Origin of the sequence: Mucilaginibacter sp. KACC 22773 (assembly GCF_028736215.1) — a bacterium.
Classification (GTDB): Bacteria; Bacteroidota; Bacteroidia; order Sphingobacteriales; family Sphingobacteriaceae; genus Mucilaginibacter.
The window spans coordinates 6572976-6688318 of sequence record NZ_CP117883.1 but is presented as its reverse complement, the minus strand read 5'-3'; the positions used below and the strand labels follow the sequence as shown (position 1 = coordinate 6688318).

Annotated in this window: 82 protein-coding genes and 1 riboswitch (2 of these 83 cut by a window edge); of the genes, 45 read left to right on the top strand and 37 right to left on the bottom strand. The window is 42.0% G+C overall.

Annotated features, from left to right (window positions below):
- Both PQ469_RS27655 and PQ469_RS27650 read left to right on the top strand, forming a co-directional pair.
- Positions 1 to 974: the 3' portion of a FecR family protein gene (locus PQ469_RS27655; RefSeq protein ID WP_274210562.1), read on the top strand. Its footprint begins 4 nt before the window's first position; only the last 974 of its 978 coding nucleotides appear in the window; its start codon lies beyond the left edge, outside the window; it ends in the stop codon at positions 972 to 974.
- A gap of 95 nt (positions 975 to 1069) precedes the next feature.
- Positions 1070 to 3826 carry a TonB-dependent receptor gene (locus PQ469_RS27650; RefSeq protein WP_274210561.1) on the top strand — a complete coding sequence of 919 codons (2757 nt, stop codon included), beginning with the start codon at positions 1070 to 1072 and terminating at the stop codon, positions 3824 to 3826.
- 695 nt (positions 3827 to 4521) lie between these two features.
- Here the strand turns inward: PQ469_RS27650 and PQ469_RS27645 are convergent.
- Positions 4522 to 6057, bottom strand: coding sequence for an IS1182 family transposase (locus PQ469_RS27645; protein ID WP_274210560.1), 1536 nt, complete (start codon positions 6055 to 6057; stop codon positions 4522 to 4524).
- Between the two features lie 181 nt (positions 6058 to 6238).
- Here PQ469_RS27645 and PQ469_RS27640 point away from each other — a divergent pair, with 181 nt between their 5' ends.
- Entirely contained in the window at positions 6239 to 7837 is a 1599-nt protein-coding gene (locus PQ469_RS27640) for a GxGYxYP domain-containing protein (RefSeq protein ID WP_274210559.1), read from the top strand.
- 245 nt (positions 7838 to 8082) lie between these two features.
- Here the strand turns inward: PQ469_RS27640 and PQ469_RS27635 are convergent, their stop codons facing one another.
- Positions 8083 to 9717, bottom strand: coding sequence for an ABC-F family ATP-binding cassette domain-containing protein (locus tag PQ469_RS27635; RefSeq protein WP_274210558.1), 1635 nt, complete (start codon positions 9715 to 9717; stop codon positions 8083 to 8085).
- Positions 9718 to 10133: 416 nt separating this feature from the next.
- Complete coding sequence (locus tag PQ469_RS27630) at positions 10134 to 12302, bottom strand: S46 family peptidase (RefSeq protein WP_274210557.1); 2169 nt, start codon at positions 12300 to 12302, stop codon at positions 10134 to 10136.
- A 414-nt stretch (positions 12303 to 12716) separates the two neighbouring features.
- Here PQ469_RS27630 and PQ469_RS27625 point away from each other — a divergent pair, with 414 nt between their 5' ends.
- Both PQ469_RS27625 and PQ469_RS27620 read left to right on the top strand, forming a co-directional pair.
- Positions 12717 to 13757: a methyltransferase gene (locus tag PQ469_RS27625; protein ID WP_274210556.1), complete on the top strand. Its 1041-nt coding sequence runs from the start codon at positions 12717 to 12719 to the stop codon at positions 13755 to 13757.
- Positions 13758 to 13916: 159 nt separating this feature from the next.
- Positions 13917 to 14528, top strand: coding sequence for a SprT-like domain-containing protein (locus PQ469_RS27620; protein ID WP_274210555.1), 612 nt, complete (start codon positions 13917 to 13919; stop codon positions 14526 to 14528).
- A 77-nt stretch (positions 14529 to 14605) separates the two neighbouring features.
- Here PQ469_RS27620 and PQ469_RS27615 read toward each other — a convergent pair whose 3' ends face one another.
- The 5 genes from PQ469_RS27615 to cobA form a co-directional block, all read right to left on the bottom strand.
- Positions 14606 to 14980, bottom strand: coding sequence for a hypothetical protein (locus tag PQ469_RS27615; protein ID WP_090639509.1), 375 nt, complete (start codon positions 14978 to 14980; stop codon positions 14606 to 14608).
- A gap of 103 nt (positions 14981 to 15083) precedes the next feature.
- Entirely contained in the window at positions 15084 to 17321 is a 2238-nt protein-coding gene (locus PQ469_RS27610; protein ID WP_274210554.1) for a CRTAC1 family protein, read from the bottom strand.
- Positions 17322 to 17724: 403 nt separating this feature from the next.
- Positions 17725 to 18273, bottom strand: a complete 549-nt coding sequence (locus PQ469_RS27605) for a hypothetical protein (protein ID WP_274210553.1) — start codon at positions 18271 to 18273, stop codon at positions 17725 to 17727.
- A 268-nt stretch (positions 18274 to 18541) separates the two neighbouring features.
- Positions 18542 to 18910: a DUF7009 family protein gene (locus PQ469_RS27600; protein WP_274210552.1), complete on the bottom strand. Its 369-nt coding sequence runs from the start codon at positions 18908 to 18910 to the stop codon at positions 18542 to 18544.
- Between the two features lie 6 nt (positions 18911 to 18916).
- On the bottom strand, positions 18917 to 19645 hold the full coding sequence (cobA, locus tag PQ469_RS27595; protein ID WP_274210551.1) for a uroporphyrinogen-III C-methyltransferase: 729 nt from the start codon (positions 19643 to 19645) through the stop codon (positions 18917 to 18919).
- A 287-nt stretch (positions 19646 to 19932) separates the two neighbouring features.
- Between cobA and nirB the strand changes: the two genes are divergently transcribed.
- Positions 19933 to 22428: a nitrite reductase large subunit NirB gene (gene nirB / locus PQ469_RS27590; RefSeq protein WP_274210550.1), complete on the top strand. Its 2496-nt coding sequence runs from the start codon at positions 19933 to 19935 to the stop codon at positions 22426 to 22428.
- Between the two features lie 79 nt (positions 22429 to 22507).
- A complete protein-coding gene (gene nirD, locus PQ469_RS27585; RefSeq protein ID WP_090639551.1) occupies positions 22508 to 22858 on the top strand; it encodes a nitrite reductase small subunit NirD in 351 nt (116 codons plus the stop codon).
- Between the two features lie 213 nt (positions 22859 to 23071).
- On the opposite strand, the gene PQ469_RS27580 is transcribed toward nirD, so the two are convergent.
- Positions 23072 to 23767 (bottom strand): Crp/Fnr family transcriptional regulator, encoded by a 696-nt coding sequence (locus PQ469_RS27580; protein ID WP_274210549.1) that lies wholly within the window; start codon positions 23765 to 23767, stop codon positions 23072 to 23074.
- Between the two features lie 441 nt (positions 23768 to 24208).
- On the opposite strand from PQ469_RS27580, the gene PQ469_RS27575 reads away from it, so the two are divergent.
- The 17 genes from PQ469_RS27575 (at position 24209) to PQ469_RS27495 (ending at position 43075) form a co-directional block, all read left to right on the top strand.
- Positions 24209 to 25816: an alginate export family protein gene (locus tag PQ469_RS27575; protein WP_274210548.1), complete on the top strand. Its 1608-nt coding sequence runs from the start codon at positions 24209 to 24211 to the stop codon at positions 25814 to 25816.
- Between the two features lie 29 nt (positions 25817 to 25845).
- Positions 25846 to 27063, top strand: a complete 1218-nt coding sequence (locus tag PQ469_RS27570; protein WP_274210547.1) for a CmpA/NrtA family ABC transporter substrate-binding protein — start codon at positions 25846 to 25848, stop codon at positions 27061 to 27063.
- A gap of 78 nt (positions 27064 to 27141) precedes the next feature.
- Positions 27142 to 27927, top strand: a complete 786-nt coding sequence (locus PQ469_RS27565; RefSeq protein ID WP_274210546.1) for an ABC transporter permease — start codon at positions 27142 to 27144, stop codon at positions 27925 to 27927.
- Positions 27928 to 27960: 33 nt separating this feature from the next.
- Positions 27961 to 28839, top strand: a complete 879-nt coding sequence (locus PQ469_RS27560) for an ABC transporter ATP-binding protein (protein WP_274210545.1) — start codon at positions 27961 to 27963, stop codon at positions 28837 to 28839.
- A 31-nt stretch (positions 28840 to 28870) separates the two neighbouring features.
- A complete protein-coding gene (locus PQ469_RS27555) occupies positions 28871 to 30172 on the top strand; it encodes an MFS transporter (RefSeq protein WP_090641607.1) in 1302 nt (433 codons plus the stop codon).
- A gap of 145 nt (positions 30173 to 30317) precedes the next feature.
- Positions 30318 to 33836: a nitrate reductase gene (locus PQ469_RS27550; RefSeq protein WP_274210544.1), complete on the top strand. Its 3519-nt coding sequence runs from the start codon at positions 30318 to 30320 to the stop codon at positions 33834 to 33836.
- A 4-nt stretch (positions 33837 to 33840) separates the two neighbouring features.
- Positions 33841 to 35280: a rubredoxin gene (locus PQ469_RS27545; protein WP_274210543.1), complete on the top strand. Its 1440-nt coding sequence runs from the start codon at positions 33841 to 33843 to the stop codon at positions 35278 to 35280.
- 500 nt (positions 35281 to 35780) lie between these two features.
- Complete coding sequence (locus PQ469_RS27540; RefSeq protein ID WP_090639618.1) at positions 35781 to 36788, top strand: aspartate-semialdehyde dehydrogenase; 1008 nt, start codon at positions 35781 to 35783, stop codon at positions 36786 to 36788.
- A gap of 245 nt (positions 36789 to 37033) precedes the next feature.
- On the top strand, positions 37034 to 37441 hold the full coding sequence (locus PQ469_RS27535; protein ID WP_274210542.1) for a hypothetical protein: 408 nt from the start codon (positions 37034 to 37036) through the stop codon (positions 37439 to 37441).
- 47 nt (positions 37442 to 37488) lie between these two features.
- A complete protein-coding gene (locus PQ469_RS27530) occupies positions 37489 to 38082 on the top strand; it encodes a penicillin-binding protein activator LpoB (RefSeq protein ID WP_274210541.1) in 594 nt (197 codons plus the stop codon).
- 53 nt (positions 38083 to 38135) lie between these two features.
- Complete coding sequence (locus tag PQ469_RS27525) at positions 38136 to 39557, top strand: COG3014 family protein (protein ID WP_274210540.1); 1422 nt, start codon at positions 38136 to 38138, stop codon at positions 39555 to 39557.
- A gap of 131 nt (positions 39558 to 39688) precedes the next feature.
- Positions 39689 to 40141, top strand: a complete 453-nt coding sequence (locus PQ469_RS27520) for a Clp protease N-terminal domain-containing protein (protein WP_274210539.1) — start codon at positions 39689 to 39691, stop codon at positions 40139 to 40141.
- Between the two features lie 89 nt (positions 40142 to 40230).
- Positions 40231 to 41013, top strand: a complete 783-nt coding sequence (locus PQ469_RS27515; protein WP_274210538.1) for a hypothetical protein — start codon at positions 40231 to 40233, stop codon at positions 41011 to 41013.
- 32 nt (positions 41014 to 41045) lie between these two features.
- Positions 41046 to 41252 (top strand): 2-oxoisovalerate dehydrogenase, encoded by a 207-nt coding sequence (locus PQ469_RS27510; RefSeq protein ID WP_090639641.1) that lies wholly within the window; start codon positions 41046 to 41048, stop codon positions 41250 to 41252.
- Positions 41253 to 41264: 12 nt separating this feature from the next.
- Positions 41265 to 41513 (top strand): type II toxin-antitoxin system HicA family toxin, encoded by a 249-nt coding sequence (locus PQ469_RS27505; RefSeq protein WP_090639644.1) that lies wholly within the window; start codon positions 41265 to 41267, stop codon positions 41511 to 41513.
- On the top strand, positions 41510 to 42412 hold the full coding sequence (locus PQ469_RS27500) for a LysR substrate-binding domain-containing protein (RefSeq protein WP_090639647.1): 903 nt from the start codon (positions 41510 to 41512) through the stop codon (positions 42410 to 42412). The genes PQ469_RS27505 and PQ469_RS27500 overlap by 4 nt, the downstream gene beginning before the upstream one ends.
- 108 nt (positions 42413 to 42520) lie before the next feature.
- Entirely contained in the window at positions 42521 to 43075 is a 555-nt protein-coding gene (locus PQ469_RS27495; protein WP_274210537.1) for a type 1 glutamine amidotransferase domain-containing protein, read from the top strand.
- A 125-nt stretch (positions 43076 to 43200) separates the two neighbouring features.
- On the opposite strand, the gene PQ469_RS27490 is transcribed toward PQ469_RS27495, so the two are convergent.
- A complete protein-coding gene (locus PQ469_RS27490; RefSeq protein ID WP_090639653.1) occupies positions 43201 to 44052 on the bottom strand; it encodes a DUF4198 domain-containing protein in 852 nt (283 codons plus the stop codon).
- 105 nt (positions 44053 to 44157) lie between these two features.
- Here PQ469_RS27490 and PQ469_RS27485 point away from each other — a divergent pair, with 105 nt between their 5' ends.
- Complete coding sequence (locus PQ469_RS27485) at positions 44158 to 46137, top strand: alpha-ketoacid dehydrogenase subunit alpha/beta (protein ID WP_274210536.1); 1980 nt, start codon at positions 44158 to 44160, stop codon at positions 46135 to 46137.
- Positions 46138 to 46280: 143 nt separating this feature from the next.
- Here PQ469_RS27485 and gldD read toward each other — a convergent pair whose 3' ends face one another.
- From gldD to PQ469_RS27470, 3 genes are all read right to left on the bottom strand, one after another.
- Positions 46281 to 46859: a gliding motility lipoprotein GldD gene (gene gldD, locus PQ469_RS27480; RefSeq protein ID WP_274210535.1), complete on the bottom strand. Its 579-nt coding sequence runs from the start codon at positions 46857 to 46859 to the stop codon at positions 46281 to 46283.
- Complete coding sequence (locus tag PQ469_RS27475) at positions 46856 to 47656, bottom strand: shikimate dehydrogenase family protein (protein ID WP_274210534.1); 801 nt, start codon at positions 47654 to 47656, stop codon at positions 46856 to 46858. The genes gldD and PQ469_RS27475 overlap by 4 nt, the downstream gene beginning before the upstream one ends.
- A 232-nt stretch (positions 47657 to 47888) precedes the next feature.
- Positions 47889 to 48650 (bottom strand): phosphosulfolactate synthase, encoded by a 762-nt coding sequence (locus PQ469_RS27470; protein ID WP_090641609.1) that lies wholly within the window; start codon positions 48648 to 48650, stop codon positions 47889 to 47891.
- Positions 48651 to 49076: 426 nt separating this feature from the next.
- On the opposite strand from PQ469_RS27470, the gene PQ469_RS27465 reads away from it, so the two are divergent.
- From PQ469_RS27465 to PQ469_RS27410, 12 genes are all read left to right on the top strand, one after another.
- Positions 49077 to 50741 carry a capsule assembly Wzi family protein gene (locus PQ469_RS27465; protein WP_274210533.1) on the top strand — a complete coding sequence of 555 codons (1665 nt, stop codon included), beginning with the start codon at positions 49077 to 49079 and terminating at the stop codon, positions 50739 to 50741.
- 298 nt (positions 50742 to 51039) lie between these two features.
- Positions 51040 to 53373 carry an SLBB domain-containing protein gene (locus tag PQ469_RS27460; RefSeq protein ID WP_274210532.1) on the top strand — a complete coding sequence of 778 codons (2334 nt, stop codon included), beginning with the start codon at positions 51040 to 51042 and terminating at the stop codon, positions 53371 to 53373.
- A 22-nt stretch (positions 53374 to 53395) separates the two neighbouring features.
- Positions 53396 to 54463 (top strand): lipopolysaccharide biosynthesis protein, encoded by a 1068-nt coding sequence (locus tag PQ469_RS27455; protein ID WP_274210531.1) that lies wholly within the window; start codon positions 53396 to 53398, stop codon positions 54461 to 54463.
- 13 nt (positions 54464 to 54476) lie between these two features.
- Positions 54477 to 55532 (top strand): glycosyltransferase family 4 protein, encoded by a 1056-nt coding sequence (locus tag PQ469_RS27450; protein WP_274210530.1) that lies wholly within the window; start codon positions 54477 to 54479, stop codon positions 55530 to 55532.
- 69 nt (positions 55533 to 55601) lie between these two features.
- Entirely contained in the window at positions 55602 to 57185 is a 1584-nt protein-coding gene (gene murJ / locus PQ469_RS27445) for a murein biosynthesis integral membrane protein MurJ (RefSeq protein ID WP_274210529.1), read from the top strand.
- Positions 57160 to 58452: a glycosyltransferase family 4 protein gene (locus tag PQ469_RS27440; protein WP_274210528.1), complete on the top strand. Its 1293-nt coding sequence runs from the start codon at positions 57160 to 57162 to the stop codon at positions 58450 to 58452. The genes murJ and PQ469_RS27440 overlap by 26 nt, the downstream gene beginning before the upstream one ends.
- Entirely contained in the window at positions 58449 to 59969 is a 1521-nt protein-coding gene (locus PQ469_RS27435) for a hypothetical protein (protein ID WP_274210527.1), read from the top strand. Before PQ469_RS27440 ends, PQ469_RS27435 begins: the two co-directional genes overlap by 4 nt.
- Positions 59962 to 61011, top strand: coding sequence for a glycosyltransferase family 2 protein (locus PQ469_RS27430; protein ID WP_274210526.1), 1050 nt, complete (start codon positions 59962 to 59964; stop codon positions 61009 to 61011). Before PQ469_RS27435 ends, PQ469_RS27430 begins: the two co-directional genes overlap by 8 nt.
- Positions 61012 to 61087: 76 nt before the next feature.
- On the top strand, positions 61088 to 62254 hold the full coding sequence (locus PQ469_RS27425; RefSeq protein WP_274210525.1) for an O-antigen polymerase: 1167 nt from the start codon (positions 61088 to 61090) through the stop codon (positions 62252 to 62254).
- A 92-nt stretch (positions 62255 to 62346) separates the two neighbouring features.
- Entirely contained in the window at positions 62347 to 63315 is a 969-nt protein-coding gene (locus tag PQ469_RS27420; protein WP_274210524.1) for a glycosyltransferase family 4 protein, read from the top strand.
- Positions 63312 to 64412 (top strand): glycosyltransferase family 4 protein, encoded by a 1101-nt coding sequence (locus PQ469_RS27415; protein WP_274210523.1) that lies wholly within the window; start codon positions 63312 to 63314, stop codon positions 64410 to 64412. The genes PQ469_RS27420 and PQ469_RS27415 overlap by 4 nt, the downstream gene beginning before the upstream one ends.
- Before the next feature lie 157 nt (positions 64413 to 64569).
- Positions 64570 to 65919 (top strand): exopolysaccharide biosynthesis polyprenyl glycosylphosphotransferase, encoded by a 1350-nt coding sequence (locus tag PQ469_RS27410; RefSeq protein WP_274210522.1) that lies wholly within the window; start codon positions 64570 to 64572, stop codon positions 65917 to 65919.
- Positions 65920 to 66144: 225 nt separating this feature from the next.
- Here the strand turns inward: PQ469_RS27410 and PQ469_RS27405 are convergent, their stop codons facing one another.
- From PQ469_RS27405 to mnmH, 20 genes are all read right to left on the bottom strand, one after another.
- A complete protein-coding gene (locus tag PQ469_RS27405; protein WP_274210521.1) occupies positions 66145 to 67494 on the bottom strand; it encodes an ATP-binding protein in 1350 nt (449 codons plus the stop codon).
- A 42-nt stretch (positions 67495 to 67536) separates the two neighbouring features.
- Positions 67537 to 68883: an eCIS core domain-containing protein gene (locus tag PQ469_RS27400; protein ID WP_274210520.1), complete on the bottom strand. Its 1347-nt coding sequence runs from the start codon at positions 68881 to 68883 to the stop codon at positions 67537 to 67539.
- A 66-nt stretch (positions 68884 to 68949) separates the two neighbouring features.
- A complete protein-coding gene (locus PQ469_RS27395; protein ID WP_274210519.1) occupies positions 68950 to 74643 on the bottom strand; it encodes an eCIS core domain-containing protein in 5694 nt (1897 codons plus the stop codon).
- Positions 74644 to 74721: 78 nt separating this feature from the next.
- Complete coding sequence (locus PQ469_RS27390) at positions 74722 to 76185, bottom strand: contractile injection system tape measure protein (protein WP_274210518.1); 1464 nt, start codon at positions 76183 to 76185, stop codon at positions 74722 to 74724.
- Positions 76186 to 76203: 18 nt separating this feature from the next.
- Positions 76204 to 81006, bottom strand: coding sequence for a PKD domain-containing protein (locus PQ469_RS27385; protein ID WP_274210517.1), 4803 nt, complete (start codon positions 81004 to 81006; stop codon positions 76204 to 76206).
- 17 nt (positions 81007 to 81023) lie between these two features.
- Positions 81024 to 84056, bottom strand: a complete 3033-nt coding sequence (locus tag PQ469_RS27380) for a baseplate wedge protein (RefSeq protein WP_274210516.1) — start codon at positions 84054 to 84056, stop codon at positions 81024 to 81026.
- 18 nt (positions 84057 to 84074) lie between these two features.
- Complete coding sequence (locus PQ469_RS27375) at positions 84075 to 87854, bottom strand: baseplate J/gp47 family protein (protein WP_274210515.1); 3780 nt, start codon at positions 87852 to 87854, stop codon at positions 84075 to 84077.
- An 11-nt stretch (positions 87855 to 87865) separates the two neighbouring features.
- A complete protein-coding gene (locus PQ469_RS27370; protein ID WP_090639751.1) occupies positions 87866 to 88318 on the bottom strand; it encodes a GPW/gp25 family protein in 453 nt (150 codons plus the stop codon).
- 17 nt (positions 88319 to 88335) lie between these two features.
- A complete protein-coding gene (locus PQ469_RS27365; RefSeq protein ID WP_090639754.1) occupies positions 88336 to 88626 on the bottom strand; it encodes a PAAR domain-containing protein in 291 nt (96 codons plus the stop codon).
- An 11-nt stretch (positions 88627 to 88637) separates the two neighbouring features.
- Positions 88638 to 90383: a type VI secretion system tip protein VgrG gene (gene vgrG / locus PQ469_RS27360; protein WP_274210514.1), complete on the bottom strand. Its 1746-nt coding sequence runs from the start codon at positions 90381 to 90383 to the stop codon at positions 88638 to 88640.
- Complete coding sequence (locus PQ469_RS27355) at positions 90376 to 91065, bottom strand: CIS tube protein (protein ID WP_090639763.1); 690 nt, start codon at positions 91063 to 91065, stop codon at positions 90376 to 90378. The genes vgrG and PQ469_RS27355 overlap by 8 nt, the downstream gene beginning before the upstream one ends.
- A 21-nt stretch (positions 91066 to 91086) precedes the next feature.
- Positions 91087 to 91263: a DUF5908 family protein gene (locus tag PQ469_RS27350; protein ID WP_274210513.1), complete on the bottom strand. Its 177-nt coding sequence runs from the start codon at positions 91261 to 91263 to the stop codon at positions 91087 to 91089.
- A gap of 7 nt (positions 91264 to 91270) precedes the next feature.
- The gene (locus tag PQ469_RS27345) at positions 91271 to 91738 is read right to left on the bottom strand and encodes a phage tail protein (RefSeq protein WP_090639768.1); all 468 of its coding nucleotides are present in this window, start codon (positions 91736 to 91738) and stop codon (positions 91271 to 91273) included.
- Between the two features lie 22 nt (positions 91739 to 91760).
- Positions 91761 to 92186, bottom strand: coding sequence for a phage tail protein (locus PQ469_RS27340; protein WP_090639777.1), 426 nt, complete (start codon positions 92184 to 92186; stop codon positions 91761 to 91763).
- 53 nt (positions 92187 to 92239) lie between these two features.
- The gene (locus tag PQ469_RS27335; RefSeq protein ID WP_274210512.1) at positions 92240 to 94276 is read right to left on the bottom strand and encodes a phage tail sheath family protein; all 2037 of its coding nucleotides are present in this window, start codon (positions 94274 to 94276) and stop codon (positions 92240 to 92242) included.
- Between the two features lie 21 nt (positions 94277 to 94297).
- Positions 94298 to 95467 (bottom strand): hypothetical protein, encoded by a 1170-nt coding sequence (locus PQ469_RS27330; protein ID WP_274210511.1) that lies wholly within the window; start codon positions 95465 to 95467, stop codon positions 94298 to 94300.
- On the bottom strand, positions 95464 to 96057 hold the full coding sequence (locus tag PQ469_RS27325; RefSeq protein WP_090639790.1) for a Pvc16 family protein: 594 nt from the start codon (positions 96055 to 96057) through the stop codon (positions 95464 to 95466). Before PQ469_RS27325 ends, PQ469_RS27330 begins: the two co-directional genes overlap by 4 nt.
- Positions 96058 to 97185: 1128 nt before the next feature.
- Positions 97186 to 98274 carry an MBL fold metallo-hydrolase gene (locus PQ469_RS27320; protein WP_274210510.1) on the bottom strand — a complete coding sequence of 363 codons (1089 nt, stop codon included), beginning with the start codon at positions 98272 to 98274 and terminating at the stop codon, positions 97186 to 97188.
- Positions 98275 to 98515: 241 nt separating this feature from the next.
- Entirely contained in the window at positions 98516 to 99556 is a 1041-nt protein-coding gene (gene selD, locus PQ469_RS27315) for a selenide, water dikinase SelD (RefSeq protein ID WP_274210509.1), read from the bottom strand.
- Positions 99556 to 100608 (bottom strand): tRNA 2-selenouridine(34) synthase MnmH, encoded by a 1053-nt coding sequence (mnmH, locus tag PQ469_RS27310; RefSeq protein WP_274210508.1) that lies wholly within the window; start codon positions 100606 to 100608, stop codon positions 99556 to 99558. Before mnmH ends, selD begins: the two co-directional genes overlap by 1 nt.
- Before the next feature lie 308 nt (positions 100609 to 100916).
- Positions 100917 to 101004: riboswitch (TPP riboswitch) on the top strand.
- Positions 101005 to 101060: 56 nt separating this feature from the next.
- Between mnmH and thiS the strand changes: the two genes are divergently transcribed.
- From thiS to thiD, 8 genes are read left to right on the top strand one after another with little or no spacing between them, the layout of a single operon-like run.
- Entirely contained in the window at positions 101061 to 101264 is a 204-nt protein-coding gene (gene thiS, locus PQ469_RS27305; protein ID WP_274210507.1) for a sulfur carrier protein ThiS, read from the top strand.
- A gap of 16 nt (positions 101265 to 101280) precedes the next feature.
- On the top strand, positions 101281 to 103164 hold the full coding sequence (thiC, locus tag PQ469_RS27300; RefSeq protein WP_274210506.1) for a phosphomethylpyrimidine synthase ThiC: 1884 nt from the start codon (positions 101281 to 101283) through the stop codon (positions 103162 to 103164).
- Positions 103165 to 103168: 4 nt separating this feature from the next.
- Positions 103169 to 103768: a thiamine phosphate synthase gene (locus PQ469_RS27295; RefSeq protein ID WP_274210505.1), complete on the top strand. Its 600-nt coding sequence runs from the start codon at positions 103169 to 103171 to the stop codon at positions 103766 to 103768.
- Between the two features lie 15 nt (positions 103769 to 103783).
- Positions 103784 to 104431 (top strand): thiamine phosphate synthase, encoded by a 648-nt coding sequence (locus tag PQ469_RS27290; RefSeq protein ID WP_274210504.1) that lies wholly within the window; start codon positions 103784 to 103786, stop codon positions 104429 to 104431.
- Between the two features lie 11 nt (positions 104432 to 104442).
- Positions 104443 to 105210: a thiazole synthase gene (locus PQ469_RS27285; protein ID WP_274210503.1), complete on the top strand. Its 768-nt coding sequence runs from the start codon at positions 104443 to 104445 to the stop codon at positions 105208 to 105210.
- On the top strand, positions 105203 to 106318 hold the full coding sequence (thiH, locus tag PQ469_RS27280; RefSeq protein WP_274210502.1) for a 2-iminoacetate synthase ThiH: 1116 nt from the start codon (positions 105203 to 105205) through the stop codon (positions 106316 to 106318). The genes PQ469_RS27285 and thiH overlap by 8 nt, the downstream gene beginning before the upstream one ends.
- A 2-nt stretch (positions 106319 to 106320) precedes the next feature.
- A complete protein-coding gene (gene moeB, locus PQ469_RS27275) occupies positions 106321 to 107361 on the top strand; it encodes a HesA/MoeB/ThiF family protein (RefSeq protein WP_274210501.1) in 1041 nt (346 codons plus the stop codon).
- Between the two features lies 1 nt (position 107362).
- The gene (gene thiD, locus PQ469_RS27270) at positions 107363 to 108196 is read left to right on the top strand and encodes a bifunctional hydroxymethylpyrimidine kinase/phosphomethylpyrimidine kinase (protein WP_274210500.1); all 834 of its coding nucleotides are present in this window, start codon (positions 107363 to 107365) and stop codon (positions 108194 to 108196) included.
- 200 nt (positions 108197 to 108396) lie between these two features.
- Here thiD and PQ469_RS27265 read toward each other — a convergent pair whose 3' ends face one another.
- The 4 genes from PQ469_RS27265 to PQ469_RS27250 form a co-directional block, all read right to left on the bottom strand.
- Positions 108397 to 110169, bottom strand: a complete 1773-nt coding sequence (locus PQ469_RS27265) for an alpha-L-fucosidase (RefSeq protein WP_274210499.1) — start codon at positions 110167 to 110169, stop codon at positions 108397 to 108399.
- A 161-nt stretch (positions 110170 to 110330) separates the two neighbouring features.
- Positions 110331 to 111329, bottom strand: a complete 999-nt coding sequence (locus tag PQ469_RS27260; RefSeq protein WP_274210498.1) for a glycoside hydrolase family 43 protein — start codon at positions 111327 to 111329, stop codon at positions 110331 to 110333.
- 139 nt (positions 111330 to 111468) lie between these two features.
- Positions 111469 to 112920, bottom strand: coding sequence for a RagB/SusD family nutrient uptake outer membrane protein (locus tag PQ469_RS27255; RefSeq protein ID WP_274210497.1), 1452 nt, complete (start codon positions 112918 to 112920; stop codon positions 111469 to 111471).
- A 20-nt stretch (positions 112921 to 112940) separates the two neighbouring features.
- On the bottom strand, positions 112941 to 115343 hold the 3' portion of the coding sequence (locus tag PQ469_RS27250; protein ID WP_274210496.1) for a TonB-dependent receptor. Its footprint extends 954 nt past the window's final position; 2403 of the gene's 3357 nt are visible here — the last part of the coding sequence; the start codon falls outside the window, past its right edge — the gene reads right to left on this strand; it ends in the stop codon at positions 112941 to 112943.

The following is a 115343-nucleotide window of genomic DNA, read 5'->3' as shown; positions in this document are numbered from 1 at the left end:
GTCGTAATGATATCGCAAAATTATTAGCACGTTACCTTGAAGGACAAACCACGCCGACTGAAAACGAACTGTTGGAGCATTGGCTGGAGTATAATGATCTTAGCAATAATTGGAAAAGGATGGATGAGGCCTCTCGAGAAGAATGGTTGAACTCCTTATTTACAGACATTGAAAACCGTATTTCATCTACAGCAAAAGTTACTAAACAACCGGAAATAGGTTCCTTAGTAAAGTGGGCGGCCATGGCTGCCGTTGCGCTTATTTTTCTTACTTTAACCTCCAGGACGCTATTAATTAAAAACGAGCAGGTAAAACAAACATCAGCTCAACTCAAAATCCCCTTAAAAGAAAACCAGAACATAGTTCTTAATGATGGAAGCAAGGTTTGGGCTAATTCAGGTGCTACTTTGCGGTATCAGGAAAACTTCAACGTGAAAACCCGTGAGGTTTTTTTAACTGGAGAAGCATACTTTGATGTTAAACATCAGCCTTCAAAACCATTTTTGGTCCACACCGGTAAAATTGATGTTACCGTTTTAGGAACCGCCTTCAATATAAAATCAGATGGCGGTTCAAATAAAGTAATAATAACAGTTACCAGGGGAAGGGTTAAAGTGACCGAAGGAAATAAACTCATCGGTTTTCTAACCCCTAATCAACAGGTTATTTATAACACGGCCAGTAATCAGTATAGCCAAACCGTTATTAACGCTGCAGAAGTGATAAAGTGGTTGGAAAAGGATATGAATTTCAACAACGTAACATTTGGCCAGGCGGCAGAAGAGTTGCAGGAAAGATTCAAAATCACTATCCGATTTCAAAATGACAAGGTAAAGGGCTCCATTTTTTCAGGTACTGCGCCAAGAGGAAATGATTTAGAAGATATACTCAACGTTTTGTGTGCTTTTAATCATGCAGGGTATAAAAAAGAAGCGGATGGCAGCATCTTAATTTTTGAAAACAATGTTAGATAAGTACCCGATATAATATTAATTACTCACAGTAAAAGACGATCTTTTTCATTAATTTCCACATAGCTATGTCATCTATCTTATATAAAAAACAGTTAATGCAAAAACAACAACAGGATGTTGTAGCATCTGAAAATAAATGTTCAGTGATTACCGCGAAACAGATATTGCTAATAGGCATAGTGATAGTAATTCTGAATTTAGTAAATTTTCAGCCACTTTACGCGTTGCCCGTAACGGAACAAAGTATTTCCAACACGAAGGTTACTATAACCCTAAATCATGAAACTATGGAAAGCGCTTTCAAGAAAATTGAAAGTCAAACACCGTTTCGATTTTATTACAGAAAGTCATACGTTGATCAATTTAACAACCTTAATATGGTTACGGTTACAATAACTGTAGAAAAGCTCTTAAATGTATTGCTTGAAAACACCACATTGTCCTTCCGTTTAATGAATAAAAATATTTTACTGGAACCAAAGGATATCCAAACCAGTTATGAAATCTCAGGGCACTTAGTTGATATTAAACATAATCCAATTGAGTTCGCTACCATCAGTATAAGAAAGCCTGACGATACCAAAATAATTCAATCGGTAGTTTCGGCGGCCGACGGAAGCTTTAAACTTTCTGTAAAAAATAAGGGTGAATATATTGCTGATATTAAATCAATCGGCCTTGACGGCATATCGGTATCGGTTATCGTGGGCGATAAGACATCTGTTCAACTGCCTGAAATTACACTTAATGCCACGACCAAGGTTTTACAAGAAGTTAACGTTATTGCTAAAAAACCAATTATTGAACTAAGAAGTGACCGTATGCTTTTCAATGTTGGCAATAGCATCAACGGAGTTGGAGAAGATGCCTTACAGGTTCTTAAAAGGGCTCCCGGGGTTTCGGTATCTAACAGCGATATTGTTTCATTGAAAGGAAATTCAGGTGTTCAAATCATGATAAATGGCCGCTCAACATATTTGGGAGGAGGAGATCTGGCAAGTGTTCTGAAAAATATTCCTGCAGCCAATATTGATCAAATTGAAATTATAAGTAATCCTTCATCTAAGTTTGATGCCGCCGGAACAGCTGGTATTATCAATATTAAATTGAAGAAAAATAAAAACTTTGGCTTCAACGGCACTTTAAACTTGAATGGCACTCAGGGATATACATCTAAATTTAATGGTGGAATAGATGGGAATTACCGATCTGAGAAGTTGAACGTGTACGGCAGTTACAGTTATGACGATGGGATATATAAAACGAAAACCTCTATACTTAGAAGCCAGGAAGTAAATGGAACATCAGCAAAATTTGATCAGCATTCTGATGAGTTCGACGGTAATAAGAGTCATTCGTATAAAGCCGGATTGGATTATTTTATTGATAATAGAAACACGTTGGGGGTTCTTTTTAATGGGTCCAATGGGCATAATAATGATAATATTTCCGGTAATACGATTATTTCTAATGGCTCAGGAAATATCGACTCCATATTAACTGCTAAAAACAACAGGCTGATCAAAAGAAATAACTATAATTATAACCTTAATTATCAATATGCAGATACAAGCGGTAAAACGTTCACCAGCAACTTTAACTATATACTGCTAGACAGAAAGGAATTAAGTTTGCAGCCTAACCAATATACCAACTCGGCAGGTAACAGTCTTGCCGACCCTTTAATATATTTTATAAATGCGCCAACTAAAATTAATGTTTATGCCGCCAATATAGATTATGAGCAAAAATTGTTTAAAGGAACATTTGGAACTGGAGCAAAGTTTAGCTCTGTTGAATCTAAAAATGATTTCAACAGCTATAACGTTATTGACGGGCTGAATGTGATCAACCCCGCACTTACCAATTTTTTTAACTACAATGAAAAGGTTAGCGCCGCATATATCAATTACAATTTTACTGTAAAAAAGTGGACATATCAGGCTGGATTGAGAGGAGAGCAAACATCTTCGGATGGAAGACTTACAACGCTGACTGCCAATGGTAACGAGGTTGTGAGGCGTAGCTATTTAAATTTGTTTCCTACCGCTTCAATTGCATTTAAGCAAAATGATAACCATAGTTTTAGTTTGAGTTACAGCAGAAGAATTCAACGCCCCAATTATCAAAATCTTAACCCTTTTCAAATCCGTATGGACGAGCTGACCTTTTTTCAGGGAAATCCCTTTCTGAAACCTGAGTACTCCGATAGCTTTCAATTAGCTTACGCCTGGCAACAGTATTTGATTGCATCGGTAGGCTATATGGAAACAACAAACGTAGTTTCGCCGATAACAGATAGCACAAGCAATAACAGAATCATTTCCAGTTATCAGAACATTGGGAAAAACCGCAGTGTAACAGTTAGTTTATCTACTTCTCTTGATATTAACAAGTGGTGGAGCTTATTTATTAATACTAATTTATATTATCAAAACTATAAAGGAAATTTGCCCAATGGAGTGGTGAATAACAGCATAACTACGTTTAGTGCAAATGGTTCATCTACATTTAAAATTACACATTCCCTTTCAAGCGAATTGTCATTTTTTTACCGTACACCAGAAGTTTATGGAGTACTCAAAAATTCAAGCGTCGGAGAAATAGATCTCGGCGCGAAACAATCTCTGTTCAATGATAGGGCCAGCTTACGGCTTTCGTTCAGCGATATATTTCATATGCTTAAATTAACCAGCCGGAGTTACTACTCAGGCTTAAATTTAATATCAACGCAACAGCCCGAATCTCAGGTATTTAAGATAGGATTTTCTTATAAATTTGGCCGGTCTCAGATAAAAGGTGCGAGGAGCAGAGCAAAAGGTGCTGAAGACGAAAGTGGAAGGTTGCACTAAATAGAAATTTTTGCATGTTTGGAAATACAATTGCATGTCTATTAGGTCAATGAGTTAATTTGATAAATAAAAAACTCCAATCTTGGGATTCACATACTAAGATATTCAGAGCGAAAGGAACAAGAGTATCCCTTTTCAGACGACAGTGATCAAGATATTGGCCGATCCCAGGACGTATGTGGAGGTAGCCGAAACGTTTTCAACCGCTGTAAATGAAATCCAATTGAACAACATCAAATAAATCGAATACATCTTTATTCCGTGGAGTTTAAAATATGGTTCAAACATCGCAACGACCTCTGTAAGTTCTGGGCCTTTTACGAAATCAAATAACCTGTCCCGATATGGTTTTTCGCCGATTGGGGGTTCCATTGGCTGGATGTCGAGCAATCGTCAACAAAGGGTGATTCCTTTAAAATATATTTTGGTAGCATTTAAAAAATAATCTTTAATTTTTAAAGTTACATTTACAGCGTGGGCTTATTGTCGCTGGTGAGTTTTGGCAAAAAGTGCCTTTAAAGCGTATTGGACAGATGGAGTTCGATTCTCGTCGGGACCACTTAGAGAGGCCGTATCATAATTCAAATGATGCGGCTTTTTTATTTTACGGCAAATAAATTGATTTCAAGTAGTTTTTTACTGTTGATTTCGAACTAACGAACATTATTGATTGAGAACGAGAGAAAAGAAGCTCTTTAGGCTGCTTTTTTTCTTAGATTTTGAGCGATTGAAAGTAAACCCCATTCAATGGCGACTTTTTCTTTACCGCGGAGCATGAAGCGGCGGAACCCATGGTTCTGTTTGATATTTCCGAATACGGGTTCGACGTCGAAACACCGTTTCTTTCGCCGTTCTATACCCTCTTCGCTGTTTAGCAGTAGATAAGCCTTTTGTTTCTGCCGCTTCAGATTTTCATTGATTTCAATGATCCGGTTGTGTTTTGATTTATGACAGGCACCGTTCAGCGGACAATTGCTGCAATTTCTTGCCTGGTATCTTTTTACATGCTGTTCAAACCCGGTACTGGTTTTCCTGATGTAATTTCCAATGAAATCCATCTGCTGGCCTATCGGGCAGATATAACAATCCTTTTCCTGGTTATAAAAAAGCTTATCCGAAGCAAACGGAAACTTACTGTTGTGGTTTTCATGCTGCTCTTTATCAAACATGCCATACTTTACAAAAGCGATGGCCTGTTTTTCTTCAAGCAGTGTGTAATTTTCTTCTGATCCATACCCCGCATCTGCGGTAACTACTTTAGGGGCCTTGCCGAAACTGGTTTCATGCTGCGCTATATGTGCCGGAAACGTAGTGGTATCTGTAGGATTGGGATGAATGGTATAATTAACAATGAATTGATTGGAGGTGGAGATTTGCACATTATAGCCCGGCTTTAACTGGCCATTTTTCATGTGGTCTTCTTTCATGCGCATGAAGGTAGCGTCAGGATCTGTTTTACTGTAGCTGTTCCTTTCTTCCAGTATAGCTTCCTGCTGCTCGTATTTAGCAATGTTTACGGGATAGTTCTTAGTCACATATTGAAGCTTAGCCTTCATCTTCTTATCGGTGTTCTCTTTACCGGATAGTTTTTCATTGAGCTGATCTATCGTTGCCTTTACCTTCTGACTGTCGATCTCTGTGAAATCAGGCGGTTCAGGCATTTTGTCCTCATCGGCAGCGATCTGCTGTGCATACTGCCAGATCTCGGTCAGTTGTTTTTTCATTTTTTCCTTGTTCGTCTGGATTGATTTTTTCCAGACAAAGGTGTACTTGTTCGCATTGGCTTCAATCTTTGTTCCATCCGTATTGATCTCATCAATACTTAGCAACCCTTCATCAGCCAATAGCTTTACCACATCTTCAAACACGTTACGCAACGCATTCTTTAACCGAACACCCCTAAACCTGTTAATCGTATTATGGTCGGGGTAGCTCATTGAGCTCAACCACATAAAGTAGATGCTTTCCTGGCAGGCGGTCGCCAATTTACGGCTGGAATAAATATTGGTCACATAGCCATAAACCAATACCTTCAGCAACAACTGAGGGTGATAACTGGAACTTCCCCTGATATGGTAAGCTTTTAATAGAGGTTCAATATTGATCTTGTTAATTACCTCATTTACAACTCTAACCGGGTGGGATTGAGGGATTAGCTCCTCCAGGGTTGGAGGAATAGCTAATATTTGCTGCTGATCATAATGTTTGAAAACAGGTTGCCTAATTGCCATATCTCATATATCTATACCTTAAATATATGAAAATCAGATAATTAAAACAAATAAAAACAATAGATAGCTGTTTGAATTTATAGTAATAAACCCTTAATAATTAAAAAGAGGGTGGTTGTAAATGCCTTCAATATGTTTTAATTTCGGCAGGAATGATTAACGTTAATACGATATTTAACACATGAAAAGGCCGATCAAAATGCTTAGAATTAAAGTAGTATGCTTTCTGTTGTTTTATTTGTTTAGTACGCCATCCATAGGCCAGGTCAAATGGCCTGCTAATCAGCTGCTTCCGTCTTTCCCGGCATCAGCAAAGGTTCAGGATTTTATTACACTCCGTGAAAATTCTCCTTACTCTTCAGCAGAAATGTACCTGTTTGCTTCGTTAAAGGGCATCGTAAACAGGACTAAACCACGTATATTCTCCTATGAGGGCGATGCTTTCGCCGAAGGGCCGTATACCTGGCTACAGTCCCTGGGTTTAAGCTGGTCTGAACCTGCAGACAAATGGGATTTGATTGCTAAATACCGGAGCGAAATTTCAGGTGTGATTGTTTATGATCCCGCGCAGGAACATACAATTAACCTGGCCACGGTACTCGCAAAAAGCAAAGGCGCGCTGATTGCCTCGCCGTTGTTGCTGGCCAAATTAACTGCTGCTCCTTATAATTTGCCGGTGTTACTTGATTTGCAGGGCAAATTCAGCAGTAAGCTGGAAGTTTATCAATCGCTATATGATACTTATTGGCCAAATATTGATCACCGTTTGTTAATCGGACTAAATCCTAATGCGCATAAAGCCGCCCTTCGCGAATATGCGGTAGCCTTGGGCGCTGCCGTAATATGGCTCGATCCTGAGGTAGCCGGCGAAAGTGAATTGCTAAACAAATTTCTATCCTCAATGTCTCCCGGGGCTATCTTTATGGGCTGGTGGCCACAGGAAGGACCAGGGGTGCAAAGGGCCTCAAAGTATGGTATTTCAACCGTTGCAAGTGATTGGTGTGCTAACCTAACGGTACACAGTGGTACTTCCAGAAATGTAAAAATAAAACCAATCCCTCCCAAACCGACGCTCAAAAACAAGATATATGTAGCATTTATATTGAGTGATGGAGACAATTTACAATTTACAGAGCATTTGATGCGCAAACTTTGGAATAATCCGGACCGGGGCGCTGTTCCAATGGGATGGACGGTGTCGCCTGCTATGCTGGATGCAATGCCTGGGGCTCTTAATTATTATTGGCAAACTTCCACCAGCAATGATAACCTGATTTCGGGCCCCTCCGGCTATGGTTATACTTACCCTAATACCTGGACAGATGAAAACTTGCTAAAGCAGTTTGTTGCTAAAACGGAGGATTATAACGCCCGTGCCGGTTTAAGGGTAATCACCATTTGGAATACGATTACAGGTGGTATTAATCCTAATGTCGGGAATGCCTATGCCAGCCAGGCAAAATCGTTGCTTGGCGTAACTGCCCAGAACACAGGAGGCGGGCTTACTATTTATAACGACAGCCTACCAGGAATGGCACTTACCTGTAACTACTGCACAAATGAACAGGCAATGAAAGATCATATAGCCCGGGCTGCCGCCGGTTGGGACAAAACCTCGCCGCGTTTCATGATTATACAGGCGCAACCCTGGCAGGGTGTAACGCCAACAAGTTTTAAAAACGTGGCTAATTCACTTAATGAAGATTATGTCATCGTGCGCCCAGATCACCTTTTTCAGCTTATTCGCGAGGACAAGGGTATCTCAATTAATCCTAAATAAAAATATATTTTTAATTTATGAACGCAATTCAGCCTATGGCAGGTGTTATCATCATGCCATTTTTATTTTCATAAACACAGCCACAAAAAATAACTCATTCATAAAAGAGTTTGGATTTTGTACTTTAAGGACTATTAAGATTCTTTAAAAGCCTGCAAATTGAACGTTCGCGGGCTTTTGTTTTACTGTTAAAGTGGCAAAAAGGGGAGCGGTTTTAACTAAAAATGCCTAATTCCGTTATTCATTTAGCTTTGTTCTATTTGTTTTAAGCTATCCATTTTCTTGTAAGCTAAAAATCCCTTGATGTCCTCAAAATGTTCGCGGACGCGTTTATTACCAAACTCGAATACTTTTTTTACCAGCCCGTCCAGGAAATCCCTGTCATGTGATACCAAAATCAGGGTTCCATCAAAATCCCTCAGGGCATCTTTGATAATATCCTTGGTCTTCATATCCAAGTGGTTAGTTGGCTCATCCAGTATCAGTACATTTACAGGCTCCAGCAGCAGTTTGATCATGGCCAGGCGCGTTTTTTCGCCGCCCGAAAGTACTTTTACCTTTTTTGTGGTATCGTCGCCACTAAACATAAATGCTCCCAACAAATCTTTAATCTTTATTGTGCCATCACTTAGCGGAATCTGGTCGATGGTTTCAAATACGGTTAAACTTTCGTCTAACAGCGACGCCTGGTTTTGGGCAAAGTACCCGATCTTTGCATTGTGGCCTACTTTTAATATTCCTTCAAAATCAATCTCGCCCATAATGGCTTTGATCATGGTCGATTTGCCTTCGCCGTTTTTGCCAACAAAGGCCACTTTTTCGCCTCGCTCAATAACCATAGCCGCCTTTTCAAATACAACATGATCGCCATAGGTTTTTGTAAGCTCTTCAACCATCACCGGATATTGGCCAGAACGTGGCGATGGTGGAAATTTCAATCGTAAGGCCGAAGTATCTACTTCATCAATCTCGATGATCTCCAGCTTTTCGAGCATCTTTACGCGCGATTGCACCTGCAATGTTTTGGAGTAAGTCCCTCTGAACCGGTCTATAAATTCCTGGTTATCGGCAATAAAACGCTGTTGTTCCTCGTAGGCCTTCAATTGATGTATGCGGCGGTCGGCACGTAACTGCAGATAATGACTGTATTTGGCCTTATAATCGTATATTCTGCCCATCGTTACCTCGATGGTACGGTTGGAAACATTATCTACAAAAGCACGGTCGTGAGATATCACCATAACCGCCTTTGCCGAGTTGATCAGGAAATCTTCCAACCATTGTATACTGTCTATATCCATATGGTTTGTAGGCTCATCAAGCAAGATCAGGTCCGGTTTCTTTAAAAGAATTTTGGCCAGCTCGATACGCATGCGCCAACCACCCGAAAACTCGGAAGTTTGGCGGGTAAAGTCTTTACGTTCAAAACCTAAGCCTTTTAACACCTTCTCTACCTCTGCATCATAATTGACCTCCTCCTGCGAGTAAAATTTCTCGCTCAGTTCCGATACCCGCTCAATCAGCTTCATGTAATCATCGCTATCATAATCGGTACGGATAGTGAGCTGCTCGTTCAATTCGTCGAGCTCTTTTTGCATCTGGTTAGCCTCTTCAAAGGCTTTCATTGTTTCTTCAAAAACGGTAACATTATCGTGGGTGAGCAAATGCTGGGGCAGGTATGCTATCACGGCGTCTTTCGGGCCGGTTACGTTGCCTGAAGTAGGTTTGGCCGCACCGGCAATGATTTTGAGGATGGTCGACTTGCCTGCGCCGTTCTTGCCCATCAGGGCAATCTTATCGTTCTCGTTTATGGAGAAGGTTACATCGCTGAATAAGGTGGTTCCGCCAAATGAAACGGAGATGTTGTTAACATTAATCACAGTATGGGAATATTGAATTGTGCGCAAAGATAATGGAAAGACATAGAATTATGGCAGGGGCATGAAAGGATGCTATCAGACCGTTTTGGAGTTTCCGGAAACTTATGCCATTGTGCTTAATTTGCAAAGGCAACATTAATCCCTGGAAAATAATTTTGAAATGGCTATAAGTATGTTGACGTTTTGCAATCAACTGTATCGAAATGCGGCGTGTGCTTCGGTGGGTATTAGCCGGCATAGCAAATACTAAAGTAATGGTGGTTATATAAATGTCGAAATATTCTTATTGGGACCTCAAATAAAGTTAAAAGCCTTCAGTTGTTATACTAAAGGCTTTTGGTTGAGGCGGTGCAGCGATAACACCAGCCACAAGCTGAATCATACATCATATCCACCTGTCGGTGAAATCCTAATGGTCAGTTCTTATGAATCTCCAATTCGCTAATGAGGTTATCGGCGTGCCCTAAAATATCCATACACCAGAGTACGTAGCGCACATCTACACAAATAGTCCGTTTATAATCTTTGTTAAAAGCAATTTCGCCGCTCATTGCTTCCCAATTGCTGTCAAACGCCAGGCCTATTAGTTCGCCCTCACCGTTAATCACCGGCGATCCGGAGTTACCGCCTGTGATATCGTTGTTGGTAATAAAGTCGATCGGGATGGTACCATGATCGGCATACTGGCCAAAGTTCTTTTGCTTGTAGGCATCCAGCCAGGTTTTCGGCAGGTCAAATTCGTCATCACCGGCCTTGTACTTTTTCATGGCGCCATCCATATCTGTCTGGATATCGAAATGCTTGCCATTCTTAGCGGTATAATCCTGCACATTGCCGTAAGTGATACGCATGGTAGAGTTGGCATCGGGCGACATCAGCTTGCCCTCGTTTTTCTCCAGCAAAGCCTGCAGGTAAATGCGGTCGAGCTTTTCTTTCTGCGTGTCAAAATCGCTCAGCTTAGTGCCAAAAACACTCTTTTTGTAAGCGCCTGGGTTAAGGTTAATTACAAAGGGCACCAACGGATCTTCACGAAGTTTGTCTACAGAACGATGCGGCAAAAACTCTTTCAGTTTGGTGGTATCTATCAAGTCGCTGGTTTGCCATAAAACATCCGCGAACTTAGAAAAAGCCAGTGATGGGTCGCCTGGAGCAATCCTGGTCACCATATCCTCTATAAAAGCCGGGTGCTGGTCTTTAGGTATATCGGTATACCATGAGGTCATGAGTTGGGTAAATATTTTTTTGTCGGCAATAAGATTGTAGCTTTTGATGTAATCGTCATTAACCTTTTTTAGCTCATCCTTTATCTCTGCTTTTTCCTTAGCGCTGCGCCTTGAATTTTCAAGCGCCAATTGCCCAAAGCAGTTGTTAAGCGCTTCATCTACAAAACCCGGAGCCAGTAACCCTTCGTTAATGTATGTTTTGTGGATGGCGTAGGGCTCATAAGTGGCATATAGGTTCTGATAATCACTCATCAGGTTGGCATACTGCGGTTTGTTGGCAGCCCATTTGGTAAAGTCGGCTTCTTCCTGCTGTTTTTGGCCATAAATGTTAAGGTTTTTCAGTTGCTCAGTTTGGCCAATGAAGTACTTCCAATAGTTAGATACTTTATTGTACTCGGACGAAAGCCTGAGCCGGGTGTCTACACTTTTGTTCATTTCTTCTTTCCAGGCCTTCAGGCGGATATCGCGCAATTTCACAATAACCGGGTTGGTTTGTTCGGCAGCCAAACGTACCCCATTTGAAGTCAGGTAACGGTCGGTACTTCCGGGATAGCCGTATACCATAGCAAAACCGCCGTTTTTTACACCCTTTAACGATATAGGCAGGAATTTTTTAGGCGTGTAAGGTACATTGCCGGCCGCGTAGCTGGCGGGGTTGCCGTCTTTATCTGCATAAATCCGGAATATAGAGAAATCGCCGGTATGGCGGGGCCACTCCCAGTTGTCGGTATCGCCGCCAAATTTACCTATCGACTGTGGCGGAGCGCCTACCAAACGCACATCACTGAATTTATTGTACAGGTAAAGGAAATATTGGTTGCCTTTGAAAAACGAGCTTACCGCGCCCCGATATTTGGTACCCTTGGTTGCCTGCTCAATCAGTTTGTTGCTGATCTTTTCAAGCTTTTCGCCCCTTTCTGCATCGTCGGCCCCTTTAAGTGCAGCCATTACCTGCGGGGTAACATCGGCAATACTTACCAGGAATTCTACGTATAAGCCCGCTACCGGCTTTTCTTCGGCATAACTTTTTGCGTAAAAGCCATTATCAAGGATATTGTTTTGCGGCGTTGAGTTTGCCGAGATAGATTCAAAACCGCAATGGTGATTGGTAAATACGAGGCCTTTGCCGGATACAACCTCGCCGGTACAAAAGCCGCCGCCCAGAGAAACTATAGCATCCTTAATGCTGGCCTTGTTAATGCTGTACAAATCTTCCGGGGTCAGTTTAAAGCCCTGCTTCTTCATTTGGTCATAATTTTTACCAATAAGCATCGGTATCCACATGCCTTCATCGGCGCGTGCCAGGCTTGTGATAAACAATGTGAAGAGCAGTACGAGGGATAAGAATTTAGGTTGTTTCATAAACCGTGTTATAAATTGTGTTAAGGTATTTAAAAGCAAATGTAGAACTATTTTAAAAATAGTTCACAGAAAATGGAAGGTTGAGACATGCCGAAAATTGAAAAAAGCAATCCGTTGATGTTCAAAAAGATTTTTCTTAGGATGCAGAAGCTGTGCGTGTTTTGAGCTGTTTGAGGAGGTTTATACCTTAATAGCTGCAAATTAGAAATCAATTGCATATGGTTTAGCCGTGCCACTCAAAGCGGCCCTACAAGAGTTGTTTTTTCATGGTATAATCGACAGATTATCAAATGCTTTTATTCTTATATCAAATTAATTCGCCGTATTTTTAGGTAACCCAATTCTTACCGGCCCCGGGCAGAATTTTTTGTACGGCACCACCAATTATTAAAACAGATAATTAATCAGAAAAAAATGGAACAGCAAACTAATCAGCCGTCGCCTGAAAACATTATGAAAGTTGGCACAGGCTTTTGGGCCTCAAAAATTCTTTTAACTGCAGTAAGCTTTCAATTATTTACCCGGCTTGCCGAAAAAACAACTATGACGGCAAAAGATGTGAAAAATAATTTAGGGCTTAAATGTACAGACAGGAATATTTATGATTTTTTAGACGCTTTAACCGTGTTTGGTTTTTTAAAGCGTGAGGGTATTTTGGATACGGCTATATATTCAAATGCTTTGGAAGCAGATACGTTTTTGGATAAAAACAAGCCATCATATATTGGGGGTATTCTTGAAATGATGGACAATAGGCTATATGCGTTTTGGGGTAACCTGGGTGAGGGCCTGCTTACCGGGTTGCCGCAAAACGAAGTAAAAAAGAGCGAGGATTTTTTTGGGTTGATATACAGCGACCCTGCAAAATTAAAAGAATTTACCAATGCCATGAGCGGTATCCAAATGGGTAATTTTATAGCCTTTGCTCAAAAATTTGATTTTACAGAACATAAAACGCTGATTGATGTAGGCGGCTCGGCAGGGTTGCTTTCACTTATGGTTGCAAAACATAATCCCCATATGCATTGCACAAGTTTTGATTTGCCGCCGGTTGAGCCTATTGCAAACGCTACCATACAGCAATTCGGGTTATCAGATCGTGTAAAAGCGGTTGGCGGCGATTTCTTCACTATGCCAATACCCAATGCCGACGTTGTTGTAATGGGAAATATCCTGCATGATTGGGACGAAGAAAATAAAGTATCATTAATGAGGAAAGCCTATAACGCCCTCCCGGCGGGCGGGGCCTTTGTAGCTATTGAGGGTATAATAGATGATGAAAGAAAGCAAAACGTTTTTGGTATGATGATGAGTTTGAATATGCTCATTGAAACAGGAACAGGATTTGACTACACATTTGCCGACTTTAACAAGTGGGCAAATATTGTTGGATTTAAATCAACCTCACTTATTTCATTAGCAGGGCCATCCAGCGCGGCAATAGCTTACAAATAAAACCGCACTTATATTGCCCGGGCTTATCTTAATAATATCCAGGAAAATAATCTTTGGTTTGTTTCTTTGATTACGCTGATGAATTGGTTGGTTTTACTAATGCTTTTATCTAGGATATGATAATCCTTCGAAATCGTTATATTTGTGTTGAGGTAAAAATTGGATAAAGTAAAAGTTTTAGAAAAATATCTTCCGCCCGATGCTGCCCCGCTCATTGGCCGCTGGATTGACTACTTTAAATGCGAGTTTAAAATTTCGCGCAACCGCGGCACCAAATTTGGCGATTACCGTTCGCCTTATGCAGGGAAAGGTCACCGCATCTCGGTTAATTACGATCTTAACCCGTACGCTTTTTTGGTTACCACCGTACATGAGTTTGCCCATCTGCATACCTGGAATGAGCATAAGCAAAAAGCCCGGCCACATGGTACCGAGTGGAAAGGGAATTTTAAACGGATGATGCAGCCTTTTTTTGAAAAGGACATTTTTCCGCCCGATGTTAAACACGCCATTGTGAGTTACCTGGATAACCCGGCGGCTTCAAGCTGTTCGGATTTGAACTTGTACCGTTCCCTGCGCAAATATGATGCACCAAAAGAAGCGATGCTGACAGTTGAAAAAGTTCCGTTTAAAGCTTTATTCAAAATAAAAGGCAATCGCATTTTCAGAAAGGAAGAGCAGTTACGCAAGCGGTTTAAATGCGTTGAGCTAAAAACCAAGCGGGTGTATTTGTTTAGCCCGGTGGCCGAGGTGGAATTGGTGGAGGAATAAAAGAAAAGGGTATTATTAATGCTACCCATTTTTTTGAGACAGCATTAATAATACCCCTGTATTAGAACTTCCTTGTATTATTTACTTCCACTCCAGCCGTCGCTCCAGCCTGTACCGCCAGCCGCTTTTGAACTTTTTACCAGCTCATCATATTTTAGCTTTTGTGCAGGGGTTAAAACAGCCTTGATTTTTTTTATTGTTGCCGTACGTAGCGGCTCAATAGCAACCAGCATCTTGGTGTTATCACCTTTCGTTTCAGTTTTAATTTTGTCAAACTTTGCCGACGATTCGGTATAGATAGCAGCAACTTTTTTGCATTGCGGATCAGTAAGTTTTAACTTTTTTTGCAGTTCCATCGCCTTTTCTTCCGGCTTACTGCCGGCTGCTGTTTGGGCGAAGCTTGCTGTTGTTAATCCAATAAACAGGCAGCATAATAAAAGTAATTTTTTCATCTTTTAGGTTTGATTAAAATTGTTCGTTATTTTATTTAAATGTAGTTGGTTTTATTCAAAAACAGGTAAACTGCCAACACATTTTATAAAACAAACTTACAGCTTAATTTGTTTTTGCCGCCATAGGCATACACATTGTCATATCCTGTTTATCAATAAAAGTTAATTTAGCCAATTGTGTTACTTTATATTGGTCCACGCCTTCCGTTATCCTCAAAAACTGGTTTGGCGTTATGTTTGTAAAATGCTGAACAGTACCGCTGCCGGCCCATTTTATTTCTATATCGTCAATTATTTTTGCCTGCCCTATACCAATTTCCTGGCGTAATGGGGATGAGCCAAAGCTTCCGCCGGAGTTTACATCTTTATAAACATTTCTTTTTACACCATTTTCGGTAAATGTTAATTTAATGTGGCTTCCTATTGCAGCCTTATTGGCTTTTACACCATCGAGTTTTAAGCTTATCCAATTGTTATTATTGTTGCGCGGGTTAAGGTATAACGAGCTGGTGTACGAATCGCCAATGTAGGCGCCGCCCATTTCGGCAAATATATCCTGGTTGCCAGTATTCCTTAAATCTGCAAAGGCAATACCGTGCCCTTTTTGCAGGTTGCCCATGCGCGATGAGGTAGTAATGTCAATAAATTTCTTGCCGCCATCATTTCTGAACATTTTATTGGGCACCAGTGAGCGAAAATCCGGATTACCCGTTCCAAAATACATATCCAGGTAGCCATCATTATCAATATCACCAAAGTTGCCTCCCATGCTGTACACCACCTTATCTAAACCAACCTCGCGGGTTACATTGGTAAAAGTACCATTGTGGTTATTGTGGTATAAAAACACATTCCCTGCATCCGGCACGGCTTTACCTAAAGCTGCCGCGGCGCTGTAATAAGCCAGCGGACGGTTAAAGTTATAATCGCTCACCAATACATCCTGCCAGCCATCATTGTCATAATCATAAAACCAGGTTGTAAAGGTTCGTTCTTTATTTTGGGCAAAGCCGGCTCTTTGGGTCACGTCTTCAAAATCTACCTTACTCCCTTTAATTCCTTTGTTCCTGAGCAGGTATTTGGCACCAGTCATGGTCGAAATAAAAATATCCGGGTAGCCATCGTTATCATAATCGGCAGATGTAACGCCTTTTACAAATGATACAATATCACAGTGTGCTTCTTTGGTGATATTGGTAAATGTACCGTCGTGGTTATTAATGTACAGCATACATGTTGATGAATTGCCGTCCATATCCTGTGTTGATGTCTCGGTTCCAACAAATACATCCAGCCATCCGTCGTTGTTAAAATCGGCCCAGGTGGCTGTTTGCGTAGGATGAAAATATAACAGGCCGCTTGGTATGGTTACGTCGGTAAAAGTACCATCCCCATTATTACGCAATAGCGAACTGGGTTGGTTTCCGTAGCCCTTGGTGAGCCAGGCGCCCCTTAACACAAAAAGATCGATATTGCCATCGTTATTATAATCTGTTTGTTGAATATTAAGGCCGCCGGTTATTCCTTTAAGCCCGCTATACTCGGTACGATCGGTAAATGTGCCATCCTTGTTGTTTTCAAAATAATGCATCGGGTCGCTCAAATCCCAGGCCGATGTGATGATATCCAGGTAGCCATCGTTGTTAAAATCGTCAACGGCAACCCCGCCAGCGCGGCCATTAACATTAAGTCCAAGGCTTTTGGCAATATCTTTAAATGGCTTTTGTCCGGCCACACTATCGGCATTCAAACCGGGAATTAAAACATTTTTTGGAACCTTTTGAGGGTATTCGCCCAATGTCATGTAGGCAATGTTGAGCAGCCATCTTGATTCCATATCATCGGGATGAACCCTTAAAATGGTTTTATAAATTTGAATAGCTTTTCTTGATCCTGTTTGAATTTTATGTACCCCATCATTTTTGATTGGGAAAATACATGACGAACCGGTATGGTTAAGCATGCAGTTACTACGTTCGCCAAGGCGCATATACGCAATACCCACTTCAGACAAGAGCCTGTCCGATGGCATAAACTCCAGCCTGTCTATTATTTTTTCATAAATACTTACAGATTTTTCTTCCTGCCCTGCCATAAGCAATAGCGATGCCTGCGCCGATAACAGGTAGGAATCCTGGTCATTCGGCGGGATTTTAACTAACGAATCGCAGTAGGCAATTTTCACCTCAGGGTTAAACGGGTTTGCCATGTTGGTGTTTTTTTTATTCAATTGGTCAAGCATCTCTATCATTTCCTGGTGCGATGACTTGGGGCTGGATGCTATGATGGTAAAGCCTATTGCTACAATAAGCGTTAGGGCCGCGGCTATTTTTATTTTCATTTTGGACTGATGTGATATTATCTCAAAAGCGGGATTGTTTTAAACACCGGCTTTTAAATAAATAAAGAATACTATATGCTGATAAAGTTGGGCAGGGCAAAGCCACGGCCAAACAAGTTTGCCAATCCGGATGAGATACTATTAACTACATTGTTTGGGTGTATGTAAAAACCCGAATTGTTTTATCATGTCATTGCGGGCGATAGCGTGGCAATCCCGTCGCAAGCATTGCAGATTTTACATAGTTCGCGATTGCTTCGTTCCTTATAATGACATCGTTTTATTTTGTCACTTTCCAGTTCAGAGCCACCGGGATTTACAACTCAGCACAGGCAAAAAAACACCTGAATACAACATTAAATAATAGTTGATGGTATCCTTAACGGATTAAGCAAAAAGGAAATTAGCAGGTAACCTTAGGCGGTTGCTCAGGAATATCCTGGTGATAGTGCACCAGTGGTTGTACAGGTTGTACAATGTTTTTTTGAATATTTTTTATAGGGCAGCAAAATTCAATATTTGCAAACGTTAAATTAACGTTATCCTGCATAATTATTTTGCCATACGGTACATGGTCTTTTTGCGGTACCGGGATATCTTTAACAGCCTTGGCATTGAGCACATTTTTATCAACCGGGCGTGTAGTTTCGTAATTGGGAATGCACATGAGGTGAATGGCCGTACGCGTAACCTTCATTTTTACGTAGTTGTAGTTGGTGTTGCCAAATTGTATTTGCCCGGCTATGCTTTCAAACCGTTTCCAATCGTGAATATTAGGCAAATCAACAGGTATGGCTATTTCGGTGAGGTCTTTAACATCATACAAGCCTTTGCCCACCTGTTGGTTGTAAAATTTATTGGTTTTATAAACCAGGTATTGGTGCAATGCCAATTGCCCGCCAATATTTAGCAGGTGAATACTTAGCAATAAAAAGGCAACAATCTTTTTCAAACTGATTTATAGGTATAATGATATCTAAAGGTGCAACTTATAAATATATTTTCAAAATTTATTTATAACTATAAGTAAATATTAATACCTATTGATTGAATAAGTTGTTGAGATTAATCCTGATTATCAGTGGAAATAGTAAATATGGATTATGTGCCCGGTTTTCCATATTGATCATAGGTGCGCCCGGTGAATAACTTTAACAGCCGACCGGCTATGCAGCTACATCAAATTTGCATGTGTTTTGCAAATGCTGCTTTACGAGCGCCTATAGTTCTTTCTTCGTGAAGTTTTCAACCAGCGGATTTGGATAATTATCGCTTTGGTCTTCGGCCACATTATCCAGGCATTTAAAATCTTTTTCAACAAGCAGGTACATCTCACTGCTGTTGTTTTCATAGCCAACACGGTCGGTACTGGTCCATTCAAGCGCCAAAGCGACGGGCATATACATAATAATGGTATTATCAGTAAAATCTGCCGTTAAAAATTCCGTTTCTGTACGCTGCAGGGCATATTTAAATGTCCGGGTACCAAATTTGGTACTTTCTTCCAGGTAACCATCCCTGTCAAAGGTTTCTACATCGGTTTTGGTAAGGCGATATCGCAGTGAGTTTCCTTTTATCCTGATTTTCATACTTGTTTAATTGTTAACGTTAACCACATCGCCTATAATTATAATAGCCGGATAGGTAAGCTGGTTTTCGGCTGCCATAGCAACCAGGTCTTTAACCTTCCCCCGCGCAGATTTTTGTTTGGGTAACGATGCGTGCTGAATAATAGCGGCAGGTGTATGGCCTTTACCCGATGTAACGTAGGCAAGGGCAATTTCGGCCAGCTTTTTCATGCCCATATATATTACTACCGTAGCATTGCTTTGCATGGCGCAGGCAAGGTCGGCAGATAGACGGCCATCTTTTTTAGTTCCGGTAACCATCCAAACGCTTTCGCTCACCAGGCGGTGGGTTAAAGGAATATCCTGAAGGCCGGATGCCTGCATGCTGGTAACACCCGGTATGTACTGTGTAGTTATGCCATGTTGCCGGGCGTAAATTATTTCTTCAAAGCCGCGGCCAAATATAAACGGATCGCCACCCTTTAGCCTTACCACGTTGCCTTTGGTAAAAGCGTAATGCTTTATCAGCTCATGAATAGTTTCTTGCGGGGTGTAATCGCCATAGGGTTGTTTGCCTACATATACCTTTTCGCAATCATCTTGGCAGATATCCAATAGTTCTTTATTCGCCAGGTTGTCATATAATACCACATTTGCCTGTTGTAATACCTTATATCCCTTCATTGTTATCAATTCCGGGTCTCCGGGACCTGCTCCAAGTACAAAAAGAACCGGATTTTCAATTGTTTTTCGCATATTTTGAAATTTTGCATCAAAAAATAGGTTTTTAGGCTATTTTATTTGATGATTTTGTTAAAATGTTAAAATGGTTATTTATAATCAACATAAATAATGACATAAATTATATCATTAGCACTAAATTAACAATTAAAACATCAATAAACATGATTTATTTAATAAAAAACTTAAAAAAAATTTTTATTTGCCATTTTTTTGAGTTATAATTGTGATGTAAATGAAATCAGGGTCGTATTTGATTCATTTAAGTTTGAAAATTGCTTTAACATTTAAAAAATTTCGATATGTCAAAACCAACCATTATTGTTGTAGGCAACGGTATGGTGGGCTATAAGTTTTGCGAGAAGCTTTTAGCCAGATCAGCCCAGTTCCAAATAATTGTTTTTGGCGAAGAGCCCCGTCACGCTTATGACAGAGTGCACCTGAGCGAATATTTTAATGGCAAAACTGCCGATGATCTGTCGCTCTCCACTTTATCGTGGTATGCCGACAATGGTATCGCGCTGCATTTGGACGATCCTATCCAGGAGATTAACCGTACCGAAAAAACAATCCACTCATTAAAAGGAGTTACTTTAAAATACGATTACCTTGTTTTGGCAACCGGTTCATCAGCTTTTGTGCCTGATATTCCGGGGATAGAAAAAGAGGGCGTGTTTGTATATCGTACCATCGAAGATCTGGAACTTATAAAAGCCTGCGCGGCCAACGCCAAATCTGGCGCTGTTATGGGCGGCGGCTTGTTGGGCCTGGAGGCTGCCAAGGCGTTGATTGACCTGGGTATCACAGAAACGCATGTTATTGAATTTGCGCCTCGGCTAATGCCAAGGCAAATAGATTCGGCAGGCAGTAATATGCTGCAAATGAAACTAAGCCAGCTGGGTTTGCACATTCATTTAAATAAAAGTACAGCAGCCATTGTAGGCGAAAAAAAAATTCAATCACTAAAGTTTAATGACGATAGTCAACTTGCTGTAGATATGCTGGTAATATCGGCAGGTATCCGCCCGCGCGATGAACTTGCAAAACTGGCCGGCCTGCACGTAGGCACCCGCGGCGGCATTGTAGTGAACGAAAAAATGCAAACCAGCGATGAGCACATTTACGCCATTGGCGAATGTGCCCTATACGAGGGAATGATTTATGGTTTGATTGCGCCCGGTTATGAGATGGCTGATATTGCGGCCGCTCATTTAACCGCGGCCGACAAGTCTTTTTACGGGTACGATATGAGTACCAAATTAAAATTAATTGGCGTTGATGTAGCCAGCTTTGGCGATGCCTTTATTACCGAACCCGATTGCCGCACCATTTTGTTTGAAGATACCCACAAGGGAATATACAAACGCATTAATATTACTAATGATGGGAAGAACCTGTTAGGTGGCATTTTAATTGGCGATGCAGAGGCTTACAATATGCTGCTGCAAACGGTTAATAATAAAATTGTATTGCCACCCGATCCGGAAGATTTGATACTGGGCTCAAGAGGCGGGGCGGCAAATGAGGGCGCCGGCGTAATGAACCTGCCCGACGATGCGCTTATCTGCTCATGCGAGGCCGTAACCAAGGGCGCAATCTGCTCGGCGGTTACCGATGGCGGTGTTACCAGTATTGATGGTATGAAAAAATGCACCAAAGCAGGTACCGGTTGCGGTGGTTGCGTACCACTGGTGAAAGATTTAATTGCCGGTACCCAGAAGGCAAATGGTCAGTATGTTAAAAATGTAATTTGCGAGCATTTTGACTACTCGCGCCAGGAGTTGTTTGACCTGGTAAAAATAAATAAGCTTAAAAATTACGACCTGGTACTTGACCATTACGGTAAAGGCGATGGCTGCGAAACTTGTAAGCCGGTTGTTGCCAGCATCCTATCGAGCCTGTGGAACGATGTGATAGTAAAACAGGAAGTAATACAGGATAGCAATGACAGGTTTTTGGCCAACATTCAAAAAGGCGGTACTTATTCTGTAGTGCCACGCATCCCAGGAGGAGAAATTACGCCCGACAAACTGATAGTAATTGGCCAGGTGGCCAAACGATACGGATTGTATACCAAAATAACTGGTGGTCAGCGTATTGATTTGTTTGGTGCGCACTTAAGCGATTTGCCATTAATTTGGGAAGAGCTGATAGATGCCGGTTTTGAAAGCGGCCATGCATACGGCAAAGCGCTGCGTACAGTAAAAAGCTGCGTGGGCAGCACCTGGTGCCGGTTTGGTTTGCATGATAGTGTAACTTTTGCTATTGAGATTGAAGACAGGTATAAAGGTATCCGTGCACCGCATAAGCTTAAAGGTGGTGTAAGCGGTTGTGTACGTGAATGTGCCGAAGCGCAATCAAAGGATTTTGGGATTATAGCTACCGAAAAAGGCTGGAACCTGTATATCTGTGGCAACGGTGGTTCAAAACCGCAGCACGCCCAGTTATTAGCTACCGATATTGACAAAGAAACATTGGTGAAATACCTGGATAGGTTCCTGATGTTTTATATCAAAACCGCCGACCCGCTAACCCGTACTGCAACCTGGCTTAATAAGCTGGATGGCGGAATGAGCTATCTTAAAAATGTAATTGTAAACGATAGCCTTGGCCTGGCCGAACAGCTTGAAGAAGAAATGCAGGCGCTGGTAAATACCTATCACTGTGAATGGAAAGAAGTGGTTGAAAATCCGGCCATGCGCAAACGTTTTGCCCACTTTATAAATGCACCCGAAGAGAAAGACCCCACCGCGCAGTTTGAACCAATGCGCGAACAGGTGAAAGCCAAGGGGTGGTAAGTTTCAAAGTAAAAATTCAAAATTCAAAAAGAAGGCCGCATGTTTAATATGGCGTGTTGTGCTGATAAAATATAATACAATGGAAACAGCGATAGAAATTAAATGGATACTGGCCTGTTATGTAGATGATGTGCCGGAAAATGGCGGATCGTGCGTAAAGCATGGCGATGAGCAGATTGCTATATTTAATTTTAGCCGCCGGGGCGAGTGGTATGCAACCCAAAATCTTTGTCCGCATAAACAGCAGATGGCTATTTCGCGGGGAATGATAGGTAGTACCGGCGAAAGTTGTGAGCCGAAAGTTGCCTGCCCATTTCATAAAAAAGCATTCTCGCTACTTACCGGCGAATGCATTGGCGAAGAGGAGCTGGTTATTAAAACCTATCCTGTAAAGGTTGCTGATGGTAAAGTATTTGTAGGTATTGCCTGAGAAGATGCAGGCAAATAATTAAAGCTATTTCAGGCGGGGATCCAACAGGGTTGCCGCCTTTTTTGTACAAACGGGTGCCCTGTCGCTCTTAAATGGCATTAGGTTCAGGAATTACGAACCGATTTAAATATCGAACACTAAATATCCAATATCGAATAATGAAGGAGAAACTTCGGTGTTTCACATTCATTATTCATTGTTTGGTATTTTATATTACTGGTTGGTGTCTTGTGTTAAAGCAAATAATTTTTCGCCGTTAATAATACTAATCTTTTTGCCGTTGGTGCTTATAATGTCTTCCTGGGTCAGCTCGTTCACTACTCTGAAAACGGTTTCATAAGTTGCGCCGGCATAAGAGGCCAGGTCCTGGCGGGTAAGTTCAATATCAATATGGCCATCTTTGTTAATGCCAAACTGGTCTTTTAGTGAAACCAAAGCATGGGCAACGCGGCCTTTAACAGGCATATGTGCCAGGTTGCGCATCTTTTTTTCTGCTTCCTGTAATTCGTCAGCAAAAAATAACATCAGTTGGTAGGTATATTGAGGGTTTACTTTCAAAGTTGCCTCAAAAAATTCCATATCAACATAACATATAATGCCATTTTCAAGTGCTGTTGCCGAAATAGGGTAATGGGTTGCGTGTTTTCCTAACACCCTGTGCCCAAAAATGGCTCCATTATTGGCAAAGCGGATAATGAGTTCCTTATCTGAGCCCCATTTTTTGTGAACTTTCACATTTCCCTGGTACACAAAATAGATTCCGGTAACCGGGTCGCCTTCGCTAAAAATAACCTGTCCTTTCTTGACTTTGAAGTTTTTTCTGTTCGCGGCAATGGCGGGCAACCATTCTTTTATGCAGCTTTTGCATAAAGTGCAAGTTTGATTGTCGCAATGGATGTTCTTTTTCATTTAGTACGTAGTTTCTGTTGTGTTTTTATTAAAAATAGTGATAAAAATCGTGTTATCTGTTAAAATTTACTTCATTTAAGCAGTTTTGATTAACGAATATTGATTTTCATTGAATTTAATTGCGAATTATTCAATTTTTATCGACTTGAAAATTATCAAAAACATATTTTGTCAATTTTTAAGCTGTCAAAATTTAAAATTTTGATAAAAAATTAATAATTACATGATTTTAATCATAAAAATTAACTTTTCGATGCAAATATTTGCATTTATTCATTAAATACGATATATTTATTAAATTAAATCAGGAATTATTAAAAAAAAGGTGTCGCCTATGGTGAAAATAAAAAAAATATAAAAAAAAGCCCTGTCGGGAGGTCGCATTCCCAGGCAGGGCCAGTATAGTTTTTAATCGCTTTAACAAATAAAAAACCAATTCAAATGTATAAAAATGTACGTTATAAATTCATAATATTCGCCGTAATTTTAATTTCAGGCACCTTACAAATTAATATTGCAAAGGCCCAGTTTAGCCTGGCAGGGCAATTACGTATACGGGGAGAAGCCCGTGATGGCTATGGTAACCTTGTGCCAAAAGGCGCAAAAAGCGCCGATTTTATTTCGCAACGTACCCGTTTAAACTTTGGTTATAAATGGGATCTTTTAACATTTGGCGTTAGTGTTCAGGATATTAGGGTATGGGGAGCTGATGCTTCAACCATATCAGCGGCGGACGGTAACCGTTTGATGCTACATGAAGGCTGGGCCGAGCTAACGCTGGCCAACAAAGCCGATACTAACGTTAAGTTTAAGTTATTGGATTTACTTACCTTTAAAATAGGCCGTCAGGAATTAATTTATGATGATTCGCGCCTTATTGGTAACCTCGATTGGCTACAACAGGCACGCCAGCATGATATGGCATTGTTAAAAGCCGTGCACCACGGCTGGCAGGTTGATCTGGGTTTTGCTTATAATCAAAATACCGATGCCAATGGCGTAACCAATAGTAATTATTTACCGGGCAATTTGCCTGCATATATTAAAAACAGTTTAGGTACGCTGGTACCGCTTCCGGCCGGTATTGTTCCGTTAACTGCAGCAGGAAGTGCGGCAAACAATAGTTCAAAAACGGGCACCCCCTTATTTACAAACCCCGCCGGTACTAATGGAGCTACGCAAAATTACAAATCGTTCACCAGTTTGTATATCAGCAAAAAGTTTGATCAAACCAAGATGTCTATTTTGGTATTTAACGATAACTTCGGTAAATATCGCCTCGATTCTGTAGGCAGCGCAGCAGCCGGATATGTTTACGGCAGGCGTTTTGTGCCAAATGGTGCAACCGATACCTATAATTATGGCGTAAATAAACGCTACACATACGGGTTAATGCTTAGCCCAACTTTTGGTAATGCCTCTGGTTTTGGGAAAATAGCGATACAAGCCGCTTATTACCGTCAATCGGGTAACGACAGGGATGGTAAAACCATGAGTGCCTACCACTATACTGTTGCCGCAACTTACCAAAAAGATCTTTTCAGCATAACACCGGGTTATGATGTACTATCGGGCACAACCGTTGCCGACCAGGCGGCGGGAAAAAACAATTCCTTCGATCCGCTATACGGCACACCGCACAAATTCTGGGGCTACATGGATTATTTTTATGCAGGCACCGGATCGCCTAAAGGCGGTTTAAACAACCCTTACGTTAAATTTAAATATACCGCTAACACCTTTGCTTTAGGTCTTGATCTGCATTCATTCTCCTTAAATAAGGATATGAAAAAGGCCGATGGTACAACCATAAGTAAAAACCTGGGTAAAGAAGCCGATTTACAGTTTAGCTACAACATGAACAAGTTTACCAATATTGAATTGGCTTACTCGCTCATGAAAGCTACAGACAGTATGCCGTTTGCTAAAGCACAAGCCGTAAACGATGTTACTGCCGCAACCTTTAATAAAACAGGTACCTGGGCTTATGTGATGTTAAAATTTACCCCCGACTTTTTTTACAGTAAACCAGTAGCTATTAAACAATAACTAAATCATTAAAACTTAAAATGCCTGCAATGAATATACATATACAAAAATATTACAAACCCATGCTATTATGGTGTTTGTGCGCTTTACTTGTGGTAAGCGGCGCTGTTGCCAAACAGCCAAAAAAAGTTGTTAAGCTGGGCTTTATCCCGTTAACAGATTGCGCCCCCCTGGTAATTGCAAAAGAAATGGGCTTTTTTGCCAAATATGGTGTTGATGTACAGCTATCAAAAGAAGCATCATGGGCGGTTATCCGCGATAAAATATTAAATGGCGAACTCGATGCCGCGCACTGCCTCTTTTCTATGCCATTTTCGGTATACACAGGGATTGGTGGGAAAGCCGGGTCGGAAATGAAGATAGCCATGATCCTCAACAATAATGGCCAGGCTATAACCCTGTCGAAAGATTTTTGCGGGCTGGTTGGTTTTCGCGATCTGAAAAAGGTAGCGGCTGCTATTAAAGATGTAAAGTCCCGTAAGGAAGTAACCTTTGCCATGACGTTTCCGGGCGGCACGCATGATATATGGCTTCGCAACTGGCTGGCAGCATGCGGTGTAAATGCTAAATCGGTGGGTATCATTACCATACCACCGCCGCAAATGGTAGCCAACATGAGGGTGGATAATATGGAAGGCTTTAGTGTAGGCGAACCATGGAACGGCGTAGCGGCAACCCAGGGAATTGGGTTTACCCAAATATCCAGCCAGGACATATGGAAAAACCATCCCGAAAAGGCGCTGGTGGCCAACAAAGCATTTGCAGAAAACGATAAAGAAGACCTTAAAAATGTGATGAAAGCCCTTATTGAAGCCTGCAAATGGCTTGATGTAATGAGCAACCGCAAAAAGGCAGCGCTTTTATTAAGCAAACCTAATTATGTGAATGCACCGGTACAGGTTATTGAGGCCCGGTTAATGGGATCGACAGAAATCGGTTGCGACCTGGGTGTACAAAAATACAAGGATGATTATATGTTGTTTTACAACAATGGCGCGGTAAATACACCAAAACTATCATACGGTATCTGGTTTATGGCCCAGTATATGCGTTTTGGAATGATAAGCACGGCTCCGGATTATTCGGCAGTAGCGCAGAAGTTGATCCTGGACGATTTATACGCCGAGGTTGCCAAAAGTATGGGGGTACCTGTACAGGAGGATATGAAACCGTTTAAAACAAACCTGGAAACTATAGTTTTTGATCCAAAAAATCCGGCACCGTATATAGCCGGTTCAAAAAAATAGGTTGAATAGTTAATTAACATGGAAAAAGCCTGCCGGGCTTATTTGGCCCGGCAGGTTTTACCAAAACATTAAAATGATATGAAGCAATTATTTTCGGTAAAAACGGCCATGTCGGTAGTCTATTTCCTGGCAGGCATGATCATCATGGGCGGTATATGGGCTTTAATAGCTAAGCTCACTAAAAACGAGATTCCTGCCCCATCGGCTACCTGGACTGTTTTTAAGGAGGTAATACAGCATCCATTTCAAAACGATGCCGACCAGAAAGGGATAGGCACCAAACTGCTGAGCTCGCTTAGCCGGGTAAGCATTGGTTTTGGTTTGGGCAGTTTATTTGCAATACCCATTGGCTTAATTATGGGGAGCAGCAAAATAGCTATGCGGGTTATTAACCCGATGGTGCAAATTTTAAAGCCGGTTTCGCCCCTGGCGTGGTTTCCCTTAGGCCTGGCCATTTTCCAGGATTCGCCAAAGGCCAGTATATTCATGATTTTTATATGCTGTTTGTGGCCAACGCTCATCAATGCAGCGTTTGGTGCATCAAATATCCCGCAGGATCACAAAAATGTAAGTAAGGCTTTTGGCTTTTCAAAGTGGAAATATCTTACCAAAATATTATTGCCATTTAGCCTGCCCCATATTATTACCGGGCTAAGGCTGTCAATAGGTATTGCCTGGATGGTAATTGTTGCCGGCGAAATGCTTTCGGGAGGAATTGGCCTGGGCAACTTTGTTTGGGAAGAAGGATTTAATGGCGGTAGCGTAGCAAAAATTTTAGTAGCTATTATCATTATAGGAGTAGTAGGCTCATTGCTTGATAGGTGTTTTACCTGGTTGCAGCAAAGATTCTCGTACGCGGTTTAAAAATTAATCATCATTTATTTAAAATTTAATTTTATGAGTAACATGTCAATAATTGCACCACTTGAGGATGACATTACTGCAACTGCTGAAATTATTTTGGAACAAGCCGTCAATACGCCGGTAAGTATCCAGATAAATAATGTGACAGTTAGTTTTAAAACGCCCAAAGGAATATATACCGCTGTTAAAGAAATTGATTTGACAGTAAGAAAAGGCGAAATAGTTGCATTGATAGGCCATTCCGGCTGTGGTAAATCAACCCTGATGAGCACCATAAGCGGCATGGTTAAACCAACAAGTGGCGAGGTGTATGCCAATGGCAAAAAAGTAAACTCGCCCGGGCCCGACAGAGGAATTGTGTTTCAAAATTATTCGCTGCTTCCGTGGCTTACAGTTTATAAAAATATTGAAGTAGCAGTTGGTGCAGCCCTTAAAGAACTGCCTGCTGCAGAGCGTCTTAAATTAGTGGAAACTAATTTAAGGATGGTGAACCTTTGGGAACATAAAGATAAGTTGCCCGGCCAGCTTTCGGGCGGCATGAAACAACGGGTGGCTATAGCCCGCGCCTTTGCTATCAATCCAAAAATATTATTACTTGATGAGCCTTTTGGTGCGCTTGACGCCTTAACCAAAAGTGCCATGCACGTTGAACTATTAAAATTATGGAACCTTGATCATCGCGAAAAAACCATTGTAATGGTTACGCATGATATTGAAGAGGCCATTTTTTTGGCAGACAGGGTAGTAGTTATGAACAACGGCCCTGCGGCTACTATAAAAGAAATTGTGGATGTACCATTGGCAAGGCCGCGTAATAAAAAATTTATAGTACACGACCCTATGTATATGGAAATTCACGACCGCTTATTGAATTTACTGATTGATAAGTTTTCTATAGATGACGAACATTAATAATATACCAATCCCCCCAAAAAACGATAGCATGAATAATACAACAGCAAAACAACTTACCAAACTGAATATATTTTCGTTAAAGGGCGTGCAGATGCGCACCTTCCATACCACCTGGCTCATGTTTTTTGTGTGCTTTTTTGGCTGGTTTGGCCTGGCACCGCTGATGCCAACCATCCGTGCCGAACTGCATTTAAGCAAAGGTCAGGTAGGTAATACCATTATAGCATCTGTAGCAGCCACCATTATAGCACGCCTTATTATTGGTAAACTTTGTGATACCTGGGGGCCACGTAAAACAGCTGTAAGGTTATTGCTTATAGGTTCGTTGCCCGTTTTTTTTGTGGGCCTGGCGCATGACTATACTTCGTTCCTGTTGTTCCGCCTGGCTATTGGCGTAATAGGTTCGTCGTTTGTAATTACACAGTTCCATACATCTATGATGTTTGCACCTAATATAAAGGGTACAGCCAACGCCGTAACAGGTGGCTGGGGTAACCTGGGTGGTGGTGTAACTAATATGGTAATGCCGTTAATATTTGCCGCCATAGTTGGTGCTGGTTATACCAAAGCCGAAGCATGGCGCTATGCCATGATAGTGCCGGGTGCATTGATGCTGATCATGGCATTTATATACTATAAATTTACCAAGGATACACCTAATGGTAACTATGACGAAATAGGACATACCAAAGCCAATTCTTCAAAAACAGACTGGTCAATTTTGGGTGACTGGCGCGTTTGGGCCTTAACCTTATCATACGCCATGTGCTTTGGTATGGAAATAACTTTTGACAACGTAGCCTCCTTGCACTTTGTTGATACATTTCATTTGTCGCAAAGTTCGGCGGGTTTTTGGGCCGGTGTTTTTGGGTTCATGAATATTTTTGCCCGTGCATTAGGCGGTATCGTATCAGACAAAGTTGGCGGCAAATTCGGCATGCGTGGCAAGGGCTTATTGCTTGCGGGTGTTTTGCTATTAGAAGGAGCGGGGCTTATCCTGTTTGCCAGCTCGGGCAACCTTACTGCTGCCATTATTTCTATGCTTTCATTCGCGCTGTTCCTTAAAATGTCAAATGGTGCTACTTATGGCATTGTTCCGTTTATTAACAGTAAAAATGTAGGTATGGTGAGCGGTATAGTTGGTGCAGGCGGCAACCTGGGTGGTATGCTGTTTGGCTTTTTATTCAAATCATCTACCATTACTTATGTACAGGCATTTACCTATATCGGTATAGCCGTTATGGCAGTATCTGTAATTGTATTGATCACCCGTTTTCAAAAACAAACAGTATCAAAAGAAGTTGAAGAGCCGCTTGTTGCGGTAGCATAGTAAGCTAAAAGCGGAAGGCTGAAAGCCTAAAGCGCTAAATAGTTCAATAAAAATAAGATTTAAGAAAGCTTTGAGCCTGGTGCTTTTTGCTTTCGGCTCAAATAAAGCTTTCGGCCTTTGGCCTTAAGCTTTTAGCTATAAAAAGATGTCGATAAATAAACGCTCTGTTAATACATTAAAAAGTACCTGCTGTTACTGCGGGGTGGGTTGCGGCGTTGTTATTAACAAAGAAAAAAATGGCAGCATAACTTTAGAGGGAGATAAAGACTATCCTGTAAATAAAGGGATGTTGTGTAGTAAAGGGCTTAACCTGCATTACACTGCCAATGATAAAACAGACAGGCTGTTGTACCCGCAAATGCGTTATAATAAAAGCATGCCCATGCAACGGGTAAGCTGGGATGATGCGTTGGAGCGTACAGCAGCTGTTTTTAAAACTTTCATCGATAAATACGGGCCAGACTCGGTGGCGTTTTATGCTTCGGGGCAATGCCTTACCGAAGAGTATTACGTGGTGAACAAGCTGATGAAAGGCTTTATAGGCAGTAATAATATTGATACCAATTCGCGCCTGTGCATGAGTAGCGCCGTCGTGGGTTATAAAGTGGCGCTGGGCGAAGACAGTGTACCGGTTTGTTATGACGATATTGAACTGGCCGATTGCTTTTATGTTACCGGCGCCAACCCGGCCTGGTGCCATCCTATTTTATGGCGACGGGTTGAGGCCCACAAAGCAGCTAACCCCAACGTTAAAATTATAGTGGTTGATCCGCGGGCTACTGATACCTGCAGTATTGCCGATTTGCACCTGCAGCTAAATCCCGGTACGGATATTACGCTCAACCACGCCATTGGCAGGGTATTGATAGAAAACGGCGACATCGACGTTGATTTTGTAACCAAACATGCAGATGGTTTTGAGCAGTACAGTAAAATAGTATTTGAACGCACACTGGCCGAATCGGCTCAGATTTGCGGAGTAAGTGAAAGTAATATTCGCCTGGCCGCCAAATACATCGGCGAAGCCAAAGGTTTTATTTCGATGTGGACGATGGGCTTAAACCAAAGCGCTATCGGTGTAAACAAAAATTTAAGCCTGATAAACCTCAATTTAATAACGGGCCATATTGGTAAACCAGGCTCGGGCCCATTATCATTAACAGGGCAGCCCAATGCTATGGGCGGGCGCGAGGTAGGTGGCCTGGCCAACCTGTTGCCTGCGCATCGTAACCTGGCCAATCCTTTGCACAGGGAAGAGGTGCAAAAGTTTTGGGGAGGTACCCAAATAGCCGCCAAACCTGGCCTCACCGCTACAGAAATGTTTGAAGCCCTGAATGATGGCCGTTTAAAAGCCATCTGGATCATGTGCACCAACCCGCTAACCAGCTTGCCCAATGTTCGCCTGGCCGAAGAAGCTTTGAAAAAAGCAAAATTTGTAGTGGTACAGGAGATAAGCAACAAGCCCGAAACTTTGGCTTATGCCGATGTGATACTGCCCGCTGCCGCCTGGGCCGAAAAGGAAGGCACCATGACCAATTCTGAAAGGCGCATCAGCTATTTGAGTAAAGTACTTAACCCTCCTGGCGAAGCCATTCCGGATAGCGAGATCATTTGCCGCTTTGCCAAAAAAATGGGCTATAAAGGCTTTGATTTTAAAAATGCCGCAGAAATTTATGCCGAGCATGCCAAACTAACAGCTAAAACCAATATCGATATCAGCGGGCTAACCTACGAGATTATCAAACAGCAAGGATCGGTACAATGGCCTTATAAAAAACGGAATGTAACTATAGGTACACCACGCTTATTTACCGATAAAAAGTTTTATACCGAAAACGGGAACGCCCAAATAAGCGCTGTTCCTGATACCCTCACCAGTGAGATACCGGATGAGGATTTTCCATTTATACTCACCACCGGCCGTATCCGCGATCATTGGCATACCATGAGCAAAACGGGTAAGGTAAACAAGCTTAACCAGCACATTAAGCAATCGTTTATGGAGATAAACCCGCTTGATGCTGTTGAGTTAAACATACAGGATGGTGATGTTACCATTATCAAATCCCGCAGGGGCGAGGTGAGTGTGAAGGCAAAAATATCGGCAGAGATAAAACAAGGGGTTGTTTTTGTGCCGATGCACTGGGGCAAAATACTCAATAACGATTTGCACCGCATCAATAACGTTACCAATGACGCAGTTGATCCGATCTCGAAAGAGCCGGATTTTAAATATTGCGCGGTAAGCGTTCAAAAATATAAAAAGCCTTTTCAGCGTATAGTAGTTGTAGGCGCGGGTGCAGGCGCGCACGGCTTTGTACGATCATACCGGGAGTTGAATAAGGATGATGAGATTACTATTTTCAGTAAAGAAGAATATCCTTTTTATAACCGCGTAATGCTGCCCGATTACATTAGCGGCGAGCAAAGCTGGGAGCAGCTGATTAAAATGACCGACGAGGAGGAGCCTGAATTTAAAATAAGGTTGTTACGCGGTGTAAGTATCGAAAAAATAGACCGTGCCAATAAATATGTGCTGGATAGCCGTGGCATAAAAACCTATTACGATGTGTTGTTGCTGGCCACGGGCAGCCGGGCGGCCATCCCTAAAAACGTACCCGCATTGCAGGGTATTTTTAGCATGCGCAGCCGTAACGATGCCGATAACTTTAAAAAGCATGTACCCAAAAACGGGCATGTGGTTATTGTGGGCGGTGGTTTACTGGGTTTGGAGATGGCTGCTTCCCTACGTGAAATGGGGATCACGATCACCATTATTCAGCGTACATCCAGGTTTTTGAACCGCCAGCTGGATGAGTTGGGCAGCCGTTTGCTGCATGAGGAAATGGCCGACCAGGGCTGCGATATTTTTTATGACGACGAGGTGCAGCTATTTTACGGTCGTAATAAACTAACAGGTATTGGCCTTAAAAGCGGGCGCAAAATTGATTGCGACGCTATGATATTGGCTATTGGCACAACCCCTAACCTGGAAATTGCCAAAGATTGCGGCCTTGATATTAAACGCGGAGTTATTGTAAACGAGCGGCTGCTCACCAGCGACCCTAACATATATGCCATTGGCGAAATTGCCGAATTTAACGGCACGCTGTATGGCATTACCGCTGCTGCAGAGCAACAGGCCGCTGTAGTTGCCGGCTACATGAATGGCGATATTGGCAGCTACTATAAGGGTAGCCTGTTCATGAACATCATTAAAATTCATGGTTTTGACCTATGCAGTATTGGTTTATCAGAATGCCCGGATGATAGGGATTACGAAGAGATTGTATTTATTGATAAGGCCAAGCGCTATTATAAAAAATGCATTATTCACCAGGATAAATTGGTAGGTACCATTTTGATTGGCGATAAAGGCGAATTCCAGGAATTTAAGGAACTGATAGCCAACAAAACCGAATTGAGCGATAAGCGCCTCAAATTATTGCGCAGCGGCAAAACCGCCGAGCCTGTTTTGGGTAAACTGGTATGCAGCTGCAATAATGTGGGTGCCGATAACATACGCAATAAAGTGGCCTCAGGCTGTACCCAACTGGCCGATGTGTGCAGCCAAACCGGGGCGGGAACAGGCTGCGGATCATGCAGGCCGGAGGTAAAACGCCTGTTGGACGAGGTTTTGCAACAGCAATTAATAAAGGTATAAGCAGATGGAAAAAAAGCAACTGATTAAAATAAACCTGCCGGGTGGTGTAGCCTCTGCCGGCGATTTTTACGAAATGCTTATCATTGCGCAAAATGCAGGTGCCGGGCAAATTCGCTTTGGGAACAGGCAGCAACTTTACTTTGAGGTAGCTGCTGAAAAGATGGAAGACCTGGAGTTTGATATGCTGGGCGCTGGGATTGACCATGAAATTAATACCGACCAGTTCCCTAATATCACCAGCTCCTATATTGCCGATGGGATTTTTAATCATGAAAACTGGTTGAAGGAAGGGGTTTACAAAGACATTTTCGACCTGTTTGATTATCAGCCCGAGTTAAAAATAAACCTGGTTGATAGCAACCAAACTTTTGCCCCCTTTTTTACCGGTAATTTTAATTTTATCTCGTCGCCGGTAAGTAACTATTGGTATTTGTATATCAGGTTTCCTAAAACCAATATCCTGTATTGCTGGCCTGTATTGGTTTATTCAGACGATATCCCGGCCATGAGCAAAGCTGTGCAGCAGGTAATATTTGCCAATAAGCCGCTGTTTTATGACCAGGCCGAAGTTAATGCCGATTTGTTGTATCAACTGGTTGCTGCCAATAACCAGTTTGTTATCCAGCAAATAGATCAGCCCTTAAATATCCCCGAATTTCAATTGCCCTACTATGAGGGCTTTAATAAACAAGGCAATAAACATTGGCTGGGTATTTACAGGCGCAATGAATTATTTGATATCGAGTTTTTAAAAGAAATTTGCAACCTGTGTATGCAAACCAGGGTTGGGCAGCTGTATATCAGCCCATGGAAATCGTTGCTTGTTAAAAATATCGAGGCCAAACACAGGCCGCTTTGGGGCAATATGCTCAATAAATACCGGGTAAATGTACGCCATGCTTCAAATGAATTGAATTGGCAGGTAGAAGACCTGTGCAGCCAATGCCTTGATCTGAAACAACAGCTGGTTCGCGAATTTGAAGAAGCCGACTTGCGTACCTATCGCCTCAGCTTTGCCATTAAACGGTCGCCAAAATCGGGGATCTATGGCTCTATCATGATCCGCGAACGCAACCCCGACGAGTTTGAAATTGTGCACACCCGCGATTTTAACCACAATACCCGCGAATTTGTGGTGTATAAACAAGGGGTTGCTAAAATCGACTTAGGCCGCCATTTGATTGCGCTTTGCGATTTGTTTTATGAGCAGCAAAGCAATATTGTTCAGTCGGCCACCGTTGCAGGCAGGGAAGATATTAACAAGCCAATTAATCAAAAGGTAGTACACCAGTGTAAAAACTGCTTTACTATTTACGACGAAGCATATGGCGACGAACTAAACGGACTTGCGCCTGGGGTACCCTTCACCGGGTTAAAAAGTTTTGAATGCCCTACCTGCGGCGCCGGTAAAGAGGATTACAAGGAGTTGGTTTGCGTGGCATAGCTGATTGCTTTGTTTTTTCATATGACGAGTGATGATCTGTTAGGTAGCTTTGAAATTACGAAACCGCCCCATTCCCGGCAGCCGGATTAATTCAATGATTTAACGCCATCAATCGCCTGAATTAAAAATATTAACCACCGGTTGTGTACCACCCCGTACCAGGGTGTACCAGGGTGTACCAGGGTGTTTCAGGGCGTACCAGAGTGTTTCACCCCGTGCCGGTACACACAGTTTGCGGTTAATTTACTTCTCCTTCCCCTGTCCTCCCCAAGGAAGTAATCACACGTTTCCCTCCCTTTTTTCGCGTCTTCCCAACACCTTTTTCCTGCAACCGCTCACCCAATCAACTATTCACCCCTCACCATTCACTATTTAACTACCAATCAGGTAGATTATCTAAAAAAATGTGCATATTTGGGGTTCAAAATTTATTATCTAACAAATTAACACGCAATGAAGCGCCCGAAAGGGGTTTCATTACAATTAAAAACAATTAAACAATGAAAGTCGCAGTAGTAGGTGCTACTGGCTTAGTAGGCACCAAAATGTTGCAGGTTCTGGCAGAACGCAACTTCCCCGTTACAGAATTAATTCCCGTAGCTTCCGCAAAAAGTATTGGTAAAGAAATCACTTTTAAGGGTAAGCAGTTTAAGGTAGTTTCTGTTGAGGATGCGATTAAGATGAAGCCGGACGTTGCAATTTTCAGCGCCGGCGGCAGTACTTCATTGGAGCAGGCACCGCTTTTCGCGGCCGCAGGCACTACAGTTATTGATAACTCATCGGCCTGGCGCATGGATCCAACCAAAAAACTGGTTGTGCCCGAAGTAAATGCCGATGTATTAACCGCAGAGGACAAAATTATTGCCAACCCCAATTGCTCAACCATACAAATGGTAGTGGCGTTAAAACCGCTGCATGATAAATATAAAATTAAACGCGTAGTGGTATCTACCTATCAATCGGTAACAGGTACCGGCGTAAAAGCTGTTGACCAGTTGTTTAACGAGCGCAAAGGGATTGATGGGCCAAAGGTTTACCCTTACACTATCGACCTGAACGTAATACCTCAAATTGATGTGTTTACCGACAACGGTTACACCAAAGAGGAAATGAAAATGATCCTGGAAACCAAAAAGATCATGGGCGATGACAGCATTAAAGTTACAGCAACTACTGTGCGCATCCCGGTTATGGGCGGTCACTCAGAGTCTGTAAACATCGAGTTTTTACATGATTTTGATTTGGGCGAAGTACGTGAACTATTAGCTAATTCGCCTGGTATTGTAGTGGTTGATGATACCGCCAACCTGAAATACCCAATGCCGCTTGACGCGCACGATAAAGACGAAGTTTTTGTTGGCCGCTTACGCCGCGACGAAAGCCAGGACAATACTTTAAATTGCTGGATAGTATCTGATAACCTGCGCAAAGGCGCTGCTACCAACGCAGTGCAGATTGCAGAATACTTAGCGGCCAAGCATTTGATTGGCGCGCCGGTTGAGGCGTAATTAGCCTCACCCAACCCTCTCCAAAGGAGAGGACTTAAGAAAAGTTTTGATAGGGATAGTCGGTTGACTATCCCTATTTTTATATAAAAGCTCCTCCTTAAAACAGCCAACCCTGCCTGTTAGTTAACTGCTGCCTCATAATTAAGTAAAAAGATGTTTATTAACATAATTTAACGGTGCATCTGCGTTAACTTATTACGTTTAATAGCGTCATTTGTATTTCAATTACATTATTTTATTTCACAATGAAAACTAAGATAATTATAGCAGCCGTTGCCGTCTTCGGTAGTTTGTACAGCGGCGCGGTTAGTGCGCAGCAAACCGCCTTACTTGCCGATCAAAATCCGCGATATAAAGAAAGCCAGGCCAAATACGCCCGCGCGGCAGATAGCCTTACCAGTTTACAAGGCACAACCATACAGGATACCTACAAAGCTTATGACTGGTATGAGGCCAAGATGGAGCGCCGTCGCCAAAACCGCGAATGGAGGCACCAGGAACGCATGAATGGCTATTTTGATTATACGCCGTCATGGGGATTTTACGATAACTACTATTCGCCATCAATCAACTTTGGCTTTGGGGGCCGCTGGGGGCGCGGCGGATACCACGGAGGCCGTTCCGGTATCGGAATTGGTTTTGGCTGGTATTAAACAGCACCACGCATCACTTATTATCATAATTTAACAACCTACTATCAATGAAATTTAATAACATTTTAACCATTGCTGCACTTGCAGCTTCAACACTTTTTGCAGCTTCATGCTCAAGGCAGGTAACACGCATAAGCACCGATCAAACTATAGATGTAAGCGGCAACTGGAATAACAGCGACTCCCGGATGGCGGCCGAAGAACTAACCGGCAAAATTTTAGGCGCAAGCTGGATCGAAACTCATCAAGCCGATCATCAGGGCAAAAAGCCAGTAGTAATTGTGGGTTTTGTGCAAAACAAAAGCCATGAACATATTGATGCTGAAACTTTTTTAAAGGATATTGAAAGCTCATTTATCCAAACCCAAAAGGTTCGTTTGGTACAGGGTGGTAAAAAACGTGAAGAACTGCGTGCCGAAAAAGCCGACCAGCAAACCAATGCAACCGTGTCAAGCATGAAACAATTTGGGTTAGAGAATGGTGCCGATTATATCCTGCAAGGCTCTATCAATTCTATTGTTGATTCGCACAAGCGTCAAAAAGTAGTTTACTACCAGGTAAACCTCGAGCTTACCAATATTCAAACAAACGAAGTGGTTTGGATAGGGGAGAAAAAAATAGCCAAATACGTAAAAAATTAATTAAGTAAGCCTTGTCGCTGGTACGCCATGTTCAGGGTTCCTTATAGCTTAAAATGATAAACATACGTACGCGTTTTTTCCGCGCATCACCTGTTATAGGGGTGATGCTTTTTTTATTTGGTTGTACCACTTATAACCAAAGCCTGACATCCTATTACAAAAATGTTTACGCAGGTAATTACCCCCAGGCCGAAAAAGACCTGGATAATAATGGCCTTATTCAAAAGCCGCGCAATAAACTCCTGTACCTGATGGAGAAAGGGCGGGTAACGCATCTCAGAGGAGAATACGAGGAAAGCAATAAGTACTTTAACAATGCCGATCAGTTACTTGACAGTGGTTTAACAGGTGTTGCCGACGCGGCCGTTGGTTTATTGGTTAACTCGATGTCGCAAACATATAAAGGCGAGGATTTTGAAAAATTTATGATCCACTATTACAAGGCGCTGAATTACCTTTATCTGAACAATATTGAAGATGCCATCGTGGAGGCCCGCCGCATCACCCTGCAGGCGCAGGACCAGGGCGATAAATTTAACAATAAAGACAATCGTTACTCAAACGATGCCTTTGCCCTAATGTTCCAGGGCATGCTTTACGAACGTAATAACGATGTAAACAATGCCTTTATATCATACCGTAACGCTGCCGAGATCTACCTGAAAAACCCCGATCAAGCCTATTATGGTACGCCGATGCCTATGAGATTAAAGGAGGATGTGATCAGGACCGCCATGTTGAACGGCTTTACAACCGAGGCCGATCAGTTTGAGAAAACATTTGGTATTCCATACACTCTTGGTAAACCCACCGAAGGCGGCGTGCTGATCTTGTTTTGGGAAAACGGCCTTGCGCCGGTTAAAACACAGGAAGATTTATTTTTTAGCATGGTAAGGCATAGCGATGGCGGGTTGTTTTTTGTTAACGGTGCCGGTTTAGAGATCCCCTTTAATTATAGCGGCGACAGGAATAGGGTGAACCTGAAATCAGTTGAAAGTTTGCGGGTAGCTTTTCCAAAATATATTGCCCAAACGCCTTATTATTTAAGCGGCAGCATCAGTGTCAATAATGAACAAGTACCTTTTGAAAAAGCCGAAGATATTAATGAGCTGGCTTTTAAAACGCTGCAGCAACGTACTTTAAAAGAACTGGGCAAAGTGCTTGCGAGGCTTGCTGTTAAAAAAATGGCCGAATATGGCTTGCGTGCCGCGGCCACAAGCGATGGTAAAACAAACGGCGTTTTAGAGGGGCTGGGGTATGGCGTACAACTATACAGCCTGTTATCTGAAAAGGCCGATACGCGTAACTGGCAGTCCCTGCCTTCATCTATTTCTTATGCCCGCGTCCTGCTGCAAAAGGGGGCTAACAAAGTAAGTATAACCCTAAAAAATGCCCAGGGCGTTGCCGAAACCAAAACAATTGAGATACAAGGTAACGGAACGATGCAGTTTTATAATTATGCAACGTTACGGTAGGGCACATATTTATAACTATATTATTTAAGCCGATAAATGGGGATGAATTGCAATTATCCCTATTTTTATTTACGATAGTTTGATTGCTCCGGCGTTCTCATTCATCTGCTGAGTTTGAGTTATATTTAAAAATGGAAAACATAAACTTTTCTGACTTAACACGAAGTATTATTCAATCATCGGGAAGGCTAGCCGTTCAATTTAGATATAGTTTCATTGAACCTGAACATTTGCTGTTAGCTATTATAGATGAATGCATAAAAAATCCAGATAAAAATATCGTACTTAAAATCTTTAAGCACTTCAAGGTTAATTTATTTGAATTAATTGAAGATGTTGAGCGTTCTTTTGATTCGCTAAATATTCCTATCACGGATAGAAAAATACCTTTCACAAAAAAAACGGAGTACATTTTAAAACTTACATATGTGGAAGCTAAGAGATGTCACAGCATTGATATAGAAGCAGAACATGTTTTTCTCTCTTACTTGCGAGCTGAAACCGCTTTTTGTGAAAAGATATTGAACCACAAATATAATTTGACTTATGAACCTGTTAAAGATTATATAAAAAATATAGTTTAACATAGCGATCGAAAAGGCGGAACCAAGTAATAGTTATAAATTTCAACTATTATTTATAATTGCATCTGTTTTTTACTATCTTGTTACCAATGAAAGCCCTTAAGCTCGTCGTTGTTTTATGTTGCTGTTTTATCGCAGCCAATCTGTCTGCCCAAACTATTAGTAGTCCGCAGGCTATTGAGAATGACCTGTTACGTGTTTTTAAGCGCGTTAATTACTATGGCACGCATAAAAAAGAATGGAAAGCCATTGATTCCTTAAAAAAGATGAACAGCATCTTTGCCTTTAAGCTTAAATATTATACTGCTAAATACCCCTTTACTATCGATTTAAAATTCACATCGCTGGTAAAAGAGAGGATGGTTATCGCAACTTCGTCAGATGGCATGTTCCGTACCTATTCCTGGGATACCCGGCTGGGCAATGGCGGGTACGATTTTGATAACATACTGCAATACAAAGTTAACGGTCAAACGCTATCGCTCTTAAAAATGGACCCACCGGGCAAGGAAGCTTACTGGTTCCCGAAGATTTATACGTTTACGGCCAATAACAAAACCATGTATATGGCAGTTTATAACTCGGTAATGTCGGCCAGTAAAGCCGGGCAGGGTATTCGGGCTTATGCCATTGAAAAAGGTGTGCTGAACGGCCGCGTACCTATGGTAAAAACCCCTACGGCAGTATTAAGCCGTTTGTATTATGAATACAACCTGCAATCGGTAGCCGATTGGGATACTTTCCCGAGCATCACATTTGATCATACTACAAAAACCATACATACCCCCCTGGTTGATTTCAGCGGCAAAATGACCCGCAAGTTTATCACCTATAAATTTACCGGAAGGTTTTTCGAGAAAGTAAAGAGTTAAGAATTAATCATAAATTTTCAATAAATTTGAATATGAATGAAGTATTTTTCTTAGTAGAAGAAGCGATTGAGGGAGGTTACAACGCCAGAGCCATAGGTGAATCTATTTATACTCAAGGCGACACAATGGACGAACTTAAAGGAAACATTCGAGAAGCCGTACAGTGTCATTTTGACGATGATAATCTGCCCAAAATTATCCGCTTACACCTCGTAAAAGAAGAAATAATTACCGTTTAATTATAAGTAATTATGTCTCCTAAAGCACCAAGAGATGTGTCTGGTAGCGACTTGGTAAAGTTGTTGTCCAAATACGGATACAAGGTTATTCGTCAAGTTGGTAGTCATATAAGGATGTCTTTGGCCACAACGGATGAAGGGGCCAAAAGTATTACCATACCTAATCACAATCCTATTAAATTGGGAACTCTTATGTCTATAATAAACGATGTTTCTTCTCAACTAAAAATCAGCAAAGAGGATATAATAAATAAACTATGATATCCTTCGCCCACCGTGTTTTTATGGAAGTTGCCGCCAATTTGAGTTTCTCAAAAGCTGCACAGGTGCTGTTTGTAACGCAGCCCGCTATAAGCAAGCATATTAAGGCCCTGGAAGATCAGTATAAAGTACCCTTATTTGAGCGCAAAGGCAACAGCATACTGCTTACCGAAGCGGGCAGTAAACTGAACGAATACCTGCAGCAAGCCACCGAAATTGAACGCAAAATTGAATACGATCTCTCGGTACTCAGTAACCTGTCACAAGCTGCAGGCCATTTGCGCTTAGGGGCCAGCACCACCATTGCACTATATATTTTACCATCAATACTATCGGGTTTTCAGCGCGAGTACGCCAATGTAGATGTACAATTGGTGAACCGTAACTCCGAATATATCCTGAATGCATTACTGAATCACGAGGTTGATATCGGCATCATCGAGGTTGATAATAAGCTCACAACTGTATCCTACAATCCTTTCATGAGCGACGAGGTGATCCCGGTATGCTCAGCAAAAAGCCCGCTGGCCGGCAAATCGCTAACGTTAAAGCAGTTTGTTAAGACGCCGTTAGCCGTGCGCGAGCGCGGCTCTGGTACGCTAAACGCGGTTTTAAAATCACTATCGGCGCTGCATATAAAACCGGCCGACCTATCAGTAAAAATCCGCCTTGGCGGCACCGAAGCACTTAAAAACTTCTTACTGGCCGATCAGTGCCTGGGTTTTATGCCCCGCCCTTCTATCATCCGCCAGTTGGCCGAAGGCGACCTGGTTGAAGTACCCATCGAAGGCCTGAAAATTACCCGCGATTTCTTTTTTATCCGCCGTAAGGGAACGGAAGATTATGGGCTTACGAGTAACTTTATCAATTATGCATTGGGGCATATAGCTGATAGATAGTACCTTAAAAGTTCACTTTTGTTATTTTAAAATACCTGAAACCATCTAATCGTTGGCCTGTATTTATATTGCACTTAATTTATTATAGTAATAATTAAAAATACAGTTATGGCAAGTTTAAATGATCGTAAGGTAGCTATCCTTACCGAAGAAGGATTTGAACAGGTTGAGTTAACAAGCCCAAAAGCAGCCCTGGAAGCAGCAGGGGCAACTGTTCATGTGATATCGCCTAAAGCAGGCAAAATAAAAGCGTGGGACAAAACCAACTGGGGTATCGAAATTAATGTAAATAAACAACTGAGCGAAGTGAGCCCCGATGATTATGACGCGTTGGTTTTGCCTGGTGGCGTACTAAACCCCGATAAGTTAAGACAAAATAAAGATGCGATAGCTTTTGCATCAGCATTTTTAGATGAAGGGAAACCGGTAGCAGCCATTTGCCATGGCCCGCAGGTGCTTATTGAAACAGGATTGATTAATGGCCGCCGCCTTACTTCCTATCCGTCTTTAAAAACCGACCTGATAAATGCAGGTGCTGATTGGGTTGACGAAGAGGTTGTGGTTGACAACGGCCTGGTAACAAGCCGCACCCCAGCCGACCTGGATGCCTTTAACCGAAAAGCCATTGAAGAGATTGCCGAAGGCGTGCATCATGGGGCCTAAGCCCAGTGTGATTAAGATAAGCGCAAATAATATCGAATAATGAATGTTGAATATCCAACACCGAGATTTTCACTTCATTATTCGATATTGGAAGTTCGGTGTTGGATATATAAATCGATTATACTTTAATGCTTGTTGCCGAAGCCAAATTCGCGGTAGGTATCGGGCATGCTGCCGTTATTGGTAAAAGCAAAAGTGAAGGTGGTTCCCCAACTTTCAAAATCGGCATTTTTGTCTTTCGATGCTTCAATATGTACCGAGCTTAACATGTATATCCCTTCGCGGCTTAGTTTAAAAAATATAAGCCCACTTGCATCAGCGCTCAATTTCTGGGGATAAACATTGCCGTTAATTGTTTTTACGTACAAAATAACCACAGCGTCTTTCAACGGCTTGCCATGAAAAAGAACCTCGGCAGTAACATCATCGCCGTAATCGGCTTTGTAGGGGTTTTGTTTAATAACAATTTCGTATTCCTCGTTCAGTGGCTTTTCAAAATCCCGGTCGGTTGGTTTATCAACAGTTACCAGTGTTTTTAAGTAGCGGGTTGTTTTTTCTACAAAGTATTGCTGATTGTTGGCTTTTGCCTCTTCGGCAATTTGGTCAAGCCCTTCGCTGCTCAGGTATTTTAAAAACTTGTTTCTTTCCGATTCTACATTCTCACTTTTGATGACTTCGATGGTAGCTAAACCAGGGCTTTCCAGTTTGTAGTTTAATATATTTGATGCCGTATCTTTTGGCAATTTGCTCAGGTCGGTCTGTTTCTTTCCTTCGTACAATACAAATTTCGAGATCTTGGCGCCGTCGTATTTGTACTCCCCCTCCTTTGCAAATTCATTGCCGCTTAACAAGTGCAGGTTAATGTTATCGCCTTTTTTCATATAGAAACTGCCGGGCAATAAAAAGAAATCTTGCGCGTAGGCCGTAAAACCAATGATCAACAATACCGCCAATATTAAATATACAAATCGTTTCATCGTTTTTAGTTAGGAATTACCAAACATACAAAGTTTAACCCGAAAAAATTATTTTTTGACCTTGTTGAAGGCCTTGCCATTTAAAAACTTCAGTAGTTTTACCTTATGATTTTTGATCGTAAATACCTTGATAACGACACGTTGCTGTCTTTTTACAGAAAACTGTTGCTGCCACGCATGGTCGAGGAGAAAATGCTCATCCTGTTAAGGCAGGGCCGCATTGGCAAATGGTTTTCGGGCATAGGGCAGGAAGCCATTGCCGTTGGCAGTACCCTGGCCATGGCCGACGATGAGTATATTTTGCCTATGCACCGCAACCTGGGTGTTTTTACAACGCGTAATATCCCGCTTTCGCGGTTAATGGCGCAATGGCAGGGCAAGCCATCGGGTTTTACCAAGGGGCGCGATAGGTCTTTTCATTTCGGCACACAGGAATATAAGATCATTGGGATGATATCGCACCTGGGGCCACAGTTGGCCTTAGCCGACGGCATAGCACTGGCTGATGTATTATCTAACCGGCATAAAACCACCCTGGTTTATACCGGCGAAGGAGCTACCAGCGAAGGGGATTTTCATGAGGCTTTAAATATTGCGGCGGTTTGGAATTTGCCTGTTATTTTCCTTATCGAGAACAATGGTTACGGCTTATCAACCCCTACAAACGAGCAATATCATTGCACCCAGCTGGTTGATAAAGCTATAGGCTACGGCATGGAGGGCCGCCGTATTGATGGCAACAATATTTTAGAGGTGTACCATACCATAACGGATATAAAAAACAGCATTGGAGCAAACCCCAGACCGGTTTTGCTGGAATGCATGACCTTCAGGATGCGCGGCCACGAAGAAGCTTCGGGTACTAAATATGTACCGCAAAACTTATTTGAGTGGTGGGGTGCTAAAGACCCGCTGGCTAATTTCGAGAAATATTTATTGAATGAACGCGTGCTGCTGCCTGAATGGATTCCTATTATCAGGAAAGAGTTTACCACGCTTATTGAATCGGAATTTGAAAAGGTTTACAGCGAGGCTGATATTGTGCCGGATATTGAAACCGAAGTGGCCGATATGTACCGGCCTTATCAATTCCCGGCAAGCCAACCACCGGCAAGCCCGGCAACCAATAAGCGGTATATAGATGCTATAAGCGACGGCATGCGCCAGGGGATGCGCAAGTATCCAAACCTGGTAGTTATGGGGCAGGATATTGCCGAATATGGCGGCGCATTTAAAATAACCCAGGGCTTTGTAGAAGAATTTGGTAAAGGCCGCGTACGCAACACCCCCATCTGCGAATCGGGCATTGTTGGCGCGGGTATGGGCTTAGCGCTCAACGGCTACAAAGCTATTGTTGAAATGCAGTTTGCCGATTTTGTTACCTGCGGATTTAACCAGATTATTAATAACCTGGCCAAAACCCATTACCGCTGGGCGCAGGCCGTTGATATGGTTGTACGTATGCCAACCGGCGCAGGCACCGGTGCCGGGCCTTTCCACTCGCAAAGCAACGAGGCCTGGTTTACAAAAACGCCAGGGTTGAAGGTAGTTTACCCCGCTTTTCCGGCCGATGCCAAGGGCCTGTTGCTGGCAGCAATTGACGACCCTAACCCAGTCATTTACTTTGAGCATAAATATCTGTACCGCAGCATAAGCGGCGAGGTGCCGGATAATGATGTGCTGATAGAAATTGGTAAAGCCAATATTGTGCAACAAGGCGAAAAAGCTACCATCATCACCTTTGGTTTGGGCGTACACTGGGCGCTGGAGTACGCGGCCAAACATCCTGAATTATCCTTAGAGGTCATCGACCTGCGCAGCCTGCTGCCATGGGATAAGAACGCCGTTGAACAAAGCGTAAAGAAAACCGGCCGGGCCCTGGTGCTGCATGAGGATACCCTCACCAGCGGCTTCGGCGCCGAAATAGCAGCCCACATTGCCGAACATTGCTTTAAATGTCTGGATGCCCCGGTAATGCGCTGCGGAAGCCTGGATACGGCCATCCCCATGAATAAAGCACTGGAAGACCAGTTTTTGGCCAAAGCAAGACTTGCCAAGATAATGGAGAAATTGCTGGGGTATTGATTACTTTGTTATTGGAAAACCAAATGGGCCACAATTAACAGCTGAAGTTTATTGGCTAAGCTAAACTTACGAAGTTTTAAAAACTTCGTAAGTTTCACCCCGAAAAAAGTTAATTCTTGATTCTTGCCTCTTGATTCTCTCCCCTACTTCCACTTTAAGCTTTTGATCAAAACCTCCACGTCTTTTTTAATGAAGCTTAAGGCTGGTTGTATCGAATCAAGACGTGGTTCGTTGTTAAAGTAAAGCGCTCCCCGCAGGTAATTTTTTGTACTATCTGTAAGGAAAAACTGGGCCGACGATGCCGCGTTGCCATCAATAGTATAGTAAATGCCATATACCTTGCGCTCCGGATAAGCAATAATGCCCTCATCAATTGATGTTGCCTTTATGGTGTGCTTGAAAGCGAAGGTGCGGGCATCTTCGGTTAACTGATTAAATTCTTTTTTGGTGGTTACCGGCTGATAACTCAAATGCAGCGTTGCATGAAAATCGGGAAATTGCATGTTTACCCAACATGGCTTTGCATTGCTGCTCTTATCTGGCTCAATAACAGCGTATTTAGGGTAAGTAAAGCTATAGGGGCAACCGCCATTATATTCCTGGTATTCTTTTTTGGGGAAAACAATGCGGGAGTAACCACGGGGTTTGGGCGAGTAATCATGATTGCCGCCGCAGGCAACTAAAACAAATAAGGCTAAAACCAGTAATGTTAAATACCTCATACACGCAGGTCTTTAGTATTCCATATCTCCCATGATTTTTCGGCCTGCAATACCAGCATTTCGTAACCATTTTTGGTGGTTGCGCCACGTTCGCGGCCTTGTTTTAAAAACAGGGTTTCTTCGGGGTTGTAAATCAAATCGTACAGTAAGTGCTCATCGGTAATAGCCTCGTAGGGTATTGGCGGGCATTCGTGAATATTGGGCGATGTACCTACAGGTGTGGTATTGATAATGATTTTATGCTGTTTTATATGGTGCGGCGTCAGCTCGCTGAACAGTAAATGATCGGGATGTGGTTTGCGGGTAACGGTTTTGTATGTGATGCCCATATTTTCCAATACACACCTTACCGCTTTTGCCGCGCCGCCATCGCCCAAAACCAGGGCCTCATCGTTGGTGTCGTTGATGAGCGGCTTTATCGACATTTCGAAGCCATATAAATCGGTATTATAACCTTCCAGCCGGAAATCGTGCCCGGTTATGCCAACCTCGCCTGTAAATGCTGCCTGCAGGGGGCTCTCGGCGCTTATACAAATGCAGTTTACCGCGCCTGCTGTGCGGGCATCATGCTCAATCCAATCCAAATAGGGTATAATGGAAACTTTATGGGGAATGGTAACATTTAAGCCCACAAGATTAGGATGTTCATCCAGCAAGTCCTGCAAATCTTTAATATGTTCCAGCGGATACACATCGTAAACAGCATCTTCAATGCCTTCGGTTTTAAATTTCTCGGTAAAATATTTCTTCGAAAAAGAATGCGAAAGCGGAAAGCCTATCAGCCCGTAGTGTTTCATGTATAAGTTTATTTAGTATCGCCTAAAATAAAAGCCTAAAGATATACACAGAAATGACAACTGCCATATCCAAAATAACAATAGGGCAATATAAGGAAACGCGGAGTTTTAGTCACAATTACCATCGTTGAAATGGCAGCCTGGGAGCACACAGACCGCGAAAAAAATCAAGAGAACAGAATAAAGACAGCTGCAACTCAATGAGTTTTTATCTTAATTTTATCCTCTTTAATCATAAACTCAAAAAATGATCGAAAGTATCGCTTCGGATGCCCAGGCGTAACGTTTCCAGGGGGATAATATCGGCAGGGGCTATGTTGCCCAGGCTTACGTTGGCACCAATCAGCTTAATAAACCAAACCTGCTGAGCTTTTTGCGGAGCTTCCCAAATAATGGTGCCTTCGGGTATCTGGGTAAGTATCTCATCAACCAGGCCCTGCCTTACTTCGCCCGAATCGCGGTAGATACCTACGTTACCGCTTTCGCGGGCTTCGGCGATAACCTTCCATGAACCGGCTTCAATTTCGGCATTCATGAGCTTAATCCATTTATAAGGAGCAAAAATCTTTTGCACATCCTTTGAGCCTACTTCGGATATTACTGTAACCTGTTTGGCCAGCTTGCTGATGTATTCGCATTTAATATCGTGCTCGATGGTAATTGATCCGTCTGATACCTCGCAGTGCTCAAGCTGGTATTTATCCAGCAGGCGGCAGTAATCATCAAACTGGTTACGTACAATAAAGGCCTCAAACAAGGTGCCACCAAAGTATACCGGGATACCGGCTTGTTTATATAGTTTTATCTTTTCATCCAGGTTGGGGGTAACATATGATGTTGCCCAACCCAGTTTTACAATATCGGTATGTGTGCCGCCAACCTCAATAAAATCTTCAACCTGCCTTAAACTTAAACCCTTGTCCATTACCATGGTAATGCCTTTATCTCGGGGTTTAGCTGTACGTTCGGGTAAATTATTGATGGTATAATTCATATTAACATGTTGGTTATAGCCTATAACTAAAAGTACTAACGGCGACAAAGGTCGTAAAAAAAACTCATAGGAAAAATGAAGGAAATGTTAAATTAAAAATAGATAGGCAGAAATTAAGTTTTTGCACTGCCCGTTTTCGGCGGCGTTGAATAAGGCCCCCAAACCCGGTTGCCGGCGATTAGCTTATATTTTTGCTCAAACGTTCGGTGAAATATTTCCACAATATTCGTTTATTGTAAAATATTTATTAAAAATGCATAAAAAACATATAATCTGTGTTAAATTATTAAATATTGTCACTAAAAGGTGTACTTTTAGTAATTGAATCGACGTTAAAATAAATAAATATTATTCGTGGGCTTATGGTGGCTTGTTATTTATAGCGCACGAGTAATAACTTAATATAAATTACCTAAATCTTATGTTATGCAAAAGTTTTTCCCATTAATTTTCTCTATATTGTTAATCCCCGTTAGTGCTTTATCACAAAGTATTGCCACGGGAGCCTATGCCGAAGATATTGCAAGGAGAAACCAGGTTTCCGGGCAAAGCGGTTATTCGGCCTCGTTTACCATCCGGCCATTAGAAAATCAATTTGAAAACATAGCCGATACATTGCTAAGAAACTTGATAGCAAGCAGAATGTACTCTAAATTTAATGTTATGGGTATGCCATCTGGTATACGGTTGCTTCCAATAAACTGGCTAAATGAATATAATGTAAATCGTCCGTACGGTTATAACAACGGTTCGATGTATCCAAATAAAGGTTATCAAAGCATGCTTAGCGGGGGCTTTTTGTTAAATGCAGGCATTTTAACAGTGCAGGTAAAGCCCGAACTGGTTTACGCGCAAAACAAAGCGTTTTCAACCTTTGCCGATGTACAGGCAATCAATAATTCGCCGGCGCTTATGAATGCTTATTTTGGTACAATAAATGGCATTGATGCGCCCGAAAGATTTGGAAATAATTCAATAAAGCACCTTTACCCCGGACAATCAAAAATAACGTTAAATTACAAAAGCGTCGAAGCCGGGGTTTCAACAGAAAACATATGGTGGGGCCCCGGCATAAAAAACTCCATCATGATGAGCAACTCGGCCCCCGGTTTTTTACACTGGACATTTAATTCGGTAAAACCGGTTAGAACAATAATTGGCTCGTTTGAATGGCAAATAATAGGTGGAAACTTAAAACAATCGGGCTTTGCGCCAGATGATGTAACCAAACTGGTTTATGGCGGCAATCGGTATAATCCCAAGCCTAAAGTTACCCGGTACCTTTCTGCGTATACTATTAATTGGCAACCTAAATGGCTAAAGGGGTTATATTTGGGAGTTACCAGTTATGATTACCTTGATAAAGATTCCGTTTATAACAAAAAGAGTTTAGGACGACAGATATTTCCGGTAATTACAGGGTCGTCGGCAAAAGCAAATGATATTACAAACGCGACAAGAGGAGACGGACAGGATTTTGCATACGCATTTAATATAAGGCAACTTTTGCCCCTATACCAAGCCGAAATTTATTTTGAATGGGCCCGGAACGACAGAAGCGCCGGACTTAATGATTTTATTCAGGAGCCAAGTCATTCCGCAGCCTACACGCTCGGTGGCAGAAAACTATTTGGTTTAAAAAAAGGCAGCTATTTACAAATAAAAGCCGAAATGACATCGTTACAAAGGTCGCCAACTTATTTATTAAGAGATGAGCCTACCTGGTATGAACACCTTCAAAGCCCACGGGATGGATATACAAACAATGGCAGGTATATTGGCGCCGGCATAGGGCCCGGCAGCAGCAGTTTTATGCTGGATGTTAGCTATCTAAAAAACCTAAATTCCTTTGGGGTTACACTTGAAAGGCAATTGCATAATAATGATTTGTATTATAGCGCTTACGCCGGTACAGGTACTTTTAATTTGCATTGGGTAGATATTTCAAGCACCTTTTACAGCAATGTAAAACTGAAAAAATATCTGCTTTCGGCAGAAATTACGCCTGTTTATACCCTTAACTACGAATACAAAAATGGCAAAAGCTTCAATTTACACGCGCGGCTTAATGTTATCTATTACTTTAACTAATTGATACAATCGCGGTTACTTATCGTTTTTAAAAATGAACTTGACTTTTAATTAAAAAATATCATTGTTCTTAATAATCCCAATTTAAATTACTTTTGCAAAAAAATAATATCGCCTATCCCAATATCGTTTTAAATGCCATTAATGGTTACTTATGAATAAATTTCACTTTCGCATATTTTTGATTGCTTTCACTATTCTTTGTTGTTCAATTAAATTCGTTTCTGCTCAAGCCAATCTCCAAAATATATCTTCAATAAACATTGATGATGTTTCTGATCAGCAGTTAATACAACTGTTGCAGCAAGCACAAAATGCAGGGTTAAGTGATGCTGATTTAATACAGCAGGCGCAAAGCAGGGGCATGTCGGCCAGTCAGTCCCAAAAATTACAGTCGAGAATAAAAAACATTCGCAGCAAATCAGGCGTGTCGTCAACAAATGCAGCTGACAGTACCAACACACAAGGCCGTCAACTTAATTACAAGCCAGATAGCAATGATTCGTTATCAACACAAAAGGACATATTTGAAAGTCTTAAGCCTAAAATTTTTGGTGCAGATATTTTTAAAAACAAGAACAGCTCATTTGAGCCCAACCTTAAACTTGCTACTCCTTTAAATTATATTGTTGGGCCTAATGACCAGCTTAATATCAATGTTTACGGCAACTCATTAGTAAATTGGAAACTTGAAGTATCTCCGGAGGGCAATATCAATATACCTGGCGTGGGCATTTTAAATGTTGGTGGTAAAACCATTGAGCAGGCTTCAGTAGCCATAAAGAGCAGGCTTGCAGCTAACAATTACGCTGTTGGGCGCGGCACAAGCGTTCAGGTAACATTAGGAAATATCCGAAGTATAAAGGTGATTATTATTGGGCAGGTTTCTAAGCCGGGTACCTATACTTTACCGTCGCTTGCTACGGTTTTCAACGCGCTTTATATGGCGGGCGGCCCAACAGATAACGGAAGTTTAAGGCAGATAGAAATAATCAGAAATAACCGGATCATCAGGCATCTTGATGTTTATGATTTTTTGGTCAAAGGCGATCAAAAAAATAACATAGGATTACAGGATCAGGATATTGTGCGGGTGCCTACATACCGTGCAAGGGTTGAGCTTGCCGGGCAGGTAAAAATTCCGGCACTGTTTGAGGTTTTACCAGGCGAAAGTCTTGACGATATTATAAACTACGCCGGCGGCTTTACCGATAGCGCCTATACTGCCCGCATAAAAGTATCGCAAATAAGCGACCAGCAAAGAAAGATTACGGATGTTTTAGAGGCCGATTATAAAAATTATGTACCCTTAAGGGGCGATAAATACACTATTGAATCAATTATTAACAGATTTGAAAACAGGGTGGTTATTAACGGAGCGGTTTTTAAGCCTGGCGATTACGAGTTACAAAACGGGTTAACTTTATATCAGTTGATTGAGAAAGCAGCCGGTTTAAAAGAAGATGCTTTTACAGAAAGGGGAACCATTACGCGCCTGAAGCCCGATAATAGTACCGAAATGATAGGTTTTAGTGTAAAAGATGTGATGAATAAAACGGTAAATATTCCGTTACAACGCGAAGACATTATTAACATATCATCAATTTTTGATTTACGTGATAAATACGTAGTTACTATTAATGGTAGCGTAAGGAAGCCTGGGAAATTTGCCTTTTCGGAAAATATGAAAGTAGAGGACCTGATTTTAAAAGCCGGTGGCTTTGCCGAGGGGGCCAGCACAAAACGGATTGAAGTGGCCAGGAGGGTATCTAATGCCGATCCATCATCTAAAAGCAGTTCTGTAGCCCAGGTTTTTAGCGTGAATATTGATGGCCCATTAAAACCCAATGAAGCCAATTTTGTGTTAACACCATTTGATATAGTATCAATATATAGTTTGCCAGGGTACGAAAAACAAAAGACAGTTAAAGTTGAAGGTGAAGTATTGTATCCGGGATCATATACCATTAAAACTAAAAACGAAAAAATATCAGATTTGATAGCACGAGCGGGGGGGCTTACCGCATCGGCCGATGTTGAAGGCGGATCATTAAAAAGAGAAAACATTGCCATATTGGGCATTGATAAGAATAAAGCAGATACCGCGGCTTTTACCCTGGAAAGGATGGCGCAGGCCAACAGGCTTAAAAGAGCCTACAAAGATTCTACAACCAATGCCGATACGCAACAGCGCAACAACTATGTAGGGATTGACCTTGGGGCGGTTTTAAAAACACCAGGGTCGAAAAGTGATTTATTACTGGAAGATGGCGACATTATAAGGGTACCTAAGCAACAGCAAATTGTTCGTGTTAATGGCCAGGTACTTTATCCAAGCGCGGTAGTATATGATAGCTCAAAATCATTTAATGATTTTGTATCTAACGCCGGAGGCTACGGTCCTGATGCATTAAGAAGAGGGGCATATGTTGTGTATCCGAACGGCACGGTAAAAGGCACCAGGAAATTTTTGTTTTTTAATAATCATCCATCTGTTAAACCGGGGAGCGAAATTTATGTGCCGAAAAAATCAGAGAGCAAAGGGAATACAGCTCAGAATATTTTAGGGTTTACTACGGGGCTGGCTTCGTTAGGAGCCATAATTTTGGGAATTTTAAGTTTAAATAAGTAGTAAAGCAGTATCAACCTCATTCATGACGCATACAAGTAACAGCAGCCCTGACGAAATATCGGTAACAGAGTTTGTAAATAAATTTCGTTTAGTTAGTAATTATTTAAAAAGTAAACTACTTATCATACTAATAGGTGGGGCTTTAGGAGGCATATTAGGAATAGCTTACGCAATAATTAAAAAGCCTGTTTATACTGCATCATCTACTTTTGTATTAGATGATGGAAGTAAGGCTGGTGGATTAAGCCAATACGCAAGTCTTGCATCTATAGCAGGTATTGACATAGGTGGTGGCGGTGGCGGCGGCATATTTCAAAACGATAACATTCTTGAGTTATATAAGTCGCGCCTGATGGTAGAAAAAACGCTACTAAGCCAAAGTGAATTTGCCGGTAAAAAACAATTGCTGATTGATAGATACATCAGTTTTAATCATTTACGGCAAATTTGGAAAAATGATGAGGGTATTGATAACATAACATTTTCCGGCGATCCGGGTAAGTTTACGATTAAACAAGATAGTATCATCTCTAAAATTGTTGAGGCGCTTAATAAACAGTCACTTTCGGTTAGTAAACCCGATAAAAAGTTAAGTATAATAAGGGTTGATGTAACAAACAAAGACGAACTTTTTGCGAAAGAGTTTAACGTTAAGCTTGTTGAAAAAGTTAATGAGTTTTATACCCAAACCAAAACAAAAAAAAGTGAGCAAAATATTCGCATACTACAGTTTCAGGCCGATAGTGTGAGGAAGGCATTAAATGGCTCAATTGGTGGCGTGGCCTCGGCAATTGATGCGTCTCCTAACGCAAACCCGGCGTTGCAGGTATTGCGCGTACCTTCGCAAAAAAAGCAAATTGATGTACAGGCAAGTACAGCTATATATACAGAAATAGTTAAAAATCTTGAGCTTTCAAGGATGGCTTTAAGACAGGAAACGCCTTTGATACAAATGATCGACAGCCCTGTATTGCCGCTTGAGAAAACCAAATTCAATAAGGTAGTTGGTTTCTTGGCTGGTTTTTCGCTGGCGTTGGTAGCTGTAGTAATATTGCTTTTGGTTTTTAGGGCGTATAAAAAAAAAGATTAGAATTAACGGCTCCATGAAAATCAATGTTATTTTACCTCACGTTATACGCAAACCGGGTGGAGGTACAAAAATTATGTATGAGTTTGCTAATCAGCTTAATATTTTAGGGCATGATGTTGCCATATACAATTGTATGGAAACATCGTTTTTTAAGCTAAAGAAATCCCGTAATCTATTGCGGAAGGTCTACTTTTCTTTCTTCAAACATCCGGCATGGTTTAAATTGAATAGTAATATAATATCGGCCATTATAGATAAAGTAAGTAACAAGGATATAAGGGACGCTGATGCGATATTTTTTACTGGTTGGTCATTGGCGCATGACCTTCAAATATTAAATGTTGCAAAAGGGCAAAAGTTTAACCTGATACAGGACCTCGAATTTTGGACCGGTAACAAGCAAGACATTCTCGATTCATATCTATTCAAAAATATAGTAAAGCTTACTTATTCAAATCACATCAAAAAATATATAGAAGAATTTGGTGAAAAAATCCATAAAATATCCATAAGCGTTGACAGGAGCCTTTTTAAAATAATATCGCCCATTGATTCGCGGGATAAGGATAGTATTTGTATGATGTACTCAACAGAGGAACGAAAAGGATCTAAGTACGGCCTGGATGCGCTGCTTCAATTAAAGCTGCAAAATCAAAAGTTAAAGGTTCATTTGTTTGGTACATCGGCCGGGCCTGCAGCTTTACCTGCAGATTTTCACTATCATCAAACGCCTTCCAATTTAGCACACATCATGAATAGTTGCGCTATATTTTTAACTCCCAGCCTGTGGGAGGGATATGGTATACCGGGTATCGAGGCTATGCATTGCGGTTGCGCGGTTGTTTGCTCTGATGCAGAGGGCCATCTCATGTATGCAAAGGATAACGAAACCGCAATAATTTTTAAATCCGGCAATACAAATGAAATTATTAGTGCATTATTAAAATTATTAAGAAACGATACCGAAAGATTGAGAATTGCAAAAAATGGAAATCGATTTATTTTAGATCAAAAATCGTGGCAAGGCTGTACAACCGAATTGGTGGAAGTTTTTGAGCTTAATAAATAGTCTGCTTTATCAATTCAATTTTACTTACGTATTCAACCGCTAACTTAAACTGCTTTAATTAAAAACATATTGAAATTTACGTCCAGATTAAATCAGTATTTTAAAAAATCAAGTATCTCTATTACTATTGGGCTTGGTGCGCTTAAAGTTGTTAAAGCGGTGTTAACGTTGGTTATCATTATTTTATCGGCAAAATATTTTGGTGCTTCATCCGATAGGGATGCCTGGCTGGTTGGTGTGTCAATTATAACGGTATTTATACAACTTTTTTTTGGCCCGGTTAATGAAACATTTATCACCAAATATATTCATATCCGCGAAGAGGAATCAGAGCAAAAGGTTAATGACGCAACCAACTCGCTAATTTCTACAATAATTATCATATCGTTAATTATCAGTATTTTAGTTTATTGCTTCTCGCCAAATCTGGCAGATTTATTTGCTCCCGGTTTTACGCCGGCACAAAAGAATGTGCTGGTTTCTATGATTAATATTTTAATTCCCTCATTGGTCATGCTTGAGGTTGTTAATATCTGGAGTTCAATTTTAAATGCCTATAAATCATATTTTATCCCCGATTTGTTTTCTTTTATCTCCCTTACGCTGAACATCATTTTAATAATAGTGCTATCGCCGTCTATAGGTATTTATTCATTGATTGTATCGGCTTATGTAAGTTCCATATTGCTACTTGCAATATTATACAAGGAGCTTAGGTTTAAATTCAACTACAAATTTAGGCTTGTAATGCCGAGTTTGCAGCTGGTAAAACCGTTTTTTATTTTTGCGCTGCCGTTGTACGTCAATTATTTGTTTTCTCAGGCCGATACCATTATTGAGCGGAACTTAACAACAACCAAGGGAACTGGAAGCACCTCGATGCTTGATTACGCAAGAAAATTTACAGAACTACCAACAGGCCTTATGATTGCTGTGGTAACCACGGTGCTAACCCCACTGCTATCATTATATGCTGTAAAAAATACGCGCGAAGAACTGATGCAGGAAACTCAGAAATACTTTCGGTTTACAGCCTTGATAATACTTCCAATAGCAATTATGCTCATAATTGTACCACGCGAAATTGTTGAAATTATATTGGTAAGAGGAAAATTTGTTGAACTGTACGTTGAACCTACAAGTTTATTATTGCGATGGTATGGATTGGGGTTATTTGCTGTGATATTTTATGTGGTTTACACACAACTACTGATAGCGCAAAAAAGGGTTTACTTTTTTTCAAAAGTTGTAATTTTAACTTATTTGGTAAAAATATGTTTTAACCTGTTTTTTAATAAATATTTTGAGTTAAATACTTTTCCAATTTCTTCAATGCTATCTAACCTTGTTATGGGGCTTATATTGATGTATTTTGGTTTAAAAGAGTTTCGGAAAAAGATGCTCACTGATGCTTTTTTAGTATTGTTTATATTTTTAGCCCTATCGGTTGGCGGTTACTTTTTACGCGATTATCTTAAACCGTATTTAAAAGATAATTTAATAATGGTTTCGGTCATTTTAGCATTCATTTTTTTTACAGAACTGGGGCTTATTTTGGTGTTGAATATGGAGGAAGCCATGGTAATTAAAAGATTTTTCAATTCATCGTATAAACGGATTTCGTTAAATGGGAAAAAAGATAAAAATTATTGAATGTGCAGACCAGTTAGGCTTGGGTGGAACAGAATATGCACTTCAATTATATTGTAAATATTTAGACAAAGAAAGGTTTGACGTTACCGCTGTAGGTCTTTATAAAGGTGGCGAAAGAGAAAAACTAATTAGTGATCTGGGTATAAACGTAGTGGTGTTAAATGGTGATTTTGAAAAATTTGAAACGCTTATACGGCAAACTGATGTTTTTCATTGGCACGGTTATGGCCAGGTTGACAACAAACTTTTTGCTTTTTTAAATAAAAACAAACCCCGGTTAATTATACAGACCAACGTTTTTGGCCATTTTGAAAAATCCCGCTATTATGATTTAATTGATTTTGATCTGTATATATCAAAAATGATTTTGGTAAGACGTATGAAGCTTGACAAAGCTTTTGCAGATCAATATGCCTATAAACGAAAGGTATTGCCTTATCCTGTTGATATCGACTTTTTGAAAGGCAAAGATATTGAACCGGGGGTGCAAGAAGTAATTAAGTTTAAACAAATACACAACATTGCTGATTGTTTTGTGGTTGGAAGAGTAGGTCGTGCCGATGATCATAAGTTTGATGTAATAACCCTTATCGCATTTAAAGAATATCTTAAATATAACAGAGAGGCTAAATTTTTACTTGTGGGCGCCACAAAAAACATGAAGGCGGTTATAAAAAAATTAAAAATAACCGATAGCGTGGTAATCTTAAACAATACATCAGATATGAGGCAGCTTTTAACCTATTATAAAGCTATGGATGTGTTTTTGGCCGCAAGTAACATAGGTGAAAGTTTTGGAATGGTTATGGCCGAGGCCATGAGCATGGGGGTACCGGTAGTAACTATAAGTACCCCGGCTAAAGATAACGCCCAGGTTGAGGTTGTTGATAACGGAGTTACAGGATTTGTATCTTATCGTTTAAAAGAAACAATAGCCCGGGCCATTAACGAAATAAGCTCAAATCCATTATTGGCCAAAGAAATGGGAAAAAACTCCATTGATAAAATTTCTTGTTCGTACAATGCCCAGGCAATTGTATATAGCCTTGAGCAACTGGTATTTGACAAATTAGGTGTTGAATTTGAAAAAAGACCGAGTTTAATTGTTGACTGGGGCGACAATCTTAAGGTTGATTACAAAAACAGATGTAATGAGCTATTTGGCGAAATTGACAAGTTAGGTAAAGTAAAAGTTTGGTATTATCAAACCCTGGCGTTTAAAGTTTATAATAAACTTTCGGGCATTATCAGAAAGAAACTTTCATGAAAATATTATTTATTAGTGGTGCCGGTCAGCCAGATTATCTATGTGATTCTTTATACCATGGCTTAAAAGAAAAGTATGGTAAAGATGTAGAATCTGTTAATGACATGTGGTATATGTACAACACCTTGTTGCCAGATGAGCAGCAACATTTATATGGAAAAGGCTTTTCTTTATATGGCCTTTTGAATACTCAGGTTAAAAATGTACCATCAATAACCGAAATTGCCAGTAGAATTGAAAATAATTATTATAGATACATAATCTATGGTGCTGTACAACAGTGTAAATTGTTTTTAAAAGAGGTGTTTGATAACTATCCTTCAAATAAAATTATATTTATTGATGGCGAAGACAGAACATCTGTGCTTCCTCAATTGGTAAGTAAGGGGCTTTATTTTAAAAGAGAATTAGTAAGCACTCAAAAGAACGTATACCCAATCAGTTTTGCAATTCCGGTCGAAAAAATTGTCGATAGCGTTCCTCATAAAAGCCGGGATTGGGCGATAAACTACCCCGGAGAACTTAATACGTATATTTACAAAACAGAAGAATCATATTACGCCGACTATCGAACATCCAAGTTTGCAGCTACGTTTAAGAAGGAAGGCTGGGATTGTCTTAGGCATTATGAAATATTAGCAAATGGCTGCCTGCCGTACTTTAAAGATTTAAAGGATTGTCCTGCTAACACATTGACCAATTTCCCAAAGGATGTATTGCTGGATATAAAAACAAAGATTGAAAGTAAAATTTCTTTTTCTGATGAGGCATATAACCAGCAAGTCAATTTGTTATTAGATCATACACGGAGAAACTTAACAACCGAAGCTTTGGCAGACTATGTTATCAAGGTAGCCTCAGATAACCAGCTGGAAGAAAATAATAAACCGGTCAAAATACCTCTGGATGATGCGGTACAGAAGGCTGATTTTATTGACCAGGTAATAAATAAAGTAAAATCGCCGGTACCGGTAATCATTCACCATGGGTTGTCATCGGTTCAGGAATTAAGGTTTTTGAAAAAAAGCAGCTTTACCTTATATGCCAATTCAATGTTCAAATCGGCATTAAATGATAATTGGCCCAATGGAGTTGCCGTAAAGTGTTATACTGACAATGATATGCCTGCAGCGGCCGACGTGATTATTTTAGATACCGTATTGCCCTACCAGGAGAATATTTTAGAGTATATGCAAAATGTTATAAAATTGATGCGGCAGGATACCAAACTAATTATTGTAGTGCCCAATTACAGGAGCTTAGGAACTGTTTTAGGGTTCATGAAAAACGATTTAAAGTTTGGGCGCTTAACGCTTGCAAAAAGTTCGCAGGTTAATTTCTATTCTAAAACTTCGCTAATTAAGTTTCTAAACTCCTTTAATCTGCAATATAAAAAAGTTTTTGGCTATAGCTTTGACGAAACGCATCCAATAAAAAGAATGTTAAACAAGATGGCTTTTTTACAGTATTTCACCTGTAAAAAAATACTGATTGAAGCAGAGTTAAAACATGAATAGAGCTTTCATTGTAGTAGTAAATTATACCAAATATAAGGACACCATCGAGTGTCTTGAAAGCGTGTTGAAATCGTCTTACCAGGACTTTCAGGTTATTCTTATAGATAATTCTCCTGATGATATTTCTGAAAATAACATCCATAACTGGCTTAACGGCCAAAGCAAAGATGATATAGAGACTTTATTTCCAGAATTAGTTTATCCGTTAGTTAAAAAGCCTATCCCTTATAGCTATATCAAAGAAGAGCAGCTTAACGATATGCCTTATTTAAAAAACGAGCGTTTATTATTTGTCAGGGCTGCTAATAAGGGTTTTGCCGCTGCTAATAATTTAGCTTTTAACTACATATTAAGGCAGGCTGATGAATCTTCTTTTATATGGGTGTTAAACAACGACACTGTTATTGCAAAAGATTGCCTCGAAAACCTGATTGGATTTTATAAAAATGGGGAAGGCGACACCATATTAGGTAGTAAGCTTAACTTTTATTATAAAAAAGAAGTATTACAGGCGGTGGCAGGCAGATACAACAAGTGGTTAGGCAGCACCTATCATGTTGGCGAAGGCGAAATTGATAACGGACAATATGATAATTTTACAATGAACCCGGATAATTATATAGTTGGTGCATCAATGTTTTTGCCATTTTCGTTTTTGAAAAAAGTAGGTTTGATGAATGACGACTATTTTTTGTACTATGAGGAGTTGGATTGGATTTTGGCAAGCAAACAAAAGGGGTTTAAGCCGGCATTACAGGCCAACGCGATTGTATATCATAAAGAAGGCACTTCAATTGAAGGAGCTTCTTTCGGCGGCAAAAATAAAGATAAATCTTTTGCTGATTATTATTCGATAGTTAATAGGCTCAAGTTTACAAAAAAATGGTATCCCAGCTGTTTATATACAGTTACCCCCGGAGTTATTTATGCGTTATTAAAAAGGCTTTGTAAAGGTAGATTTGCATTTGTAAATAAAACGGCCAAAGCAGTTATTAAAGTTTTGGCCACTGATTATCATAATAACAACATGAATAATGGGTAATTTCATTCTCTTTATTTCATTAACAATTTTAGCAATCGGACCGCTAATAATTTGGCCAAGCAGATACAACATCCCCATGTGGTTAAATGTTGGTTTTGTGTTCGTAGCTTATTTTGTTCCGTTGTTAATGTTAAGCGATAATGAAAATTACAACGGCGAAGTTTTTGACCTGTTTTATAAAATAACAGTTTTAGGGGCTTTTTGCTATTTGGTTGGCATACTGCTTGGTAACTTTTTGCCTCTTATAACAATGCCCTTAAGCTTTGTGATCAGAAGCGATGAGTTTTACGAAAAAAGATTTATAAAGCTTACACAGATATTTTTGATAGTTGGCATAGTGGGGATGTTATTAAGCTACCTGGTGATGGGCTTTGTGCCCGCCTTTGCAAGTGATCCACTCAACGCCAAGTTTTTTAGAGGACCATATCAGGCTCCTTACATGAGAGTTGCGGTTTTATACCGGGTTGCTAATCTTATTTTAATTAATGCTATCGCTTTTGGGTTTATATTGTTTTATCTAAAAAGAAGCCTGTTTAATTTTTCATTAATTATATTGGCGTCATGCGTATTATTATCGACATTAAACCGGGGCACAACGGCATTTGCCTTATTAACAGTTATTGGTTTAGTATGTGCCAGTAAGGGTAAAATATATTCATGGCTGTTTGTTATTATAAATTCCCTAACCATTATTGTTGGCAGTATCTCTTATTATATTATAGGGCTCATTTTTGGTATAGATCAATTTACGGATCTGTACGCTGAAGATTCCATATGGACGCTTATCGCCTCCGGAGCTCCGGATATATCAGATCAGTTGCAGTTTTTAAAAATGTATTTGCTCAATCCCGAACTCACCTATGGTAAAACTTTTTTGGGAGGATTGGTGCCAGGACATTATAAATGGAATCCATCGGTTTGGGCACTAAGTGTTATAAGCCCTGATACCGATCTAAATGACATTACATCGGGGGGCTTACGGCTACCGGTATCAATATGGGGATATACGTCGTTTTCCTGGCCCGGTGTAATTATGGTAAGTTTGATATCCGGGTTAATAATTGGATATTTTACCAAATATCTTAAACACTGGATGAAAAATCGAAACATGGCTAAAAATATTGTAGCTATTACTTTTTATAGTTTAATTGGAATGCAATTTTCTGGCTTTTACGTTTTCTCTTACATGTTTTTTCCGCCACTTATTGTACTCTTTTTTTACATTTTTATCCTGAAGAAGTAAGAATGAATATCGTAGTAAACGCCCGTTTTCTTACCCAAAAACTTACCGGGGTACAACGTTTTGCCATCGAAATTGCCCGGCATTTAAAAGCGTTGACGCCCTCGGTTAAATTTGTTGCCCCGTCAAATATTATTCACCATCAGTTAGCGGCAGAACTTGAAGTAGCCATAATAGGTAAGCGTAGTGGTGTTGCCTGGGAGCAAATTGACCTGCCCCGGTATTTAAAAAAAAATGAGACGCCATTTTTGATCAACTTGTGTAACGTAGCTCCGCTTTTTTATAACAATCAGGCCATAACGTTGCATGATGTTGCTTTTTTAGTCAATCCCGATTGGTTTAGCAAAAACTTCGTACGCTTCTATAAATTTCTAATCCCGCGAATTGCTAAAAAGGCCCAAATTGTTTTCACCGTTAGTGATTTCTCTAAGTCGGAAATTGTGAAGTACATTGGGATTGATCCTCGAAAAATAAAAGTAATATATAATGGAGTATCAGATCTGGCGGCTCCAAAATACGCCGGGGCAGGTTACGGGAGGTATATTTTAACGGTTGGATCGATAGATAAAAGAAAAAATATCCTGAACCTTATAGAAGCTTTTAAATTAACAACTAACAAAGATCTCAAACTTGTTATTGTTGGCGATGTTAATTCAATTTTTAATAACCAGGGTAACGAAATGCTCAGAACCAATGGAAACGTCATATTTACGGGGCGTGTTGATGACGCTCAGTTAGCGGGTTTATATATGCAAGCGCAAATGTTTGTTTATCCAAGCCTATATGAAGGCTTTGGGCTTCCTCCTATCGAGGCTATGCAATATGGCTGCCCTACCCTTGTTTCTGATATTCCCAGCTTGCGGGAAGTTTGCGGTGATGCCAGTTTATACTTAGATCCTCTTGATACAAACGATATATCGAAAAGGATAGACTTATTACTTAACGACGGGGATTTGCGTAATAGTCTCATTAAAAAAGGTAAGCAAAACAGTAACAGATTTAGTTGGAAAGTGTCGGCTAAGCAAATTGCCAAAACAGTAGAAACTTTAATTATTAAAATTTGAAAGTAGCATTAGTACATGAATGGCTTACCGTTATTGGCGGCTCAGAAAATGTTTTTAAAGAAATAGCCTCACTTTATCCGAATGCCGATATTTTTACATTGGTTGCGCGGGATGAAACTATTAAGGCGTTGAATCTTAGCAATCATAAGATAACAACATCATTTATTCAGAAGCTGCCTTTCGCGAAAACAAAATACAGGTCATACCTACCACTGTTCCCCCTTGCGGTTGAACAATTTGATTTGTCGGGTTATGACCTGGTCATTTCATCTTCTCATGCCGTGGCCAAGGGGGCGTTAACAAATTCAAACCAGTTGCATATTTGTTATTGCCACTCTCCGATAAGATATGCCTGGGACTTGCACCATCAGTATTTAAAAGAATCCGGATTGAATAAAGGTGTAAAGGGATTTGTCGCAAAATACCTGCTTCATCGGATCCGGGCCTGGGATATTATTAGCACCAACCGTGTTGATCATTTTATAGCCAATTCAAACTATATCGCTAAGCGTATCAAGAAGATTTACGGCCGCGAAAGCACAGTTATTCATCCTAACGTTGCAACAGAAGATTTTTTGCCTGTTTATAAGAAGAGTGATTATTACGTCACTTGCTCGAGGTTTGTGCCCTATAAAAAAATTGACCTTATTGTTCAGGCTTTTGCCCAAATGCCGGATAAAAAACTCTTTGTTATTGGGGATGGGCCTGATTTTAAAAAAGTGAGCAAATTAGCAAAGTCAAATACTATATTATTGGGACATCAGCCATTTCATGAGTTAAAAAGGTACCTGGCAGAAGCAAAGGCTTTTGTTTTTGCAGCCGAAGAGGATTTCGGCATTTTACCGGTAGAAGCACAGGCTTGCGGCACGCCAGTTATCGCCTATAAAAAAGGCGGGGCTTTAGAAAGCGTCATCGAAAACAAAACAGGAATATTTTTCGACGAGCAATCGGTAGAATCAATCAAACAAGCGGTTGAATGGTTTGATGTTAATAAATCATTTTTTAATTATAATGAAATTGTTACACACGCCGCCGGGTTTTCAACGGAAAGGTTTAAAAAGCAGATTCTGGACTATATCGTTGGCAAGAAGGCGTAGTGTGTTGCGTTTTTTTTCAAAATAATAAATAATTAATGTTGTGTTGTAGCGTTTATGGGTCAGCAGCCGTATTTGTAGTAGTTGTTATCATTTTTGCATAATTAGTGCATTATAAGTGAAAAAGTATTACATTTGTGCATCCTTATCCTTAACCCTTATGAATATACGTTACTCAAAACTCCTACCCATAATCACATTTATCAGTGATTTAATAATATTAAATATTAGCATTCAATTCGCTCATTTATTGGTATTTAACTACTTTTCCAATGAGATAACTTCGTCTGTTTTTTTACTTTTGGTTAATATGGCCTGGATTTCTATCGCCTCATTAACTAAAAATTACGTGATCCAACGACCGTTGGTACTTAGTAATAGCATTAACAGAATTTTGTCATCCCTTATTTACCATTCTGTAGCTGTACTTGGCGTGGTATACTTTTTCAAGTTTTATCAAGTAAGCCGTTGGGAAATGTTTTTTACTTACCTGATGTTTTTTATTTTAATAGTTGTTGAACGATCATTGATTTTTGCGGGATTAGATTATATCCGCAAAAAGGGATTTAATATTAAGCACATCCTTATAATCGGAAATGAAGATATCGCACACAGGGTAAAAAACTCTTTTGAGAAGCAGCCGGAATATGGCTATAATTTCGTCGGCAATATATCAGAAGAATCGCTTGGTAAAATGACCAGGCAAATGTTATTCGATAAAATTATAGAAACAGAGGTAAAAGAGGTGTTTATATGTTACAGGGCGCTTGACCAGAGTTTGCTTAAAAGCATTGTTGATTTTGGCGACCAGAATGCTATTAAAATTAAGTTTGTTTCTGATTTAGTACTTGAAAACAGTAGTGCAACTATTATCAATTACAAAAGTTTTCCGGTAATTCAGTTGTCCAATTCTGTTGAACTTAGCCTTAAAATAGTTATTTTTAAACGGTGTTTTGACATTCTGTTTTCATTGTTTGTGATGATACCGGGATTCCCGGTATTTATATTGTTAATGATAATAACGAAGTTGACGTCAAAAGGACCGGTGTTTTACGCTCAGGAAAGAATTGGAAGGAATAATAAGCCATTTAAAATTTACAAGTTTCGGAGCATGTATGTTAACTCTGAATTATTAGGGCCTCAATTATCAAGTGATCACGATCCGCGGATTACTAAATGGGGGCGTGTAATAAGAAAGTCCCGATTAGACGAACTGCCTCAGTTTTGGAATGTACTAAAAGGTGATATGTCCATTGTAGGGCCAAGGCCCGAACGCCAGTTTTTTATAGAGCAGCTCATAGAAAGATCTCCTAATTATAAAAAGTTGTTACGCTTGAAACCGGGTTTGACTTCAATGGGGCAGGTGAATTATGGTTATGCTGAAAATGTTGACCAAATGTGCAACCGTATTCGTTATGATTTACTTTATCTTAATAACATAAATTTAAACAGTGAAATTGGCGTAATCTTAAAAACGATTAGAGTGATGGCGCAGTTAAAAGGTAAATAACAGCTTTTTGTTTAGCTTGTTATTTATTCGGATTGAACACGAAATTGGAACCGCCCGGTTTGGGACGTTCAAACGGAGCGATTGCGAGAATCACAGACTAGGCGCCTGTCCTGGCATCTTGCAAGGCCAAAACTCCGGGATTCCAAGGCTTGATGGCAGCCAATGATAAAATGATTACCGCCAAAAAACTTAAAAATCGTTTCATTGGTAAAACTTACCATTAAATCAATTATCTATCGACTTTTCTTCTTTCAAAAACTCTTTTCTAATGCCGTCTATCAAATCTGTATGGAATAATATACCATCCTCCCGCTCATAACTCTGCAGCGTGGCGTAATGAACCGCACTGAGTATAGATGCCCCGGTTAGTTCAAATTGCTCGGCCAGTTCTTTAAGGTTTATTGATGCATCTAATTTTAACCCGGCAGGTAAAGTTTTGTTCCAAAGGTTTTGCCTTTCGGTGGCATTTGGCATAGGAAAATGCACCACGCTATGAAACCTGCGCAGAAACGCGTCATCCAAATTGTTTTTAAAATTTGATGCCAGGATCATTAATCCCGGAAAATCCTCTACGCGCTGCAAAAGATAGCTTACTTCCTGGTTGGCATATTTATCGTGGGCGCTCTGCACATTGGTACGCTTGCCAAATAGTGCGTCGGCCTCATCAAAAAACAATATCCAGTCTTTCGTCTCGGCCTTTCTGAATACGTTTTCCAGGTTTTTTTCTGTTTCGCCTATGTATTTGCTTACAATTTGCGAAAGGTCTATCCGGTAAACGTCTTTATCATATTCTTTTCCCAAAAGTGCGGCGGTCAGGGTTTTTCCGGTACCCGGCGGCCCATAAAAAAGCACCCTGTAACCTGGTTTTATTTTAACTTTAAGATTTGCATCGCTATTGAACTTGTCGTGATGCAATAACCAAATCCGAATATCATTTATCTGGTTCATGGTGCGTGGGTGAAGCACAACATCATCCCACTGGATTCCGGTTTCAATTTTCTTAGCCGGAAAATCGGGACCGAACCTGGGTGGGCTTTCCTTCCCCAATAAAATCTTGTCAACCCATTCGGGGTTTAATATGATGCGGCCGCTCATCATCGGCTCGCCTTCCTTAACATTTTCCAGCCATATTATACCCTGGCGATGAAAAAAATGGTCCTGGCTAAATAGTTGCTGAAGCCGCACCCGTTGAGTAACATTGGTGCCGGCCAGGATGAACTGCAGGGTTTCGCCGGTTGGCAACATGCTGCGGTGATTAGTGGCTTTTACCCCGCCAATTTCCGGAAAATCGCCACCGTTGGGGAGGTGCTCCAAAATAACAGACTCGAAAAAGTTGGGCTGCACATGCGGAATCAGTGTGATCATTACAGTTACCCAGGCTTCATGGTCATTAATATCGGGGATAATTGCTAAAGGATCATTGCTTAACTGGTAACCATGCTGATCATACCATTTTACTACATCAAATGGGATGTTGTTAAAATGTGCTTGTACCCGTTCTGATACCAGGTCGCGACATAGTTTTATGGCTGTTTCAAGGCCCGGCGGCGTAATCTTTTTTAGCTGATGGATCATCAAAATAAAGGTATCGATTTTAAGAGAATTAACATAAATTGATTAATGATGCGGCGGTGGCGCGGCTCGTTTCGGCGCGGTGGGCGCCGGCCTGTCGGTGCATTCCTCTGTGCCTATTTTCTCTAAAAACGGGTCCAGCTTTTTACTGAGCAAATTGGCTGCAGTTTCGCGGTCTTTTTCAATTTTATCGTGAATAGGTTGCACAAATTTTTTCAGCTCAGCCTCCGTATAGCAGCCTGTAAAAGCAAATGGTGTACTTACGGTACCGTTGTAAGTATTAAAGGCGTTAACGTGTTCCTGTTCGTGATTGGTTAGCTTGGTATCAATAAAGGTTTGGATCTTTTCTGTTTCACAAGGGGTATGCCCTGGCGGAACCGTGGGGAGTTTCACTTTAGGGTCAGCATGAAACTCCGAAACCAGCGTGCCTTTCAATGTTACACAAGGAGCTTTACCGCAAGGTTTGCAGCCTTTGGCTCGTTCGGCTGTAATATCGGTGGTGGCAAAAGTACCATGATCATAATTTGCTGTGGTAAGCCCCTCAACCTTAACATCGCCGCCATGAGCAACCTGGTTTGATGTAGAAGTGCCTTTTCCTGTAACATTACCTATGCCGCCTTCCAGCTCTGTTTCCGGTAATGTGGTTGAAGGTATGGTAGCTTTCCTGTTTATGCCATCCGATTGTTGCATAACATGTGTAAGTTCATGCGCTAATAGTTTTTTGCCTTCGTGCGTTTCGGTATTAAACTGGTTAGCAGCAAAAACTATATGATTATCCACAGTATAAGCTTTAGCGTTTATGGCAGCTGCCGACTGCTCTGCCTCCGTACCTGTGTGTATCTTGACGTCGCTGAAATCGGCACCCATTGTCGTTTGAAAAAAGTGTTTTGATGACGCCGGCAGTTCGTTGCCCTTACCGCCTAAGTTTGAAATATAAGACGATGCCGATGCGGTAGCCGGTGAGCTTGCAGCATCAACTTTACGATGCGCATCCTTTTCATCATCCTTGCGGTGCGCCATCTTTTCGTCTTCTTTTTTATCTTCTTTTCGATGCACACTCTTATCTTCTTTTTTATCCTCCATCCGGTGCACAGTGTTATCTTCCTCTTTCTTATCCGTAGTCCGGTGTATTTCTTTGTCCTCCTTTTTGTCCTCCATCCGGTGCACACGCTTCTCTTCTTCCTTTTTATCGGCCACGCGATGAACTTCTTTTTTCTCTTCTTGTTCGCAATGATCGCATTTGCGCTGCACATGCTGATTTTGGAAAAAAGCCTGTTTTTGAGGGTCGCCAAAGAAGGATTGCTCCTGGCTGGCATCTTTCTTGAAAAACTTGCTGTCGTGCGCCGCAGGTGCCTGGCGACGCCGGCGACGGTATATTACTTTGTTTGCCATGGCGGTTTATTTAAGTTCTTAAAATACAAAAATTGGTATCTGCACTATTTTTCACGTTTGTTATAATTATGGTGTTGTGGGTGGTACCGGAGTTGCCGCCGGAGCGGTGCCCGGAGCAGGGGCTGCCCGTAAACTTGCTATTTTAGGGTCAAAATAAGTCGCCTTAAAAGTATCCAATTCGCTCTGTTCAAGTATATCAGCTCTTGGATAAAGATTATTAGCTTTCCTAAAGTCGTTCCATTTATCGGTTGCAATAACGGCGCCAAGCATTTCCCTGGCCGATCGGAGTAGTTCGGCCTTTACACGGCCCATTTTTGTACCAAAGTTTTTCTTCAGCGTTTTAAGGTGTGTGTTCGGGTTAATTGCATCGGGCCGGTAAGCTTCTCTGTTACCCTGGAACGATTCCCAGTTTTGTATTGAAGCTGGAACAACCGGAATATCTTCTATCTTATTCTTTTCAAATTCAAATAGCCGTTGCTGATCAAACGGCTCTTTTATCTTCCCTTTATTTGCTGCGTCATCGGCAATTCTCTTATCGATACTGGCGCGATAATTAATATCCTTGTAGAAAGCATCCCATGATGAACCGGCTTTAGCGGCTTCGGTTTTGGCGGCCGCCATGAGGTCGGCGAGCGATTTATAGGTAGTGCCAAGTCCTCCTTTAAGGTAATATACAGCCAGGCTTTCCTGCTTAATATCGCTTGTAACCGGTTTATTTACGAATATATCTTTATCCGGTAAATATTCTCCTGGATTTGCGCCCTTTTTGAGTTTTCTGGCAGTACAACTAAATGAACGTGGCAAACGCGCTTCGGCAGATATAATTTTATATTTCTGATCCAATTCGGGGTTGCCGGTATAGTTCGGATCCTGTGCCCTTATTTCGCCCAATAACTGGTTGGTCTTCGCAGAATCCTGGTAATTTACGGTTACAGTATACTCCATAATAGAATTGGCAGTAACCTCATCTTTTATCGGATTTTCAACATCCCTGAGGTGATCTCCGTTTGCGGTCTGCGTGATCGGAGTCAAATTTTGCCAGGTCGATCCGTCACCATGCAGGTTGTTGTTAAGCAAGTGTCCCGCTACATAGAAACTTCTTCCGTCTGGGTTTTCCTTTCTTAACAACAAATCGCGGTACATTTGACTATCAGCGCTAACGTCACTACCTGTAATACCCAATTTTGTAAGCGGTTTAATGGTCATACTGGTCGCAAATCCGGTATCGAGCCCGCCATACGTTGGAACCGGTGTGACCGGCAGATCGACTTCGGCAGTGGTTAGCGCACCGCCGTTTTTAAGCGATTCTTTGATCGATTCTAATTCTGTCAATATATGCTGCCGCAGCTCGTTTTCTTTTTGCGTTTTTTGCGGCTCAACAGCTGCTTCTATTTCGCCTTTTTTAGTTTTGATCTTATCTTTTAGCGTATTATTGTCTGTTTCGGCCTTAGCAAGCAATCCTGTTTTTACAGGGTCTGTGGCTACCTTTGGTTTTCCATCGGCAATTAGCTGCTCAATGGTTTTAGGGTTATTGCTCGCCACCATAATTAGCGGTGCGGCAGCTGTTCCCTCAACATATATTTCGTGTTGTTCACCATTCGGAAGTGTAAATTCTTTCTTGGCTTTCCACCAATCCATCACAGCAGCAATTGCATTTTTTCCCATTTCCAGCAGCTTGCTGCCTAGGTCAACCGCTTTATTTATCAGCCAGGTTATAGCTTCATCAACCAGTGCACGGGCGCTCACAATCAACTCGCCAATTCGGTGGCCTATCCCGCCAAGACCAACCTGGTTGGCCAGGAAGCCTATAACTATAGGCATAGCGCGGTGCAGTGCGCCTTCAAGGAAGTTAGCAGCCCTTGCGGTATTACCGCTGGCAATTTCAACCACGCCTTCCACGAACGAATTGACAACCTGTAACATTTCGCGCAGGTATTTTATGAAGGATTGTATGGCTTTGTAAAGTGCAATAGCGCTGTTAATAACTGCCATTATACCCGTTGGGTCAAGCATAGAGAGCAACTTGGCCGTAACCTTATTAACAATTTGCTCCATTACCCAGTTTTTAACACTACTGAGCACGGTGTCCCAAAGATTAGTCAGTTGTTCTTTAATCTTATCCCAAATAGCCTCAATACCTCGTTCCTGTACGTCTTTTATAAATGTCCATATTCCTTCAAGGGTATTGATTACGCTTCGGATCTTCGCAACTTTTTGCGGGCCAATTTTTGGATGCTCGGCAAGTTTCTTCCAAATGGTTTCCATCGATAGGTCAAGCACTGCCAGTATCCAGGTAATTACTCCCCGTAAGGTAGTATCCTTAAGTTCGGGTACGCCGGCATCCTTCAACTCACTCATTAGCCAGCCTGTAAGCCCGAAAATGAGGTGCTCAACAATATTGGTAAAGAACTGTGTAAAGCCTTCTTTAATCGCTTTCAATAAATTTTTGAGGAAGCCAATCGGATCGCGCTTGATCATTTCTATCGCCAGCATAGCTTTAGCTATAATGTTGCGGATCAGGTCGGTTGGGAAGTTCATGATCTGCATGATCACATCAATCACAATTTTGATGATCTCGATCACAAAAGCGATCAACCGCGCTATAGGCTCACCAAACCTGTGAATAATACGCTGGAAGGCTTCTATCGGGTGAATAAGATCATTTAAGCTGAACGAGTGCCACAGATCAATAAATAACTGTATAATCGATTCCGGCGTCATATTTAGCCGCTCTACTGCGGCGTTAACGCGTTGCGTCGTCCGGTCGATTGCTCCGGATTCCTTCATCTGGTTAAACTGCTCTTCGCCGCCTTCCATCAGGCTCATGAAGCCATGGATCACATTCTCGGTATTTCGCGGAACATTTGCTTTCGTAAACGGATCTTCGCCAATAATAACTGTAACCAGGAAATAGCCCCGCTGCGTACGCGCCCATGCCGAGAGGCGCACCATCAATACCTCTTTTATAAACCGGAGTATTGCGGCACCCACTTCGGTTACAAAATCCCATACCTTGCGTACCGGCGCCGCAAAAGTGTTATAAATCTCATTGAAAGTATCTATCGGATGCATCAGGCTGTTGATAGATACGTAGTCCCAGATATGGGCAATGCCGGCTTTTATGTCAGTATAGGCATTGCCAAATATCCGGATGTCCCGGTCGATATAATCTGCAACCTTTTTAAAGCTGCCCGTTTCCTGCATCTGCCGACGCTGTTCGCGGCCTTCTTCGCCGCCAAGTTCCAGCAATGCATTCAATATGGTTGTGCCGTTCCTGTCTACATGTTCATCGGTTACAGGATCTTGTCCTAAAATAACACACAGTAACGGATAGGCCGTAGTATGATCTTTGATAAACGATACCAGTTGGTTAAGCAGGAAGCGTTTAACAATGGCCAGCAACTCGGTCGCAGCGTTTACCGCAAAATTGATGATGCTGGTTATGGCATCATGTATAATGGTTCCTATCCGCTCAAATATCTGTTGAGGGTGCGCAAGGTCGGTAAGCGAAAGGTGGTTCCAGAAGCTTTCAACACTATTCTCAATCCCCTGTACTACAGATGTAATAGCAGCTATTTGTGTGTCAACCCATGCTTCGGCAGTTCTGAGTGCGCCAAGTTCTTCGAGTTTTTGGTGCAACAGGCGGCCACCCGGCATAATATCAAATGCGGCCTCAATAAAGTTATGGCCATTACGCTCAACCTGCTGATTGGTTATAGGGTCTTCGCCCAATACCACGCGCAGGGCCATATAGCCCGGTATGGCCATTGCAAAATCGCGGGCCTGGTTAAGTAAAAATTCCTTACCGGCTTCCAGTCCCTTGGCTACATAATCAACCGCCGAATTAATGACAGATAAAGCGCTATCAAACCATGAACATTGAATCTTTCTATCCGCCTTAAGCTGAACATCCGGCCCCTGCGGCTCATTGTGAGCGTATTCACCATCATGTTTTCGTTGTATCTCGTGGCTATGCGGCTCATAGTGTGCCTCATTTTCCTGTAGGTCATCCTCATGATGGCCTGGTTCTTCTTTAGCCTGTACAGCGGGTGTAACCGGCGGGCTATGTGTAAGCGCGCCGGCCGGATTAACGGCCCAGTTGCTTAGTTCGGGTTTGGCATGTACCTGTGTTTCTATGCTATCACCGGTGCTTTCTGCATCGCCGGAGGTTGTATCTTCTTTGCGGTTTACGTGGAATATTTGCTGCCGCATCTCCCTTAGCGTCTTTGGTTTTTCTTCAGCAGCAGTATCGCCCGAGCCAAGCTGCCCGTTCATCAGCATCAATGGATCAAAAAATGCTGTCCAGCTTTTTAGCGGATGATCCTTAACCTGGATTTGGGCGCCAAGGTTATTCTCGCCTGATGTATTTCCGTTTATAGTGGTAACTGTATCGCCAGTGGCTTTCTCCACCAGCGCATAGTGCGAAAATGCATTCCGGTAGGCTATATCGCCGGCTTTTGGAATATAGCCCGGCGGATACGCAGCGTTAACATCAACTGCCGGCGGCCCGCCTATTTCCCATCTCCTTAACGGTACACCGCCTTTGTGCAAACTCCAGAACGCGAAAATACCACACCAACTTGGCATAGCATCCCTAACGTACGGACCGGCGGCCGGCCTTGGGTTTGCAGGCGGCAGCGCATTATCAATTTTTCTTTCTTTTTTAATATCGCCTTCGGAAACGGCACCCTGCGAACCGGGTTGCCCTTCGGCAACAACTTTATCCTGGCCCAGGGTGGTTTTAAAATATTCAACAAGCCTTTGCCAGCCCGTACGGAATCCATCAGGACCAGCCTCATTTGCATTTACTTTACCTACTTCGCCTTTGGCTTTGGCTACGGCATTATTTAATTGAGAGGGCACAGGTCTGTCATGAGCCTGGCGTTGTATAATGGGTTTTCGGGATACAGCACTTCCCTGGGCAGGTTGAGAGACGCTGCCTTGCTGTATAGTATGTGTAAGCTCATGTGCAAGCAATAAGCCACCACTATCAGTACCGGGCTGAAATTTGCCGGTATTGAAATAAATATCGCTGCCATGCGTAAATGCCTGGGCGTTTATGCTGCTGCTTAAGGTTTCGGCTGTTGCGCCGGTATGAATACGCACACCGCTGAAATCAGTATTGAAACGCGAGTTCATGCTCGCCATCGTGTCAGACGGCAAAGCGCTGCCATTCCCCTTACTTGAGGAAAGTGACGATTCAAAGCTGGAACTTGCTGCCGGCGGCCCACGGTTACTTTCGGCCTGGCCGGGGCTGCGGCATAATGGGAGTGATTTTAATGATAAGTGGCCTTCACTATGCTGACCGGATGGTGCATTGTCGCTGTTATCCGATACAAATTCGTCGCTGTTGCTGCTACGCTGCACAAACGGCATTAGCCTTGGGCTGATGATGGTTCCCTGCTGTTTGCATTGCAGCGAAGTGATAGAAGGGGTTTCCAGTTTGGGGTGCACTGTATGTTCTTCCTCTTCTTTCCGTTGCAGGTCTTCGCCCTGTTGGGGGTTGGTATTAACGGGGGCGGCTACCGGTTCCGGCATGCGCATTACCTGGTCGGCCACCTGGTCAGCTTCTTTTTCGTGGGGATCATCGGGCGTGCTTACAGATAATTTGGGCTGAACAGCAGCCCCACCAAAAAATGCTGGTTTATCATTCGACTGAAAAAACGAAGGCTCCTCGGCCTTCCGGAAAAAACAATTCCCATCCGCCTTTTTTGGGGCGATGTGATTTGTTTTAGCCGTTTTTTCGGTGGTTGATACCATATTAAAAAGTAAAAACTAATGCGTTAAAGCTTAACTATCAATTGTTATGTCCTTTTTCGATTTACTAATAAGATTAATTTATACCCACTCAACATATAATATATTTTTCATCCAGGGCAGCTTTACCATACTGATATTCCAGGGAAGATGTTCCAGTAAAACATCCAGGGAGTTTTGCTGTACTTTAAGGCGCGGGCCATTATCTTTAAAAGTAAGCTTTCCATCGCGCAGTAAAAATGTGCTGCGCAAGGTGTCATTCGACGTGTTTTTCAAGATCGGCCAGTTAGCTACAATGGAGCTAAGCAACTCATCTATCATTGCAACATCGTCGGCGGTAACCATATACCGGTATTTAAGTGCATCTTTCACGTCGAGACCGCAAAGCAGTTTTGGCAAAACAATTTCGAATTCGGCAAACGCATCAAAACCTTTGCTGATATAATTTAACAGGGTAATTGCTTTGGTTAAATCAGTTATTTTATCGTCCTCTACAATACCTGCTTTTCTGAAAAACATGCCTAAATAAGGCGCAATAATTACAAGGCCGCTATTGTTGATATAGATAGCATCCTTAATTGGAGTGTTTTCTGCTTCTTCTGCTTTTTCCTTTGCGTTATCTGGTTTTCCTGCTTCTGTTGTTTGTAAATTTTTTTCATTTGTGCTACTATCCTGGTTGCCAGTCAATGCCAACGTTGTTTTCAGCTCTTCATTTTTTATTTTGTTGATCAATTTCGCAGCATCTGCCGCGAAGTTTTTATCGAATGAAATAAAGTGCAGCCAAACCCCGGCTGTAAAAGAACTTACAAATTGCTTGTTTATCCCGATAAGATTAAATGCCAATTGGGTAGCTTTATAAAACGATAGGCTTTTCAAAAGACTTTTTTTATACAAAAAAGAGGTTTGGCGTTTATCAAAGGCTGGTTTTTCGCCAGCAATAAAAGTGAAATAATCCTTTTGCCAGGCTGTGGTAATGGAATTATCAACCCACCCCGGCAACAATTTAAAAAAGTTCCAAAAAGTAGCGTCTTCAAAATCATTACATATGCGGGCCACAACTGTTTCGCGTTTTAATAAGATCAGCAAGGCATCCGCCATACTACCAGGAATTTCACTTTTAACCTGTCTTATTATCAGTTCATTAAGCTGTTGCCTGGTGCTTATTGCCGCCCACCACGGCAAATACCCGTTCTCCAGGTAATACAACAAAGTTTCGGCAAAACGCTTTTCAATAGTTGGTGGTTGTTCAGTGTCATTAACCAAAGCAAGCTTTTCCAGCAGCAATTTTTCCAGTTGCAGCATTATTTTACCGGTGAGCCCATCATTTAGGTCGCTGGCACCAATATTAATTTCGCAAATTAGTTTATCTATTGAAACAACATTTTGTGGCGGACTGTGCTTATCCAGCAAACTTTCCAGCGCAGGTAAAAAATTGTGCTCAACTATATCCTCCGTTGTTTTTTTTATTGCAATACCATCCACGTTGCCGTTATACTGCAATTGAAATGAAAGATTACCAATGTTATTTTCAGTTTCTAAAAACATAGAAAGTCAATACATTTTTTATGCTACAAACAGTTTAATGATTTTCTTTAATACGGCCACATAATTAGTTTTAGTTGTGTTTTCGTTGTTTGACGCAACCCGCTGTATTTCTTCTTTGAGGCCATCGTCCAACTTATTCATTTGGCTAATGGCGATAGCCAATTGTTGCTTCTGGTCTGCTGTTGCTTTTTTAACCATCGCTAAAAACGCTTCGCAAAAAGCGCCGAGGGTATTTAATGCATCGGCCATTGGAACTTTGGCTTTGCTGATGTCATCAGGCTGAATACAGGCGATATGTTCTATCAGCTGTGATAGTATTTTCACCAAGGCTGCTGTTAACCCGGCAAGCGCGATGTTTTTTTCAAGCAATTTGGTAAGCATGTCTATCCATTTAGGTATCAGGTCTGTAGCTTTGCGCTTTTTAAATAAGGCTACCTGGTCCTCCATGCTCAATCCATCTGCGCCGCTAAGGCTTTCAAAAAACGGCTTCAATTCGGTAGTTAATACCGGGAAGGCCCTTACAAAAGCCGAATAGTTTTTTGTGTCTATTTCTTTCAGTCCGTTAAACTGCTCTAAAATACCGGCTACCGGCAGGCAAGTTTTGGTAATTAGCTGCTGTCCTACAATAACAGGCTGTGTTATAAAGCCTTTACACATGTCGGCGTTTGATGCCCGCAGAGTAACATTAATGGTTCCCGCCAAGCTAAATGTCTTGATTGGGTCTCTCTCGTCAGATGTGCCCTGTGTATCAAATATCCATTGAAATTTATCAGCATTTTCAGTTTCATTTATAAACTGAACACTAAAAGGAGAATCACCGCCCGGCGCTGTTGAAAATTTGACAATTGGTGCGCTGTACAGTGTTACCTCAACGGTTTTTTGCACTCCATTTAACGTATTTGTAAAAATTACTGGCCTTGTTACGCCTGGAAACACCGGAACAGAAGACGGCGTAAATATATAAGAACCGTCTGCGAGCTGGTTTACACCGTCGCCGGTCACCGTGCCACCATCTGCGCCTACTGAGATTGGGTAAGGTTTAGTATCCTGGATACAGAATAATTTAGGAATTATATCAATCTCGGGCTTGGGTAATTGAACGTTATAATTAATAGTCTTTGGAATACCTTTACAATCGCTGTTATAAACCTCCAGGGTTATTGGGTAATCGCCTTCGGTTGTATAAGTGTGCGGTGGCGGTGTTGCATCGGTAGATGCCGGTGTCAAGTCGCCAAAAGTCCACTGATAGCCGGTAACGTACGCTGGCGACTTATTGATAAATGCAACAGTGCCTGGTTTATCTGTTTGCGGCACAATTGCAAAATCGGCTGTCGGCTGCTGATATACGGTTATATCAAGTTGTTTATTTTTTGTTCCTTTATGGGCAGTAAGTGTAATTTTTTTACTTGCAGCCCCGTTCATCGCAACTTTATTTGCTGCAAATACAAAATTTCCTCCTCCCTGATCTACAGCTCCTTCGCCATCAACTGTTGCTCCGTCCGGAGCAACTGATATTTGGTAGGGTGTATCATCATTACTGCAAAAGACAGACTTACTCATACTGATGGTTACATCAGGAGTATTGATTGTGACTTCTTTAGATATTTTATCGTTACAAATGTTATTATTTGATATCGAAAGTGTGATAGTAAACGCACCATCAGAAGTATAGTTATGCGGTGCCGGATCTTTATCAAGGGATGCCTGGTTGTCTCCAAAATCCCATGAATATTTATCAGCAAAAGCAGATGATTTATTGGTAATAGTAACGGTTGTTTCTCCTTCTATAGGCACCGCATCAAAATCAGCTACTGGTTTTTGATAAACAGTTACTTTTGTTGTAATACTTTGGCCGAAAGCCTTATACGTTAAAGTAATGTCTCGTGCTTTATCTGCAGCAGCAAACGTAATAACCGATGGGGTAAACACAAATTTACCCTCAGCAGTTTTAGAGGTTCCTTCGCCCGTTATTTCGCCACCATCGGGTGTAACCTTAATATCATAAGTTTTGTCGTCTGCTCCGCAGAAAACGCCGGGCGGAACAGCTGTGGTAAGCGGTTCGGCAACTTCGTTAACGGTAAATTGTATTGGCGGACAGTCGGAGCAACACATATACGGCAGGTAAAAATCGGCTATCACTATACCATTCCCTATTTCGGCTACCGCATCTGCCAATGGGCTTTGTGTTGCATTTATACCTTGCAACAATATTCCAAGTTCATCAAGTTCTGCCTGGTTTTCGGTTTTAAATGCATTAATATCATCAAAGTGCGACGCCGGTCCGGTGTATTCAGGCGCATTAATTTCAAAACCACCTTGAAATTTTGGCGCGTCGGCAATCACTTTACCACCGGTGGCTTCTTCCATATTAATTGGGGCGCCCGCCTGTGGAGCTGCCGGTGGTTGCTGAATATTGGGTGCAGCAAGACCAAAAAGCTTTAAAACTTCCTGCGGGCTCTGGTTGGCTTTTGCAAGCACCGCATCAGCGGCTTGTTCCCTGGCAGCATTAGCGAGAGTGGCCGCATTGTTTGTAGTTGGATCAGGAACTGGTACTTCATGATAAACCATTACAAAGGTACCGCCCATGGGTACCCCGGCTTTATGCTGTATGCCGGGATGTTTACGCGCAAAATACCCAAACTTTTGCAGCATCATAATGTGCACCCAACGTAAAAGATAATCCTTATAAAGTGCTTCAATCGGCTTTTGAACGCACATTCCTATCAGCTTTTTAAGCTGCTCCAACGTTTCAAGGCTAACACTGTCGTTTTCCGTTTGGTTGCTAAGAGTATCTTTGATATCGGTAGCTATCGAGATCATCCTTTTATAGGCCTCTGTAAAAGCAGCGAAGTTGAAGTTGCCTAATGATGAGGTGAATGTTTCAAAGAACTGCTCGATATAAAGCAGGAAAAAGAAATATATGTTGATAGGTGTAAAACCCTGCTTATCAAAAGAGCGGTACATAAATGCGATACCATCCTTTTTATAATTGGCGTAGAATTTTTCGAAGAAAAAACCAAATGTAGCAGGCTGTACATAATACCCGGGATTGCATTTAAGTACCAGCGGCACTTTTGAAAGGAGGGTATCGCCGGTAGTGCCGGGCTCGTTAAGCTGGTAAAAATACAGCATCGTACGGCACAGCTGACAAGTAATTTCGGCTATAAGGGTATCATAAAGGGTATCGATATCCTGGAACTGGCATGGCGTTTTTATCCGGTCGGCATATTTTTCAACAAGCGCGGCAACAGTACTGGTTTTGCCCAGGTCGGCCAGCGCAGTTTTGAGCGATTCCAGGTCGGTACCAAGGGCTACTACATCAAAAGGAAGGCGGTTTTTATTTCTTAGGCCTACTATGCTTTTTAATGCTGTTGTATAATTCATCCCTATATGGCCTTCTACCCGTAAAAAATTATAGGGTTCCAGGTCATAATTAAGCGGGTTCAGTACGTAATCGTCTGTGGCATATAAGTTGGAATTATATGATAAGTTTTGATCGGCCTCTCCATCGGCCGTTTTTTCAATATCCCAATTATCAACCAGGGAACCTGTGCCCTCAACCGGCATATAATAAAACGGGATAGCCTTTTTTGCCAAAGGATATTTCCCCAGGCTGCTCGGCGTTATCCTGATGTTGTTATTTAACTGGCGTGCTTTTAATTGTTCTGGCGTGTACAAATCGCCGAAGTTGCCCGTAACACCATACGCGGCGTAGAAGTTTTGCAGCAAAAGCTGGATGCGTTTAAATAACCAGCGCAGCCGGTTGGTTTGCTTGCAATGGCACTCCATCACCGGCGATGGGATAAAATATTGCCTGTTAACAAGCGGCGGATTAGCATTATCCTGAATGACATTGCCCAACAGTAAATGGAGCCTGAACAGGTTGGCATCGGGGCAGCACAAACTCAGCGCTTCGATACCGGTTTCCCGGAGTTCGCTGTATGCCAGTTCAACGTCGCTGAAAAGATCATAGTAATATTGATAGTTGATGGCCTCCAATTCGGTTAAGCTTCCGTTGTTGAGGAATGCCATATTTGAGCTCAATTGAGCAAACGGATTAGTTGGATAGATATCTTTAATAACCGGCTGCAGGTTATTATAGGTTTGGGTTAACGCATTTTGAACGTTATCAATAAACGAGGTTGATAATATTTTACGATAAACATCAAGTACCTGGGCGGTTGACTGTAGTAGGGTAGCGGGTACGTTATATCGCGGCATTTTTAGTTTGGGCAGCGTTTTATAGGCGGTGCCGGAATCTCCGTAATCGGCACCGGCGGTTTTAAGTTTTGCAGCATCGTCGATGCTGATTAGTAAGGGCCTGAAAGTGATGTCGATATTTTTCCCTTTGTCATCACAGCTTCCAGGATCGCAATTTTTTGCCTGATCTTCCAAAAGCTCAACATAAAGCATCACTACTTTATCTTTCAGGTAGTCTTTACTCAATGGGGTCGCGCCTTCAACCACTGCAGTTTCAAAAAGCTGGGCCAGCTTATAGCGTTGGGTTTTGCTTACGCCATCAACAAACTTTTCGTAATAAAGCGGCTTAAGGGCGTTATAGTCGTTATATTGTGTAAATGTTGTTTTAGGGAAAGTGATCAAATACCCTCCTGATGTTATACCACAACCGGCGCTTATGGTAAGCTGGGTATAACTCGCGTTTAACGATACCTCCAAACCGCATACAATGCCTACTCCAATAAGGTTTGTCCGCGTTAACCTATCCTGCTCGTCAAGATAGTTAAACATATCGTTGAGGTTACTGCTCGTGAGTATTTGATCTGGTACAAACTCAGGATAGTTAAATTGCGTTGGCTGCATGACAAATTATTTTTAAATTAAATAACAGTTTTGTTTAAATAAACACGGTTTTGATCGTCTCCGTCCACACAATCGTGCAATGAGGCTTTAGGATAAATATTTTTTAACTGGCTAAATTCATCTAATAAGCTTTTTAGCTTATTACTTAGCTGCACAGCATCAGGAGTGGCTTTTGCAAGTTCATTTTCCCAGCCGCAGTACAATGTTTCAAAGGTTTGCAATTGGGCGGTTGAAACCCAGCAAATTTTAATGCCTAAATGGGCCGGTATCTCCATCCGTATGGCGTTTTCGGCAAACCGGCGGAATTGCAGGCCTTCATTTGTAAGCCCGTTCGACCCATTCATTACAACAGTTAAGCGGAAGCTATATGGATCTTCATCGCCGCAAACATTGCAATCGGCAGTAATACAGATGGGTAATAAAGCATCGCCGGCAGGGATGAGCCCTCCCGGTAAATTGCGTGGCCTTAGCAGTAAATGCTCCACAATAAAAATCTTGTTGGCCTCAGCTACGCCCTTTATAAAAGCTACAATTTTATTTATGTGAGCAGTGGCGTCAACTTTTTTGGCAAAGGATGCTGCGCTTACAGCTACGACCTGGCTGGCGCCGTTTTTAACTATCACATGCCATTCTGTGTCTTTCTTTACATCGTATTTTGAGACATCAGTAAGGAGATTTAATAAATTATTGGCATCACATTTCGCCGTTACCCTGGCATCTTCGGGGGTATAATTAAGATAGTTTTTGTTGCTTAACAACCATGCTGTACCATTATCGTCAGTAATATTCCAATAACGCGCTGTGGCATTGCCCGATGTATCAGTGACATCGGTTATATCCACATAATCGTCAAACTGCTTAAGCCCTAAAACCTGCTCAATGCGTTTTTTAATACCGGCTATGTTGTTGTCGCTGCAAATATTTGATGCATCCTTATAATTATAGGCTTTTGCACGATTACTGCCTGCAAAGGGTATATCTTTTATAAAGGCTATCTTATCCTTAATTAATATCTCGTCGGCAATTTTTTTACTGTCGCTGTAGCTGTACAGCATTAAGGCGTAGTCATTAAACTGCTCGCCAAAACGCGCCATAAGGTGATCCAAAAAACGGTTCCGCCTATCTAAAAAAGTGGTTTGGCTTTCGCTGATAGATTGCAGATCGGTTTCTGATATGGTAAATACATCTTCAATGTCTTTTATTATAGAGTTATCCAGTTTGTGGCTGTAATAAGTTTTGTTGATTGCCGTACTTAACGAAAACAGGTCTTTCACGTGGCTTAGCTGCTCCAGGTAGCCGGCAAGTAATTGCTCATAAAAAAGTAAATAAGCCTTAAGTTGTTTTGCCTGGGCTTTGCGCTGGTTAGTTACATTTTGCGGCAGGCCAAAATAACCAACACCATAAGTAAGCGGCAGCGAATATTGTACAGGGTAATAATCTGTTAGTTCGTAATATGATCCCACCGGTACCGGTATAAGATTATCGCCGGCGGAAAATTTGGGCCGTATATTGTTACCTTTAATTACGTTAAGCGTATCATTTAATTCGGCCTTATCCGGCAAAAAGGGCAGGCCATTTTTAAACACCAGGAATTTACTGCCATTAATATACAGCCGCGCCTGTTTACCGGGCTCCACAGGCAAAACCCATGCTTCGCCTTTTAACCGGTGGCCTTCGCTATCATAAGGCGACAATATTAAACCGCGTACCGCCAGTACGCCGGGAATATTCATGAGTATGGCATAAATATCCGACGTGTGTAATTCGGTTTTTAATTGCGCGGCCAGTAATTGCTCATCTTTTATAAACCCGCTGTTTAACGCCGGGCCGTTAAATATTTCATCCACCGAAAAACCGGCTTTCACCATTTCGGCGAGTGAATAAAAATCAACATCAGGGCTAAAATATTGATCGATGAGAAAATATGCCTGTGCTAAAACCTGCTCAATATCGCTTTCGGGGCTTACATCCAAATCGGCACAAACAGCTACATCTTCAGTTTCGACGGCTGTAATGGTGCAATAATCCTCACAAAGATTTCTATGCGCCATCAACGTATCGCGCACGTTTTTTATGATAACAGCAGCAGCTTTAACCTTACCATAATAATTGGGAATAATGCCCTGGTCGGCAATATCATTTATGGCAGTTTTAATATCAGCCAGTTGTATCGCTTTTCTGTCGGCATCACTGTTAAACCAAATAGTAAACGGCACGTCTTCCATCAGCCTTTGATTGCCGCCAGGTAAGGTTACCTTTGCAGGATCAAGCGTAATATTAAATGTAGCAAACAGCGGATTGCGCAGTCCCTTTCCCAGGTCGGATTGCGGAATATCGGTATTGTCGCCTTTATTGCCCGATATAAACTTGGTATCCACGCTTTGAACATCACCTGCAGGCACAGTAAAAAATGTCATTGCCGTATCGTCATCCTCCAGGCTTTTAAAAGATGGCAAACGCATTTCAATTACTGCTGATGAGGTGATATTATTAACCACATCGCTTATAAAACTAAAGGGGTGTAAAATTTTACCGCTGTTTAAATCGCCTGCGGTAACATCATCCTCAAACTCAACCTTTACATCGTACATCCCCTTTATTATAATGGGATGTTCGGTTGCACTATATTGTAACTCACTTTTTAGGCAATTGGCGTATAAAAATATATCGCATGGGCATTTAAGGCAGTGCAGCCAGGCATTTTTTACGCCATTAACATCAATAATCAGTTTGCGATAATCGTTTGTTGTCCAGGGATTTACAGTTAATATGTTTTTGGCGGTGTAAAATGCCTGCAAATCAGGATCGGGGGCCTGTTTAGGAGGTAATGCTAAAATATCTTTTATATCAAATGACGAGCGGTAACCAAGGTCGGTTATGGCATAACATAATGCTTCGAGTATAGTGATACCCGGATCGTGAATATTGTAATCTGTCCACAATTTATTGCCCAGGGCCTCAATATAGTCCATTCCCTGCGCCCGCAGATAGTTGTAATCCTCTGCCGGGGGCGTTTTTGGATTTTTATATATGGTTACATTATCTGCCATCTCAATTGGTTGATATAGTTATATGCTTATCATATTAAAAGGGTCTGCGCACTTTGAATTGTTCTGGGCTGCTGCCACATCGGGTATTTCTGTTATATTGTGCTTATCGGCCGGTACAGAAACCAGGATGGATATGGATGTTGTTGCCTCGATTTCTTCCTGGTCCTGCGGCATAACATTCGGATCGCTGCCGAGCAGGAATAGCTGTACATCGGTTATATAATCGACATAATATTGTGCTTCAATAAAATTGATCAATACCGATTTTTCAATTTTGCCACCAAACTGTACATCGTCGGCCTGCCCATACGCCCATGGGCTCAGGTACCTGGTAATACTGTCCTTAAGTAATTTGCTGTAATAACTGTAATCGCGCCCCTCATATAATTTCAACTTGAATACAAGTTGCACCTCTTCAAAAATGGGGTTGTTAACATTCAGGTTAACCTGGCACGAAATCCGTTGCTGCAGGTACGCCTGTATTTGCGTAATAGTATCGGCATTAGTGTAGGGCCTTAACGGATTTATTTCGTTATGATTAGTCAGGTCGGGTATGGTAATTACGGTAACATATCCCGGTGCATCTTCATACAGTTTGCCGTTTTCATATTTGGTATGATTAAGGCACTTAACCCGGTGTATTTCGGGGAAGGCTTCCAGCACTAAGCGTTCGTAATCCCATATGGTAATTGCGCGGTCCTTATGGCGTAGTCTTTCGCTCGCACGCACATAAAAATGCGTGTTGTCTTCAACAGGCTTACCCTCAAACGACGGATATGGCTGCGTTATTTTTTTTATAGCTGTTTGCGCGTTGGCCAGTTTACTTATGGTGTTACCGGGTAAGGCGGTGCTTAAAAACGCCGGATCGTTCCCATTATCGGCAAAGGTAACCTGTGCTGCTTGTGCCAATACATTCAGCAGTTTACACACCGCGCCTGGCTTATTGGAGCCTGCCGGGGCAGCGGGATCCGTTGGTATGGATATAGATGCCTTTATCCACAAATAACCGGCAGGCATAATGGTATTATCAGTTGTTGCCCCTTCGGGGATCTGGAAAGAAATTATGCCGGATTGCCTTAGATAAGCGGTACCATCTACCACCTGCTGATCGGTAAAAGCTTTCCATTGGTTGCTTGACAGGTAGTTCCATGAAATCAGTTTCTTATAAATGGAAACCACCGGATCGCTTGTGCCTTCCAATACCTGGAAAAGTATGTTTACACTTTGCTGGGCTGCTAAATTATCCAGGCCTATAAAAAATTCTGCTACATCATCTGCCGGAGAGTTTTCTTCTGCATGATTAAATTGAGGCAGCATGAAAACGCTCTCATCAGGGTTTAACGTTTTACTTTGCTCGGCCTCGCCAAATGGTGATAAGTGGTAGTATTGAATAGCCCTGCCGTCAAAAGCTTTTTGATCGTTGGTGCCTATTTTATAATTCGTTACCGCATTATAGCTGATATAAATTGACTTGATGGTAGGCGAATATGGTTTGAACGGAACGCCATCAGTAGATGTCCACGTTTTATTAGCCAGTTTAATAAGGTAAGTAACCTGGTCTGCCTGGTAGGTATCAAACCCAAGGTCCGCATCAAGTGTTATTTTTAAAAAGCCCTGGTTGGTTTTTGTATCATAGGGTTCATAGGAGTCGGTATAGTTTACAACCGTTCCGTCATCCAAAGCAAAACGCTCATAGGCAGTAGTAAGCACAGGATTTGAAGACGATCCCCAGCTAAACAACAATAAATTTTTTTTGGGTGTCGAGCTGCCATCGGGTGCCCACGTTCCGTTCTTTATAAATTGCACGTAGGTAGCCGGCAAATAATTACTTGACGGATACGAAATTTTAGCTGAGGCCGGCATATTTGCCCATTCTATATTCATTAAAACTACCGCGCCTTTTTTTGTAAATAATTCCTGGTTGCCGATAATAAATGATGCCCCCGGTTTTGGGATAGCACCAAATGGCTGAAAGGGTTTTGATGAATCGATTAATCCGCTATCGCCTGATATTTGAAGCTGTTTTATTCCATTTTGGTTAAATGAAATGCCATTTCCTCCAACAGAAACGTTTATCTCTACCGATGTTAAGGACCGGTCTTTCAAATCATCATATTGGTAAGCAGTAGCATCTTCATTTTTTAGATAAACTTTTAAAATTGGGAAAAGGCTTTTAAAAGTACCCCCATGCACCTTTGGGTTATAGTTAACCACCGCAGGGTCGTTTCCCTGTAAAATGAAATAAACAGCCGAGCATTCCTTTGCTGCGCTATTATTTTGCTTGTTTATTACTTTAACAGAGGTATCTGGCACCTTGTACCATCCCTTCGCTGTTGTAACATAACAATCAACCGCTGTGTTAACAGGCAAAAATTGATTTGCACCGGCAAACTCCAGGTTTAAATTAACTTCCCGTTGTCCCTCGTTCAAAAACAAATAATGGCTGGCAATTGCAAAACCTATTTGCGCTTTTGGCATATCGATAGCCGATAGCGCACCATCAAAATATTCTTTATTGTAAAAAGGATGCCATTCGCCATTCAATGTTTTTAATTTGGCGCCCAAACCATCGGCACTGTTGGCAACCGGCGATGCAAACCAGCGCCCTTTGTTAATTACCGTACCGATATTGTCTTTATCATCGCCCCGATATATGCTCATCAATTTGGCTACGCCCGCTTTATTAAATACAGTATCCGCGTCAAGCGTAAAGGTTACATCTTTTCCCAGGGCATCTTTTCCAGCTTTAAAAGCGGAGCCTTTGGCCAGCATAAATTCGTCAACCTGTTTGGCAAGTTCAATTATCACATGGGCATGGCTGGGGTTTGCTTTTTTAGGAGTAAGCTTTAGTACTTCTTTATAATAAAAATCAAGATGCCGTTGCGTTAACGTGTTAAGGCTTTGTTTAGCATATTTAAACAGCTTAAGAAAAGTAATGAATAATGCATAATGTGGGGTATGCGTGCTATCATTTGTAAGTGTAACCAGCAACTGGCCTTCGGCCTCGTTGATGATGCGGGTGTAGGTTTGCAGGTATGTATCAAAAATGCCCGTAAACAAATTGTGCCTCGAAAGGTGTATTATTTTCTTCTCAACCGCCGGGTCGGGTCCAAAAACCTTTGGATTTGGTGTTAAGCTGTTATAAAGATCATGCAATGATGCGCTACCGTTAAGCCAAAGCGGCGATACACTTTCGGAAGTTAAAATTGCCTGTGGGTTTTGAGCACCGCGGTTCAGTATGGTCCATTTACTGTTATCACTCTCTTTTACAAGCGTTAACAGGGGATTACTGTTATATGCCGATTTATAAAAAGTTAAAAGAGAAGCAAACGGCGCCTGGAGCTTTGTTTTTATCAGATTGGTAATGATAGCCTTTAATGGGCTGCTCTCCGGAAGCTGGATGCAGTAGCTATCGAGCGCCAATGTCAGGCTTAAAATACCGCTGAACAGTGCGTTTAAATTTGTTCTTAAGAGGTCGGTTTGGGTTTTATTTGCCGGGTTATGTATTGCATCAAATTTCTCCTTTATCGCAAGGCGGTACTCATTGATATCCTGTATGGCCACGGTGCCTAATATGGCCGAGATATCTGAGTTAAAAAACGGCTGCCAGTTATTAGTTTGGTTATTGTTTACATCAAAATATTTTACAAAACCGGCAAACTGATTGGCAAAAACTATCCATTCTTTGTAATCGCGCTCATCTATCGATACATAATCGCTTTTGAGCGCGGCAAGCTGGCGTTGCTGCTGGTCGGTTCCACCACGCTGTAAAGGATTTTTATATTCGTTGCAGGCCATATTTTTGTTGTTTAGGCTACCTGTGTATTTGTTGTTATAATTTGAATTTCGGTCCCCTCGTCAATATAATAAGGGTAAACAAAGTTGAACCTGGAGTTAGTGCTGCGTACGATGTAGTCAATCTCTATCAGCACTATACCTTCGGCGTCATTCTGGATATCCATACTTATATTTTTTGCGTCTATCCTGGGCTCAAAATAAAGGATGGCTGTTTGTATCCTGTCTATCATTATAGTTTTTACAGTGGTGTTCAACGGCTCAAAAACCAGGTCGACCATATCACAGCCATATTTGGGCTCCATAATCCGCTCACCAACCGTAGTCGTTAGCAGTATTTCAAGGCTTTTTTGTATATCAAGTTCCTTCTCTGTTACTTCCACGCTTTTACTGTTGATGTTAAAAGTGGGCGGGAAGCTCCAGCCTTTGCCTAAAAAATCGTTGTTTGTAAATGCTTGCTTTGCCAAGGTTCAGTTTTTTAATTTTATCCTCCAATAATTACAGTTGGCGCTCCTAATATGATCACACCGCCATGTGCAGTAGGGTCACCCATTCTTGCGGCCGGCATTCCCCCTATGGTCACCGTTGCCGACCCCTGCAAAATAGTATCGGGTGGGCCCGTGCAGGTAAGCATATCCCCAACCCGCGCCGCCGGCATACCGGCTATCAATACCGTTGGGCATCCCGGTGGTAAAACCGGTCCGCCCACGTGCGGTACCACTCCCGTTACCAACGGGCATGTATGCATATCTCCTACTCTTGCTGCTGCCGGCATCCTTTTACTGTTTAATTTATTTGTACTGTACTGCCTTTTAAAGCTGTGCTACCACCCGACGAAAACTCCGCCGCCGACCCTCCTTTAAAAGTAGCCTGGGAATCGGCCTTCACCGTGGCATTTTGCCCTGAAACATTTAGCTCCTTTTTTGCTTTGATGGTCAGGTCCTTGTAGCTGTCTATTGTTATCCCATCCTGATCCATTGTAAATTTGTTCCCGTTCTGATCTTCCATTTTCATGGATTTTTCGTCTTCGCTTATCGTGAACTTATTACCAGCAGGCGTTTCAATGTCAATTGATTTTTTATCATCGTTAAAAATCATCTTCATACCGCTACGGCTGGTATAACCTTTTTCGTCATTTTTGTCGGCAGCTGTTAGCGCCGCCGGATTTTTACTACTATTTAACATTCCTAATATCACTGCATGGCGAGGATCGTTGTTAATAAATCCTACTATCACCTCGTCGCCAATCTCTGGCAGGTAAAATGTACCCCTGTTTTTTCCGGCATCCAGCGTGCACACCCTGCTCCAGATCCCATCATCTGCAGCATCAATTACAGGCACTTTTACCTGTATCCGGTGTTCGCCATCAGGATCACTTTCCAGTTTGGTTACAATCCCTATTTGCAGGCCCTGTATAGCAGGTAATAATGCCCCCGCCAGTGGCTGTTCAACTTCATAACTTTGTGCAAACCATTCGGGCTCAAGGCCAAATTGCATAGATGTTTGCCAGGTCCCTTTTTGAATCTCCTGCCTTACCGCTGTTACATAAATATTGCCGGTAAAGCGCTCGCCAACACCATCTATCTTTATCATTTTACCGGGTGTAACAGCCGGAGTGCCATCGGTAGTAATTCGGCCGCGTATTTTGGCCATGCGCTGCTTAAGTAGCTTAGCATTGGCCCATTGCTGTAATTCCTGTTCAACCATGGTGCCGCTATGAATCAGCTTAAATTCATCTGTGCCGGTAATATTTGCCAGTGTTGATGCAGATAGGTTACCTGTTTCGGGTACCGAAGGATCTGCTGCATCAACCGTTTCAACATTTTGATCGCTCTGGCTCCATCCTGTTGCTTTTACACCACTAAACTGAAATCTTGCATCTATTTCGGCATCAAGATCATGCACCGTACTTCCATATTGCACTGTTAGTACCGATGCTGCCGAAAAATCGGGTTTAGCAACGGTTATCTTTCCATCGTTAGGCATGCACAGCAAACCATTTACATCAACCCGGCACATCAAAAAATCCCAATCAGTTGTGTTGTACTGCACCAGTTCTTTATGGCTAAGATCTGTGGCAGCTACATCTTTTTCCAGCCCGTACCCGTCAATCAGCTGTTCAATAACATCGCTGTCTTTAACCTCTTTAAAATATTTATTTTTACAGGTAACGGTCATTTTAACGGCTTTATCTTTACATTCTATCACCAGTACGCTGCTGCTTTTACGCACCTTAATACCGTGTTTAATTACAATTCCTTTAAATATTGTATCCTCTTTACTGCTGTATCCAGCTTTTATTTCAATTTCTTTACCGGGCTCAAAATCAGCGGTGTTGCTAATGGCAAAAGTTTGTTTGCTCGCTTCACCATCCGCTATAATTATGGTAGCGGTTGGTATCCTGTTAACCTCTTTGCTCACCGTAATTGAAAGAACGTGGTACGTACTGCTCAGGGCCGTTCCGTTGGATAGCAATGTATAGGTGCATACACTTTTTGATCCTTCTGATGGTATAATTCCTTCGTTAGGCATTTAATACATTTTTATCTATTGGCGGAAAAAAAAGCTGCTGGCCTTGTTGTAAATTCCTGAAATTTGTAAGGTTATTAACATTGGCTACCTGTAAATAATATTTACTGTCGCCATAAACCAGGTAACAAAGCCAGGGCAAAGTTTCGCCGCTTTTTACTATTCTATAATGAGTTATATCGGGACTATGCTTGTTTTCTTTGGCTACACGTAAAGTTTCTTCAATACTGCCCTTAAATGTTGTTTTGCATACCGCCCTTAGCGGGAACCCTTTTTCGTTAAACAGTTTGTAGGTAATAGTAAGCGCCTTACATCTGCCTTTAAACATAAACGGACCCCATACAATTTTAAAATGACGCGGCTCGTGGCTTTCACTGTCAAGCTCAAGCAGCAGTTTTTTAAAAGTCTCTACATCATCCTGTATATTGTCTTTGGGTTTGTTATCTATTATCCCGGTATTATCAAACAGAAACTCGAAGCTCATTTCCTCGGGCTTCTTGAAATTGAACTTTTGCTTGGCGGCGCTGGTTCCATGTCCCTGCGATTCGGTAAATTCCACAGCGTAGTCCAGGGCGTACGTTTCCGGGTTAATCAGTGCCACAAAAGGGTTTGGCCCGGCATCGGTCACCTTGTGACTTTCTTCCAGATCCTCGTTATTATAGGCTGTTATATTTACCTTTTCCATTACTGCTGGCGTTGTTAAAAATTAGCGCTCCTTTTTGCTTTGTATGATATTTAACACCTGCTCCACGCATTGCGACAATATGGCATCCTTATCGTCCTTTGAGCCCTCGCCCTGGCCGCCTCCTGTCGATTGTTTTTCCTGCGGATTAGGCTGATCAACCGTTACTTTTATAGTTAATTCCCTTATCTCAATTGGCATAATTCATTTAATTAACCGTAAAATAACTGTAGCTTATATCCAGGCTTTCAATTACCAGGCTGTTTTCCTGGGCGTTAAAGTCAGATACCGACCACTTTTTTGGCCAGGCCCCAAATACATTCCAGGTTTTTAAAGGCTGATGTTCTTCGTTCATCAAGGTAACGTTGATCTGTGCTACTGTGAATTTCCGCTCCTGGAACGCTTTCTTACACCAGTCAATCACGGCGCTGTTTACCAGCATCCCCCTTTTAAGGCTCAGATCGGCATATTTGGTCCTGACAGGCAGTTTATGCTCGTACCGGTTTTCGCCTCCTTCTTTGTACGATTCTGAATCGTACTCAACACTAAGCCCGCCTACCGATTGAAAACGCACATCGTTATCATTACCAATACCAACAAACTCCACCTTAAAATGGAAGCCTACAGGCGGATAATACCCACCCGCGCTTGTTGAATTTGAACTGCTGACCGCCATAGTTATACGTTTGCTGGTTTAACTATAACAGAACATCAAAGCCTTCATGAGCCAACTCAAGCGTTTCTATCGCTACTTCGTTACCATCTGCTTTAAGGTCGCTTGCCTGTACTTTTACCGGGAAAGCGTTTATTACTTTCCAGCTGATTACCGGTGTGTGCAATTCGTTTAACAAGCTTATGGTAATGTCACGCCTTTCAACCTTATTAAGGTTAACGGTATTAATCCACAGGTAAAAGTCTTTGTCGCCCTCCATGGTGCCCCGTTTAAGGGTGATGTTGCTGAACTTATGGAGCCCGGGCATTTTTGATTTATTATAGTTAGGGCTATTGCCTTCGCGATATTCAATTATTTCTATTTGTTTATCAAGGCCTGTAGCTTCTGTGAAGCCAACGCGTGATCCACCCCATTCAATTACGAAATGGAACTTGGTAAGAGGGTATGCCATTTTTTAAAGGTTTTAATGGTTTTTAATTTTGTTTGTTTGGGCTGAATTAATTATTAACTCTGGGCCATTAACTGGCTAAAACGGAGGATAATAAACTCAGCCGGATGTACGATGGCCATACCTATTTCAACTATCATACGGCCTTCAAGTATATCAAGTGCACTCATGGTTTTGTTTAAGCCTACCGATACAAAGAATGCATCGCTTGGCTTAGCGCCCTGTAGCGCACCGGCACGCCATTGCAGCGTAAGGAAATTCTCGAGCATACCCTGTACTTTTGCCCATGTATTGGCGTCATTCGGTTCAAACACGAAACCTCCTGCAGCATTTTTACTGCTTTCTTCAACCATTACTAAAAAACGGCGTACACTTATGTAGCGATAATCATTGCTGTTGCCAGCCAGTGTGCGTGCCCCCCAAACCAAAATACCTTTACCTGTAAAGGCCCTTATGGCATTTATTGATTTACCGGCGACAGGATCAATATTGAGGTCAGCCTGCTCATCATTGCTGATTGCATAAACAGGCCCTGTTACCGAGTTGATACTTTCATTTGCCGGGGCTTTCCATACGCCTCTGGCAGCATCTACACGGGCATAAATACCTGCAACAGCACCACTTGGAGGTATCCTGTTCAGCTCTTTTTTAATGGTATTTACGATGTTGCCTATAATTGGGTGGTTATTGTACAAATTATCCTGGGCTATTGATGCATAGTTGTTGGCTGCGCTAAGTACCGTATTAACAAAGGCCGACAGCTTGTTGAAAGCTTTGGTAACGTCGCCCGCTATTAATGTTACTTCATCTTTTTTAGTTGCCGTACCAGCTAATGTATAATCAAAGTTATTTGATCCGATGGTGGCCACAGCTGCACCCAACCAGGTGCTCCCGGTGTTAAAAGTATAGCTGGCGTCAATACTGGCTTCTGCATCAAGTACTAAAGTGGTAGCGTTTTTTTCGACACCGAGCAAGGCTTTTACTGCTCCCCGCCATAAATTTTCAGACGCGCTGTACGATTTTACATCATTGGTTAACAACGCTCCTTTAAAATAAGTACTACTGTCCCATGCATTTTCCACACCAAGAACAATGCTTTTGACAAATGCAAACAGGGCTAACATATTTGTCTTAATCTCCGCATCGCTTGATGAAGTAAGCAAAGTGTTCACTTTTGCTTTGTAGGCGTCATCTAAAGAAACCGCCGGTGTTATCAATGTCGTTATTTTGCTTTTTATTAACGCCACATCTCCAAGCGCATTTTCCAAAGTTGTAACTAACGAGTTTAAACCACTGTCGGAAGTTAGCGTAGCCAGGTTGGTAATTTTTGTAGTTCCATCAGCCTGGAAAACTCCGTGGTGGGAATGACTAACCGATGTGTCACTATCATGAAACTGATCGTAATTTATGACTTTATTAAAACTGGAATAGATCCAGGGAGTATAAGCCATGCCATAGCTTAAATTGTTTATACCAACATAACTTCTGAAATTGGCGACGGGAGTATTTATATCAACGGCCTTTCGTTCATATAAATCTAATACCGATACCCTATCCTGAAGCTTAGCAGATTGCATAAGTGCTGCCTGCTGAAGGCCATAGAAATCAGATTCGGTATTGAATGCGCAAGCATCGGGGAAAAGTATTATAGTAGGTTCATCTTCCTTTTCAACAGCAGCCAGGCCGGTGTTCATATTGGCTATGCTTACGGCATTTACACTGCCAGCCGTTGTGTATTGCCCAACAGAAACTATATAGCATTCGTTGCCGCCGTTATCGTAAAACAAATGCACGCTATCATACATATAAAAACGCTTGTCCTGATCAATCTCGATAGATTTTAATGCGTAGTTATTATTCTGATCAAGCACTACCTTAACCTCAAGAGGGGCAAAGCCAACTCCAAAAAGCTGCTCGTACTCCAGTAGCGACGAAATTTTAGTTGGAATGTTGGTTAATGAGTTGCCATTTTTTATAGCCTGCTGGGTATACCCTATAAATACGGGTATGGCTGTGTCAACCTCCGCTACCGAAGGCGGGAATTTTGATATCTCTTCGATATAGACACCCGGTGTTTTGTAAGATGCTGCCATTTGATTTAAGTTTTACTTTTTTTAAAAATTTAAGTGCTTTTCTATACAGTAATATATTTCTCCGTTTTGCATAATTTGGTTTACCCGGTTTACCCCGGGGTTGGCGAGCGGGGTAACATTGCCAAGTTTAGTACCATGGGCCGATATGGTTGTAATAGGCCGCTCCTTTAATGGAATTGGAACGGCGGATGTAAAAACCTTACTTGCCGCAACCGAATTAAAAGTGTAAACCGAAGCCGTATCTTTAATAACATCTACATCTGTTGTGCGGGTATAATACCGCCAAACTGCGCTGCGGTTTGCAAAGCGCAAGGTGAATTTGCTTTGTTTAGACACTCCCGAAGCGTCAAACAATGAAAAACTATTACCCGCCGGTAAATGATTAAAGATTTCGATAACACCTAAAATATTTTGCTTTACAGCTATCTCATCATAGTAAATAAAGCTGTCGGATGTGTTTACCGAGACTTTGTACTTCCCAAAAGGCAGGCCAGACAAATCCACCGGCACCGAGGTTTGTGCCGATTCATAATGCTGCGTTGCTGTGCGTATTAAAACACTGTACGTATTGTTGCTGGTTTTAAGCCCGTAAATATTTATAGTAAAATCTGTTGCCGAAGCGGCAGCTGCTGTGTAGTTGCTGCCGGTAAACAGTAGCCCGTCTCTGTTATTTACAAACTGCGCCTTTCCTTTCGGTAGCCAATAGGCAGTTTCGGTTAACGCGTGTTTGTTGCCGCTATCGTTGGCCTTTATGGCTTCAAAAACATTATTTGTGTTATCAGCAGCTAAGTTGCCTATAGCGTAGGTTTGTGAATTATCATACTTGTCAATTGCCTGGTGAAGATATAATACAGTACCTAATTTGGTTTGATTAATGTTAGTGAAATAATATTTGCCGGCAGCTGCGGGCTGATAATTGATATTACTGTAGTTTATGAAATTGGTATCATTGATGGTGATGTAGAAGCGCAATATTCTTGATTTATCGAGGGCTACATAAGGTTTGCCCGTATCATCTATTTTATTGATAGTTATAAATTTATTGCCAATTGTTTTGCAAAGCATCTGCTGCCCTTTCAATACATTAATAGTATCATCTGCCGCAACAATATCAAGTGCGGTACACTGCTGGCTGAAAAAATAATCGTTCAGCATTTCCACCGTAAAAACAATTTCGTAGTTTATACTCATGAGACAGGGAATTTTATTGTTTCATTAATATCAACTTGTTTAATAAAGCCACTTTCGTAATCAATTGCATCTTCATCAATGGTTACCTGCCTGATTTTATACAATACCGATGGTAAGTATTTACCTCCCAGGATACTCCAGATCTGATTTAGCTGTTCAAAATTTACGGTATACAGGTCGGCTATTAATCTTTGGATCCTGATATCAAGGTTTGGATAGCTGCCTGGTGTAAACACGTTTTGATTTTGAAAAAACTGGATAATAAAAGCCAGCCATTTTAAAGCGTCTCCGTAATCGGCGCGGTTAACAGAAATTAACACATAAAGGTTAAGGTAAAGCGGTGGATTTTTATAAGTGACGCCGCTATCCGTTTTGATAAAGTTTTCCTGCTGTTTGGCAACCCTGTCTTCTTCTACATTTATTAGGCTTACAATAGCTTTGCCGTTTAGCAAATTATGGCCTGCACTATCATTATCCAATGCCTTGCCCACATTGCCCCATACCACACGCTGGTCGGTGATGACACTCATTTTTTGACTTAAGTACTTGTTCAATTCCTCGGTAAGGAACTTAAAAGTTTCGTTTATCATTAATGTGGATTTTTAGTTTAAATAGGGCTGTTACAGGCCCCGGTTATTAAAATAAAATATGTGAGAGCTTAAAACCTAACCCCTTAAAAATTTGCATATGCATAGCAGACCAATGGGGCCTTATACCCCAAAAATCAAAATAGAATAGCTTTACAATAGTTCAGTTTAATTAGGTATTTTTCCCACCCCGGCAGTTAAAGAGAAACCAACTGCCAGCCCTTGCACCTATTAATTTCTTCAAACTCATGGCCTGATCAAATCACTCAGAAGTTGTTTTGGAAACTTATAGTATTAGTTATATGATGTTATTTGAATAAATAATTGGTCGTTACCTTTTATCCAATACACATAAAGGAGGTAAAAATTGTGCCCGGTTTAAAATGCATATGCTCTTCCGGATATTTACCGGATACAAAGCGTTTTGCTTTAACTGGGTTTGTTTCTTGATTTCCTATACTGCGCACGTGGATGAGTTTCTTTCAAACCGCTAAGCTTTTAGCGGAGGGATAGTTGTTTATTCTCCAGGAGCTTTCATGTATTCAAAATTTAGATGTTTTTCGGTTTTTGGTAGTTATAAAATTTTGCTTGTAAAATTTTAATAAATGTAGCTGGCTGTTAGCTGATTAGCAAGCGTATAACCACTTGAAAAAAAAATAAAAAATTGCGTATTTCTACGCTTGCGAAAACAGCCAATTTTGATGTTTTTCTTTTGAAATAACAGGTGTCGCATGTTTTTTAACTTTGCGTAAACAAAACACCGGGAACGATAGATTTAGGATAATTTATTTCAAATTTCGATAAGAACCATCTTTTTAAATACGCTTCTTATTTAACTAATGATTAGGCAGAGTGTATATTAATTTGATATTATTTCCTTTTCTAATAGCTAATTAATCAACTTAAGGGTTTCGTTATTTCCTCTAAGTACACACCTAATTTCGCTCATCTTTGTTACGGTTTGATGCATAATATAGACTTTGCTGTTTTCGGTAGGGGAGAGGTATTGAGCATGCTTCCGGAAGTTTAAAAGGTTGGCAAGCTAAAAAAATCAAAGTCCGGCATGAGCCGTAGGAGCTCTCATGCCAGGTTCCCGAGGCATAAGCTACCGTGAGGTCATCAGCGCCCCAATTAATTAAAATCCCACCATACTTTGGTCCGTAGCGGATCGCCCAAAGTATAAGGCTCCCCGATACGCGGAACGTTTACCTCGACGCCCAGCTTTTCGGCAGCCGGCAGGAGTTTTTCTATAGGTTCGTTCCAGGGGTGATTGGCTTCGACAAATTTGCCCCAATGGATAGGTTGTATCAAACAAGCCTGCAAGTCAACGGCAGCCTGTGCGGTTTGCCCAAGTTGCAGGTGTGTCCATGGCCAATTCGGACTGTACTGTCCGCATTCCAGCAGCGCCAAATCAAATGGGCCGTATTGCTGGCCTATTTGTTTAAACAGCGGACCATAACCACTATCGCCACTGTAAAACAGCCGGTACTGGTTTGCCTGTATCACATAAGATGCCCAAAGTGTTTTGTTTTCATTGGCGTAACTTCGGTTACTGCGGTGCTGCGCCGGGGTAGCGGTAATACGTAGGCCACCAGGTAGCGTAACCGACTGGCCCCAATTCAGTTCGATGATCTTTTTGGGATCAAATCCCCAATACACCAAATCCGCACCTACTCCCATCGGCACTACTGCCATTTTAATATGGTTTCTCAATTTTTTCAGGGTACGATAATCCAGGTGATCGTAGTGATCATGTGAAATGATCAGCACATCAATTGGCGGCATATCCTCTGCGTGATAATTCATAGTGCCTTGAAATGCCTTAATCAGCCCGGGCACCGGCCCGGCATGGTTGCTAAAAATAGGATCGATGAGTATATTGCCCTGCCCGGTTTTGATGAGCAAGGAGGAATGCCCAAACCACACGATGGTTGGCGCCGGGGCGGCCAATGTATTCAAATTAGTTTTAACCCAGGGCAACGCATGAGAGGGGCGGATGGTTTTAGGGCGGCTGTGTAAAAAAAGCCATTTACTCTTTACCGTCGAGTCAGAACGTTCGGCCAAATTTTCGAAACTACCATTTTTGTAGTTAGACAATGCCTTTAACCGGCCAAGCTCCTCACCATCCGGATTTTTACCCATCGACTTTACCATACCACAACCTACAGCCGCTGTTAGCAACAGTGTAGCCACCCCTATCCTCAAACACCAGTATTTCATGCCTTTATAAACACACATAACGCTTCATGTTCACTAATTATTTCATCCATGGCAAAACAGGTAACTCCACCTTAGTAACTAAAAGGGAAAATCGAACCTTTGAATAATGGAGCGTCGATCTGCTTAGCTCATTTCAGACTCCTCGAATAGCAGACTTCCTATTAAACAATACTTAACATCAATTACAAAGGCCTCTGCAAAAAAGCTTTGACAAAATTCCTTGAATTACCTAAAAAAAGAATTACGCGATTGTTATCAGTGGTCCGCCACTTTTTTCTTTTAACCATCCAATAGGTTTTATTTGAACTCCGAGACCTGATAATTTCGCTTCAAATTCTTTTGTGTTGTCTTCCTCAACAGCTACCAGCAAACCGCCGCTTGTTTGCGGATCGGCCAGGATGTATTTCTGGTCTTCGGTCAGGGGACCTATTTTACTTCCATAGCTATTCCAGTTACGCTGCGTGCCACCGGGAAAACATTTTTGTTCTAAATAGCCGGCTAACGATGGGATTACCGGTACTTTGTCAAATTCGATAACTGCAGATAAGCCGCTGCCTTCGCACATTTCAGAAAGGTGACCCAATAAGCCAAAACCGGTAACGTCGGTCATGGCCTTAACATAGTCCATCTGTCCGAAAACTTCTCCCAACTTATTCAAAGTGGTCATGCTTTTTAAAGCGATAGCTGCATCTTCCGGTAATAATACACCTCGCTTTTGGGCAGTTGATAAAATACCAACACCCAAAGCTTTGGTCAGGTAAAGCCGGCAGCCGGCAGTAGCTGTTGAGTTTTGTTTAAGCTGCGGGATATTAACCATACCATTAACCGCCAAACCGAATACTGGTTCGGGGCAATCGATACTATGGCCGCCTGCTAATGTAATGCCAGCTTCGGCGCAAATAGCCCTTGAGCCTTCTAAAACTTTTTGGGCCACCTCCGGCGGTAATTTGTCAATGGGCCATCCTAATATGGCAATGGCGAGCACAGGTTTACCGCCCATCGCGTACACATCGCTGATGGCATTAGCCGATGCGATACGGCCAAAATCGTAAGCATCATCCACAATCGGCATAAAAAAATCGGTCGTGGAAATTAACGCCGTACCGTTACCCAGATCAAGCACAGCGGCATCGTCGCGTTTGTCGTTACCTACCAATAGCTTTGCATCCGGGATTGGAGCTATTGGGCTATGCAAAATCTTGTCAAGAATAGCAGGGCTGATCTTGCAGCCGCAGCCAGCGCCGTGCGAATATTGGGTTAGTTTTATTGCTGTAGTTTCCATTAAGATGTGGTAACCTGTTCTGTTACGGTAATAGTATGAGTAAAAATCAGAATTTGTTGGGCATGAGTTGAAACGTCATCACCGGTAATATCCAGTGAAAATACCAGGTTTGGATTACGTTTGGACAATCCTGTACGGTAAGTTTTATCATAGTATACCAATACAATGCCGATAAAATCTTCCATGCGATTTTCCTGTATGGCAATTATTGCATGCTTGGTTTGTTCCGGGCCGAGCCGTTTGCGTATACGTTCTGTGCATTCTACCAGGAAATCTTTATCCAAACCGCCATATTCAATAGCTAATGAAGCAATGCGTTGCTGTAAATCAACCTTGATGTCGATCATAGCCGCGCTACGCATCTGATACCAGAAAGGGTTAGGGACAGAGCGCTTGCCAATGGTCAGGCTTTCGTCTTCCACCCATATTTTACGCTGCCTATCTAAGTCTTTTAACTGGTGGGCCAGGTTGTTTTCAAACTGTTCCTGGGTTGGCTGAACCATTTTATTCATGGTGCCGTATGATGAACCCTGGTGTTGTGCCAGGTCTTCCAGATCGATGACTTGTTCGCCAATAGCTTTAAGGCTGTGAAGTATCTTTGTTTTTCCGGAACCAGTCATTCCGCCGAGTATCAAAAGCCGATATGATGCTTCAAACTGCTGATGTACCCAACCCCGATATTTTTTATAGCCACCCTCAATAAGATAAACCTCAAACCCGTACAGGTTAAGCGCCCAGGCCATGGCGCCACTGCGCATACCACCCCGCCAGCAATGAACCCCGATTTTTTTATCCGGTGCTATTTCCAGTGCCTGTTTGATAAAGCCCGACCATTTGGAGCCGGTAAGGTCAAACCCCAAAAGGATAGCTTCTTCCCGTCCAACCTGTTTATAGGTAGTACCCACTTTAACCCTTTCCTCATTACTAAATAAAGGGATATTAAAAGCACCCGGAACATGCCCCTGTTCAAACTCAGCAGGGGTACGTACGTCAGCCAGAGCAACGGGTTCGCTTAACTTTATAAAATCGTTTATGCTAATATTCCGGATCATGGGTAAAGAATGGGCTAAAGATACAGCACATTTCAAATTAAAACATGTCGTCTCGCAAACTAAGCATAATTATCATTAGGATACTTCCGCAGAATCTCGTTACTATCAGAACCCATTTTTGATTTGTTTAAGTAATCCAGAAATCAGACTCTTTGAACACCTGTTGAAATTTCCGGACGCCATTCAACCGATTTTAAATAGCTGATGAACAAAATCAATCAACATACCTCCATCATCAAATTAATAATGATCTAAATCAGTAACAGAATAAAAAATTAAATTAAATACCAAATACTTTATACCTTTACAAAAAACTTTAGGGGTGCCTTGTGCTGAGAAATACCCTTTGAACCTGATGCAGTTAGTACTGCCGAAGGGAAAAGTAGAGCAACCTTAAGGTTGTTTACCAATCCTCCAACGGGTCCATTCCTATCGTTTAAAATTTAAACAGGATGGAAATTACCGTAAATCAACAAACTTATTCCGTTTCTGATGCCTGCTCCTTGCAGCAAATGCTTGCCACTGTTCTTACGCAGCCGGCCAAAGGCATCGCTATTGCAGTGAACCAGGAAATCGTCCCTAAAGCCAATTGGGCTACTCACCTTTTAAACCCCGGCGATCATATTACCATTATCAAAGCAACCCAGGGCGGATAAAATATACACTCACCACATGAAAACTGAAAAAACTCCAGGAGAACAAGTAATCAGCCGAACGCCTTTCCCGGCCTCGCGCAAAATCTATGTCAAAGGACAAATCCATAATATTCAAGTCGCGATGCGCGAGGTTGTGCTCAGCGAAACCAAACTTCACGGCAGGTTTGGCGAAACTGAACCGAACGCCCCCGTCACCATTTATGATACAAGCGGCCCCTTTACCGATCCTGATATCGAAATTGATGTGAAACAAGGCTTGCCAAGACTGCGCGAGCAATGGATTGTTGGCCGGGGCGATGTGGAGCAATTACAAGCAATTTCCTCCGATTATGGAAACCTGCGTGCCAATGATCAAAAGCTGGACACGTTAAGATTTGCGCACATCAGTAAACCTTATAAGGCCAAACCGGGGATGAATGTATCACAAATGCATTATGCCCGAAAAGGTATTATTACCCCGGAAATGGAATACATCGCTATCCGCGAGAACCAGCGCATAGATTTATTAAAGGAACAGTTGAACGGGCAATATGCGGTGATGTCTCATCAGCATCCGGGCCAAAGCTTTGGCGCCAATACCCCCAAAGGCTATATTACGCCGGAGTTTGTACGCCAGGAAGTAGCCTGCGGCCGCGCGGTTATCCCATCCAATATTAACCACCCTGAAAGCGAACCGATGATCATCGGGCGTAATTTCCTGGTAAAGATCAATGCCAACATAGGTAACTCTGCAGTTACTTCCAGTATTGAAGAGGAAGTAGAAAAAACTGTATGGGCCTGCCGCTGGGGCGCCGATACCATTATGGACCTTTCGACCGGTAAAAACATACACGAAACCCGCGAATGGATCATCCGAAACTCGCCTGTTCCAATTGGTACCGTCCCTATTTACCAGGCCCTGGAAAAAGTAAATGGCAAGGCCGAAGACCTCACCTGGGAACTTTTTAGGGATACGTTAATAGAGCAAGCCGAGCAGGGTGTAGATTATTTTACCATCCACGCGGGCGTTTTGCTGCGTTATGTGCCTCTTACCGCTAAAAGGATTACCGGTATTGTATCGCGTGGCGGCTCTATTATGGCCAAATGGTGCCTGGCCCATCATAAAGAGAATTTCCTGTACACACATTTTGAAGAGATATGTGAGATCATGAAAGCCTACGATGTGGCATTTTCTTTAGGTGATGGCCTAAGGCCCGGTTGTATTGCCGATGCTAATGACGCCGCGCAATTTGGCGAATTGGAAACTTTGGGCGAACTGACCAAGATTGCCTGGAAGCATGATGTGCAAACCATTATTGAAGGCCCGGGCCACATTCCGATGCATATGATCAAAGAAAATATGGATAAACAGTTGGCGTACTGCGGCGAAGCACCGTTTTATACTTTAGGCCCGCTCACCACAGATATTGCACCTGGTTATGACCATATCACTTCTGCTATTGGTGCTGCCATGATTGGCTGGTTTGGTACGGCGATGCTTTGTTATGTTACACCCAAAGAGCATTTGGGCTTGCCTAATAAAAAAGATGTTAAGGATGGCGTGATTACTTATAAAATTGCCGCTCACGCAGCCGACCTGGCTAAAGGGCATCCGGGGGCCCAATACCGCGACAACGCCTTAAGCAAAGCGCGTTTTGAATTCCGCTGGGAAGATCAGTTCAATTTATCGCTTGACCCCGATACGGCCAGGGAGTTTCATGATGAAACCCTGCCTGCGGATGGCGCCAAGATTGCCCATTTCTGCTCCATGTGCGGCCCTAACTTCTGCTCGATGAAGATCACGCAGGATGTGCGCGACTACGCCAAAGAAAACGGCATGGGCGAAGCCGATGCAGTATCCAAAGGCATGGAAGAAAAATCGAAAGAATTTCTGCAAAAAGGCAGCGAAATTTACCTGTAGAAACATGGAATTAATTGTTATTTCAAACCCGGCTGCGGTTGCCGATGAAAGTAGCCTCATCAACAAGCTGTTTATAGCGGGTTTGAAATACTTTCATTTGCGTAAACCCGAAAGCGACGTGCAAACCGTAAAAAAATTATTGAACGGGATAGCACCCCGTTTTTATGAACGGATTGCTCTGCACCAATTTCACGAAATAGCAGCTGATTACGGGATCAAAAGGCTGCATTATACCGAAAGGGCACGGGAAGCATCAAACACAATACAATGGCAAAGTAAATTGGATGACGGATTTACGCTAAGCACTTCTGCTCATGATATTTCGGGGCTTCCCGGTTTAACGCCTTTTGACTATGTTTTTTACGGGCCGGTGTTTGATAGCGTGTCCAAGCCCGGCTATCAAAGTAAGTTGGGCCCTGATTTTAAACTGGATAAAACCAATATCAAACCCATGGTAATTGCCTTGGGAGGAGTGAAGATAGCCAACTTAGCAAACGTTAAAGCGATGGGTTTTGATGGTGCGGCCGTTTTGGGTACGCTTTGGAATGAACCGGACGAAGCCTTAGAACGCTTTAAACAATTAAAAGAAAATCTACCAGCATAAATGAATACGAATGCAATGATCGATAAACTACATTATATCTCCCAACAACCCGAAAACGGATCGCACCTGACCGCTATCCGGCAGGCATTAGAGGCCGGCTGCAAATGGGTGCAACTCCGGGTTAAAGATGAGCCCGCCGGGGTGATCCTGGAATATGCCATCGAAGCCAATAAATTATGCAGCCAGCATGGTGCGAAACTGATTGTTAACGACCATCCGGAAATCGCGCTGAAAGCAGGAGCTTATGGTGTTCATTTGGGCTTGCAGGATATGTCTGTTGCGCACGCCAGGCGTATCGTCGGTCGGCAAATGATCATCGGCGGAACGGCTAATACCTTTCAGCATATCAGGCAAAGGGTGGCCGAAGGCGTTGATTATATCGGTTGCGGCCCTTACCGTTTCACAACAACTAAAGCAAAGCTTAGCCCCATTTTAGGTTTGGAGGGACTAAAGGATATCATGAAACAAATGCGTGCTGCAAATATGTCGGTGCCGATTATAGGCATTGGCGGTGTATTACCCGAAGATATTGCTTCGCTTATGGATGCCGGGCTGTATGGTGTGGCCATATCCGGCGCTATTACCAGGGCGGCTGACCGTACAGCTATAGTCAAGTATAGTTATCAGCGATTGAATACCCCGTCAATAAATGAACTTATTTAATCTAAAAGATCATGTTAAAAATAGCCGATAAAACCTTTAACTCCCGTTTGTTTACTGGTACCGGCAAGTTTAGTTCCTCCATTTTGATGGAAGATGCCCTGCTTGCTTCTGGCTCAGAACTCGTAACGGTTGCCTTAAAACGCGTTGATATCAAAAACAATGATCAGGATGATCTGCTGATCCGCCTCAAATACCCGCATATTAATCTTTTACCCAATACATCGGGAGTGCGTAATGCCAGGGAAGCCGTTTTTGCTGCTCAACTGGCAAGAGAGGCATTGGAAACCAACTGGATCAAACTGGAAATCCATCCCGATCCTAAATATCTGATGCCCGATCCCATTGAAACCTTAAAAGCAACTGAAGAACTGGCTAAATTGGGATTTATTGTTTTACCATATATTCATGCCGACCCGGTGCTATGCAAGCGATTGGAAGATGCAGGTACCTCGGCAGTAATGCCTTTGGGTTCGCCTATCGGCAGCAATAAGGGGTTGAAAACTATAGATTTTTTAGAGATCATCATCAGCCAGAGCAATGTGCCCGTAATTGTGGATGCGGGTATCGGCTCACCATCCGATGCAGCCTGGGCGATGGAAATAGGTGCCGATGCCGTATTGGTGAATACAGCCATAGCAGTTTCAGGCAATCCCGTACAAATGGCAGAAGCATTTAAAATGGCTGTAATTGCCGGCCGCATGGCGTATGAAGCCAAATTGGCACTGCCTTTACCTTACGCTGCTGCAAGCAGCCCACTAACTTCGTTTTTAGATGAATAGCTTTAAAGATATTTTCGAAACCTACAACTGGGACGAAACCAAATCAAGTATCTACGCTAAAACAAGTGCCGACGTAGAGTGGGCCTTAGCTGTTGAAAACAGGACCCTGGAAGATTTTAAAGCCCTGGTATCTCCTGCGGCGGCGCCATACCTGGAGCAAATGGCCGCTATCAGCCAGCAATTAACGCTGAAGCGTTTTGGTAAAGTAATACAAATGTACCTGCCGCTTTACCTTTCAAACGAGTGCAAAAATATTTGTACCTACTGTGGTTTCAGCTATGATAATAAGGTAAGGCGTAAAACACTTTCGCCGATGGAGATTATACAGGAGGTTGGCATTATTAAGGCCATGGGTTATGACCATGTCCTGTTGGTTACAGGGGAAGATAATGAAAACGTGCATGTAGACTATTTTAAAAAAGTACTCGAACTGATCCGCCCTCATTTCTCTCATATATCAATGGAGGTGCAACCACTCGACCTGGAAGACTATCAACAGTTAACTCCTTATGGGCTAAACACGGTGCTGGTTTACCAGGAGACCTATCACCGCGAAGACTATAGAAAACATCACCCAAAAGGAAAAAAATCGAATTTTGGTTACCGGTTGGAAACGCCCGACCGCCTGGGCCAGGCCAATATCCATAAAATGGGATTGGGTGTATTGATAGGCCTGGAAGACTGGCGCACCGACTGTTTTTTTACGGCACTGCACCTCAATTATCTGGAGAAAAAATATTGGCAAACGAAATATAGCCTCTCTTTCCCTCGTTTGAGGCCTTTTAGCGGCGGCTTAGAACCCAAAGTAGAAATGAGCGACCGGGAACTGGTACAACTGATATGTGCCTACCGGATATTTAATAGCGAGGTGGAACTATCGATGTCTACACGGGAGTCAGAAAACTTCCGCAACCATGTCATCAAGTTGGGTATTACCAACATTAGTGCGGGTTCAAAAACCAATCCCGGAGGGTACGCGGTTGAACCTGAATCGCTGGAACAGTTTGAGATCAGCGACGAACGCAGTCCGGAGCAAATTGCCCGGGTCATCAGATCGCAAGGATACGAACCGGTTTGGAAAGACTGGGATAACAGTTTAGCACAATAAGTATGTTAAAAGGCGAAGAATTTAAACGGTACAGCAGGCAGATCATTTTACCTGAAATAGGAATAACCGGGCAGGAAAAACTAAAGACCGCTAAAGTGCTGATGATAGGTGCCGGCGGTTTGGGCTGCCCCGTGTTGCAATACCTGGCTGCTGCTGGCGTTGGCGAAATAGGCATTGTAGATGACGACACCATAGATATCAGCAACCTGCACCGGCAGATCTTATATGGCGTGAACGACGTTGGCGGTTTAAAGGCGGTGCTTGCTAAAGAAAAGCTCGGATTACTCAATCCGCATACTTTTATTACGGCTTACCCGGTACGCTTTACACCGGGCAACGCAGAAGATATTTGCAGGGGGTACGACCTGGTGATCGACGGCTCGGATAATTTCGGGACACGTTATTTGGTGAATGATACCTGCGTGGCCTTAAACAAGCCGCTGGTATTTGGCTCTATATTTAAGTTTGAGGGCCATGTATCTGTGTTCAATTATCAGGATGGACCTGATTACAGGGATGTTTTTCCCGAAGCGCCACCAGCCGACGAAGTGCCCAATTGTGCCGACATAGGTGTATTGGGTGTTTTACCAGGCATCATAGGCACCTATATGGCTACCGAAGCTATCAAGATTATTTGCGGTATAGGCAAAACACTGTCGGGTAAATTAATGACCATTAATGCGCTTGATAACTCAACCAATATTTTTAAAATCAGGAAACAACAAAAACAAGTTCACACTAAAAACACCGCCACGGCGGCTATGTACCACGAACTAACGATGAACGAGTTGACAAGGTTGTTAACCGAATGCCCCGACGACATCCAGCTAATTGATGTGCGCGAAACCTGGGAGTTTGAAGACTATAATATCGGTGGTATCAACATTCCTTTACATGAATTGAAAGATTGTGCCGAACAATTGCCATCGGATAAAAAATTGATATTCTGTTGCCAGACCGGACAGCGGAGTAAAATGGCCATGCAATTATTAAAGCCTTTGTACAAAGGTGAAATGTATAGTTTAAAAAACGGGGTGATTTAATATGATCAAATATAAATACCCGGTTGTACTCAGCATAGCCGGATCAGACAGTGGGGGCGGAGCAGGCATACAAGCCGATTTAAAAACCATAAGTGCCCTGGGGTGTTTTGGAACCACGGCCATAACCGCGCTTACCGTACAAAATACCTTAGGAGTTAGCGGTATTCACCCTATCCCGGTTGATTTTGTCAAAGCACAAATTAAAGCGGTGATGGATGACCTCAAACCATCTGCCATTAAGATGGGGATGGTGCACAGCGCCGAATTGGCTATTGGCATTGCCGAAGCCTTAAGTGACCACCCAAATGTCCCGGTTATTTTTGACCCGGTTATGGTAGCTACCAGTGGCGACCTTTTGATAGCCAACAATATTGTAGAAACTTTAAAACAATACTTGTTTCCGATAACCAAATTAATTACCCCCAATTTAGATGAAGCGGCTATCCTTACCGGAATGGAGATCAAAACCACCGGCGATATGAAAGAGGCGGCAGTGCAAATCATGCGATATGGGTGTAATGCTGTACTGATCAAAGGAGGACATCTGAAGGGGCCTGATCTGTTTGATGTTTACTTGGATAAAGCTGATAATGAATGTGTTTTCAAGTCAACAGCCGTTGATACAGTTAATACACATGGAACAGGATGCAGCCTGTCATCTGCAATTGCATCTTTTATCGCATTAGGTAATGATCTGGGTATTTCAATATCGAACAGTAAAAAATATATTCAGCAAGCTATAGAGCAGGGCAAGGATGTTAAAACGGGAGACGGTCAGGGGCCGTTGAACCACTTTTTTGATCCTCAAAAATTAGTTAAACATGAAATGGAATGAAACCGCCTGGCGGTTAAGCCCCCCGGTGGAATTTGTTCCATAGGGTTCCCAATGGGGCGGTTTCAGTTACCGGTGATACAAACGCTCTTTGCGCAAAAAGGTCGCCTTTTGAGTTAAGCTCCTTGCCCGAATCACCTTGTTCTATCCATGGCCCACGATATAAAGTGCTTAGGTAAGTCCGGGATAATAGCTATTACTCCTTAATCAATCTTGAACACAACGGATGTAGCGAACGGCATGTCTGGCGGGCAGGTGATGGACAGGCCATCAGCTTCCTGTTTCCATTGTAGCTTGCCGCTGTTACCCAACAGCGTCACTGATCTAACCTGCCGGCTAAGATATTTTGAATCTGTACCCAATGATTTTATCGTCAGCTGTGTCCCGGATACAGGCACAGTCATGCAAAAAGCATACAACGCCCCATTTTTGCCCAAGGTAAAACGAAAGTCCTGAGGGCCGAATTTGAATTCGGCCTGCCTGCGTGTCAATGCGCCGGGGGGCAGCATTTTCAACTTGCCATTCACTTTTTCTCCTTCGCCAGGCATGACCCAGGCATGGCTGCCGTAAACCGCCTCGCTGTTACGGCGCATCCAGATCCCCACTTCTCTTAACATTTTTTGGCTGCCTTCATCCAGCGATCCGTCCGGCAAAATCGAGATGCACACCGCTGCATTACCGTCGCGGGCTATGGCTTCTATAATATAACGTATCATCATACCCGAGTCATAGGTGAAGCCAGGCTCATAAAACCAGTCGCCCACCGGCACTTCAGCTATCCAGGGCTGATCTGTTTTTATATCCGCCGGAATTCCAGATTCCTCGGTATTTACAGTGCCATTAGTTTTTTTTCGGAATTTTACAATACTGAACGCATTTACCTCCCCACGAGTTTTAAGCGTACGGTTGTAATAATCGGCAATAACCGTTTGCATGGCATCGGCTTTTAATCCTGTGCCGGTTCCGTTACCGGTAAATGGCCCCTGAACGGTGCCGTCTGTATAAATGAAATCGGGGTCGTAATGCTCTACTACATCCATCATCCTTAATGCCCATCGTGTGGCATACCATTTTGCATAATCCAAATGATTGCTAAAAATGCCCGCGGGCGCAGGGTTCCATCGCGAGGCTGCTTCCTGAGCAACGCCTTTGTATTCGCGCAAGTCAATTCCATAAAGTAAACGTGGATCATACCCTTCCCACCATTTCCCCTTCCCATCTGCTAATGTAAGGTTGCCATCGTAAGGTATGCCTTTTTTGTCGCCAATGGTGTCGCTGCCAAATGCTGTTTGCCACCACCACCATGTATATTCGTGATGGAAGGTGACGCCATAATGCATTCCATTTGTCCGGCAAGCTTTAGCCCATTCGCCAATTAAATCACGCCTGGGGCCGATATTAACAGAATTCCACGGCTGATAATGCGAGTTCCACATATCATAATTGTCATGATGCACACCCTGAATCATCAGGAACCGGGCGCCTGCATCTTTATATATTTTAGTTAATTTGCTGGGGTCAAGTTTGGTAGGATTCCAATCACGAAGTACCTCTTTGTATCCGGTTTTGGATGGGTGGCCATATTTCCTGAGATGATTATTATAGGCTTTTGTGCCGGGTGTGTAAAGTTTGCGTGCATACCAATCGCCGCTCTCGCCTACAGCTTGTGGCCCAAAGTGTACCCATATGCCAAATTTTGCCTCACGAAGCCATGCGGGTTCACCTGGATAATTCTTTTCTATCGATTCCCAAGTTGGCTTAAAGGGGCCATCAGTAATAGGAATATCCAATTTTATTTCAGGAAAAGATTCCCAATCGCCCATAGATACACTATCAATAGGTAAACGCGCCGGAACGGCTGGAAACGGTGGAAGCTGCGTTTTTGACGTAGCTTTTATCTTCTCATTAATGTTTTGGGCACTTAGATTGAATGATGCTGCTGTTATAAAAAAAATAACCCCTAAAATTCTGCTCATGATTAATTACTGATTATTGTTTTTTTAAATTGACTTTGGGTGGGTTGATTTTTGAAGTTACTTATAACTTGCATCAACATGTTTCCGATTAAACCATCCCTGCCGTTTGAGAAATAAGTTTTTATTTCCGAAATGTTTGTCCTAAATCCAGTCAAAACAGGTTAACGTTCTTTAATCTCTATCTCTCCATTGCTTATACTTAAAGGCAGCCACAAATAGGCAGACTTTTCTAAATCAGTTTTATTCCACACATCTCCCATGAAAATGAATTTTCCCGGCTTACTTATTACCGGCAGCACAAATGCTCCCTGCGAAAAAAAGGTCATTTCAGCATATGGTCCTTTACATGGATTGCCTTGTTCTATCCATGGGCCCATAATATTATCAGCAACCGCATAAGACGCCGCATTTGGCGACCAGCCCGAACATCCTGAAGTAATCAAATAGTATTTCCCCTTGTTTTTAAAAACAGCCGGACTTTCCCTTCTTTGATTCTCAAATATTCTTACATATGTTGTTGTTGGCTTTAAATAATCATCGTTCAGCAGGCAAACATGCATCGTATTGTTATCTTCGGATGAGTAGATCAGGTAAGCTTTACCGTCATCATCTTTGTATAAGGTCATGTCTCTTAACATTTGGTCATTGGGTTTTATGCTCCCCAGGTATTGGTATGGCCCCGCCGGGCTATCACTTATGGCAACACCACCCCGCGAATAGTTGTAATCGTTCTTATCTATATGCATCCACATCACAAATTTCTTTGTATGTTCATTATAGATCACTTTGGGCCTTTCTATCACCCTGCCGGTATCCAGGTCATTGCCCGGGTCATTCACTACCGGTTTCAAGGCTATGCCCCTGTATTTCCAGTGCTTCAGATCGGTAGATGAATAGCAGGATATCCCTCCAGCCGGAACCCGGTAATCTTCCCAGTTCTGGCCCGGCACGAGCCAGGTTTTTCCATTTTTTATTTCACCAAAAAGATAATAGACACCTTGATGATACATTACACCAGGGCCATGGGCATTAATGGGTTGGCCATCGGCATCAAGTATTACGCCGCCATGTGCAGGTGTATCGGCAATGAGGTTGTTCGTATTGGCAAAGGCTAAACTTTTTATCGCTATTAATAATGTGATAAGTAAGAAGTGTTTCATTTTCATTTAGGCTGATGTTTGCAGTATATAAAATGACTGGGAATCGCCAATTTGGCAATTCCCAGTCAAAATTGTTTAACTTTTTATTATTTTCATTCGGGTCACTGTACACAACCGGTGTCTTAGCCGATATTTCTTGTTAATTTCCTAAGTTCGGATTCAACTGAAGGTCGCCGGCCGGGATGGGCAAATAGTATTGTGGCGTTCCAATTGGCGCGTTTTCTGAGGGATCTCGGTTAGCAATAACCTGGGTTAACAGCTGCAAACGCGTTATATCAAACCACCTGGTATATTCACCGGCAAATTCCCAGGCCCTTTCGTTAATTACCGCTTTTATAAAATCTGTACTTGATAAACCACTCAAAGGAGCTAAACCAGCGCGGGCACGTACCGCGTTAATACTTGCGTAAGCCTGGTCATTAGCAGCACCGCTCCTGGCTTGCGCCTCGGCATATATCAGTAAAACATGTGCATACCGCATCATTTGGACAGTTGCACTTGAGCCGTCGGTACTGCCCTCAACAGGAGCTCTGAACTTCTCATAATAAGGGTGTTTTACTGCATCGCTCTGCCATGGTATAGTTGTACCATCAGACTTTTTAATAACCGTGTGGAAAGTGGCATCCTTTCTGGGACCGGCCGGAAAATCATTGAAAAATTTGATTTCTGCAAAATAATCATCCCAGCCGTTTTCTTCGCCAGGCATTGCAGACGAACCATAAAGCGCATTTGAGTTAAACCAGTTACATGTACCGCAATTATGAATGGCAAAAACCTCTTCTGATGTTGTTGTCCCTAACCGGGTATTCTGCCATAATGTGCCCAGGTCGGATACCAGATCAAAACTGTAGGCCGCCTTGTTATCAATTACTTCTTTCGCTTTAGCAGCAGCCAATGCATATTTTGAATTATCATTAACAGGCCAGCCACCCTCTGTAAGGTAAACGTCTGCAAGCAACGCCGACGCAGCGCCTTTTGAGGCCCTGCCTGCATCCAGTTTTTTATTTTGCATCAGTTTTTCGGCATTCAGCAAATCGCTTTCAATCAGTTTATATATTTCTGCCGGGGCCGAGGTTCCAACTTTTAAAACCTCGGGGCTGTAAACTTCTGAAGTGATCAGCGGAATTTTTCCCCATAACCTAACAAGCCAGTAATAATCAAGCGCACGCAGATAATAAGCTTCGCCCAGGATTTGATTGATAGCGGCAGCATCGCCCGTGGTTGATTTATAATTGTTGATGATGTTATTGGACCCTTGTATTGATTTGTAGCACCCGTTCCAGATATTAAGCATCCTGCCGTTAAGATTGGAAACATGATATTGATCAAATTCCCTCAGGTCGGCCTTGTTGCTGGCCGGGTGAGTAGTGAGGTCATCGGACCCCATTAACACGGCAACTACTGCTGCCGTAGTAAATCCATTTATCCAGGTGGTTGATAATGGTTTATAAGCGCCTACCAATGCTGCATTTAAACCGGCTACCGTACTTAATGCCTGTGTACCTACTACCTGGCCTCTGGGGTCTTCTTTCAGCGCTTTTTTACAGCCCACCACCGATAGGATCATTACTATAATTAAAATCTTTTTCATAATTTATCTTTTCAATAAGTTTAAAACTTCAATACCGCACCTACGTTAAATGTCTTGGAATTAGGATAAGAACCAAAATCAATGCTTTGGGTAACATCCGAGCCCGAACCCGCGTTGGTTGACTCCGGATCAAATCCTTTATATTTGGTTATGGTAAATAGGTTAGTTGCACCTATAAATAGCTTCAAGTCGACATTTTTGATGGTACCTTTTGGCAGGTGATAAGAAATGTTCAGGTTCTTCAGCCGCACAAAATTTCCATTTTCAAGAAAACGGCTCGATTCAAAATAGTCTTTATTGGTAGAACTGAATGCCGGTATATTTGAAGTTTCATTGATACCCGGCTGGTACCTGTTTAAAACGCCTACATTAGTAGCTTGCTTGGCATCTGCATTAGCGGTTATAGAACTGGCGTAAGAGTAATCAAGTTTACTAAAGCCCAATAACGACTGTACAAATACATTTACCGAGAAATCACCATAAGTAAAAGTATTGTTCCAGCCGAGCGATTGTTTAGGCGTGCCGTTCCCTATAATCTGAAAATCACTACCGTTTATGGCATTGTCGCCGTTTAAATCCTGGTAGTGTGAATCCCCTGGCTTGTTGCCATATTTTGCAGCTTCGGTAGCTTCATTTGGTTTCCATGTTCCCAAATATTTCAGCCCCCAGTATGACCCAAGTGCATAACCAGGTTTAATAATAAATTCAGGTTGGGTAGATAGGCCTGCTCCCGCGTTTGGTACGCTTTTGTCTGAAAATACACTGGCTATTGTACCTAAGCTTTTAACAAGGTTTTTTTGAAACGTTATGTTAAACGAGCTGGACCAGGTAAACTTACCCGATTGTACGGGTGTGCCGCCAATGTTGAATTCGAGCCCGCTGTTTTTCATTTTTCCTACGTTACTAATGATGTTTCCACCTCCTGCATAAGCAGGCAACGGAAGGGATAAAAGTAAATCCCTGGTATTTTTAACATAGGCATCAGCTGTAAAATTTAACCTGTTGTTAAACAATGACAGATCTAAGCCCACATCTTCTGCCTGCGTGGTCTCCCATTTCAGGAAGGGATTGGCTGCGTTACCAAGTACTATTCCCGAAGAAACCGAAGTGTTGTTGAAACTGTTGGCCGCCGAAAAGGCATCGCTGAGGTAAGTTGAAAGCGTGGCATAAGGATTAATAGCCTGGCTTCCTGTTAAGCCCCAACTGCCCCTGATTTTGAATGTATCAAAAAGGTCCAGTTTTTTGATAAAGGACTCTTCGGAGAGTTTCCAGCCCAAAGCTATTGATGGGAATGTGCTTTCCTGGTTGGCGGGTTGAAATTTTGAAGAACCGTCTCTCCTTACCGAAACCGTCAGCAGATACTTGTCTTTAAATGCATAGTTTACCCGGCCCAAATAAGAGATTAAAGCCGACCCAGAATAGGCCGACCCCGCCGATTGTGTAGTGGATAAAGCAAGGTTATCGTAGCCCAGGTTAGCAAATGTAAGGTTGTTAGCATTGGCGCTAAACCCTGTTGATGTATATTTCTGCTGCTCAAATACCGCGGTTACATTTAGGCTATGCACGTTATTGAATAGGTGCGAATAGTTTAATGTATTGGTATTTTGTAAATTAATTAATTCTGTAGATGTGCGGCTGGCGTTTGGAATATTATTGGTGATACTTGGTCCTGAATAGTTTTTTCCTTGAATATTCTGATAATCTACACCAAAGCTTACGTCCAACGAGAGGTCTTTGAAAAAACGGTAATTTGCGCCCCCGTTTAAAGTTATATTGGAGTTGTCTACAATGTTTTCTGCGTCATTTGCCAAAGCAACCGGATTAGAACGAATAGAACCCAGCGGATCTACAATGGTATATGTTCCTGCAGCGGTCCTTACAGGTGTAGTTGGCGCCCAAGCCAAGGCCTGGTTAACCGAGCCGCCTGTACCCTGGTTACCCGTGTTCAGTGTTTCTCTTCTTATGGCCGAAATATTAAGCCGGGTACTTAATTTATCAGAAAATTGTGTGTTAATGTTGGATCTGAGGGCATACCGCTTAAAGTTTGAATTAATAACAATACCATCCTGGTTGAGGTAATCGCCCGAAATAAAGAATTGTGTTTTGGCGTTGCCGCCCGAATAACCTAACTTATATTCCTGGCCGGGAGCATTCCTGAAAACCAAATCCTGCCAATTAGTTCCGCCGGTGATTTTAAAATTATCTATTTGTGCCTGGGTAAAGAAAGGAGATATATTAAGGGCTGCATTTCGGGCGTTTACTGTGGTAGCAAAGTCAGCCGCATTCATCAAATCCATTTTTTTAATAACTTTTGATGAATAAAAAACAGGGGTAAGGGTTATTTCCTGTTTTTGTGCGTTTCCTTTTTTAGTGGTTATCAAAACAACTCCGTTTGCACCCCTGCTGCCATAAATTGCCGTGCT

Excerpts from the sequence above, each read along its gene's own strand:
- PQ469_RS27650 (WP_274210561.1), top strand. The coding sequence starts at position 1,070 with ATGCAAAAACAACAACAGGATGTTGTAGCATCTGAAAATAAATGTTCA.
- PQ469_RS27645 (WP_274210560.1), bottom strand. The coding sequence starts at position 6,057 with ATGGCAATTAGGCAACCTGTTTTCAAACATTATGATCAGCAGCAAATA.
- PQ469_RS27640 (WP_274210559.1), top strand. The coding sequence starts at position 6,239 with ATGAAAAGGCCGATCAAAATGCTTAGAATTAAAGTAGTATGCTTTCTG.
- PQ469_RS27630 (WP_274210557.1), bottom strand. The coding sequence starts at position 12,302 with ATGAAACAACCTAAATTCTTATCCCTCGTACTGCTCTTCACATTGTTT.
- PQ469_RS27625 (WP_274210556.1), top strand. The coding sequence starts at position 12,717 with ATGGAACAGCAAACTAATCAGCCGTCGCCTGAAAACATTATGAAAGTT.
- PQ469_RS27615 (WP_090639509.1), bottom strand. The coding sequence starts at position 14,980 with ATGAAAAAATTACTTTTATTATGCTGCCTGTTTATTGGATTAACAACA.
- PQ469_RS27610 (WP_274210554.1), bottom strand. The coding sequence starts at position 17,321 with ATGAAAATAAAAATAGCCGCGGCCCTAACGCTTATTGTAGCAATAGGC.
- PQ469_RS27600 (WP_274210552.1), bottom strand. The coding sequence starts at position 18,910 with ATGAAAATCAGGATAAAAGGAAACTCACTGCGATATCGCCTTACCAAA.
- cobA (WP_274210551.1), bottom strand. The coding sequence starts at position 19,645 with ATGCGAAAAACAATTGAAAATCCGGTTCTTTTTGTACTTGGAGCAGGT.
- nirB (WP_274210550.1), top strand. The coding sequence starts at position 19,933 with ATGTCAAAACCAACCATTATTGTTGTAGGCAACGGTATGGTGGGCTAT.
- nirD (WP_090639551.1), top strand. The coding sequence starts at position 22,508 with ATGGAAACAGCGATAGAAATTAAATGGATACTGGCCTGTTATGTAGAT.
- PQ469_RS27580 (WP_274210549.1), bottom strand. The coding sequence starts at position 23,767 with ATGAAAAAGAACATCCATTGCGACAATCAAACTTGCACTTTATGCAAA.
- PQ469_RS27575 (WP_274210548.1), top strand. The coding sequence starts at position 24,209 with ATGTATAAAAATGTACGTTATAAATTCATAATATTCGCCGTAATTTTA.
- PQ469_RS27570 (WP_274210547.1), top strand. The coding sequence starts at position 25,846 with ATGAATATACATATACAAAAATATTACAAACCCATGCTATTATGGTGT.
- PQ469_RS27565 (WP_274210546.1), top strand. The coding sequence starts at position 27,142 with ATGAAGCAATTATTTTCGGTAAAAACGGCCATGTCGGTAGTCTATTTC.
- PQ469_RS27560 (WP_274210545.1), top strand. The coding sequence starts at position 27,961 with ATGAGTAACATGTCAATAATTGCACCACTTGAGGATGACATTACTGCA.
- PQ469_RS27555 (WP_090641607.1), top strand. The coding sequence starts at position 28,871 with ATGAATAATACAACAGCAAAACAACTTACCAAACTGAATATATTTTCG.
- PQ469_RS27550 (WP_274210544.1), top strand. The coding sequence starts at position 30,318 with ATGTCGATAAATAAACGCTCTGTTAATACATTAAAAAGTACCTGCTGT.
- PQ469_RS27545 (WP_274210543.1), top strand. The coding sequence starts at position 33,841 with ATGGAAAAAAAGCAACTGATTAAAATAAACCTGCCGGGTGGTGTAGCC.
- PQ469_RS27540 (WP_090639618.1), top strand. The coding sequence starts at position 35,781 with ATGAAAGTCGCAGTAGTAGGTGCTACTGGCTTAGTAGGCACCAAAATG.
- PQ469_RS27535 (WP_274210542.1), top strand. The coding sequence starts at position 37,034 with ATGAAAACTAAGATAATTATAGCAGCCGTTGCCGTCTTCGGTAGTTTG.
- PQ469_RS27530 (WP_274210541.1), top strand. The coding sequence starts at position 37,489 with ATGAAATTTAATAACATTTTAACCATTGCTGCACTTGCAGCTTCAACA.
- PQ469_RS27525 (WP_274210540.1), top strand. The coding sequence starts at position 38,136 with ATGATAAACATACGTACGCGTTTTTTCCGCGCATCACCTGTTATAGGG.
- PQ469_RS27520 (WP_274210539.1), top strand. The coding sequence starts at position 39,689 with ATGGAAAACATAAACTTTTCTGACTTAACACGAAGTATTATTCAATCA.
- PQ469_RS27515 (WP_274210538.1), top strand. The coding sequence starts at position 40,231 with ATGAAAGCCCTTAAGCTCGTCGTTGTTTTATGTTGCTGTTTTATCGCA.
- PQ469_RS27510 (WP_090639641.1), top strand. The coding sequence starts at position 41,046 with ATGAATGAAGTATTTTTCTTAGTAGAAGAAGCGATTGAGGGAGGTTAC.
- PQ469_RS27505 (WP_090639644.1), top strand. The coding sequence starts at position 41,265 with ATGTCTCCTAAAGCACCAAGAGATGTGTCTGGTAGCGACTTGGTAAAG.
- PQ469_RS27500 (WP_090639647.1), top strand. The coding sequence starts at position 41,510 with ATGATATCCTTCGCCCACCGTGTTTTTATGGAAGTTGCCGCCAATTTG.
- PQ469_RS27495 (WP_274210537.1), top strand. The coding sequence starts at position 42,521 with ATGGCAAGTTTAAATGATCGTAAGGTAGCTATCCTTACCGAAGAAGGA.
- PQ469_RS27490 (WP_090639653.1), bottom strand. The coding sequence starts at position 44,052 with ATGAAACGATTTGTATATTTAATATTGGCGGTATTGTTGATCATTGGT.
- PQ469_RS27485 (WP_274210536.1), top strand. The coding sequence starts at position 44,158 with ATGATTTTTGATCGTAAATACCTTGATAACGACACGTTGCTGTCTTTT.
- gldD (WP_274210535.1), bottom strand. The coding sequence starts at position 46,859 with ATGAGGTATTTAACATTACTGGTTTTAGCCTTATTTGTTTTAGTTGCC.
- PQ469_RS27475 (WP_274210534.1), bottom strand. The coding sequence starts at position 47,656 with ATGAAACACTACGGGCTGATAGGCTTTCCGCTTTCGCATTCTTTTTCG.
- PQ469_RS27470 (WP_090641609.1), bottom strand. The coding sequence starts at position 48,650 with ATGAATTATACCATCAATAATTTACCCGAACGTACAGCTAAACCCCGA.
- PQ469_RS27465 (WP_274210533.1), top strand. The coding sequence starts at position 49,077 with ATGCAAAAGTTTTTCCCATTAATTTTCTCTATATTGTTAATCCCCGTT.
- PQ469_RS27455 (WP_274210531.1), top strand. The coding sequence starts at position 53,396 with ATGACGCATACAAGTAACAGCAGCCCTGACGAAATATCGGTAACAGAG.
- PQ469_RS27450 (WP_274210530.1), top strand. The coding sequence starts at position 54,477 with ATGAAAATCAATGTTATTTTACCTCACGTTATACGCAAACCGGGTGGA.
- PQ469_RS27440 (WP_274210528.1), top strand. The coding sequence starts at position 57,160 with ATGGGAAAAAAGATAAAAATTATTGAATGTGCAGACCAGTTAGGCTTG.
- PQ469_RS27435 (WP_274210527.1), top strand. The coding sequence starts at position 58,449 with ATGAAAATATTATTTATTAGTGGTGCCGGTCAGCCAGATTATCTATGT.
- PQ469_RS27430 (WP_274210526.1), top strand. The coding sequence starts at position 59,962 with ATGAATAGAGCTTTCATTGTAGTAGTAAATTATACCAAATATAAGGAC.
- PQ469_RS27425 (WP_274210525.1), top strand. The coding sequence starts at position 61,088 with ATGTGGTTAAATGTTGGTTTTGTGTTCGTAGCTTATTTTGTTCCGTTG.
- PQ469_RS27410 (WP_274210522.1), top strand. The coding sequence starts at position 64,570 with ATGAATATACGTTACTCAAAACTCCTACCCATAATCACATTTATCAGT.
- PQ469_RS27405 (WP_274210521.1), bottom strand. The coding sequence starts at position 67,494 with ATGATCCATCAGCTAAAAAAGATTACGCCGCCGGGCCTTGAAACAGCC.
- PQ469_RS27400 (WP_274210520.1), bottom strand. The coding sequence starts at position 68,883 with ATGGCAAACAAAGTAATATACCGTCGCCGGCGTCGCCAGGCACCTGCG.
- PQ469_RS27395 (WP_274210519.1), bottom strand. The coding sequence starts at position 74,643 with ATGGTATCAACCACCGAAAAAACGGCTAAAACAAATCACATCGCCCCA.
- PQ469_RS27390 (WP_274210518.1), bottom strand. The coding sequence starts at position 76,185 with ATGTTTTTAGAAACTGAAAATAACATTGGTAATCTTTCATTTCAATTG.
- PQ469_RS27385 (WP_274210517.1), bottom strand. The coding sequence starts at position 81,006 with ATGCAGCCAACGCAATTTAACTATCCTGAGTTTGTACCAGATCAAATA.
- PQ469_RS27380 (WP_274210516.1), bottom strand. The coding sequence starts at position 84,056 with ATGGCAGATAATGTAACCATATATAAAAATCCAAAAACGCCCCCGGCA.
- PQ469_RS27375 (WP_274210515.1), bottom strand. The coding sequence starts at position 87,854 with ATGGCCTGCAACGAATATAAAAATCCTTTACAGCGTGGTGGAACCGAC.
- PQ469_RS27365 (WP_090639754.1), bottom strand. The coding sequence starts at position 88,626 with ATGCCGGCAGCAGCAAGAGTAGGAGATATGCATACATGCCCGTTGGTA.
- vgrG (WP_274210514.1), bottom strand. The coding sequence starts at position 90,383 with ATGCCTAACGAAGGAATTATACCATCAGAAGGATCAAAAAGTGTATGC.
- PQ469_RS27355 (WP_090639763.1), bottom strand. The coding sequence starts at position 91,065 with ATGGAAAAGGTAAATATAACAGCCTATAATAACGAGGATCTGGAAGAA.
- PQ469_RS27350 (WP_274210513.1), bottom strand. The coding sequence starts at position 91,263 with ATGCCAATTGAGATAAGGGAATTAACTATAAAAGTAACGGTTGATCAG.
- PQ469_RS27345 (WP_090639768.1), bottom strand. The coding sequence starts at position 91,738 with ATGGCGGTCAGCAGTTCAAATTCAACAAGCGCGGGTGGGTATTATCCG.
- PQ469_RS27340 (WP_090639777.1), bottom strand. The coding sequence starts at position 92,186 with ATGGCATACCCTCTTACCAAGTTCCATTTCGTAATTGAATGGGGTGGA.
- PQ469_RS27335 (WP_274210512.1), bottom strand. The coding sequence starts at position 94,276 with ATGGCAGCATCTTACAAAACACCGGGTGTCTATATCGAAGAGATATCA.
- PQ469_RS27330 (WP_274210511.1), bottom strand. The coding sequence starts at position 95,467 with ATGAGTATAAACTACGAAATTGTTTTTACGGTGGAAATGCTGAACGAT.
- PQ469_RS27325 (WP_090639790.1), bottom strand. The coding sequence starts at position 96,057 with ATGATAAACGAAACTTTTAAGTTCCTTACCGAGGAATTGAACAAGTAC.
- PQ469_RS27320 (WP_274210510.1), bottom strand. The coding sequence starts at position 98,274 with ATGAAATACTGGTGTTTGAGGATAGGGGTGGCTACACTGTTGCTAACA.
- selD (WP_274210509.1), bottom strand. The coding sequence starts at position 99,556 with ATGGAAACTACAGCAATAAAACTAACCCAATATTCGCACGGCGCTGGC.
- mnmH (WP_274210508.1), bottom strand. The coding sequence starts at position 100,608 with ATGATCCGGAATATTAGCATAAACGATTTTATAAAGTTAAGCGAACCC.
- thiS (WP_274210507.1), top strand. The coding sequence starts at position 101,061 with ATGGAAATTACCGTAAATCAACAAACTTATTCCGTTTCTGATGCCTGC.
- thiC (WP_274210506.1), top strand. The coding sequence starts at position 101,281 with ATGAAAACTGAAAAAACTCCAGGAGAACAAGTAATCAGCCGAACGCCT.
- PQ469_RS27295 (WP_274210505.1), top strand. The coding sequence starts at position 103,169 with ATGGAATTAATTGTTATTTCAAACCCGGCTGCGGTTGCCGATGAAAGT.
- PQ469_RS27290 (WP_274210504.1), top strand. The coding sequence starts at position 103,784 with ATGATCGATAAACTACATTATATCTCCCAACAACCCGAAAACGGATCG.
- PQ469_RS27285 (WP_274210503.1), top strand. The coding sequence starts at position 104,443 with ATGTTAAAAATAGCCGATAAAACCTTTAACTCCCGTTTGTTTACTGGT.
- thiH (WP_274210502.1), top strand. The coding sequence starts at position 105,203 with ATGAATAGCTTTAAAGATATTTTCGAAACCTACAACTGGGACGAAACC.
- moeB (WP_274210501.1), top strand. The coding sequence starts at position 106,321 with ATGTTAAAAGGCGAAGAATTTAAACGGTACAGCAGGCAGATCATTTTA.
- thiD (WP_274210500.1), top strand. The coding sequence starts at position 107,363 with ATGATCAAATATAAATACCCGGTTGTACTCAGCATAGCCGGATCAGAC.
- PQ469_RS27265 (WP_274210499.1), bottom strand. The coding sequence starts at position 110,169 with ATGAGCAGAATTTTAGGGGTTATTTTTTTTATAACAGCAGCATCATTC.
- PQ469_RS27260 (WP_274210498.1), bottom strand. The coding sequence starts at position 111,329 with ATGAAACACTTCTTACTTATCACATTATTAATAGCGATAAAAAGTTTA.
- PQ469_RS27255 (WP_274210497.1), bottom strand. The coding sequence starts at position 112,920 with ATGAAAAAGATTTTAATTATAGTAATGATCCTATCGGTGGTGGGCTGT.